Here is a 115,343-nt window from a genome sequence, read left to right as displayed (position 1 = left end):
GGGGTGATGGCTCCGCTGATACTTCCTTCTCCACCAGTTCGGCGAATCCGAACCTCTCGCACTATTTTGCCGATGATGGCGACTATACGGTCTCCGTGACCGTAAACGACCAGACCGGTAACGCCAACAGCATCGAGACGGATACCTTCAAGGTTTCCGTGGCAAATGTGGCGCCGACCATCAGCATATCGGGTGCAAACGGGGCGACCCAGGGAGAGGTTTACACCATCGATCTCGGGACCCCTTACGATCCGGGCAACGACACGGTGGACGAATATCGGATCGACTGGGGTGACGGCAGTGTGGAGGAGGTCTATACGCCCGCGACCCTGCCGACCAACGGCATCCTTACCCATACCTACACTTCGACCGGCAGCATGACCATCTCTGTCACGTTGCGCGACGAGGATGGGACCTGGCCTGCGGCGGGGAGCAAGACGCTGACGGTGGCCGCGCCCGCAGAGATCATCACGGTCAATGCCGGAGCGGACATTGGCGTACAGGAGGGCAACTATTTCCAGAAAACCATTACCTTTGATGATCCGACGGACCAGGGCGCACTGGGCCGCACTTATTCGGTGGACTGGGGCGATGGGCAGACGTCTTCTGGCAATCTGTCGAGTGCTCAGAACAGCTTCGTCATCGGCCACACTTATGCGGACGACGCCGCCAACTACACGGTCACGGTCGTCGTCGATGATGAAGCTCAGCAGGGCAGTGACAGTTTTGATGTCGTGGTCGGCAATGTGGTGCCGACCGTATCGCTCATCGGCAGTGGCAGCGTGCCGGAAGGTTCCGCCTATGTACTGACGCTCGGTGCAATCAACGATCCGGGCAACGATACGGTTCAGAGTTACGTGATCCATTGGGGCGATGGCACTGATGAGACGGTCGCCGCCGTCGATCTGCCGGCCTCCCGTCAACTTGCCCACACCTATGCCGACGGCCTGACGACACCGACGATCACGGTCGATCTGATCGACGAAGATGGCACGTGGCTGAGTGCCGGTAGCCGCAGTATCACCGTGACCAACGTAGCGCCGACGGTGGCGCTGAGCGGCGCCGACGAAGTAAGCGAGGCCAGTGTCTATACCTTGAATATCGGCGCAATCACCGATCCCGGTGTCGATCAAGTCAGTGCTTACCAGGTGAGCTGGGGGGACGGAGCCGTTGAAACCTTCACGGCTGCAGATATCCTCGCCGATGCCAGCCTTGAACATGTGTATGCCGATGGTGGCAGCGGCGGCACTCAGCGCACTATCTCGGTCACCCTGGTGGATGAAGACGGCACCCATTCCAATGCCGGCACCAAGACCATCACGGTGAACAATGTCGCGCCGAGCCTGAACATCGGTGGAGCGGGCAGCATCGACGAAGGCGACACCTTCGCGCTGGCCATCGCCGGCAGCGACGTGGCCGGGGCGGCCGATCCACTCAGCTACACCATCGACTGGGGCGACGGCTCCGCGCTGCAGACGCTCAGCGCCGCCGAACTGGCGGCCCTGGGCGGCAGTGTCGAGCACGTCTTTGCCGACGACGAGGACGGCCTGGTGAACGCCACCGCGCGCACCATCACGGTTACGGCGAACGATGGCGACGGCGGTGTGACCACACAGACCCATGCGGTGACGGTTGCTAACGTCGCCCCCTCCATCGAGCTCAGCGGAGCCGACAGCGTCGATGAAGCCAGCAGCTATACCCTGAGCCTGGGCAGTCTGATCGATCCGGGTGCCGACACCGCCACCGGCTACAGCCTCGATTGGGGTGATGGCAACGTGCAGAGCTTCAGTGCAGCCGAATTCGCCGCGCTTGGAGGCAGCATCGAGCACGTCTATGCCGACGGTGACGCCAGCGCCACGATTACGCTGACGGTCACCGACGAGGACGGCAGCTTTGTCGCCGGCACCAAGACCATCGCGGTGAACAACGTCGCGCCGAGCCTGAACATCGGTGGAGCGGGCAGCATCGACGAAGGCGACACCTTCGCGCTGGCCATCGCCGGCAGCGACGTGGCCGGGACGGCCGATCCACTCGGCTACACCATCGACTGGGGCGACGGCTCCGCGCTGCAGACGCTCAGTGCCGCCGAACTGGCGGCCCTGGGCGGCAGCGTCGAGCACGTCTTTGCCGACGACGAGGACGGCCCGGTGAACGCCACCGCGCGCACCATCACGGTTACGGCGAACGATGGCGACGGCGGCGTGACCACGCAGACCCATGCGGTGACGGTGAATAACGTCGCGCCGAGCATTGCGCTCACGGGCAGTGGCTCGGTGACGCTGGGGGCGAGCTACATCCTGAACCTCGGCAGCATTACCGACCCGGGCACCGATACGGTCACGAGCTACGTCATCGACTGGGGCGACGGCAGCACGGACACCGTGGCGAGTGCCGGTGACGTGAGCCACGACTACGCCGCAGCCGGTGACTACACGGTCAGTGTCAGCCTGATCGACGAGGACGGCACGCACAGCAGCGCGGCTACCCAGTCTGTCTCAGTGGCGGCCGATATGCCGCCAGAGGTCGTGCGCATCGGCGACGCCCCGACACGCGTCTCGTCGAGCAACCCGACGGCAATTGCCGATGCGTGGCTGGACGGGGCGCATGTCACTGGAATTCTCCACAAGGCCGATGTGACCGACACGGGAGAGGCTTGGAGCAATGTGGATTTCGGGCGCACGAGCCCGGCGACCCTGGCGGGTTCCGATCACTACAGCGGTGACCTCGGGGTGAGTGGTCGGACCATGGAGACGAGTCGTACCGTGCAGGAGATCGATGGTACCGAAGCGCTGCGCTTCGAACTCGACCAGGGTGCGAACAAGGTGACTGTCGATCTGGCCCGCTTCTATGTGAGTGATGACGCCACGGTACATGCTGAAGCGGGGCGCCTGCAGGCCTTCGACGCGAACGGGAACCTTGTCGGCGAGGCGACTTTCGTCGCAGATTCGTCCAGCGGTGCCAAGGAGATAAGCCTGCTGACCAATGCCGAGTTCGTGGCGGTGGAGCTCAGCGCTGGCGCATATGACGGTAGCGACTTCGTGTTTGGTGCCTATGCGGGCACTACCTCGGGCGCGGCCCCTGCCTACACCGATGGCTCGGGCGTCATGCACGGCAGTGATTTTCTGATTGACTGGGTTGAGTTCGAGTTTGCGGCGACGGGCATCCCGGCCGGTGCCAACGACCATGGTGGCGTGTGAAGTATTCACGGGGCCGTGTCGGTGAATTTGACACTGGCCCCCGCGTTCATTGCTAAATGCATGTTTTTATGAAAGAAAAATTATGGCGCAATATTTGCTGTTGCATTGCGAGCAATATTCTGGAGGCATCATGAGATCGGATCTACTTCACATTGCGCGCCAGTGCGGCTTGGTTACGTTTTTCAGCTTGTGCTCGGCCGTGCCAGCCTCTGCTGCCGTGATATACGGCCAGGCCCCGGCAGCTGGTGGGGCAAGCTATGAGTCGAGTATCGATTTTGGGCTCCATAACGCTGATACCTTCCATCTCACGACCGGTGCTACGGTGGATACGCTCGAGTGGTGGGGAACGCAGGCGGATGATGCGGATGGGTTCAATGTTCGCCTGTTCGACAGCCTCGGCGGGAGTGCTGCCGCGGTTTTCGAGTGCGGTTATTCGTTCTCGTCCTCGCCTTGTCCTGCTGCAGTGACTTCAATTGCTGCCGAGACCGCGGGTGGGGCCGCCCTGCTCGACCTCGATGACCGAACGACTTTCAAGTTCTCGCTCACCGGTCTGAATATCTCTCTGGCCGCGGGTACCAACTACGTTTTCTCGGTCGCTTATGAACCGGAGCAGTGGTTCTGGCTGACGAGTGATGACGGTGACGGCATAAGCTATTTCCGTGGTGATGACGCCGATCCATGGATCGACGGTTCCCTGGACATGGCCTTTTCGGTCGTCGGTACGGCCGTAACGCCGCCGAATGGTGTACCGGAGCCCTCGACGCTCGCGCTTCTCGGGCTGGCAGTTGGTGCCCTGACAGCGCGTCGCGCTCGCAAATGATCCCGTGTCGGCGGCCTTTGGTCGCCGACTTGCGTTTACCGAATTGAGCGATTAACTCATGCCGCTGGGCCCTTCCGGCAAGGGCGACACGCCGTTCCGCCGCGCCATGGATGGCGCCCGCTCCGCGTTGCGCCAGATTTGCTTCTTCAGTTTCTTCATCAATCTGTTGATGCTGACCTCGTCGATCTACATGCTCCAGGTATACGACCGGGTGCTGGCGTCGCGCAGTGAGTACACCTTGTTGTACCTGACCTTGTTTGCGGCGGCCTGTCTGGCCACGCTCGCCGCGCTCGAGGTGGTGCGTTCGCGCATGCTGGTGCGCATGGGTGTGAGGTTCGATGCCCAGCTTAGTGGTCTGGTCTTCACGCGTACGCTGTCGAAGGGGCGCAATGGTGAGGCGCTGCGCGATCTCGACACCTTGCGAACCTTCCTCACCAGCGCGCAGATTCTGAGCCTGCTCGACGCGCCCTGGATGCCGATCTACCTTGGGCTGGTTTATGTATTGCACCCCATGCTGGGGCATGTTGCTGCTGCCGGGGCGGTCTTTCTCTTCCTGCTCGGTCTGTGGAACGAACGTAGCACGCGTGATGTGCTTGCCGAAGCAGGGGGGGATCTGGCTGCCAGCACGCGTTTTGCGGAGCTGAGTGCGCGTAACAGCGAGGCGGTCCGTGCCATGGGCATGGTGCCGGGGCTCTCCGCCATCTGGCGCAAGCAGCACGATCGCGGGCTCGGCCTCCAGGGGGTTGCCAGCGACCGTGCGGCAAATGTGGCTGCGATCGCCAAATCGGTACGCTTTCTCCTGCAGATCGCGATCCTCGGCGTCGGTGCCTGGCTGGTGATCCAGGAGCAGACCACCGCGGGTGTGATGATCGCTGCGTCGATCATCATGGGGCGCGGTCTCGCACCGGTGGAGGCGGCCATCGGGGGTTGGCGCGCTTTTCTTTCTGCACGGCAGTCACATGCACGCCTGTTCAAGGAGTTCGGTACCGAGGAAGCTGACAAGGAAGCGATGCCGCTCCCCAGACCTACCGGCGAAGTGGTCTTCGAATCCGTCATCGGAGGCCCTCCTGACGCACGTAAGGCCACCGTGCGCGACTTGAACTTTCGCCTCGAGCCCGGCACCTGCCTGGGTATCACCGGGCCCAGTGGTGCGGGCAAGTCGACGCTCATGCGACTGGCGATTGGTGTCTGGCGGCCGATTTCCGGTGTCGTCCGCCTTGACGGCGTGAATATTGCCGAGTGGCGACGCGAAGACGTCGGGCCGCACGTCGGTTATCTACCGCAGGACATAGAGCTTTTTCCGGGGTCGATTGCAGAGAACATTGCCCGGTTCGGAGAGATCGACCCGGATAAGGTGGTGGACGCCGCGCAACTGGCCGGTGCTCACCAGATCATTCTCGCGATGCCGGGCGGTTACGATGCGCAGATCGGTCCCGGAGGCGTCAACCTGTCCGGCGGCCAGCGCCAACGCATAGGCCTTGCCCGGGCGTTCTATGGGAGGCCGCCACTCATCGTGCTGGACGAGCCGACGTCGAATCTCGATGCCATGGGCGAGACCGCAGTGCGCCAGGCCATCGATGCCCTGCGAGCAGAGGGGCGGACATTGATGGTGATCGCACATCGTCCTGCCGTGTTGGGCGGAACGGACAAGCTCATGGTCGTCCAGGACGGCCAGGTGGCCGGAATGGGCGACACCGCTGAGCTCATGCCGCAGATTACCCGCCGGGTGGTGATGCCTTCGGTGCAGAGCGGAGAAGCGCATGGCTGATGGAAATGTCCTGGAGGGTACGCCTCCAATGGTCATTGGCGAGGCCGAGGCGCTGGCGGGCATTCGCCGCTGGCGGCGTATTGGCCTGGTGATCATCGCAATGACATTCGGGCTCGCCGTCGTGTGGTCTTTCCTGGCGCCGTTGTCGAGCGCGGTCGTCGCGCAGGGCCTCGTGAAAGTCGACAGCAACCGCAAGCGCATCCAGCATCAGGAAGGTGGCGTGGTCAAGGAGATCCTCGTTCGCGATGGCGCGCATGTGAAGGCGGGCGATGTCCTTATCCGGCTGGATGAAACCCGTGCCGGGGCATCGCAGGGCGTGCTGCGGACGCAGCGCGACGCCGCTCTTGCCTTGCAGGCGCGGCTCGAGGCCGAGCGCGACCGTGCCGCGGAGATTGTGTGGCCCGAAGAGTTGCTGGACCGGCGAAACGATCCCAAGGTGGCCGACCTGATCCAGGCGCAGGAAGTCCAGTTCCGTGCACGACGCGCGAGCCTGGTAGGCCAATTGAGCATCCTGGATAAGCAGATCGCGTCCAAGTCCAGCGAGATCGGTGGACTGGGCGGGCAGATGCGCGCCAAGCAGGCGCAGTTGGCAAGCCTTCGCTCCGAGTTGGCCGGGCTCACCGACCTGCTCAGCAAGGGCATGGTGGAGAAGACCAAGTATCGCAATCTCGAGCGCGAGATTGCCCGGCTGGATGGAGAGCGCGCCGAACACGAGTCGGACATTGCCGCCGCCCGTACCATGATGGCCGAGAAACAACTGGAAAAATTCCAGCTACGCAAGAACTTCCACCAGGATGTAACCGAGGACTTGCGCAAGGTGCAGACCGACATCTTCGATGTGGACGAACGCATTTCGGCAGCCAACTTCGTTCTCGCTCAAACCGAGATCCGCTCACCCGTAGAGGGAACGGTGACCGATCTCAAGGTGCATACCGAGGGCGGTGTCATCAGCCCCGGTGAGCTGCTGCTGGAGGTCGTCCCGGCCGACGATCGTCTCGTCGTCGAGGCACGTGTGCGACCGCAGGATGTGGATCGTATCCACGTCGGCTTACCGGCTGGCATCAAGCTTTCGGCCTTTGACCAGCGGACGCTGCCTGAGCTGGACGGTGCGGTGACCTATCTATCGGCCGATGTGGTCGAGGATCAGCGTTCGGGACAGGTCTACTACCTGACCCGCGTGGAGGTGCCTGAGTCACAACTCGAGCGACTGGATGGTCTGCAAGTCCTGCCGGGGATGATTGCGGATGTTTTTGTGCGCACCGGCGAACGCACTTTCTTCGAGTATCTGCTGCACCCGATCACGGCGAGTTTCGACAAGGCCTGGCGGGAGCGCTGAGCGCGATCCGTTGGCCAGATGCGCTGCTCATCAGGTCGCCTGTCCCACTCCAATGGCGCGAAGCGCTTCGGCCAGCATCGGGGCCACGGCGAGGGCGTTGGAGGGATGGGGGATGCAATCGGTGCTCCATACTTCGCTGACGCCGGCGCGATGCACCAGTAACAGTGCGTCGTCGGCGAAGAGCGCATGGGTGACGGCAACGTCCACCGATGCCGCGCCCGCCGCAAGCAGCGCTTCGGCGGCCCGCGCGAGGGTGTGGCCCGAACTCGCCACGTCGTCGATCAGAACCACTTCTCGATTCCGCGCAGCGAGGCCGGTCGGCAGGGCGACGTCCACGTCGCGATCACCGTGACGCTGCTTGCTGCACACGGCGCTGTCCCAGCCGTGTGACGCCGCGGCCTGCGCCACCCACTGCGCCGATTCGGCATCGGGCCCGACCAGCAGGGGGTTCGTGCGGTGTTGAGCGATCAGGGTGGCAAGCATCGGCGCACCGGACAGCGCCACGGCATTGCGAAGCGGTATCGCTTCATCGAGCGAGTGGATGCGGTGCAGATGCGGGTCAATGGTGACGAGGTCGTCAAATAGATCGGCCAGGAACGCTCCCACGACACGCTGGCTGATCGCCTCGCCGGGGTTGAAGGCGATGTCCTGACGCATGTAGGCGAGATAGGGACTCACCAGCGACAGGCGTCGCGCACCGAGCTGGTGGGCGGTACGGGCGGTCAGCAGCAGTTCGATCAGCTTTTCGTTGGGCCGGTACAGGCTGCGGAATATAACGACGTTGGGCGGGAGCCGTTCCGGCAGGCGCAGGCGCAGCTCGCCGTCCGGGAAGCGGTGACGCGCGACAGCCGCGGCAGAGAACCCCGCGGCGTCCGCCAGCCGTGCTGCGGGTCCGGCCTCGTCGTCGAAGTAAAGCAGTGTCGGTTCCATCAGAATTCCACGAAGACATGGGCCATTTCTTCGACGCCGCCGATCGCGTAGCCGTTGCGTTCGTCGCAGGCGTGACGGGCAAACTCGAGATCCGAGGCGTAGTCGGCGTATACCCGGTAGAGCGGGCTGCCAGATTTCACCGTGTCGCCGAGTTTGTGGAGCAGGTCGACGCCGGCGCCCTGCACCTTGGGCGCCCCGGCGAGGCGGGCGATGCGCGCCAGCTGTTGGTTGTCGATGGCCGTGACGGTACCGCCGCACGGCGTGCATACCTCGAAGCTGAGCCGGGCGAGCGAGGGTGCATTGCGGTCGAATGGTTTCGCACCCTGTGCGCGGATGATGTCGTCCATCCTGGCCAGCGCCCGACCCGATTCCAGAATGTCGCGGGCGATCGCAAAGCCGTCGCCGCCGCGCACGTCGGGGTCGAACTCCAGCATCCGGCCGGCGAGCCGCAGGGCTTTCTGGCGCAGATCGTTGGGGGCGGCCGGGTCGTTTTCGAGTACGCGCATCACGTCGCGGGCCTCCAGCACCGGGCCGATGCCTTGGCCGATCGGCTGGCGCCCGTCGGTGATCACCACGTCGATCGTCAGGTTGCATTGGCTGGCGACGAACTGGAACAGCTTGCGCAGCCGTTGTGCCTCTGGCATCGAACGTACCTTGGCGGTGGGACCCACGGGGATGTCGAGCACCAGGTGGGTGGAGCCCGCGGCGATCTTTTTCGACAGGATGGAGGCCACCATCTGGCCCGGCGAGTCGATCGACAGTGGCCTTTCCACCGAGATCAGCACATCGTCGGCCGGAGAAAGCGCCGCCGTTCCGCCCCAGGCAAGGCAGCCGCGGTGGGTGCGGACCATTTCCGCAAGCTGCTGCATCGGCAACTCAACATTGGCGAGCACCTCCATGGTGTCGGCAGTGCCGGCGGGCGAGGTGATGGCGCGGGACGAGGTCTTGGGGCACAGCATCCCGTGGGCCGCGACGATCGGGACCACGAGCATCGAGGTACGGTTGCCGGGAATGCCGCCGATGCAGTGCTTGTCCACCACCGGCCGCTCGTGCCAGTCCAGCCGCTGGCCGACTGCTGCCATCGCATCGGTGAGAAAGAACACTTCTTCGCGATCGAGTTCGCCCTGGCTGCAGGCCACGACGAAGGCGGTCAGTTCGATCTTCGAATAGCGCAGTTCGGCAATGTCGCGCATGATCGCCAGGAAATCGTCACGGTCCAGCCGCTCGCCGGCCATCTTGCGGTGCAGGGCAGGAATCGACGAGGGCGGCAGTGCCTGAGAGATGCGCGCGGGGTGGCCATCGTTGAGCGCGAGCAGGGAGAACGCGTCCTCGGAGAGCCCGACCTCTCCGCAACCGACGATCGCGGTGTCGTCGACCACGTTGAGCGTTGCGAGTACGCGCTGACCGTTGGCGCGCACCTCGACCTTGGAGAGCGCCTGAAAGCCCTCGGCGCGATAGACCGCGCAGTCGCGATGCAGATAGGCGACGTTCTCGCGGTAGGTGTCGATCGCGACGCGGCGCAGCGACAGCGGGAATGTGTCGGCGCTGCTGGCGGGAGGCACTGTCGCGGAGCTTCGTTTTCTGGTCATGGGCGCGCCGCCTGTCGGTGGTGAGAGACCCTCGTCCCGGTCGATCGCCGAGGCGAGGACGTCATTCTACGTCCGACCGGCACGTCCCGACCGGGCTCGTTCAATCCGGTGGGAAGTGTTGCGGCGTGGCGTCCGGCCGCCAGGCCGGGTACTTGTGCATGGCGCGCACGAAGGCGGACGACCCGGTGATCGAGGCAAGCCAGGCCTGTACACCTGGCCAGGCTTGCGCCGCGAACCAGGCTTCGTCCGCGCCGGCGAACTGGCGCACGAAAGGTGCGATTGCGATGTCGGCGAGCGCCGCATCGGGGCCGAAGAGGTAGGTGTTTGCCGAAAGGCGCTCTTCCAGGTTCGTCACGAACCTGCCCGCTGCGGTTCGGTGTGTTTCGGCGTGCTCGCCGGGGTAGCGCTGCGGATACTTGTATCGATCCAGGTGATATTTGAAATCCGTATCGTTCAGGGCCACCAGTTCCACCATCCGGTCACGGTTGCCGTCGCGCGGTGACAGCGAGCCGGTCGGGTCGTTCTGACCAAGCGCCCACAGCATGATCTCGAGACTTTCGTCGATCACCGTGCCGTCGGGCAGCACCAGCACCGGGACCGTGGCCTTGGGTGATGCTTCGCGCAGCGCCGCGGGCTTTTCCCTGAGGATCACCTCGCGGAGTTCGACGTGTGTTTCGCTTACGATCAGCGCGAGGCGAGCCCGCATTGCGTAAGGACAGCGGCGGAACGAATAGAGGACGGGCAGCCGTCCTTCAAACGTCATCCCCCGGACTCCGGTTCGTGCGCCGGAGCGCGCGCGGCAAGTGTCTGTTGACGCCGCCGCTCGCGCAGTTCGGCGCGGCGTGTATCGGAGGTGTGCGGATGGCACTGCGGGCAGCTCACTCCTTCTTCATAGCATTCCGAAGCGCGCTGCTCGGGACTGACAGGATGACCGCAGGCGAGGCACAGGCCGAAGTCGCCCGGTACCAGGGCGTGGCCCACCGAGACGCGCTCGTCGAACACGAAGCACTCACCCTGCCAGCGGCTCTCGGCTTCGGGTACGGTCTCAAGGTATTTGAGAATGCCGCCCTCGAGGTGATAGACCTCGTCGAAACCCTTCATGCGCATCAGCGCGGTGGATTTTTCGCAGCGGATTCCGCCGGTGCAGAACATCGCTACCTTGGGCCGGCCCGCCAGCAGGCCGCCTGGTGCGGAGGCCTGTTCGACCCACGCGGGTAACTCGGAGAAACTGCGGGTATGCGGATTGACCGCCCCGGCGAAGCTGCCGATGACGACCTCGTAGTCGTTGCGGCAATCGACCACGACGACGGCCGGGTCGGCGATGAGGGCGTTCCACTCGTCGGGCTTTACGTAGGTGCCGGCCATCCGGGTGGGCGAGACGTCGGGTACGCCGAGCGTCACGATCTCGCGCTTGAGTCGCACCTTCATGCGCTTGAAGGGTGCCGACTCGGCGTACGAGCGCTTGTGATCGAGGTCGGCGAGACGTGGATCGGCGCGCAGAAAATCAAGCACCGCCTCGATCCCGGCGGTGCTGCCCGCGATGGTCCCGTTGATGCCTTCCTCGGCGAGCAGCAGCGTGCCTTTTACACCATGCTCGTTGCAGCAGGCGAGCAGCGGCGCTTGCAGGGCGCGAAAGTCCGGCAGGGCGACAAACTTGTAGAGGGCGGCGGTGAGGAAGCTGGGCATCGGATCAGGCGGGCGGTAGGAACAGGGCGATTCTACCCTTGAGCACTGCCGGCAACGGATGCTGCGCTATTTGCGCTGCAAGGGCACCGCAGTCAGCGTCGTCGCGGGGCTGGCCGCGTTGTCCGCCATCCACACCCATTCCAGCAAGGTGTCCTGTGCCGCGCGACTGGCCCACGCGTTGGGATGATTGACGAGCATGACGACCACGTGGCGGCGCCCGTTGCTGTCGAGGACATAGCCCGCCATTGCGCGGGCGCCGTTGAGCGTGCCGGTCTTGATGTGCGCGAAGCCTCGCGCGGGACTGTCGCGTAGGCGTTTGCGGGCAGTACCGTCTACGCCGGCCATCGCCATCGAAGAGATGAATTCCGGCATCCAGGGCTGTCGCCAGGCGGCCTCGAGCAGCTGGCCGAGGCTGTGCGCAGTGATGCGCTCGGTGCGCGACAACCCCGAGCCGTTCTCGATCTCCAGTCCTTCGACGCCGATGCCCATGGCCGCGAGGCGAAGCCGCACTGTCCGCGCGCCGGCACTTACCGTGTCGGGCGTGCCACCGCCCGCTGCGCCGATGCTTGCCAGCAGAATGCGGGCCTGGACATTGTTGGACCATTTGTTCATGTCGCGGACTACGTCACCGAGCGGCGGCGAGGTTTCTTCCAGCAGGGTCGCTGTGCCCTCGGGGGTTGTGCCTTCTCTCGCCCGACCGCTGAGCCTGCCGCCGAGTTCGCGCCAAAGCGCTTCGATCAGGCCGGCATCGTAGGCCGCCGGGCTGAGCGGTACTACATGCCAGTCGCGGCGGCCGCAACTGTCCCGCCACGCGCCGCGAATGGTGAGGCGCGTGCTGGCGCCGTCGGGCGCGATCTGGGCGTCGAGCCGGTCATCCCATTCGCCGCAGGGGCCGTTTTCGGTGCGCAACGCGTTGTCGACCACCAGGCCGGCGATCGGCGGATCGGCGGTGAGGCGCGGCGGTCCGCCTCGCTCGGCAGGCACGAAGGTGAGGCGCAGTGCGTTGAAGTTGAGCAGCAGGGCATCGGCGCCCGCGTTGTAGGGGCGCATCGGCTTGCCATCGAAGGCTCCCGGGTCGAATGGCGGCAGATTCCAGGCACTGCGATCGAGGACGATGTCGCCGCGTATCTCGTTTACGCCGAGATCCTTCAACTGCCGTAACACACGCCAGAGACGATCGTAGCCGAACACCGGATCGCCGCCGCCGACCACGTACAGGTTGCCGTCCAGCACGCCGTTCCCGGGCGGTGCATCCGCCGCAAAACGGGTGCGCCAGGTGTAGGCGGGGCCGAGCATGTCGAGCGCGGCAAACGAGGTCACCAGCTTCATGACCGAAGCGGGGTTCATCGGGATGTCGGCGTTCAGCGTGAGGGTCGGCCGTTCGCTGTCCACCGGCTGTACCCAGATCGCGACGCTGTCCTGCGGCAGGTCGGCCCGGATCAGCTCGTCGGCGATTTGCGGGGGCAGGGCGCCACGGGCCTGCGCAGCCGCGCACAACAAGGCTGGAAAAAAACCGCGACGAAGAAGTCTTGCGGACGAAATGCACAGTCGCCGGACGATGGTGCGGGCAAGAATGCACGTGGAATTTTCGGGTGAACCAATGGCGGGGACAAGCAGGTCGGTCATGACAAGCAGTACATTGAGAAAGACGCTGTTCGAGGACAGGCCGGGCCTTGCCAGAACCATTCCGTTTGCCCTCTACATGCTCTTCCTCGGCGCACGTCCCGCGCTTGAGCCCTTGCTGCCGGTCGGGAGCGGTCGCTGGCTTTACGCGGCGCAAATCGGTTCGGTCATGCTCGCCCTTGCCGTGTTGTGGGGACACTATCACGAACTGGTCGAGCGTCCGGTGTCGATCGTACGCAATTCGCTCGTGGCGGTCGCGGTCGGCTTGCTCGTGTTCATCCTGTGGATCAATCTCGACGTACCGGTGCTTTCGTTGGGCCAGCCAGATGTGCAGGCGCCGCTCGACGCGAGCGGCAGATTGGATTGGGCGTGGCTCATCGTGCGGGTGTTCGGTGCCGCGGTGGTGGTGCCAGTGATGGAAGAGTTGTTCTGGCGAAGCTTCATCATGCGCTGGCTTGCGAGTGGCGACTTCCGGAACGTGCTGCCTGCCGCCGTAGGTATGCGGGCGCTTCTGGTCAGTTCGCTGGTTTTCGGCCTGGAGCACAACCTGTGGTTCGCCGGCCTGCTCGCCGGCTTGGCCTACGGCTGGCTGTACGGGCGCATCGGCAACCTGTGGTGGCCGATTCTCGCCCATGCCACAACGAACCTCATTCTCGGCGCATGGGTCATCGCGACCGGGAGCTGGCAGTTCTGGTGAGGCCGGCACCCGCGCATGATAGCGGCGCCGGGGCGATCAGTAGGCCTGGCGATCCTTGATGACCAGCAGTGCCGTCTTGATGACGATCCAGAGATCCATCGCCAGCGACCAGTTGCGCAGATATTCGAGGTCGTACTCGATGCGCTTTTCCATCTTGTCGATGGTTTCGGTCTCGCCGCGATACCCATTGACCTGCGCCCAGCCGGTAATGCCCGGCTTGACCTTGTGGCGAACCATGTAGCCCTTCACGAGCTTGCGGTAGGTTTCGTTGTGCGCCACTGCGTGGGGCCGTGGCCCGACAATGCTCATGCGGCCTTGCAGAACGTTGAAGAACTGCGGCAGTTCGTCGAGCGAGGTTCGGCGGATGAAGGCCCCGAATGGGGTGATTCGTTTGTCGTTTCGCGATGCCTGCCTGACTACTGCGCCGTCGTCGCAGGTCGTCATCGAACGGAACTTGTAGACGACGATCTCCTTTCCGTCGAGACCGTAGCGACGCTGCTTGAAGATGACCGGGCCGGGAGACGAGAGCTTGACGCCCGCGGCAACGGCGAGCATGACCGGTGAGATCAGGATCAGGATCAGGATCGACAGCAGAACGTCGGAGAGGCGTTTGGCGACACCGTTCAACCCCGTGAAGGGCGTTTCGCAGACGGCCACTACCGGCATGCCGCCGACGTTGTCCATGCGGCCCTGGATCAGGTCCGTGACGAAGATGTCCGGCACGAAATAGATCGACGCGGTGGTGTCCTTGAGGTCGTCGAGCAGGCGCAGGATGCGGGGCTGCGTGGCCATCGGCAGGGCAAGATAGATGGCCTCGACGTGATGCTGCTTCACGTACTCCGCGAGCTGGCCCAGGCCGCCCAGCATCGGCAGATTCCCCGGGTCAGGCAGACGATCGCGGCTGCGGTCGTCAAAGAAACCAAGAAAGCGGGTGCTCAGGTAGGGGTTGGCAACAAACTGCTGGGCTACGCCCAGACCCATGTCGTTGAGTCCGGCAACAACCGCCAGCCTCTGATTGTTTCCGATCGCGATCACGCGCGGCAGAACCATGCGGGCGAGCAGTTGGCCACCGATCAGGGCGAGTGGTGTCATCGAGGCCCAGAGCATCAGAACGGGCTCGGGGAAGAAGGAAAGATAGCCGCTTGCGTATCCGAAACCGCCGAGAATTACGACAAACAGCAGCCAGTTGGTGATGGTCTTGCGGACCATGCGACGCAGTGGTTCATGAAAATGGATATTGCCGGGAAAGGTCAGCGAGAACGAGAGCAGGCCGAGGATCACATAGGGTGCGGCGACGCGTTCGCCAAAGGCGAGCGCGCAGGCGAACAGGACGCCGATGACGACCAGTGGGTCGAGAAATGACTCGACGAATCCGGTGAGCGTGAAGCTCGTCCGAAAAAAACCAGGATGTTTGTCCAGGGCTGCGAACATGGGCGCTCGGAAATCTGTTGAAATTTGTTGCTATTGCTGTGCAGCATAGCGACTAAGTCGGCGTATGTCGATTACGTAAGCCGGCGACGTGCAGCTGCGCCGAGTGCATCGGTGCCGGTTCGCATGTGCAATCTTTCTGTCATCTTCCGGTAAGACGGTGACAGAGTCATTACGTTAGAATCCGCTGCCATGAAAATGCGAGCATCCTTTTTGTTCATTGCGATTCTTGCGTGGGCCCTGACCGGCGCCCGGTCGGCATACGCGAACGAGGGTGATGCCCTGAATTTCGTGGTGTCGCAGGGCGTCTACCACGATACGAATCTGTATCGTCTTGGCGATGGCGTCGAGCCCTCGAGTGGTGGGCGCAGCGATACCGTGAGTTCGACGGCCCTCGGCCTGCGGTTTGCGAAAGCGTATGGGCGGCAAGGCCTGCGCGCGTCGGTGGACGTCAACCATAATGCCTATGCCAACCACTCCCGGCTCGATTACACCGGTACGAGTGCGGATGCCGCCTGGAACTGGGTGCTGGGCGACCGCTGGAGCGGAAGGCTCGGTTTCAGCCGCAGCGAGCAGCTGTCCGGCTTCGATGACTACACCGGGCAGGAGCGGAGCATCAATGTCTACCGTCGCGCCGATGCGTCCGCGAACTACTGGTTCCATCCGAGTTGGGCTGCAGGTGCCGGCTATGCGCGGATACGCAGCCGCTACAGCAACGGGACGCGCCCCGGCGCGGAATACGATGCCAATACCGCGGATCTGAGGATCACCTACCGGCCGCGGAGCGGCAATCGGATCACGTTTAAGTTCGCAAGTACCGATGGACTTTACCCGCGTCGAACCGCCTCGCTTGTCAGTGACCGTGAATACAACCAGCAGGATTTTCGCCTCGAAGGGGATTGGCAGATTTCAGGCGCATCAAGGCTTTCCGGTTACCTCGGCCAGACTCGCCGCGCTTACGACTTCGCTTCGAACCGTGATTTCAGCGGATTGACCGGACGGATCGCTGCGGATTGGGCGATTTCGGGCAAGACGTCCCTGAACGCGGTGCTCCGTCGAGAGATGGGAGCCCAGGAGGACCTTGTCGACAATTATGTCGTCACCGAGGCACTGGCGCTCTCGCCGCGCTGGCAACTTACCGAGAAAACAGGATTCGGTGCGGTGGTCGAGTGGCGCCGACGTGACTATGGCGGGGACCCGGGTCTGGTCTCGGGATCGCTTGGGGATCGGAGCGATATCACCCGGCGCTACGGCCTGAACTTCGATTACCAGCCCATGCGCTCGCTCAGCCTGTATTTTTCGCTGCAGCACCAGTTGCGCAGCCCTTCCTCGACAGGCAGCGGTTACGCTGCCGACTCTGCAAGCGTTTCCGCCAGCTTTGTGTTTTGAGCGGGGCAGGGAGGGGGCGCTCGAAGGCTCGATTCAGGCAACGGTGGACGACGGACCTAGGTATGCGCGGGTTCGGCCAGAGTGACCGGCGCCGCTATCACATTCGGCACGTCTTCGGTTTCGTCGACACGTTCCTGTGTCAGGCGCGTGCTTCGACGGTCTTCGCCATGGCGGTTTGCCCGGGGCTTGGATACTTGCGCCCGCCGTCGGCGCTTTATTCGTTGACGTTGCGCGCCCGCCGGTGGCGGATGCCGTCGAGTTGCTCTGTCGAGAATGCTGGAAACGCCGTCGGCATTTTTTCAGGTTGCCTCTTTCTCGGTGCTCGTGTAAAACCTCATGGCATTGAATGTTGCGCTGCGATTGTTCGTGTCATTAGCCACTATGGCTTGTCATCATGTTGTCGCAGAGTGGGTAGGAAAATTGCTTCGGTTTGATGGCCGATCTTGAAACTTAGGAGATTCCCGATGACGTTTGGCATCAAGAAATTCGCGGCCTCTGCCGTCGTGGCTTTGGCCGCAGGCGGTGCGCACGCCGCAATGCAAACCCTGGACGGTGTCGGATTCGATATCACGTATGACGATGCCGCCCTCGGCCTGTTTGGTTCCCCGAGCCTGATCGACAACAGTCTGTTCTTCGCGCCGTCCGGCTCTCCGGGTTTTTCCGCGCAGACAGCGTCCGGTTTCGCTTTCACCAACTCGACCTTCGCCTTTCAGATCTCTGCCGATCCGGGCTATGTGCTGACCGCTTTCACGTTGGTCGAAGAAGGCGACTATTTCTACTTCGGTGAGGGTTCCGGCGTCGACGTCGGCGGGCAGTTGCGTGTGAAACCGCTTGTGCCGCTTGCGGAGAGCATGACGTCGGCCATCGAGGCTGACACGGGCATCATGAACACCACCCTGTCGATTGCCACGCACAATTGGTCTTCGATGTCAGTGGTCGAAACGGCTGGGATCGAGAAGGCGAACGTCAGCATCGAGAACCTGCTCGCAGCCTACTCGTACACCACATCCGGCCCGAGCTATGCGTTCATCGAGAAGAAAGGCGTGGAACTGGCGGTAGGTGTTGCTGCGGTGCCCGAGCCCGAGTCCTACGCGCTGATGCTCGCGGGTATTGGCATGATCGGCATGGCGGCCCGCCGTCGCATGAATCGTATGTGATATTGCCCTTCGGGTTGCATGCAAAGCGGGGGATACCCCGCTTTTTTGCTTTCCGGCTGCCTGTGCCCGGAGTGCCAGCCGACCCGATAGCGGGAAGGGCCGCTCCGGTCGCATGCCATTGACGGCCGCGATGCGGTTGAAAAGGGTGGGGGCGCCCGTGGCTTGGCTGCCGAGGGCCTCGGCTTCCGTGTCCACGTGACCGCCCTGGTTGCACTATGCCGGTGCCGTATGATGGATCCATGCACTGTTCGTGCGCATCGGATCATCGATTGCATGGATCTCAAATCGTCGGTATGTGGTCGCGCTCCCGGTGATCATGGGAATGGCATGCAATCACGGGCGCCCCGGCGATTGGCCCGGCTCTTGCTTTTGTTGTGCTGCAGCATCCAGAAACCAGCAGGAGTCCGGTCATGAAAATGAAGCCCCTCGCATGGGCAGTTTCGCTCGCAGCCTTGACGGCCACCGCGAATGTCCATGCCACAGTGTTCTCTTCGTTCGGCGGTACGCACGACAGCACGGAAAGCGGCTCCGAGATACTTTTCGCCAGCGGCCCGCTGAAAGGCGTTTTCGAGTTCGTGCTCGACGTCCCGTCAATCGTCTCCTATAAAGGCGCCTCCACCCTGCCGTTTCTCGGCTTCGGATTATTCGATACCGGGGATACGATGCTCTCGGGGGCTCTGTTCTCGCCAACGACCGGTGCCTCGCTCACCAGCGTAACGCTTGCTGCGGGCAGCTATTACTATGCACCGGTGTTTCCGGCCGCTGTCGGCGCCGGGGCTGCCTATGCATTTGAATCCCATGCCGCAATGGTTCCCGAGGCTGAGTCGTATGCTTACATGCTTGCCGGCCTTGGCATGCTCGGGATGGTGGCTTTCCGACGTACTTCGGGAAGAAAGTAGCACCCTGCGGGGGTTCGTGGCCGGTGTACAGCCGGCCACGAACGTCATGGCAAGGGCCATTGTCGGCTTGAACCAGATCGCAATACGATGCGGAAGAATTATTACAATGGCACAAAAATGCTGCAGAGCAGCGTGTGCTGTGTTTCAATTCGATTTCCCGTAACAAAACATCGTTAGCGTTGCGACTCTTGGCGGAGGTGTTGCCGCCGTGTTCATGCCAACAAAGATAAAAGGTCAACCATGCCGAACTTACTGTTCAACTCGCGCCTGGCTGCGATTGCCGTGGCAGTTTTGCTCGCTGCGTGCGGTGGTGAGGATGGTGGTGGCAAGAAGCCCGCCTCCCAGGTTGCCGTAAAGGTAAATTCGGAAGAAATTTCGGTGCACCAGATCAATGGTGCACTCTCAAGAGTGGCGAATCTCAAGCCCGAGCAGGTCAAGCAAGCATCGGCCGGCATCCTCGAACGACTGATCGACCAGGAACTGTTGGTTCAGCAGGCAAAAGAGAAGAAGCTCGATCGCGACCCGAGGGTTCTGCAACTCATAGAGGCTTCCCGCCGCGAGATCCTTGCGCGCGCCTACCTTGACCAGACGCTCTCGCAATCGGGCAAGCCCGGGGACGCAGAGATCAAGAAGTTCTACGACGAGCATCCCGATCTCTTTGCCAAGCGTCGTATCTACAACCTTCAGGAACTCAATATCCGCCTGCCCGCCGAGCGTCACGACGAATTGCGGGCGCAGGTCGATCAGGCGCGCAATTTTCCCGAACTCATCAACTGGCTGCGGACCCAGAACATCCCGTTCAGCGCCGGTGGCGGTGTGAAACCGGCCGAGCAACTGCCGCTTGAAGCGTTGCCGCGATTTGCGGGTATGAAGGATGGGCAGATCGCTCTGGTGCGCAGTCCGTCGGGTGTAATCGTGATCTACCTCGCGGCCTCCCGTGAACAGCCTCTCGACGAGAAGCAGGCGCGGCCATTCATCGAGAAGTTTCTTGAGAATCAGGCCCGCACCGAACTCGCTAAAACCGAGATCAAACGTCTTCGCGATGCGGCCAAGATCGAATACGTAGGCGAGTTCTCCCGGCCGGCGGAGCCAGGTGCCCCTGCGGCGGACCCCGCCGTGCCCGCTGCCGATGCGCCGATCGTTCCGGATCCGGCAGCCGCGCCGGCCGTCGAGGAGCCCCCTGCGGCGCCGACCTCAGAATCCCGGGCCTCCGCTCCGGCAGTACCGATCACGCCCGCCGCGGCTGCCGCCGAAGAGGCGAGTCAGTCGGTGATCGAGAAGGGTGTGGCGGGTCTCAAGTAGGTATGCGGGTTGAATGAACGGATCGAGGGTAATGGCTGAATGATGAAACGATTCTTCCTACTGTTTTCCACCTGCTTCGGCACGTTCGCCGCCGTGGCGCTTTTTTCGTTGGCTGGCCAGGCGTGGGCTCAGGATGCCGAATATGCGCTCGGTGCCGGCGATATCGTACGCATCACGGTATTCCAGAACCCCGACCTCACAACCGAGACCAGGGTGTCGGAGAACGGGGCCGTCACCTTCCCGCTGATCGGCAATGTCGTCGTGGGAGGGCAGACGATTGCCAAGGCCGAACAGACGATCGCTACCAGGCTGCGCGAGGGTGGTTTTGTCCTGAAGCCGCAGGTCAATATCCTGCCGCTGCAGATCAGGGGCAATCAGATTGCGGTACTGGGTCAGGTCAATCGGCCCGGCCGCTATCCGCTCGAGACCTTCAATACCCGCCTGTCCGACATGCTTGCGACAGCGGGCGGAGTGGCTGCCACGGGCGCCGACGCGGTGGTCCTCATTGGCGTTCGCGATGGTAAAGGCATACGCGCGGAAATCGATCTCCCCGCTTTGTTCGGGCCCGGCGGCGAGGCCCGGAACCTGGTCCTTGCAGGGGGCGACGTCATCTATGTGCATCGCGCGCCCGTGTTCTACATCTATGGCGAGGTCCAGCGTCCGGGTGCCTTTCGCCTCGAGCGCCAGATGAGTGTCATGCAGGGCCTGGCAACCGGTGGCGGTACTTCCGCACGTGGCACAGTCAAGGGGCTGCAGATCCATCGCCGCGCAGCCGACGGTAAATTGCAGGTCATCGAGCCGGCGATGGACGACCTTCTCAAACCCGACGACGTCATCTACGTCAAAGAAAGCCTGTTCTGAGGCGGGGGCACGCCGTGACCTTTCAACAGTTTCTCCTCATCATGCGCGCGCGTCGCTGGCTTGTGCTCGGCACGCTCGCGGTCGTGGTCGGCGCTGCGCTTGCGGTAAGCCTGTTGCTGCCGAAACAGTTCATGGCTGAAACTTCGCTGGTCGTCGACGCCAAGTCGACCGATCCGCTCATGGGCGGCATGCTTCCTGCGCAGATGATTCCCGGCTACATGGCCACGCAGGTAGATATCATCGGCTCGAGCCGCGTCGCCCTGCGCGTAGTCGAGCTGCTCAGAATGGACCAGTCGCCGGTCATTCAGGAGCAGTGGCGCGAAGATACCGGGGGGCAGGGGTCGATCAAGGTGTGGCTTGCCGAACTGCTGATGAAGAAGCTGGACGTGAAACCGTCCCGCGAGAGCAGCATGCTCACCATCGGCTACGAGGGTTCCGACCCGCAGTTCGCCGCTGCGGTGGCCAACGCGTGGGCGCAGGCCTATATCGATACCAGCCTGGAGCTCAAGGTCGAGCCCGCCCGCCAGTACGCCAAATGGTTTGACGGACAGAACGCGACGCTCCGCGCCGACCTCGAAGCGGCACAGAAGCGTCTTTCCGACTTTCAGCAGAAACGGGGCATCGTTGCGACCGACGACCGTCTTGACCTCGAGAACGCGCGCCTCGCGGAGCTCTCCACTCAACTCTCCGTGGTACAGGCGCAGAAAGTCGATAGCCGTTCGCGACAGGCGCAGGCAGGAAATGCCGACAATCTGCCTGAGGTCATGCAGAACGGCCTCATCCAGAGCCTCAAGGCCGAGCTCGTCCGCCAGGAGGGCCAGCGCGATCAACTCGCTGGCAGGCTGGGCAAGAATCATCCGGAGCTTGCCCGCAGTGACGCAGAGATTGCGAATCTGCGTCAACGCATCGAGACGGAGACCCGCAGGGTGGTCAGTTCGCTCGGCACCACGAGCCGGGTGAACGTACAGCGCGAATCCGAGATCAAGGCCGCACTCGAGGCTCAGAAACGGCGCGTGCTGGCGCTCAAGGCGGAGCGCGACCAGATCGCGGTGCTGCAGCGGGACGTCGAGAATGCCCAGCGCGCCTACGACCTTGTCACACAACGCCTTGCCCAGACGAATCTGGAAAGCCAGACACAGCAGACCAACGTGGTCGTCCTGACGCCCGCCGTCGCACCGCTTGAACCGTCGAGCCCGAAGGTATTGCTCAACACTGCACTCGCCATTTTTCTCGGAAGCCTGCTCGGTGTTGGCGCAGCCTTGGTACTTGAGTTGATGGACCAGCGGGTAAGGGGCGAAGAGGATCTCGCGAGAATCCCGGGTATGCCCGTCCTTGGCGTAATTCCCGGTTCGGTATGAGCTTGCCGAACTGCACCGGCATGCTGCCGGCCCGAAAGAATCTGGAGTGAGCCGCCAATGAACACCATTCAACGTGAAGTGGATCTCGCCGAACGTCACCCCGGCCAGGAGCGCTCGATCGGCGCCATCCTCATTGACGCGGGCAAACTCAGGGCCGAGGATGCCGAGCGAGTGCTCCGCCTGCAGCGCGAAAAGCAACTCCGCTTCGGTGATGCCGCCATGCAGCTCGGTCTGGTGTCCGAGGTCGATATCGAGCAAGCGCTTTCGCGCCAGTTCGACTACCCGTACCTGAGCCGCGGCGAGAGCAAGGTCGCCGAAGAGGTGATCGCTGCCTACAATCCGTTTGCCCCTCAGGTCGAAGCACTGCGCGCGCTGCGAAGTCAGCTCGTGTTGCGCTGGTTCGACACCGAGCCCGCACACAAGGCCCTTGCCATCACCAGCCCGGGTCGCGACGAAGGGCGTTCGTGGCTCGCTGCCAACCTCGGGGTCGTCTTTTCGCAACTTGGCGAACGCACCCTCGTCATCGATGCCGACATGCGCAGCCCCAGGCAGCACCTGCTGTTTGGCGTGGACAATCGTGCGGGTCTCTCCGCCATCCTCTCGGGCCGCGGCTCGCCCGATATCATTCAGCGGGTTCCCGCGCTGCGCGATCTCTCCGTAATGCCTGCCGGCGCGGTGCCGCCGAATCCGCAGGAGCTGCTCGCCCGACCCACCTTCGGGCAGCTGCTCCAGGAGCTTGGCGCGGGATATGACGTGATACTCATCGACACGCCGGCTGGAAGCCAGTTTGCCGATGGGCAGACGGTGGCGGTGCGCGCGGGTGGTGCGCTGATGGTTGCCCGACGCAACAGCAGCCGGGTCGGCCTGTTGCGCAGTTACGCAGACATGGTGCAGCAGGCCGGTGCCGCCGTGGTCGGTTCGGTTCTCACCGAACGCTAGCCATGCATATCTTGAACGCGATGAACGCCGACGCCGGGCCCGGCTACGATCCGCAAACCAGCCGAGCCCTACCCTGGCTTGTCCTGCTTGCGGGGCTGGCGTTCATGTATGTGCCGAGCTTCGTCGACCTGTTTCGCGGCATCTGGTCTTCGAGCGATCAGGCACATGGGCCTATCGTGTTCTGCGTGGCACTCTGGCTTCTTTATCGGAAATGGCCGGAGGTCGAACAGGCCGAGAGGGAAAGCCGCAGCGGCTATCTGGCATGGCCAGTCCTGGTGATAGCCGGGTTTGCCTACGTGCTCGGGCGTTCACAGCAGATCGTCATTTTCGAGATCGGCTCGCTCATTCCTGCCCTGGCCGGCAGTGTCCTGCTCCTGCGCGGGCGCAAGGCTTTGGCTGCGGTCTGGTTTCCGTTGTTCTTCATGATCTTCATGATCCCCTTGCCCGGGTTCTTTGTGGACGCGGTGACCCAGCCGATGAAGATGGCTGTGTCGTATTTTGCCGAGGCGATCCTTTTCGCGGCGGGCTATCCGATTGCCCGAAGTGGTGTGATCCTCCAGATCGGGCAGTACCAGTTGCTGGTCGCCGATGCCTGCGCGGGCCTGCATACGCTTTTCACCCTCGAGGCAATGGGCCTCCTGTACCTCAATCTCGTCCAGCACAGTTCGGCCGTCAGGAACATTGTGCTGGCCCTGCTGATCATTCCGATTTCGTTCGTATCAAACGTGGTTCGGGTGATCGTGCTCACGCTCGTGACTTACCACCTCGGTGACGAAGCCGGCCAGGGTTTTCTTCATGGATTTGCGGGCATGGTACTTTTCCTCTCGGGGCTTCTCCTGATCATTGTTGCCGATTCGCTGTTGCGGATCGGTACAAAAGGCGACAGGGGCAGCGATGCCGCGCCGGGGATGAGGACGACATGAGCCGGGTCGAGCATGCTGCAGTGGCCGGACCTTCCCGCGGTATCGGTCCGATGTTGAGACAGGCGCTTGCCGCGTGTTGCCTCATGATCGCGTCGGGTTGTCTCGCCGTCGTGCTCACGCCGACAAGGAAGCTGGCTGAAGAGGTGGCGTCGATCGATCTCGCCAGCGCTGTTCCACGCGCCTTTGGCGAATGGAAGTTGGATGACAGCATCGTGCCGATCAATCCATCGCCCGATCAGGCGCAGTCGCTCGCGGAAACATACGATCAGCTCGTGAGCTACACCTACGTCAATGCACGGGGGCAGCATGTGATGCTGTCCATCGCCTACGGTTCGTCGCAGAAGCAGGGGTTGCGCGCACATCGCCAGGAAGTCTGCTACCGGGCGCAGGGGTTCCAGATCCGCAATCTCGAAAAGGTGTCCTGGCCGCTGCTCGGAAGGCAGGTGCAGGCCACGCAGCTTGTCGCCCGATATGGTGCGAGGGTGGAGCCGGTGACCTACTGGTTCACCATGGGCGACCATGTGGTTCGCAGCTATGTCGAACGTCAGCTGGTTCAGTTGCAGTATGCCCTGGCCGGCTATATCCCCGATGGCTACCTGTTTCGCGTTTCCACGCTGGGCGCGAACTCCGCGGAAGGCTTTGAGCTGCAACGGGCGTTTTCCGAGCAATTGCTGCGCGCGATTCCCGCCGAGTTGGAAGCTCGTCTGATTGGCTCGTTCTGAGCAGTGGCAAGAAATTTCGTATTTCGGAGTAAACGTCTTGAAAATTGCGATAACCAACAACACGGGGCTTCGAAACCGTGGTTGCGAAGCGCTTGTGGTTTCAATGATCCAGGGGGCGAAGCGACACCTTCCCGAGCCGTTGCAGTTCGAACTCCATACGAACGATCCGTCCTACGATCGTTGGCGCCTTGCCGGCATCGCGGATGTGCGGCCATCCTATCTGACGCTGTCGCCCAACCACCCGAGCGCGCTTGGATTCAATCGCATCGCGTACGCGGGCATGAGGGTTGCCGAAAAAATCCTGCCGAATACGCTTGCCGGCTATCCGACCCGACAGCTCAGCGCGCTGCGCTCGGCCGATCTCGTTCTGCCGACGGGGGGAGATATCTTCACCTCGGATTATTCAAACCTCCGCAAGCACCTGTCGTCGATCGTTTCGCTCGATCGCAAGAAAGCCGCGCTGATCGCGCATACGATCGGACCGTTCACCAAACAGGACGAGGATTACTTCAGACAGTCGCTGGAAAACCTGTTTCTGATTACCGTCAGGGAAAGCGAGAGTTTTGAGTATCTCAAGAGCCTGCGACTCGATGTGCCTCTTTACCAGACTGCGGACGTTGCGTTCGGGCTGGAGCCCGCGCCGGCTGACACATGCAGGGAGATCCTGCTGAGCCGGTTTGGTGTTGACGCGACTCAGCAGAAGCTCGTGGCCCTGTCCGTGAGTGAAGGGGTAATCCGATATTCGAAGCTCGAGCGTTCGCGGTATTTCAGTGAACTGACCGAGTTCGTGCGTCGGCTCAATGCGCGCGGCTACCTGGTCTTGTTGATACCGCATGTCATGGAGCGGAATCCGAACAACAACGACCTGATTGCCTGTGAGGAACTCCATTCGAAGCTGACCGACGCGCGCATGTGCAGGATCGTCAGTGGCGAATTCTCCGCGGCCCAGTTCAAGGGAATCATCGGGCTGACCGACTGCCTCCTCGGCGCCCGAACGCATGCCACCATTGCGTCGATGTCGCAAGCGGTGCCGACCGTCAGTGTGGCGTACAGCCGCAAGGCATACGGCATCATGAGCGATGTGTTCGGCCCGAAGCTGGGTGCCGAGTTGACCATTGCGGCGACGGATCTTTCTGCCGATGCGCTTGAAGCAGGGTTTGACCGTGCAATTTCTGCTGGCGGCTTCGGCGAGGCTGCCGCACGCATGAAAGAGCTGGCGGAGTCCAACTATGTACGCCTTGCGGATGCGCTGAAATCGTGAGTTCCCGAACACCTGTCTGCCCGCAACCCGCCCCGGGTGAAAACCCTCGCAAGGGCGCGCGGGTGGATGTCGCGGGTACGCCATTCGATCTGCTGGCCATCGAGGAAGTCGACCGTCTCATTACCGAGCGGCCCGCAGGCGAAGTGTTCAGGTACGTGGCCACACCGAATGTCGATCATGTGGTGCGCAGTGCGCGCAAGGGCTATCGTCATCTCTACGAAGGCGCCTGGATCTCGGTCTGCGACAGTCGTGTCCTTGCCCGGCTTGCGCCCCTCGTCGGGGTTCGCTTTCCCGAAGTGGTCACGGGCAGCGATCTGACGCGCCGGGTGTTCGAGCGCCACCTCGACTCCGGCGATCAGGTGACGGTAATCGGATCGGACGACGCGACCATCCTCGAGTTGCGCCGGCGCTTCCCGCATTTGGCCATCCGCCACCACAATCCGCCAATGGGTTTCATCCGGAACGAGGCGAACATCGCGGACGCCGTGCGCTTCGTGCTCGCCAATCCGTCGCGCTTCGTCTTTCTCGCCGTCGGCTCGCCCCAGCAGGAGCTGCTTGCGCAGCGCCTGGCAGACGCCGGCGCAACTGGCGTCGGGTTGTGTATAGGCGCATCGATCCTATTCGTGGTTGGTGCGGAAAAGCGCGCGCCTCTGTGGGTTCAACGTCTCAATCTGGAATGGTTGTTTCGGTTCGCGCAGAATCCCCGGCGGCTCTGGCGGCGATATTTTGTAGACGATCCACTCGTTCTCGCATTGATTGCAAAACAGAAGTTCGAGATGGCAACGAAAAATCGGGAATAGGTGATGATTCACGCCCTTTTCAAGAATCCCTGGTTCAAGCATTTGGCGAAACTGAGCCTGTCGATAGCAATCGTTATCTATCTGGTGCTTACCGTTGATCGCGAGGCGCTCTTGAGCGCAGTGGGTCAGGCGGATATCTCGGGGATCGTTGTCGCGACCGCGCTCATTTTCATGGGGGTGGTATACATCCAGGCCCTCGAGATACACGAGTCAATGAAAAGCGGGGCGCGGATCGGCGTCTTGAATCTATGCAAAATAAATCTGACCCTGATGTTCTACGTGCTGTTTCTACCAGCGGGTCTGACATTCCTCGTTCGGTGGGAGAAATACCGTCGCGTGGGTTATGGCGGGTACGATTCAGCAGCACTGGTGGTTTTTCACAAGCTCCTGCAGTTGGCCATAGCGGGAATTGTCGCGCTAGCCGCTCTGTTCGTGCTGCAGAAGTCGCCGAGCGTCAGCTCGGTTGACCTTGAATCGGTCGTCTCCAGTGTTCTTGCCGGCGCTGTGCTCGTCATTGCGCTGCTGGTGTCCGGTGTTCCGGTCAAGGTCCTTTCGCGACTATCGTCCGCAGTGTCTGGCGAAAGCGGTCGGGCGCTCGCCTGGTTAAATCGGGCCGCCTCCTTTGGGCTAAAAATCCTGCACAAGGCGGGCGATGCGTTCTCTGAGTTCGGGAAACTGGGGTTGAAAAAGTCCCTGCTAGTCTTCTTCTACGCTTTGATACAACATGTCTTGATCGTAATGAGCGGCTGGGTCGTGTTGAGCATGATCGTCGGCGATGTTTCGTTCTGGGCGGTCACATTTGTCCGTTCGGTCGTCGTAATTCTCTTGATGGTGCCTGTTTCGGTGGGAGGGCTGGGTGTCAGGGAACTTGCGTTCTTTTCACTTTTTCCCCTCTTTGGCGTGCCAAGTGAATCAGCCCTCATTGCTTCACTCGTCTTGTTCCTGGTTCAGATCATCATCTCGGCGATCGGAGGCGTCGTCGAATTGCAGGATTTCATCAAGTCAAGGCCCAGCCTCGGATGAGCTTGTCCGTGGAAGCGCTTCAGGGCGAACTCTCGCGCTCCAGGGAACATCGGTTGCGTTGTGCCTGGCTGTATGGCGGCCGCGTGTTTGCGCAGTTGCAGTCCGGAGACCTGGTCGTGCGCAATGCGCCCGTTCCGCTTCGTCTCGTGTGACGACCGTTGCACTTTTTCGATCTTTCTTCGGGGCCACTTCAATGGAAACCGGGCGACTCCCATAATGCCAAACACGTCACGCCTCGGGAGCGAGGGGCCGATTCACAGCGATGTTTCGTCATGGATGAGCCTGCTGAAGGGGGTCGCCATTCTCGAGATCGTCGCGTTTCACTTCTTTGGTGATCACGGGGCGGCCGCATTGCGCAATGCAGTTCAGGATGGTGGGTCGACCGGGGGGGCGCTTCTGTGGGCAGAATCGATGTTTCTGCAGGCCACGAGGGTGGGGAGCCAGGGGATTCACGTGTTTTTCTTCCTGAGCGGATTCGGGCTCGCCGCTTCGAACGGAATGGGACGCCTCGATCGCCGGGCCTTCATTCTCAAACGGATGGATCGGCTTTATCCTGCATATTTCGTTGCCGTTCTGCTATGTACCGGCATCGTATTCCTGGCGACGGCGAGGAGTCCGGATGTCGGTGCCGCGGTCGATTTCCTGGCAGCCGTGGCCCTTGTCCAGAACTATTCGGTTTCAACGATCAATGCGATCAATGGGAACTGGTGGTTCGTTGGCGCCTTGGTGCCGATGTATTTTGTCCACATGTTTTTCGCAGAGACGATACGTGCCAATCCGGCGCGTGCGACTGCTTTTGCATTTGCCGTTTCATTCTCATACAAGTTACTGGTGCTCATTCTGGGCATGAATGGCATGGTGGCTTTCGATGCCGGGGCGCTGAATCCATTTACCGCATTCTTTCTCAACTATGTCTGGGAATTCGTTGCCGGGGCGGCAGTGTGTTCAGCCTGGCGGGCCGGCCGATTGGATCGCATCCTGGCTGTTCCGGTAATGTTGCCGCTGTTCGTCGGCCTGTTGTTCGAGTGCGCTGGCGTATTCCTCGGATTCTCGAAGAGTGGTCGCATCTTCAACGACGATTTTTTCGCGGTCGCCCAGATATTGCTGCTGTCAGCGGCATTTCTGGGATTGCGAAATGCAATGTCCCTGGAGGCTCCTCTGGTGCGATTGCTTGTTCGTCTCGGGGGAATGTCATACGGGCTGTACCTTGTTCATCACCCGATCTCGAGATTGCTCGGTGACGGTGTTCTTGCGGGCGCTGGCGTTATCGCGCTCATTCCCGTATTCGTCGTGTATTTCGTCGTTTGTCTCCTGGTCGGAAATCTTGTTGAAAGCGCGGGCAAGGCCATTTTTCAACGGCATCTGCTCCCTGTGAGACAACGATCATGACGTCCGGCGTTTTGATAGCGGACCGGGGGCGCTGCAATCCGGTACCCGGTGAGCTCAATTTTCAGCTCGTCGTCTGGGTTGGGTCGGTTTTCGGCGTGGTCGTGCTGCTGTCTGCTGCGGCGGAGCTTCCGTTCTATTTTCTGGCAGGTGCCTTTCTGGCCGGGGGGCTCTTGCTGGTGCTACCGTTTGCCGGTTCGCCAACCAACGCGCTTGTTCTCGCGCTGCTCTTCGTCGTGGCGTTCAATTCGGCATACCACCCTGTCTTCGGTTTCTTCTCCGGGCTCAGCGGTTATCCGTCCGGGTTGTTTCGCTACGCTCTCGGCTTGCGATCCGCCTGGTTCGTGTCGGCGCTATCGCTCGTCGTGCTGATGGTCGTCAAGGGTCTGGGGGCCGATTCCCGGTTTCGCTCGAATATGCTTGCCGGCCTGTTCTCGATCGCCGTGCTGTCCGTCTGCTTTCTGGGGTCCGGAGCGGCGATCGACGCGAGAATTACCTATGCCGTCAACTCGTTCCTGCCGCTTGTCCTGACGGTGTTCCTGCTGGGTTTGCTCTTCTCGATTCCAAAGCTCGGCGACAAGGATGTGGACGTTGTTTCGGCAGTCTGCCTGCTCGGCGTTCTGGCCGGGGCCCTCCACTTTGTTCTCCTTCCGGTCACTTACGATTTCTTCCGGCCGGATCTCGCATCGTTCATGAGGGCGCGGCCGGGGGAGTGGATTCCCGCAGGGGGGTACGATCCGTCCTGGGGAACGCGAATTCTGGGTTACGTCACGAATCGCTTTGTCGGCAGCTTTCCCGATCCGATTGTCGCTGGTTATTTTTTCGCCTGCCTCGGTTTCGCCTTCCTTGTCATGCGGAGATTCGTTTTCGCTGCCACATTCGGAATTCTGCTTTTCCTTTCCTTATCAAAGGGGGCATGGCTTCTCCTTTTCCAGGCCCTGGTTCTTTACCTCGTCGGGCGGCGGTCCGTACCGGCAATGTTCTGGGGGACGGTCGGTTTCGTCGTAATCCAGTTGTTGCTTGCGACGTTGTTGGACGCGAGCAACCGGATGCACTTCCTGGGGCTCGTCGGCGGTATAAAGTCGGTATTCCACGGGGGGGCGAAGGCCCTGGTGCTCGGTTACGGCATCGGCGATGGTGGCAATCTGGGCCGGGGATATCTCGAGGACGGGGCCCTCGGTGCCGGCTGGCTCGGGTCAGGCTCGGAGAGCGGTGTTGGGGTGCTCGTGCATCAGTTGGGTGGTCTAGGCGTGCTTGCCCTTTCCAGCTTGTTGATCGTATCCCTGCGTACCTTGCTGACAGTCGGTCGCACGGCCGACCGCAGGCTGAGGGACCGGGTGGTGGCGGTGGTCGCGCTCGTGTGTTCCTGGCTGGCAAACATGCCGCTTCAGGAAAACTGCATCAACGCGTCGATTCTTTCGAGCGTTCTGCTTGCTGCATTGCTCCTCAGAAGCCTCGTCACCAAGAATGGAAACGACATTACGTCGCGACCTGGCGGGTGAGAGCTGGCGGCGGCCTCTAAGGTTTCGTTGCCTGACCGATGCCGGAGGGTTCAGCTCGCTGATCTGCCCTTGCGCCGCCGGGCGACCGCCGCAGTTATCAGGACGCCGGACAACATCGTCGCCCAGCGTGAGGGTTCCGGGACCTGACTGACGAGCGTGATCTGGAGTGAGTCCGTCAGGCCCACCCATGCTGCTGGCCACTGGTAGCTGCTGTCACCCCTGATCGAATAGATCATGTAGTCACCCTCGTCGAAGCGCAGATTCTCGAGGTTCAAATCAGGCAGGGTTACCCTCACTACTCCTGTATAGCTCGCTCCGACCTGAGGGTTCGTGACGCGCCCGGAATAAAGTATCTCGAAATAATTCGAAGAACTGTCGAATTTCGCGGCGACATATTCGATGGGGATGTCCGGGTAGTAAGCAAGGCCGTATCCATTCCAGGTCGCGGTGAAGCTTCCAGTGACATTTACGATCGAACCTTCTCCGGCCGGATTCAGCCAGAGAATCCCCGGCTTGTAATTCCATGAGCCGGTATTCTGGCTCAGATCATGAATCATGTTGCCACGTGTGATTGGCGGGTTGGCGCCTATCTTGGGTTCCCCCGGACCGTTATATGCGCGCGCCCATGCCTGATTGGACAGCGCTCCGGTCCAGGAGTCGTCCCAGACCTGGGGGTTTGCAGTTCCTTCGAACCAAGGCGTGGCGGAGCCGAGTCCACCGCCTCCCTGCAGATTTGCATATAGCCAGGTCGGATTCCCATTTCGATCATCGTCGGCGTTGCCGTCCGAGGAGCCGGGTGTCGTTCCCGGTGTCCAGTCCGCGTATCGGTCCCACACAACACCAGGTGCGTATTCAAGTGCGGATGCCGACGAGATCCAGAATGCCATCGGGAGAATCACGAGTCGCGAGATCATTTTTGGCCTCTTGAATTCAAGGATGTTCGGGGGCGGAGCGGATGTTTACGTAATGTGCAGGCGGATTGAAATAGGCGGACACTCCTGCATCGGAGGCCGCCAAGTGCAGCGGATGAGGATTCGATTTCCGCCACGCATTGCCGAGCCGGAAACGCGGATCGACAGATGTCCCGACGGCGACATTCACTCAAGTACAAGGGCAAACCCTCCCGGCGGAAGATCCCAGCTGACCGGTGATTGACCGCGCTGCGCCTGCACCTCGATTGGCGGAGCATTCAGCGGGTCGGCAGCTTGTCGCTGCGTCGAACGATACCAGCTCTCCGAAAAGCGTTGAACCGACAAATCCGCCCGACTGCCGGTGTTTACTGCGATCTTTGCAGTCCTGGCCGTCCGATTGTAGATCACCGCCGCCACTTTCCCTTGGGCCGATATTGTTGCGATGCAACCGACCGCCGAATTATTCATATTGGTTGCAATTCTCGTTCTGCCCAGCGCATTGGTCAATACCGAAAAGAGGTAGAAGTTTGGCCGGATACGAGAGGAGTCGGCACTCACGAGCCCCAGTGTGTTTTCTCTCCATGCGAAGTAAAAAACCTGATCGATACCCGCGAGCTGCAAACGATCGTACAGATAGGCGAGCCACGCCACTGATTCCCAGCCGGTGTTGTTCTCCTCGGAGCGTTCCCGTGCGGCGCCACCGAAACGCCAATCCCGATTGAGTTCGCTGATGACCAGTGGAAGTCTGCTGTCATACCAGCGCCGTACTGCCTGTACCGTACGCAGTACGGGTTCGGGTGTGGTCGAATAGATATGCCAGTCATAGAAATCGAATGGCGTGCCGGTCATCGCGAATTCCTTGGTGGACGCCGCGAAGTCCAATCTGTTGCCTGCAGGCTGCGGCCAATATGCATAACCAATGGTCGGTCCGCCGACCTGAACATCCGGGGCGCGTTCTTTGATGCGTTCTTTGGCGAGGCGTACGAGGCTCATGTAGTCCTCGATTGAATAACCAACGTTTTCGGGCTCATTGTCGATCGTCACCCGGCGGATCGGCAGGGCCTTGAGCGTGGCATATCTTTCCACGATGCTTGCCATGAAATCGGCGTATTCAGGTATGCGAGCGCGGGGAGGCGGTCGCCGGACCCATTCGGCCGGTGCGCCGCTGAGCCAGCTCGGTGGTCCGAATCCGAGCGCCAGATAGGGCTCCGCCCCGATGGAGACGATATTGTCGACGAGCGTATCGAGTTCATGCCAATCGAACCGGCCTGGTCCGGTGGACAGCGGTGAGATGCGTCGCCCACTGTGATCAGCCGGCCAGTCGGTTCGCATCAGTGTCATGATCCGCACCGCGTCGGGTTTGAGCGCTCTGAGCAGTTCGGGGCGCGCAAACTCGTACTTGCTCGACCCCGGGTGCATATTGATCCCGTAAAACCTTGCCGGGATCGTCATCAAGGTCTTGCTCCGATCGATCCGGACTTCGACGACGGAGTCGGGCGCATCGAGCTGCTCGGTATTGCCGAATTCCGGATTGTAATCAAGCAGATCGCCGGGCCAGCTCGGTGCTGAGAAGGCCATCGAGAAGGCAAGGGCGAAGCCTGAGAGGTAGGGCGTCAATGATCTCATGTCTCGATGTCGCAATGCAGCATGAATTGAAACGATACATCAAAGCGATTGCGGGTGTGAGACTTTCCCGGGCATATCCGGACGCCCGGAATGTCATGTGAGCAGATCCTTCCTGATTCGGCACAGGAGGGGGATGGTCATGCTGCAGCGTCAGCGTTACCGTGTTGCTGCAAACCATTCAGGTTTTCGATCTCGTGCCGGAGGGCCAGGACTTCCATAGTGAAGCGGGTGCTTGCCGCGTCCAGGGCGTCGAGCTGCGCCTGCTCGATCCCACGACCTTCGAGTTTGCAGGCGACGAGTTCGTGAGCGAGATGGTGGGTCGTTTCATGGGTCTTGGCCAGCGCATGAAAGCCGGGGCTCCCGCCATAACGGCGTGTCCCTTCGCCGTTGAGCCACTGACTGAAATTGCAGCGCAATGCGCCGTCTGTCTTCAGGCTCGTCGCATTGACATTGCTTTCCAGGACCTGACCGAGGTTGCGCAGCCAGCGTTTATGGGCGATTTCAACGGTGAGCAGGGGCAGGTCTTCGCGACTCCAGCGGCAGATGCCGGGCGCGCTCCAGTTCTCGGGGCTCTTCCATTGTGCGATCCAGTTCGGCAGGGCGGCGGCAGGCATCGGGCGGGCAATGCCGAATCCCTGGGCAAGATCGCAACCGAGACTCAGCAGAAGGCGGCCGTGGGCCTCCGTTTCCATGCCCTCGGCAATGACGCTGCGGCGAAATGCTCCGGCCATTGCAATTACGCCCTCGACGATGGCGAGATCTTCGGGGTCGTCGAGCATGTCGCGCACGAAGACCTGATCGATCTTGAGGGTGTCGACCGGCAGCGACTTGAGATATGAAAGAGAGGAGTAGCCGGTGCCGAAGTCGTCCACCGCAAACCGGAACCCGAGAGATTGGCATTCCTTGAGTCGGGCGGAGACCTCCGCAAGGTTCCTGAGCGCGACGGTTTCCACGATCTCGAGTTCGATGCGACCAGGGTCGACGCGGGGATAGCGGTCGATCAGGGTTTCCAGATCGCTGATCAGGTCAGGATGTTGCAGGTGATCGGCCGACAGGTTGACGTTGATCGCGAGATCGAGCCCGGCGTCGTGCCAATCCTGCGTTTGCGCGAAGGCCGTGTCGAGCACCCAGCGCCCCAACTCGACGTTGAGGTCGACATACTCGACCACCGGGAGAAACTCGTCGGGGCTCAGCAGGCCCCGGTCGGGATGCTGCCATCGGATCAGCGCTTCGGCACCGATCACCCGTCCCGCGCGCATGTCGACCTTGGGTTGGTAGAAGAGCCGGAACTCGTTATTCGCGATGGCGTCCTCGATCATCCGGCGAGACGCCGCGCGGCTCTCATCCACCTTTTCGTGTTCGGCATCGTAGATGTGAAAGCGGTTGCGCCCAGACTTTTTCGCCTGATACATGGCGTGATCCGCGTGACGAATCAGGATGCCCGGCTCGCCGCTGTCGTCGGGGTACAGGGTCACGCCTATCGAGGCGGACACGGTGACCTCATGGTCGCCGAGTCGATAAGGCTTCGCCAGCGAACCACACAGACGCTTGAGCATGGTGGTAGCCTCCGTGGCGTCGGCGAGGCTGCTCAGGACGATCACGAATTCGTCACCGCCGAGCCGGGAGACGGTGTCGCTCGCGCGGACCAGCTTTTGCAGTCGCCCGGCAACCAGTCCGAGCAGGTTGTCGCCAACGGCGTGCCCCCAGGTGTCATTCACCGGCTTGAACCCGTCGAGATCGAGATAGCATACGGCGAGCATGTCCCCCGCCCGATCCGCCGCCGCGATCGCATGCTGGATGCGATCGAGCAGCAGTACCCGATTGGGCAGTCCGGTAAGGGCGTCGAAATAGGCCTGATGCTCGAGCCGCGCCTGAGTTTCCTTGAGCGTCGTGATGTCACTGAAAACACCGACGGTGTGGGTGATGCGGCCGTAGGCGTCGCGAACCACGGACGTGCTCACATGTACCGGGTAGGTGCTCCCGTCACTGCGCAGGCCCGTCATTTCGCCCCGCCAGTGACCGCTCGTATCGAGACTTTGGCGAATTTCGCGATACAGCGAAGGAGGCTGGCCCGGCGCATGTGTGCAGTTTGCGGGCTGACCGATGAGATGCTCGCGACTAAAGCCGGTGATGTTTGAAGCCGCGTCATTGGCCTCGATGATCGTGCGGTGATCATCGACGATGATGATGCCCTCGCGGGTGTTGGCAAAAACCGTCGCCAGCAGTTTCAGGCGGGTCTCGATGTTGACCTGTTCGGTGATGTCCTCGAAAACCACGAAAATCTGGAAAGGTTCGTCCTCCCCGTTGCGAAATTGTGGCACCGCGCTGACATTGAGCCAGTGAGTTCGTGCCTGCGCCGGCGTGCAAATCCCCATGCGTTCACTGCAGATGACCCTGCGTTCGGAGAGAGCTCGCAAGGAGGGGTGATCCGCCGGTGCCATCGGGCGACCGTCCGGATAGACCGCATGCCATTCCGGGTAGTGCGCATCGAGGCCCAGGAGTGCTGCTATCGGAATTCCGAGGATCCGTTCGGCGGCACCATTGGCCGCCACGATCTTGCCGCTGGGTTCCTGATAAACGATGCCCAGAACGTTTTCTTCGAACAAGGAGCGGAACCGTGCCTCGCGCTCCTTGAGCCGTTTCGCTGTCTCGTCATGGCGCCTGATTTCCGTCCGCAGGGCCGCGTTCGAGCGTCGAATCACGATCAGGGCGGAGGCAAGCGCGGTGATCACGATGGCGAGAAACAGCGAGATCTGGAGCTCATACCGGGCGAGGATCTCGCGCAGCCCGATCTCTTCGCGGGCGAAGGGGCCCAGGCGGGCGGTGCGGAAGAGGTCGTGAACCGCCTGGTAGCTTACCGGCGACGTCCAGCCGATCAGGCCCGCTGCGCGGGCTGCAGGATCGTCTGCCGGCATCGACAGGAGCGCGATGGCGACCTGCCGCGAGATGCGTTCCGGGACGCCGTTGACGCGGGCAAACGGCCACTCCGGGTAGAGCCGTGTACTGTGGAGAAATGGGAAACCCGCCGTGCTTCGCGGGGCTACCACCGTCAGGGTTGCGAGATCGATCTGGCCTGCGGCGGCCATCGATTCGAGCAGGTCGGAGCGTACGAATCCGGCATCGGCGCGCCCGGCAAGCAGGCCGCGAACGACGGCTTCGTGGTTCTGCGTCTCGATCGGCTGCAGCTCGTCCGGATCCACGCCTGCTTCGATCAGCTCACGCAGATGCACCTGCCAGCCGCCCAGGCTTGAACGGTCGGGGATCAGTACGCGCTTGCCGGCGAGATCCGCGTATCCCCTGATGTCGGTTCGTCCGCGCAGCGTAATGAGCACCCCGCCAAAACGGTCGAGCGCCCCGTTCTTGGCCGCCAGCTGACGAGTTGCGAGTGCCGAGACCGTACCGGCCATTTCGAACTCGGTGAAGTGTCCGCTGTTGGTGATCAGGAAGGCGAGGGCGTGGTCTGCGACGGCCTTGTCGATCTCGTCGTAGCTGAGCGGCATTACCACGAATCGATGTGGCGCGAGCCTTTCATTGAGGTAGTCCGCGTGCCCCTGCCAGCGCTGGGCTGCCTGCGCCTTGCCCCTGTATGCAAGCACGCCGATCCGGAATTCGTCGGCCCGGGCTAGGCTGGCTGCGCCCGGGATGGCGATCAGGAATGCGAGAACCAGGCAGACAAGGCGCAGCGGAGCGGCCACACAGCCTCCTTCGGTTTGCGGGAGAGACACCGGTTTCATCGATATCCGCCTGATAACGACACATCGGCGGCGTACTTGAACGGTAGGGCGCTGTCGCTACGGGGGAGGATGCGCCCGACGGGGTGCAGAAATCGGCGTGGCATCCGGTGATGCCGCAGCTGGACGTCCTCCAGGCCCCTGTGGCGCTCCGACTCCTTTCCGACCTTCGTGCGGGGAGGGGTGTCTTCAGCCGTTCTCGGCCGCGATGCTCGAGAGCAGGATGACCTCGATCTCCTCGGTGATCTCCTCCTGGCGCGCGCGATTGGCTCGGCGGGAGAGGTCTTCGAGCTGTTCGTCGATGCGGTGGCGAGCCTGTTCCATGTGTTCGAGGCGGAGCTGGTTCTCGTGCAGCAGGGCATCGTAAAGGGCGCAGCCGAGGGCCGTCTGGAGAAACTGGTCGATCAGCGCCACATGCAGTAGTTGGGGGGCGAGGTTGATCTGGATGGGATGGCTGCGTCGCGCCCCTGCGTGGGGCGGCATTGGCGCCGGCAGCATGGCCTGATGAACAGGTCCCGAGTCGTTGAAGTAGAGCAGGCTCAATGCCGGCGGACCGGCGTGGGGCGTGGCCCGTAGCAGCGGGGTCAGGGTGGCGACGAGGTCGGCGAGGATGTTCTGTACTTCGTCGGCAAAACCTGCGCCGGGAATCTTCGCTGCAGCCTCTCCGCGCCAGGCATCGGCGAGTCGGTTGCCGACGAGGACGATGCGTCGGTCGGTATCCGCTTCGCCGACCTCGACCGGTCTGCCGCCCGAATGGATCTCCTCCGCAGCGCAGGCGAGCCGTTGATTGAGATCGCCGCAGAAGCCGCGCTCCGAGCCGATGACGCACAGCACTTCCCCGCGGTGTTCCGTCGGGACGATGTGGCCGGCGTAGTCGGAGACAAAGTCGGAGAGCGTGCGCTCGACGATGCTGGCAGCGGCACGCTGGGCGTCGATGAAAGTGGCGATGCGGCGGCTCTCGACCAGCGCGAGGTTTTTCATCGCGCCGAGCAGTTCGCCGATGTCGGCAAGGCTGTCGCTGTGCTCCTGCAGTTCGCGGCGCTTGCTCATGAGGCTGCGAGCGTTTCGGTCGGCGTCTGGCAGGCGGCCAGCCAGTGTTGCACCGACGAGAGCCACTGGTCGCGCGGGCTGTCGAGCGTCAGCGTCGTGGTGGTCGCCCCCTCGCGCAAGTGCCGCAGCGCAACGGCGAGGGCGTCGCCTGCGAGACCGTCGAGCAGGTTTTCGTTGCAGGCGATCAGCCATGCGAGCTGGTCGGCCGGGCTGTGCGGGTCGAGCCGGTCCTGGCCGAGGATTTCCCTGAGCAGCCGGCCACGGCGGATGCGCGCTTCCATCGAGGCCTCGAGTTTGGCACCGAAGCGGGTGAACACTTCGAGTTCCAGGAACTGCAGGTAGTCGAGCTTCATGCGGCCGGCTTCGCGCTTGATCGCCTCGTGCTGTGCCTTGCCGCCGATGCGCGAGACTGAGCGGGTGATGTCGATGGCGGGCAGCACGCCACGGGCGAACAGCGCGGTGTCGAAATGGATTTGCCCGTCGGTGATCGAGATCAGGTTGGTCGGGATGTAGGCGGCGATCTCGCCCTGTTCGGTTTCGGCGATCGGCAGCGCGGTCATGCTGCCGCCACCACCCGCCACGGCGAGCCGGGTGGAGCGCTCGAGCAGCCGGGCATGGAGGTAGAAGATGTCGGCCGGATAGGCCTCCCGGCCGGGCGGGCGGCGCAGCAGCAGGGAAAGTTCGCGGTAGGCGCGCGCATGGGTGGTGAGGTCGTCATAGACGATCAGGGTGTCGTGGCCGGCGTGCATCCAGTCTTCGGCGATAGCGCAACCGGCGAACGGGGCGAGGTACTTGATGCCGGCGCTGGCGGTGGCCTCCGCCACCACGACCGTGGTCCATGCCAGCGCGCCGTGGCTGCGCAAGGTCTCGATGGTCTGCACCACTGACGAGCGCTTCTGGCCGATGAGCACATACAGGCAGCGCACGTTCTGGTCGCGCTGGCCGATGATCGCGTCGAGCGCCAGGGCGCTCTTACCGCTGCCGTTGTCGCCGATCAGCAGCTGGCGCTGGCCGCGGCCGATCGGGATAAGGGTGTCGACCACCTTGCTGCCGGTATAAAGCGGCCGGTCGACGAAGTCGCGGGCCACGATGGCGGGCGATCCGCCATCCACCGGGCGGCGGCCATTGCACTGCGGCGGCGGCAAGCCGTCCAGCGGTGCGCCGAGCGGGTCGAGGACGCGACCGAGCAGTGCTTCGCCGGTGGGAATGGTGAGGATCTCGTCGGAGAGCCGTGCCTCGCCGCCTGCCATGAGCGCCGAGGTGGCGTTGAGCAGGATCGCGCCGAGCCGCCCGGGGGCCAGGTGAAAGACCAGCGCGGCGCTGCCGTCGGAGAGTTTGACGATGCCGTCCATGCGCGCCGAGGGCAGGCCCTCGATCCACACTACGCCGTCGCCCACCGAGCTGACCCGGCCGCGCTCGATGACGCGCAGCCGAGGTTGATACTCGGTCGCGACGACGACGGCGGGCGGCGCGGAGGGTTCAGCAGCCACGGCGCGCCCCGGAACGGAAGAAGGCCAGCTCGTCGGCCAGGTCGGCGGCTAGCAGCCAGGGCCCAATGCCGACGCGCAGTCCGGCCTTGAGGCTTTCGTCGAGCGTCACCGAGAGCGGCAACTCGCGCCCCAGCGTGGCGGCGAGCGCCGCTTCGAGGCGGGACTGGTCTGCCGCGGCCAGCGGGCGGGCCAGGCTGAGCTGCAGCGAGGCGTCGGGCGCGCCGGCCGCCTCGCGCAGTGCGGCGAGCTGGTCGGCTGCGAGGTCGGCGAGATCGGCGACAAACATGTCGACCAGGCGGCGGTCGAGCTCCGGACCCGAGAGGCGGCCGAGCAGCCGCGAGACGAAGCCCAGCGCCGCCTCGCGTGCCTCGTCGCCGGCCTTGCGGGCCGCCTCGGTGACCTGTTTGTCGGCCAGCGCGGCATGACGCTCGCGTTCGCAGGCGAGCTCGGCCTCGAGCTTCGCCATGCGCCGGACGCGTTCGGTGGCGATCTCGTCGCCGAGGCGCGACATCTCGACGGCATGCGCGCGATCCTGCTCGGCGAGCTTGCGCTCGTAGTCCTGGCGCAGCGATTCGGCGTGGGCCTCGGCCTCCCGGGCGTCGCTCAAGGCCTTCTCGATGCCTTCGCGGCGGCGCGCAATCACGTCCATGACGGGTCGGTAGAGGAAGCGTTTGAGCAGCCACACCAGCACCACGAAGTTGACGATCTGGAGCAGGAAAGTGGTCCAGTCCAGTTGCATGGTCGGGCGTCCTTACTTGAGCATGTATTCGAGCAGCGGGTTGCGGAACAGCACGATCAGCACCACAACCAGCACATAGATGGCGAGCGATTCGATCATCGCCAGGCCGATGAAGAGCAGTCGCGAGATCGACTTCTCGGCTTCTGGCTGGCGGGCGATGGCATCCAGCGCCTGGCTGATCGCCTTGCCCATCGCCATGGCCGGGAAGAACACCCCGAGCGCGATCGCGAACAGTGCGCCGACCGTGGACAGCGTGGTGAAGAAGGTCATGTCTTTCATGAAGAAGCTCCTGCCTCATTGCGGGAAGAACGGTTCTGGCGCGACTGGATGCCGCCGGAGATATACACCAGCGCCAGCATGCCGAAAATGTAGGCCTGCACCAGCGCCTCGACGATATGAAGTGCCAGCACCGGCACCGGGACAAGGAAGCCGGCCACCAGCAGCACCAGAATGGCCGCGGTCTCGAGGCTCATCACGTTGCCGAACAGCCGTACCGCCAGCGCCACGGTGCGCGAGATCTCGCTGATGATGTGGAAGGGAATCATGACCGGGCTGGGCTGTGCGTAGTGGCGCAGATAGGCCGTCAGCCCCTCGCTGTGGATCCCGAACCAGTGCACCGACAGGAACACCAGGATGGCCAGCGCGGCGGTGGTCGAAAGATCGCCAGTGGGTGAGGCTGCACCGGGCAGGATGCCGACCAGGTTGGCAATCGCAATGAAGATCCACAGGCTGCCGACGAAGGGCAGCAGCCGCTCGCCGTAGCCCGGCAAGGCCTCCTCGATGGCGGTGTGGATGGCGCTCACCACGCCTTCCAGCACGGTCTGCAGTCGGCCGGGATCTAGCGCGAGGCGCCGTGTGGCGAGGGCGCACAGGAGCGTCAGCCCGAGCATCACTGCCCAGGTGGTGACCACCGGCCGGGTGATGGCCAGCGGGCCGATGGTGAAGATGATCGATTCAGTGTCCATGTCGGTTTCCGCCGCGCGTTTCCGCAGCTTGGCCGCCGGCCCCGGATTGATCGTGCGGACTGCTCACTGATGATCCTCCAGATAGCGATAGACGTTCACCGCACCGATGAGCACGCCGAGCAGGATCAGGCTCACCGTCCAGCGCACCGAGTAGCCGCTCGCCATTGAGTCCAGCCAGCGGCCCAGGTACGCGCCGCCCACCACCGGCAGCACGAACAGGCCCGCGATGGTGCCCATGAAGACGGTGTAGCCGAGCATGCTGCGGCGCTCGCGCTCCCCCTTTTCGATGCGCGTGACGTCCTTGCGCACCGCGTCGCTGAGGGCCTCGCGCTGCTCGCCGGCCGGGCGTTTTTCTGGTGCCGTGCTCATCGCGCCTCCATCCGCCAGAGACGGTCGACAAGGGCCTTCTCGAGCTGGTCGAGGTTGTGGCGCAGGTCGGTGCGTTGTTGCGCTTCGCCCGCGAGTTGGGTTTCAAGCGCGTTGCGCACGGTGTCGAGCCGGTCGCTGACGACGTAGCTGCGGGTGGCGATATAGAGCGACCGGTCGGCAAAGTGCAGCGTGCCGCCCGGTAGCGCCAGGTAGCGCCAATCGCCGGTGGTGCCGCAGCGGAAGCGGGCGAGGCCGAAGTCGAGCACCGTGGCCATCGGCACATGCCCCGCCATCAATCCGAACTGACCCGAGGCATCGCTGCCGACGAAGCTACTGACCTCGGCAAATCGCTCTTGCCGCGTCGCGCTGGCGATCTGCAGGGTGAAGGTGTTCATGTCTTCGGGTCCTGCATGCTGCCGCGCATGTAGCAATCCGCCTCTGCCACATCGTCATAGTCGCCGCGCAGGAAGGCCTCGCAGTCGTCGAGGGTCTGTGCCAGCGGCACCGAAGCGCCCGGGATGCCGGTGTGTTGGGCGACTACGTGGAAGGGCTGGGTCAGGTAGCGCTGCAGCCGTCGCGCACGGGCGACCACGCGGCGGTCGCTCTCCGAGAGCGACTCGATGCCCAGCATGGCGATGATGTCTTCGAGCTCGTGATAGCGGGCAAGGTGCTCGCGTACTGCCTCGGCGACCCGGTAGTGGCGTTCGCCGAGAAAATGCCGGTCCATCATCTTGCTGCTCGAGCGCAGCGGATCCACCGCCGGGTAGATGCCCTTGGCGGCCTGGTTGCGCGAGAGCACTACCATGGTGTCGAGGTGGCTGAAGATGGCGCTCACCGCCGGGTCGGTCATGTCGTCGGCCGGCACGTAGACCGCCTGCACCGAGGTGATGTTGCCGGCGGTGCTGGACGAGATCCGCTCCTCCAGCTCGGCCACCTCGGACAGCAGCGTGGGCTGGTAGCCCACCGTCGCTGGCATGCGCCCGAGCAGGCCGGAGATCTCGCTGCCGGCCTGGACGAAACGGAAGACGTTGTCGATCAGCAGCAGCACATCCTTGCCGACGGTGTCGCGCAGGTATTCGGCATAGGCGAGGCCGGTCAGCCCGACCCGGAAGCGCACGCCGGGCGATTCGTCCATCTGGCCGAAGACCATCACGGTGCGTGGCATCACGCCGGCCTCGCGCATGTCGTGCCACAGTTCGTGACCCTCACGGATGCGCTCGCCGATGCCGGCGAACACCGACACGCCGGCGTGCAACTGGATCACCGCGTTCATGAACTCGGTAATGAGCACGGTCTTGCCCACGCCGGCGCCGCCGAACAGGCCGGTCTTGCCGCCGCGGACGAAGGGGCACAACAGGTCGATGACCTTGATGCCGGTCTCGAGCACGCTTTCCGCGGCCCGCGCCTCGGCGAGCGGTCCGGGCGGCGCCACCAGCGGCCGGCGCCCGGTGGACTCGAAGGGTGCTTCGCCATCGAGGGGCGCACCGAAGACGTCGAGCAGGCGCCCGAGGCATTGCGGGCCGACCGGGATCTCGAGCGGGCCGCCGCCATCCATCACCGCGAGCCCGCGCGCCAGGCCGGCCGTACGGTGCAGGGCGATCGCCCGCACGTGCCGCTCGCCAAGTTCGCGGAAAACCTCGAGCACGCAGCGCTCGCCGTTGGGTTGGGCGAAAAGCGCGCGGTGGAGCGGCGGGGGGTGATCGCAGACGATGTCGACCACCGGGCCCTGGACGGCCTCGATGGTTCCGATCTGCCGGGGTGCTGCGGGCGGAGACATGGACTTCCCGAGTGGATGCGCCATTGGCATCATCGTACGCCGGTTTGAGCAAGGCCGCGGCGCGGCGGTGTTGCGACCCGGCATCACTCCGCCCGTCCAGCGCGCAAGGTGGGCCGTCGGCGGCCCCCTGTTGCGCGGCCGCTTGAACTCCCTGTCAGAATCCGGCTCTTGAACAGCGTGTGCCCGAGTGCGGGCGGGAGAGTTTCTTGTTCCGGTTTTTCGAACGCCTGGTGTACCCCTATCCGGAAGCGGAGCCGACGCGTCCTCCGCGGGGCTTCCTGCGCTTTGTGTGGGCCTGCAGTGAAGGCTTGCGGCCGTATATCGCGGGCATGACGCTGCTCACCGCGATCATCGGCGCGTTCGAGGCGCTGCTCTTTGCAATGCTGGGGCGGGTGGTGGACTGGCTGGGTGCGATCGAGCCTGGCCGCCTGTGGGCCGATGAGCATGGGAGCCTGCTCGCGCTGGCGGCGGTACTGATCGGCAGCGTGGTGCTGGTGGCGCTGCAGACGATGTTCAAGCACCAGGCGCTGGCGGCAAATTTTCCGATGCGCCTGCGCTGGAATTTCCACCGCCTGATGCTCGGTCAGAGCATGGGTTTCTACCAGGACGAGTTCGCAGGGCGCATCGCCACCAAGGTGATGCAGACCGCCTTGGCGGTGCGCGACACCTGGATGATCGCGGCCGACATCCTGGTCTTCGTGACGATCTATTTCGTCACCATCGTAGCGGTGGTCGGGGGCTTCAACGCGTGGATGCTGTTGCCTTTCATCAGCTGGGTGAGTCTTTACCTGATCGCGCTGCGTTATTTCGTGCCACGGCTGTCGCGGGTGGCGCGCGACCAGGCCGATGCGCGTTCGCTGATGACCGGCCGCATCACCGATGCCTACACCAACATCGCCACCGTCAAGCTCTTCTCGCATGCGGGTCGTGAAGCCGACTATGCGCGTGCCGCGATGCAGGATTTCATGGTGCCGGCCTACCGGCAGATGCGATTGGTGAGCGGCTTCGAGGCGGTCAATCACGCCCTCAACATGGGCCTGATCCTGGGTACGGCGGGCGTCGCGCTGTGGTTGTGGATCGACGGGCTGGTGGGCGTCGGGGCGGTGGCGGCAGCCACCGCGATGGCGTTGCGGCTGAACGGGATATCGCACTGGGTGATGTGGGAGATGGCCTCCCTGTTCGAGCACGTGGGCACGGTGCAGGACGGCATCAACACGCTGGCGCGTCCGCGTCTCGTGACGGATCGGAAAGATGCACATCCGCTGACGGTCCATCGTGGCGAAATCCGTTTCGAGGAGGTGAGCTTCAGCTACGGACAGACGTTACGGGAGGGGGCGCGTCCGGTGATCGAACATTTCTCTTTGCGGGTCCGGCCGGGAGAGAAGATTGGGCTGGTCGGACGCTCGGGAGCGGGGAAGTCGACGCTGGTCAATCTGTTGCTGCGATTCCACGATGTTGCCCATGGCAGGATCCTGATCGATGGTGAGGACATTGCCCGGGTAACCCAGGAGAGCCTGCGTGCGCAGGTCGGCATGGTGACCCAGGACACCGCGCTGCTGCATCGGTCGGTGCGCGACAACATCCTTTATGGCAGGCCGGACGCGAGCGATGTGCAGATGATCGCCGCGGCCAAGCGTGCCGAGGCGCACGACTTCATCCAGACGCTCAGTGATCCGTCGGGCCGGCACGGTTACGAGGCACACGTGGGTGAGCGCGGCGTGAAGCTTTCCGGCGGCCAGCGCCAGCGCATCGCGATCGCACGGGTGATGCTCAAGGACGCGCCGATCCTGCTGCTCGATGAAGCCACCAGTGCGCTCGATTCCGAGGTGGAGACGGCGATTCAGGCGAGCCTTTATCGTTTGATGGAAGGCAAGACCGTGGTGGCGATCGCGCACCGGCTGTCGACCATCGCGGCGATGGACCGCCTGGTCGTGATGGATCACGGCCGCATCGTCGAGGAAGGCGACCACCGCAGCCTGCTCGCACTGGGGGGGCTCTATGCGCGGCTTTGGGCGCACCAGAGCGGGGGGTTTCTCGCGGAGGAACTTGATGACGAGGTGGACGGCTTGGCTGTGGTGGACTGAGCGAACCGTTGCCTACAGGATCTGGTGGATAAGTTGTGAATAAGGTGTGGGTGGAGGCGTGAGGCCTCCGCTGGAACTGAGCATTTTTCTCTTGCCCTGATTTTGGGCGACACGATGAATGAATCCGGGGTCCGCGCTTGGCTTCGACAAGACCTTGGGCACAGAATCAACCGATGTCGCTGGAGCGCATCGGCGAGAGACTCTTACTTGCGGTATGTCGGATTTGGTATAACCTGCGCCCCGGCTTGTGAATTTGTCGATTGGAGTCGTCATGAAAATCACCGTGATCGGTACCGGTTATGTGGGGCTGGTGTCGGGCGCCTGCCTGGCGGATGTGGGCAACGATGTGCTGTGTCTCGACGTGGATCCGGCCAAGATCAAGATTCTCGAGGACGGCGGTATTCCGATCCACGAGCCGGGTCTGCTCGAGGTGGTCCGACGCAACGTCGAGGCCGGGCGTCTGTCCTTCACCACCGATGTCGCTCAGGCGGCCCGGCACGGAACCATCCAGTTCATTGCGGTAGGCACCCCGCCCGACGAGGATGGCTCTGCCGACCTTCAGTATGTGCTTGCCGCTGCACGCAATATCGGCAAATACATGGACGGTTACCGGGTGGTCGTGGACAAATCGACCGTACCGGTCGGCACTGGCGACAAGGTGCATGCCGCGCTGACGGACGAGTTGGCCAAGCGCGGCTCCAGCCTCACTTTCAGCGTGGTCTCCAACCCAGAGTTTCTCAAGGAAGGCGCGGCGGTCGATGATTTCATGCGGCCCGACCGCATCGTGGTGGGGGCGGAGGATCCGCAGGCGATCGAACTCATGCGCCAGCTCTACGCGCCATTCCAGCGCAACCACGACAAGCTGGTGTTCATGGACGTGAAGAGCGCCGAACTGACCAAGTATGCGGCCAATGCAATGCTCGCTACCCGCATCAGCTTCATGAACGAGCTGGCCAATCTGGCCGAGACGATGGGCGCCGACATCGAACTGGTCCGCCAGGGGATCGGATCGGACCCGCGCATCGGCTGGCACTTCCTGTACGCGGGTTGCGGCTATGGCGGTTCGTGTTTTCCCAAGGATGTGAAGGCGCTCATCAAGACAGGTCAGGAGAACGGGCACACGCTCAGGGTGCTGACCGCCGTGGAAGAGGCCAACGATGCCCAGAAGCACGTGCTGCTCGAAAAGATCGAGAAACGCTTCGGCAAGGATCTCGCCGGCATGCGTTTCGCCCTGTGGGGCCTGGCTTTCAAGCCCAATACCGACGACATGCGCGATGCCCCGTCGCGCGTGATCATCAAGGAGCTGATCCGGCGTGGCGCGACGGTGTCGGCCTATGATCCGGTGGCGATGCAGGAATCCGAGCGGATTTTTGGTGACGAGCCGGGCCTGAGCTATGCGGGGCGTCCCAAGAGCGCGCTCGAAGGCGCCGACGCACTGGTGATCGTGACCGAATGGAAGGAGTTTCGCAGCCCCGACTTCGAGTCCATCAAGGCGCGGCTGAAGCAGCCGGTGGTGTTCGACGGCCGCAACATGTATGACCCCGCAGTCATGAAAACAGCGGGCATCGAGTATTTCGGGATCGGGCGGGGTTAGTTGTCCGAGCCGACGCTGTCGGCTTCCGGGCGCTCGCCGCTGCCGCAGCGGCTTCGCCCGTTCTGGTTGTGGCGCCGAGGTTGCTCCTGCTGCCTGGCACGTGTTGCCCGGTGACCGCGTTGAGGTGGCTGTTCCGGTTGGAGATGGACCATCTTGAGTGGCGCATCGGCGCCAACAGGTCGACCACGAACCTAGGCTTGGGGAGACGGTCGCGAAGCGGTTGCAACAAGATGGATACTTGTCAGGTGGCGTACAGATGCCGCGCTTGATCCCTTGTGTCGAGGCGTGATTCTCGTGACCGAACATCTTGCTCGGATTGATGTTCTGGAAAAGATACTTCCCGTGGTGCGCGCCGCGGGTGATCTGATCATGATCATTTATGGCGCAGCCTTTTCCACTTGGAGCAAGCGAGATGCTTCACCCGTGACCGAGGCGGACGAAAAGGCTGAAGATCTGATCGTGTCGAGGCTCTCGGCGCTCATACCCGGAATTCCCGTGGTCGCCGAGGAGGCCGTCGCCGCGGGATCTGCTCCTGAAGTCGCTGGGCGCTTCTGGCTCGTCGACCCGCTCGACGGTACGAGGGAATTCATCCGGCGCAATGGCGAGTTCACCGTAAATATCGCCTTGATTGAAGATGGGGCTCCGATACTTGGTACCGTCTTCGCGCCGGCGCTTGGCTTGTTGTTTGCCGGCGTGGTGGGACAAGGTGCGTTCATCGAGGATCAGGCTGGCCGCAGACCGATCGTGTGCCGTCCCCCACCTGCTGACGGACTGACAGTGATGGCCAGCCGCTCGCATGGGGATGAGGTGGCTCTCGAGACTTTCCTTGCCGGACGTGTGATCAAGGAAGTGAGAAGAGCGGGATCGTCGCTCAAGATCTGCTTGATCGCCGCGGGCGAAGCGGATCTTTATCCTCGCCTTGGACGCACCATGGAGTGGGATATTGCAGCAGGTCATGCAGTATTGGCCGCCGCGGGGGGACGGTTGACTCAGGCCGACGGCGCGGTAATGCGTTACGGAAAACCCGGCTTTGAGAATCCGCACTTCGTCGCCAGGGGGGTGGACGCGTGATTCCGACCCTGGTGGTCCCCTCGTTTCCGAGACAGCAATCCGGCGTGCTCGAGATGCATGACGGTTCCCGGGGCCTCGGGTCAAGGAGGCTGGTGCAAGTGACACCGGTGTTCCGAGGGCTCGTCCACACAGATTGCGGCGCTCGTGTCCGTCGAGCCGCCGGGCCCGATGATGATGGCGTGAGAGCACGTTATGATGGCCGCTGTCGGGTGTATTCGTCCCGCGGACAATCCACGCGGCGATCGAACTGAGTATCTGGAAGGAAATGTATGGCAAAAGCGATGATTCTGGCGGCCGGCCAGGGAACGCGGGTGCGCCCGCTGACGAAAGATCTTCCGAAACCCATGGTGCCGATTCTCGGCAAGCCTGTGCTCGAGTACCTGATCGAGCATCTGGCACGATTCGGAATTCGCGAGATCATGATCAACGTCGCGTTCAATCACTGGAAGATTGAAAGCTATTTTGGCGATGGCCATCGTTGGGGCGTAGAGATCGGGTACTCCTATGAGGGCGTGAAAGATCATGGCGATATCGTTCCCAAGCCGCTTGGCTCCGCAGGTGGCATGCGGAAAATCCAGGATTTCGGGGGGTTCTTCGACGAAACGACTCTTGTGATCTGCGGTGACGCGATCATCGATCTGGATATCCGCTCCGCACTGGATGAGCACCGTGCCAAGGGAGCGTTGGCAAGCGTGATCACGCTTGAGGTGCCGATCGAGCAGGTCAAGAACTACGGCGTGGTGGTGGCCGATAGCGGCGGGCGCATCCAATCCTTTCAGGAAAAGCCGAGCCCGGAGGAGGCCCGATCAAATCTGGCGAGCACGGGGATTTATATTTTCGAGCCACAGGTGCTTGATCTCGTTCCGTCAGGCAGGAACTTCGATATCGGTAGCGAGCTTTTTCCGCTGCTGGTCGAGAAGGAACTGCCATTTTTTGCACAGAAGCGTTTTTTCAACTGGATCGACATCGGCCGGCTGAGTGACTATTGGTCAGTATTGCAGCGGGTCTTGCGTGGCGAAATTGCCCAGATGGACATGCCGGGCACGGAAGTCAAGTCGGGCGTATGGGTCGGGCTGAATACTTCGATCGCCTGGGACAGCGTGCAGATTGTCGGTCCGGTGTATATTGGTTCGGGCGTGCGTATCGACCCGGGTGTGTCGATCATGGGGCCCACGTGGATCGGACACGGCTGCCACCTGCGCGCGGGATCGCGGGTCGAGCGCTCTATCCTGTTCGAATATACGCGACTCGGGGAATTCCAGACATTCCGCGATGTGATCATGTCACCACAGTATTGTGTCGATCGAAATGGTGACACCACGTACGTCGGTGACGATACCTGCGTGCTTCGCTGGGGGGATGCAAGAGGGGGCTGAATCGTGCGGCGAGCAGTGGCTCGTTGCTGCTCTGCCGGTCGCGATCCCGCGGTACGATACGAGTTGATGACACGTTCGTGCGTGTTGTGACGATTGGAGGTTGGACTTGCCCGTACTACGCATCAAGCATGTCACCACCTACAGATATGCCCAGCCAGTGAGATTCGCCGAACATCGATTGATGTGCAGGCCGCGTGATTCCCATGATCTGCGCTTGCTCGATACCGGGATCAGCATTTCGCCACCGGCTGCCATGCGGTGGGTCCATGACGTCTTCAGCAACTCCGTGCTGGTAACGAGCTTTGCCGACGAGGCGAACGAGTTGGTGTTCACTTCCACCGTTCTGGCGGAGCACTACCCCTCCGAGCCGGATGTCGATCTGATCGAGGATTACGCAAGAACCTTGCCGTTCAGTTACGACGCCATCGAGATGCCCGATCTTGCGCGCAGCGCGGAGCGCCACTATCGCGACCCGGAGAACCGGGTAGATGCCTGGGTGCGAAAGGTCCGCAGGGAACTCGCGACCGATGACACGCTGAAGGTGCTGGTCGGTATCACGGGGGCCATCAAGTCGGAGTTTGCCTATGCCGCACGTGACGAGGAGGGCACCCAGACGCCGATCGAGACACTGGATCTGGGCTCGGGCAGTTGCAGGGACTTCGCGCTGTTCATGATGGAGGCGGTACGGAGTCTCGGCCTGGCTGCGCGTTTCGTCTCGGGGTATCTCTACGACGAGTCCCTGATCGGCGCCGGTGGCGGGGTCATCGGCGGCGGCGCCACGCACGCCTGGGTGCAGGTCTATCTGCCCGGAGCCGGTTGGGTTCCCTTCGATCCGACCAATGCGATCATCGGCGGCCGTAATCTGCTTCGCGTCGCGGTGGCTCGTGATCCGGCCCAGGCGGCACCACTGTCGGGGAGCTACATCGGGCCGGCAGGCGCATATCTCGGGATGAGCGTGCAGGTTGACGTTACCGTCGAGGCGGGCGGGGGCGAGGTCGCCGAGCCACTGCAGAAAGACTGAAAAGGTACCGCGGCAGATCCATGGCCACGATGCGATTGAATCTGTCTGTGCGGCAGACCCGTCCAGTATCCTTCCACGACTGAGTTGCGAGGGGGGGGCGGCGTGATTCTGGTAACCGGTGGTGCCGGTTTTATTGGTGGCAATTTCGTACTCGACTGGCTTTCCATGTCCGGCGAGCCGGTACTGAACCTGGACAAGCTCACCTATGCCGGGAATCTGGAAACCCTGAAGTCACTCAAGGGTGATGCTCGTCACCTGTTTGTGCACGGCGATATCTGCAACCGTCCCCTGGTCGGCAGCCTGCTGGCGGCGCACAGGCCGCGCGCGATTGTCCATTTTGCTGCCGAGAGTCACGTCGATCGCTCCATCGATGAGCCTGCCGAGTTTGTCCGTACCAATGTCGACGGTACTTTCAGCCTGCTCGAGGCCGCGCGCGCTTATTGGTCCGGGCTCGAGGCGCATGATCGCGGTGCCTTTCGCTTTCTCCATGTCGGTACCGATGAAGTCTATGGCTCGCTCGGTGCCGAAGATCCCCCGTTTGCGGAGACACACCCATACGCTCCGAGCAGCCCGTATTCGGCCAGCAAGGCGGCTTCGGATCATCTGGCGCGTGCGTGGTATCGCACCTACGGGTTGCCGGTGCTCACGACCCACTGCTCGAACAATTACGGCCCGTATCAGTTTCCGGAAAAGCTGATTCCGCTGATGGTCGTCAACGCGCTCGCAGGCAAGGCGCTTCCCGTCTATGGCGACGGAATGAATATGCGTGACTGGCTGTATGTGACGGATCACTGCAGCGCCATCCGTGTGGTGCTCGCGGAGGGGCGACCTGGCGAGACCTACAATATCGGTGGCTGGAATGAAAGGTTCAATATCGGCGTTGTCAAAATCGTTTGTGCCCTGCTTGACGAATTGCGCCCCGATCCTGCCGGCAGCTACAGCCGCTTGATCCGTCATGCGAAGGATCGCCCCGGTCACGATCGTCGCTACGCCGTCGATGCCCGCAAGATCGAGCGAGAACTCCGCTGGCGACCCGCCGAAACGTTTGAAAGTGGCATCCGGAAGACCGTTGAATGGTATCTGGCGAATCCCGAATGGGTTGCGAACGTACAGAGCGGTGCTTATCGCGAGTGGGCCGCAAAGCAGTAAACCTGAGAGGGGTGGAACAATGAAAATTCTGCTCTTCGGCAAGAACGGACAGGTGGGCTGGGAGCTGCAGCGCGCTCTCGCCCCGTTGGGTGAAGTGGTGGCACTCGACCGTCAAGGGAAAGGAAGATTTTCCGGTGATCTCTTGCGGCTTGATCTGCTGGTGGCCACCATCCGGGCCGTGCGTCCTGACGTAATCGTCAATGCGGCTGCCCATACTGCGGTTGACGACGCGGAAGGCGAAGCTGAACTGTCCAGGCAGATCAACGTCCGGGCGCCCGCCGTGATGGCGCGCGAGGCTGCAGCGCTTGGTGCGCTCCTGGTCCACTATTCCACCGACTACGTCTTTGACGGCAGCGGTGATCGGCCGTGGCGCGAAGATGATCCGACCGGGCCGCTATCGATCTATGGCCTCACGAAGCTTGAAGGGGAGCAGGAAATCCATGCTGCGGCTTGTCGGCATTTGATTATCCGGACCAGCTGGGTCTATGCGGTACGCGGTGAAAATTTTGTCAGGACGATACTGCGGCTTGCGCGGGAGCGCGAGCATCTGAAAATCATAACCGATCAGATCGGAGCGCCGACTGGTGCAGAGCTGATTGCGGACTCGACCGCTCATTCAATCCGTGCACTGCAAGAGAGGCCCGAGCTGAGTGGCGTTTATCATCTGGCTGCGGCAGGTGAAACGAGCTGGCATGGCTACGCGAGTTTCGTCATCGAAAACGCCCGGGCCCGTGGTGAACCTCTGACGGTGGCGCCCGGGCGCATCGAGCCGATCGCGGCTGCCGCCGCTCCAGCCCGAGCGAGCCGGCCGCTCAATTCGCGGCTCGATACCGGCCGGTTCCGCCGTACCTTCGGTCTGGTGATGCCCGACTGGCGGTTCGGTGTGGCACGCATGCTCGACGAGATCCTGTCTGGCTGAGAATGCCGGTCCGATACGAACAGAGAGTCCCTGAGGTGCATGCCATGAAAAGAAAAGGAATCATTCTTGCCGGGGGCAATGGTTCTCGTCTTCATCCGGCCACCTTGGCCGTGTCGAAGCAGCTGTTGCCTGTCTATGACAAGCCAATGGTCTATTACCCGCTCAGTACGCTGATGCTGGCCGGGATCCGGGAGATTCTGCTCATCGGAACACCGCAGGATCTGCCTCGCTTCAGGCAATTGCTCGGTGATGGCGGCCAATGGGGCATCGATCTCCAGTATGCGGCTCAACCCAACCCCGAAGGACTCGCGCAGGCTTTCCTCATCGGTGAGAAATTTCTTGACGGATCGGCGAGTGCACTCGTTCTGGGCGACAACCTTTTCTATGGTCATGAGATTGCCGATGATCTGCGCACAGCAGGAAAGCAGGAACACGGTGCGACAGTTTTCGCCTATCCGGTCACCGACCCCGAGCGCTATGGCGTGGTGGAATTTGATCGGGAAGGCAGGGCGATCAGTCTCGAAGAGAAGCCCGTGAGGCCGAAGAGCCGCTACGCGGTTACTGGTCTCTACTTCTACGATTCCCGGGTTGTCGACATCGCCAGGACGCTCAAGCCAAGCACACGGGGTGAACTGGAGATCACGGACGTGAACCGGCAGTATCTACAGTGGGGTGCGCTCGACGTCCGCGTAATGGGACGCGGTCATGCCTGGCTCGATAGCGGAACGCATGAAAGCCTGCTCGAAGCAGGCCTGTTCATTCAGACCATCGAGAAGCGCCAGGGGTTGAAAGTCGCTTGTCCGGAAGAGATTGCCTGGCGCGCTGGCTGGATTGATGGCGAGGCTTTGCGGCGTTTGGCGGCGCCACTTTCGAAGAATGGTTACGGTCAGTATCTTGAGCGGCTGCTCGAGGACAGGGTGTTCTGATGAACGTAGTCGCCACGTCCATTGCCGGCCTTCTGATCCTCGAGCCCAGGCTGTTCGGGGACGAGCGCGGTTTCTTCATGGAAAGCTTCAACGCGCGGACCTTTGCCGATCTGACCGGGCTTCAGGTGAGCTTTGTCCAGGACAATCATTCGCGTTCCCAGCGCGGGGTATTGCGCGGCCTGCATTATCAGCTCAATCAGCCACAGGGCAAGCTGGTGAGGGTTGCAAGTGGCCGGGTTTTCGACGTTGCGGTCGATCTACGCCGTAGCTCGCCAAGCTTCGGGCGTTGGGTGGGGGTCGAGCTTTCGGCCGAGAATCACCGTCAGTTCTGGATTCCCGCGGGGTTCGCTCACGGTTTTTTCGTACTCTCGCAAAGCGCAGATCTCTTCTACAAGGCGACCGACTACTACGCCCCCGATGACGAATATTGTCTAGCCTGGGACGATCCCGGCGTTGGCGTCAAATGGCCTACGGAAGGTATCGAACCGCTGTTGTCGGTAAGGGATCGCGCCGGAAAGTCGCTAGCAGACGCACGAACCTTCAGCTGAACGGGCCGAGTGAATCCCGCGGGGCTCTTCCTCTCCCTGCGCCGGGGCGGAGCCGCGCGAAGGCGCTCTTGGCTGATCCCGTTTTGCTCCATGACGTGGTGCGTCGCCGCCACCGCGCGCGACTGCATACACCAGGCTGAATATGTCAATGGTATTAATTGTTTGACTTGCATTGGTGGCAATGCATATCCTCTGCCGGGCAATGCAGATGGCATTGTTAAAAGGGGAGGTTCTGATGAGAAATACGCTTCTTGCCAGTGGTTTGCTGCTGGCGGTCGTGAATGCCCATGCACTGGAAGCTGGCGATATTGCATTCACTTCTTTCAATACCGACGAAGATGGTTGGGCCATCGTGGCGCTCGCCGATCTTCCGATGGACACGGTGATCTACTTCACCGAGAACGAATGGAACGGGGAGGCGCTTGGTGTCGGCGGTGCGTTCAATTCGGGTGAGGCGGTCTACACATGGTCGCTTGGCGCCGAAGCGGTCGCGGCAGGTGCCGTGGTTCGGTTCAGCGGCGTGAATCGTGCTGCCGATCGCAGCGCGAGCGCAGGAGCGCTGAGCGCAACCGGAACTGCGAACCTGGCGGGCGGTGGCGATGGGCTCTTTGCTTATATTGGCGCCGACGATGCGAACCCGTCCGGCTTTCTGGCGGCGATATCGAACGACGGCTTTGTCGGAGACCAGCTGAACGGCACGGGTCTGATCCTTGGGACCACTGCGGTCGCGCTTGATGCCGGGACCCGCTTCGGTACGTATGTCGGGCCAAGAAGCGGCGCGAGTGTATTCGGAAGCTACGCATCGACGGTGAACAACGCTGCCGACTGGTCGATCTTCAAGGTGGCGAGTGCCGATGCCGAGCCCGATCTCACACCATTTTCGGTCGCTGCCGCAGTACCCGAGCCGGAAAGCTACGCAATGATGCTGGCTGGCCTGGGGCTGCTCGCAGGGATTGCACGGCGTCGCCGCGGCTGAACAGCAGCTTGCCGAGGCCCCGCTGGCAATCGGGGCCTCGTGCGTGGAGCCGGCCGCGTCAGAGCGCGAGCCGCGCTTTCAGCCAGAACGTGCGTCCCGGTTCGTTGACCCGCGTGGTCTGTTCGTAACCATTGATCATTGCCCCACTGCGCGAAATGTGTTCGGCATAGGTCTTGTCGAACAGGTTGTCGATTCCGGCGCTGACAAGGACGTCCTTGCGGACACGGTAGCCGGCATTGATCGAGAACACGCCGAATCCCGCGGTTGGTCCTATATCCTGGCCGACGATGTTTCCGGCGCCGACGTCTACACGGTGCTGACCGCCGACGAGACGCCATAGGGCTCCCGCTGACCAGACCCCTGTGTCATATTCGAGACCGAGCCGGCCTTCGAGGGGCGGGATCTGGGCAAGCGGCGTGCCATCCGTGTCATTCTTGCCATGGACCCAGGCGAGCGTGGCGGTACCCGTCCAGCGCGGTGCGAGTCGGTAGCTCATATCGCTCTCGAGCCCGTAGGTAGTTGCGTCGATGTTGCGCGCGGTGCTGGCGAAGCTGCTTACCAGCGGAAGTTGTTCGATCAGGATGTAGTCACGGTGCTTGGCGTAGAACAGCGAAACCGATGCCTGAAGCGGGCCGGCACGATGAATGGCGCCGAGGTCGAGCTGTGTCGTCTTTTCGGGGGCCAGCGAGAACGTACTGGCCGCTCCGGTCATCATCGGCGAGGTGGCCGCCGGGTTCTTCGTCCGCTCCCAGTAATCGGCTGCACGTTCGCTATGACCGATACCCGCGTAGAGTGTCTTGCCGCCTCCGAGCGCACGTTCCCAGCGCAGAAAGGCTGCCGCGAGGTCGTCGGTTTCCTTCGTGCCGGAGCTTGTCTTGCCGGTGCGTTGATCTTCTGCGGTGCTGCGATCAAGCCGTAATCCGCCGATCACGCGATCAGTGTCATCAAGTTCGTGGGCCAGTTCGGCAAAGATTCCCAGGGTTTCGAAGCGCATGTCCGGCTTTCGGTCCAGGGATTCGTAATCGGGGTCGGACATCATGCTGCTTGCCGAGCGCAGGCTGTGTTCGTTCTTCTGAAAGTCGATGCCGAGATCAAGAACGCTCGATGGGGCGACGTTCAGTGTTGCCGCGATTCGTCCACCAGTCGTTTCGCGGTCCGGGTTGCTGACCATCTTCATGCCGGTCGCGGTGCGAAGCGAGTAATTGTCCATTACGTGGTCGACGTAATTCCGATAGAGCTGCGCTTCGAGCTTTGCCAGCCATGGCGAGATCATGCGTTTCTCGAATTTCAGCCCCACGTTTTCCCGGTCGAACTTGACGCCGTCCATCGATCGGTCGGCATATGCCGCTTCTCCATCGCTTTTCGCCAGGCTCAATTCGATTCGCGTGTTTGCGTCTGGTGTCCAGCCAAGTGCCAGATTCGTGCTCCATCGGGTATATGCCGAATGAATTTCTCGCCCGCTTCCGTCCTCGTAGTTGTTGGCGTCGGACCGGGTTGCCGCGGCATCTGCGTAGAATTGTGGGGTGCCCGTCGCAGCGGTGACGACCTGATCGTTGCGATCGTTGCTCCCGACCAGCAGGCTGCCGTCAAAGCGGCTGCCTGTGCTGTCGAACCGCGGCGGTGTACGCTCGAAGCGGACCACGCCGGCGCTGTTTCCGGGGCCGTAAAGGACCGTCTGAGGCCCCTTTTGAACGATTACCCGATCGTAGGCTTCGGGGAATACATAGGCCGTGGGAGGATCCATGCGCATCCCACAACCGCCGAGAATCATTTCGCCATCGAGGAGAATGCCGAGGCGCGATGCGGCCATTCCGCGAAATACCGGGTCGCCGTCGGTACCGCCCTTGCGGATCACCGAGAAGCCGGGAATGTTCTTGAGCAGATCCGCTCCGTCGTGAGCCGGCATCGGCTGCCGTGGCGCCTTCGGGTCGGTGCTGACCGTCAGCGGGCTCTCCATGGCTGGAGCGGTTACGACGACGGCATCGAGGGCGGTATCCTCGGATGCAAGAGTCGTCCCGGCGTGCAGTGTGGAAAGGGCCAGCGCCAGCGGGCTGAGCCTGAAAACCGTAATGCGCATTGCGTACTCCCGTTATCGGGCCCGGGAGGAGTCCGGGGCCCGGCGGGCGCAACCATACGGTAGCGTGCTGCAAGTTGTCGTGCGACATGATGTCGCAGATGGTCGATACGGGGCGCCGGCAGGAACGGCGCATTGGCCGCTTCGATCCTGCCGGCGGTCGATTGCCTGCTCAGTCAGCGTTCATCATGTGCTCACCCCGATACAGGTCTGCGATCTGCTCGCGTTCGCGGATCAGCCATGTGCGTGTTCCGTCCACCATGACTTCCGCGGCCCGCGGACGGGTGTTGTAGTTCGAACTCATGGTCATGCCGTAAGCTCCCGCCGACAACAGGGCCAAAAGATCCCCAGGGGCTGCGGCGAGTTCGCGGTCATGGGCAAGAAAGTCCCCGCTTTCACAGATCGGTCCGACTATCTCGTAACGCTGCGTGGCCGTATCGGAACGGCTGACCGTGACCACTTCATGGAAGGCATCGTAGAGCGCCGGGCGCGCCAGATCGTTCATGGCTGCGTCGACCACCGCAAAATTCTTTTCCGATCCGGGCTTCAGATACTCGATGCGGGTCAGAAGCAGGCCGGCGTTGCCGATCAGTGAGCGGCCCGGTTCGAGACTGATCTCTTCGCTTCGGCCGGCGAATCGTGCCAGCAGCGGTGCGAGGTACTCCGCCGGCGTGGGCGGTGTTTCGTCCTTGTAACGGATGCCGAGCCCGCCGCCTAGGTCGATATGGTCGAGTGGAATGCCCTCTCCGGCGAGTTGATCGACGAGACCGAGAATCTTGTCGGCAGCTTCCGCAATGGGGGCTGGATCCAGCAACTGCGAGCCGATGTGGCAGGCGATACCGCTGATCCTCAGGCCCGGGAGGGTGGCTGCGCGGCGATACAGCGTCAGGGCTTCGTCGAAGGCAACACCGAATTTGTTGCTGCGCAGGCCGGTCGAGATGTATGGATGGGTCTTCGGGTCGACGTCCGGATTCACCCGCAGGGCGATCGGTGCGATCTTGCCCATGTCGCTCGCAATGGCTGCCAGTCGGTTCAGTTCGGCTGCTGATTCCACGTTGAAACAACGTATCCCCGCCCGCAGAGCTTGCCGCATTTCGGCTTCGGATTTTCCGACGCCGGAAAACACGACTACCCCCGCATCGCCGCCAGCCGCGAGGACCCGTGCGAGCTCCCCCCCCGACACGATGTCGAAACCGGCGCCGAGCCGCGAGAACAGGTTGAGTACCGCCAGATTCGAATTGGATTTGACCGCGTAGAAGATCCTCGCACGGTGTCCCTTCAAGGCCGCCTGGTAGGCATTGAAAGCGACCGTCAGGGCCTCGCGGGAATAAACGTAGGTCGGTGTGCCGTACTGCTCGGCCAGTGTGGCCAACGATACGCCTTCAAGGTAAAGACCCGCTGCTTCTTCGTGCAGCGTGGAAATTGGATAGGTGCTCATTGCGGGGCGTCCTGCCGGAGTTTGTTGTTATGATCCGCCGGCTCGTGTCCGGCCTTGCCGTCCGGCGCCGGCCGGGTATCGGGCAGATACAGGGGCCCTTTGATGCCGCAGCTGGCCAGCACTGCTACCAGGGACGCAAAGCAGAGAAATCGAAGAGCGCGCATGGCGAATCCGGATAAAACGGCGATGTTAACAGATGGAGTGACACAAATGGATGAGGCCGCATTCAATGTGCTGGCGGAAGCGGAGCTGACCCGCATTGAGCAGGCGCTCGAAGCCTTTGACGATGACATTGAGCTCGAGGTGCAGCCCGGAGGCGTGCTCGAACTCGAGTTCGTGAACGGCAGCAAGGTCGTGATCAACCGCCACACCGCGGCGCGGGAGATCTGGGTCGCGGCCAAAAGCGGCGGATTTCACTTCAGGCCCGAATCCGGGAAGTGGCTCGGGACGCGTGACGGCGTGGAACTTTACGCCGCCCTCGGGCGGATATTCAGCGAGCAGGCTGGACGCAACATCGACCTTTCGGCTGGCGATGAGTGACCGCCCCGCAGCGCACCGACAGCGCGGTGCGCTCACCTAGTTTCGCTTGATTGGTCGTGGTGCCAGATCGTAGACGGGCGCCGGGTTGCGCTGGGGGGCGGGAGCGACCGGCGCCGGTGCCGGAGATGGCGTCGGCGGCGATGGGAAGAAGCCCGGGCCGTAGCTGAACGGCTCTTCGCTAGGTGGCGGCAACGCGTCCGGGTCGATGGTCGGCTCCGGCGGAACGGGTGGGAGGTTTTCCTGATACATCAGCTCATTGCTGTTCCCGTCTTCCGTCTGGATGCGGATCAGGCCGGGCGGCTGCTCAAGCCGGGTTTCCGGTACGTCCTTGAGCGCGGAGCGCATGAAATCGATCCAGATCGGCAGTGCGGCTGCACCGCCGGTTTCACCCCGGCCAAGGTTCTGCGGCTGGTCGAAACCGACCCAGCTGATTGCGACCAGGCGGGGTGAATAGCCGCAGAACCAGGCATCGACGTAATCGTTCGTGGTGCCGGTCTTGCCGGCCAGATCGTTTCGACCCAGGCTGCGGGCGCGGGCTCCGGTGCCGCGCCGGACAACATCGCGAAGCATCGAATCCATCAGGTAGGCGTTGCGCGGGTCGATGACCCGCGCTGCCGACTCGCTGGCCAGTGGCGGATCCACCCGGGCAAGTACCCGACCGTCGCCGTCTACCATTTCCTTGACGATGTAGGGCTCGACCCTGAAGCCGCCATTGGCAAAAACCGAATACCCGCTGGCCATCTCCCACACCGTTGCCGAACCTGCGCCCAGAGCCATGGTGAGGTAGGGCGGGTGACGGTCTCGCTCGAAGCCGAAACGGGTGATGTAGTCCTGCGCGTACTCCGGTCCAATCGATTGCAGCAAACGAATCGACACCATGTTCTTCGAGCGAGCCAGCGCGTCACGGATGGTCATCGGGCCATCGTAGCGCCCGTCATAGTTCTTTGGCTCCCACGCCTGACTGCCGGTAACACCGGAAGAAAAACTCAGGGGAGAGTCATCCACCCAGCTGGCCGGGCTGTAGCCTTTCTCGAGCGCTGCCGAATAGATGAAGGGTTTGAAGCTGGATCCTGGCTGGCGCCAGCCCTGGGTGACGTGATTGAACTTGCTCAGGCCAAAGTCGAAACCACCCACCAGTGCCTTGATTGCACCACTATGGGGGTCTGTTGCGACCAGGGCGGCCTGAACCTGCGGAAGCTGGAGAATCTCCCAGCCCTTTCCGGTATTGCGGATCCGAATGACCGCGCCGCGCCGCACCCGCTTGCCCGCAGGGGCCCGATCCGAAAGCATCGGCGCCGCAAAGCGCAGTCCAGCTCCCTCGATCTCGATCGTCGTGCCGCGCCGGTATGCCGTAACCTTTTTGGGTTCGACCTTGAGCACTACGGCTGCCAGCAGATCATCGTAGTCGGGCACATCGGCGAGAATGTCGTCCAGTGCTTCGTCCTGATCCGAGCGGATGTCCTTCATGTCGGCAAAGGATTCCGGCCCTCGATAGCCGTGGCGACGGTCATAGTCGAGCACGCCCTTGCGAAGCGCCTGATATGCGGCTTCCTGGTCTTCGCTGGAGATGGTCGTGGTGATGCGGATCCCCATCTCGTAGGCTGCGTCCTTGAACTGCTCCACTGCAATCCGTCGCGCCATCTCGGCAACATACTCGCCGTGTACGTTGATCCGGTTCGGACTGCTGCGAGCAGAGACCGCACGTACCGGGTTTTCCGTGGCTTCTCGGAACTCCGACTCAGTGATAAATCCGAGTTCGCGCATCCGACGAAGCACGTAGGCCTGGCGCAGCGCCGCGCGCTTCGGATTCACAATCGGGTTGTAGGCGGAGGGGGCCTTCGGCAGGCCCGCGAGCATTGCGGCTTCTCCAATGCTCAAGTCTTTCACGGATTTGTCGAAATAGGTACGAGCGGCAGTTGCAAAACCGTAGGAGCGCTGCCCAAGATAGATTTGATTGAGGTAGATCTCGAGGATCTGGTCCTTGGTGAGATTGCGTTCGATCTTTATGGAAAGAAGGATTTCGTAGAATTTGCGACTAAAACTTTTTTCGCGCGTGAGGAAGAAATTGCGTGCCACCTGCATGGTGATGGTCGATGCGCCTTGCTGCTTTCCGCCCGAGGTAAGGTTGGCCAGGGCTGCGCGGGCGATGCCGATAGCATCGACTCCGGGGTGCTCGTAAAAACGTTCGTCCTCTGCCGCGAGCACCGCGTTTTTCATTACTGCCGGAATCTGGTCTATAGGCACGAAAGAGCGACGTTCTTCGCCGTATTCGGCGAGAAGGTGACCGTCGGCAGTAAAGATTCGCAGGGGGATCTTGGGGTGATAGTCGGTGAGGATGTCGACCGATGGCAGGTTCGGCCAGGAAAAGGCGGTCAGTGCCGCTACACCGGCCAGTGCAACAAGGGCAAGTGAAAAAATGACGGCAAGCGGATATAGGACCCAGCGCATCGGGTTTCCAGTGGCGGACAAGGAGCCGAATTATAGAGCGCCACGCAAATGTGCACCACCGCAAGTGCCTGACCCGATTTAACTTTACACCCGGGTGGCTTGTTGTTAGCATTTCAAGCGAATTATTGTTTGTGCGCGTAACTAACGGAAAATAAAGGGAAAATCACGTGCTTGATTTCTCGCTTTTTGCTCGAAAGGCGCGCCCTTTGATCGGTCTGGATATTTCCACGTCTTCGGTAAAGATGGTGGAGTTGTCCGGCGATGACAAAACGGGCTTCTGTATCGAGCGCTACGCAGTCGAACCTCTGGCGCGTGAGGCAGTTGTCGATGGCAATGTTGCCAATCTTGAAGCCGTTTCCGATTCCGTCAGACGCGCGCTGAGGCGGATGGCCAGCAACGCCAAGCTGGTCGCGATGGGGCTGCCCGCCTCGTCGGTGATCACCAAGCGAATAACGCTTCCGGGTGGCCTTCGCGAACAGGAGATGGAAGTACAGGTTGAGGCCGAGGCCAACCAGTACATTCCGTTTGCTCTGGAAGAGGTCAATCTGGATTTTCAGGTAATCGGCCCCGCCGGCGACAGCGACGACGTCGAGGTGCTTATTGCCGCTTCGAGAAAGGAAAAGGTCGAGGATCGAGTCGCGGCCGCAGAGGCCGCCGGCCTCAAGGCGCAGGTCGTGGATGTCGAGTCCTTTGCGGCGCAGGCAGCTTTCGAACTGGTCGCGAAAAACATACAGGGCGGCATGGAGGGCAAAATCATTGCGCTGGTGGATATCGGCGCAACCTCGCTCGATGTGACCGTTCTGCGTGATGGTCATCAGATATACGCGCGCGAGCAGTCGTTCGGCGGCAATCTGTTGACCCAGGATATTGCCCGACAGTACGGCATGAGTTTTGATGAAGCCGAGGCAGCCAAGCGCAGTGCGAGTCTGCCGGAAAACTACGAGACCGAACTGCTGCGCCCCTTCATGGACAGTCTGGCACTGGAAATCTCGCGGGCGCTGCAGTTCTTCTTCACTTCCACGCAGTACAACCAGGTCGATCAGATCGTCCTGGCGGGTGGCTGTGCGGTAATTGCGGGCCTCGCCGAGGTCGTTTCCGGGCGCACGCAGGTGTCGTGCATGGTGGCCAACCCGTTCGCTGGAATGACCCTGTCCCAGAAGATCCGACCCAAGAACCTCATGGCTGATGCGCCCAGCCTGCTTGTCGCCTGCGGTCTGGCATTGCGGAGATTCGACTAATGATTCGCATCAACCTGCTGCCGCACCGAGAGCAGAAGCGCAAGGAGCGGCGCCAGCAGTTCTACGGACTGGTCGGAATCATGCTTCTGATCGGTCTCGTGATCGCGTTCCTCGTGCACTCGGTGATCGCCGGTTCCATCGAGCGGCAGGAGTCGCGAAACAATTATCTGAAGCGCGAGATTGCCGTGCTGGACGGGGAAATCGCGGAGATCAAGCGGCTCAAGGAACAGATTGAGGCACTGCTGTCGCGTAAACAGGTCATCGAGTCCCTGCAGACCTACCGTACCGAGGCGGTCCATTTGATGAACGAGATGGCCAGGCAGATGCCGGAGGGCGTCTACCTCAAGTCCATCAAGGAAACCGGCGACAAGATCCAGTTCATCGGCTACGCACAATCGAATGCGCGGGTTTCGATACTGATGCGCAACCTCGAGGGCTCGCCCACGCTGAAGGAACCGCAACTCATCGAGACCAAGGCAGCGGTAGTCGATGGGCGGCGGGTCAGCGAATTCAACCTCGTCGTCAGCATCGATCGCAAGGTGGACGCAGATGGTGAGCCCAAGGAGAAAGCCAAGTGAGTGCGAAGTCGGCGGTTGAAAGCCTGCGGTCGATCGACTTCGAGCGGCTTGGTCGTGATTTCAAGGGGCTAGACCCCAATGATCCGGGAATGTGGCCGCTGGCGCCGCGCATCGCGGTGCTCGCGGTGGTGCTGGTACTCACGGTAGTCGGCGCGTGGTGGTTCGACTGGAGCGACCAGCTCGACCAGTTGAAATCCAGCGAAGCGGCCGAACAGAATCTGCGCGAAGAGTGGATGGGCAAGAAGCGTATGGCGGTCAATCTTGACGCGCATCGACAACAGCTCGCCGAGATCGACCGGCAGTTCGGTGCACTGCTGAGGCAGCTTCCGAACAAGGCGGAAATGGATTCCCTGCTTGCCGATATCAACCAGGCCGGCCTGGGGCGCGGGTTGCAGTTCGATCTCTTCAAGCCGGGCTCAGACGTGGTTCGTGATTTCTACGCCGAGATGCCGATAACCGTGAAAGTGGTCGGTGCATATCGGGACCTCGGGGCTTTCATCAGCGATGTGGCCAAGATGCCGCGCATCGTCACGATGCAGGACATCGCGATCGCTTCCGACAAGGACGGACGCCTGATGCTCGATGGCAAGGCGGTGACCTATCGCTACCTCGACGAGGATGAATTGGCTGCCCAGCGCAAGAAAGCCAAGGAAGCCAGGGAAGCCAAGACGAAATGAATCCGCAGACGGGGCCAATATCATCATGACGTTCCGGATACTCACCGTAATTCTGCTGGCTCCGCTGCTGGTGTCTTGTTCCAGCCCGGAGCAGGACATCCAGGAGTGGATGACCGAAGAAGCATCCCACATGAAGGGAGGCGTCAAGCCCCTGCCTGAAATAGAACCGGCGCCCGTGGTCGAGTTCGACGAAACGCTGGTGACCGACCCGTTCCGCCCGAGCAAGATGGAGCCGGACAAACGGGCGGTCGGCGGCCTCAGGCCCGATGTCAACCGGCGACGTGAGCCGCTCGAGGCGTTCCCGCTCGAGAGCCTGTCTTTCGTCGGTGTGATCCAGCGTGGCAAGGAAAACCTCGCGCTGGTGAAAGCCGGTGAAGCGCTTTATCAGGTGCGCAAAGGAAATTATCTGGGCCAGGATTTCGGCGTGGTGACCGGCATTTCAGGCGCGGAAGTGTCGATCAAGGAATTGGTCGAAGACATGAACGGCGAATGGGGCGAACGTGTGAGCACTCTGCATCTGCAGGAGCAGGAGACTAAGAAATGAGAAGGGGAATCGTAAAGCTGGTCTGTGGCGCGATCTGTGCCGCATCGACCCTGTTTCCTGTTGCAAGTCATGGTGCCGCCACCGCTGCCACGGCTGAAGAGGTCGTTGTCGGCAACAGTATCGAAGCCTTGCAAGTCAACCAGAACGGAAACGAAGTGGTCGTTCGGTTGACCATGCAGAAGCCCATGACGACACCGCCGCCCAGCTTCAGCGTCATGACCCCGGCGCGGATTGCGTTCGATTTCACCGATACGGGTAACGGTCTGGGCCGGAATGTCCAGGTGCTCGACGCCGGGGATCTCCGGAGTGCGAATATCGTCCAGGTGGGCGACCGTACGAGACTTGTCCTCAACCTGAACCGCTCGGTGCCTTACGAGACGCGTCTCGACGGCAAATACGTGTTCATCACGGTTTCGCCGTCCGAGACCGCGGCACGTCCTGCTTCGGCCGCAGCTTTCTCCAATGCCACCGAAGAATCGGCCGCCGCCGCAGTGGATCGCACCATCCGCGACATCAATTTCCGTCGCGGTGCCAACGGCGAAGGACGGATCATCGTTGACCTCGGTTCGCCGGATACCGCCATCGACATTCGGCGCAAGGGGGCGAACCTCGTCGTTGATCTCATGAAGACCAGCCTGCCGGAGCCGCTGCGCCGCCGTCTCGATGTCACGGATTTCGGGACACCGGTCACCAGCGTGGTTTCTCAAGAGCAGGGTGGTAACGTGCAGATGACCATTTCGCCGCATGGCCTGTGGGAGCACAACGCCTACCAGAGCGACAACCAGTTCGTGATCGAGGTCAAGCGCGTGGTCGAGGATCCGAGCAAGCTGGTGCAGGGTAACGAGAAGGGCTATCAGGGCGAGAAGCTGTCGCTTAACTTCCAGAACATTGATGTCCGTTCGGTGTTGCAGGTGATTGCAGACTTCACCAACTTCAACATCATCACGAGCGAAACCGTCCAGGGAAGCCTGACCCTGCGCCTCAAGGATGTGCCGTGGGATCAGGCTCTCGACATCATCCTGCAGGCAAAGGGGCTCGACAAACGCAAGAACGGTAACGTGATCTGGATTGCCCCGCGCGACGAGCTTGCCGCCCGGGAAAAGCTCGAACTCGAAGCCAAGGCCCAGATCGGGGATCTGGAGCCGCTTGTTACCGAAACCTTCCGCATCAACTATCACAAGGCCAAGAACGTTGCGGAATTCCTCCGTGCAAAGGATCAGACGGTGCTTTCCAAGCGCGGGAACGTGGTGGTCGATGAGCGAAGCAACAAGCTCTTCGTGCAGGATGTGGCGACGCGGCTCGAGGATGTGCGTCGGCTGATATCGGAGATCGATCTTCCCGCCCGGCAAGTCCTGATCGAAGCGCGGATCGTCGAGGCGACTGACACCTTCTCCCGGGAGATCGGTGCGCGCCTGGGCTTCGGCGGCGTGTTCGGCAGCACCAACGTGTCCGGCATTCCGCGCACGTCGATCGGCGGCGGTCTGAATTCGAGTGCTTATCAGGCCGGTCTGGTTGAAGACAAACCCGATCTGTTTGCCGATGGTCAGGCAGTCAATCTCCCGGTCAACACGACGACCAATTTCCCCGGGCAGCAGGCCGGCGCGATTTCGCTGGTGCTGTGGAACAGTGCCGCAACCCGTTTCCTCGACCTTGAAATATCCGCCCTCGAAGCAGATGGGCGAGGCAAGGTGGTTTCACGACCGAAAGTCATGACGGCGGATCAGATCGACGCGGTGATCGAGCAGGGGGTCGAGATTCCTTACCAGGAAGCGTCCAGCTCCGGTGCAACGAGCGTGTCATTCAAGAAGGCCAACCTGTCGCTCAAGGTCAAGCCACAGATTACGCCGGATGGTCGGGTCATGCTGAGCCTGGATGTGAACAAGGATACCCCGGACTACACGCGGCAACTGGCTGGCGGTGTCCCGATCAACACCAAGCACGTCAAGACCGAAGTGCTGGTCGATAACGGCGGAACGGTGGTGATTGGCGGGATCTACCAACAGACCATAGGCAACTCGACGACCAAGGTGCCGTTCCTCGGTGACGTTCCGGTTCTGGGGCGCCTGTTCCGCAATGATTACAAGAACGACCAGAAGTCCGAGCTGCTCATTTTCATTACCCCCCGTGTGGTCGAAGACCAGTTGGTCAACCGCTGAGAGCGGTGACAAGTATCAAGGAGCATGAATGTTTAAGTCATTGATTCAGCGCCTCGGCGTTGTGGTTGTTGTTGGATTGGTCGCCGCGTGCGGTGGTGGGGGAGGGGGTGATTCGTGCAATCCGCTGCTCAGTTCGTGTACTGGCTCGGGCGGTGGAGGAACAACGCTCGTTCCGACTGCCACGATTTCGCTTGCCGACGATTCGGGCAGCGCATCGGATCGCCTCATCTTCGGCAAACCGCTGAGCGTGAAGCTTGTCGCCAGGGACGGCAGCGGAAACCCGATCAAGGGCGCGGTAGTGACCTTTGAGGCCCAGAGTGCTTCATCGATTGCCGAGGTTGCACCGACGACGGCACTCACGAATGACCAGGGTGTGGCGGTCACCACGCTGAGTGCCTTGACGCCGTCGGCCGCCGGAGCCTTCTTCGTCGCGGGCACCTTCGATACGGTGGGCGGTGAAACGGCGACCGATCGTGCAGCCGTACAGGCCAACGCATCGAATGTGACCGGCACCGTCGGCAATCCGGCATATCTGCAGTTTGTCTCGGCCTCACCCGCAACGCTGGTCCTTTCGACGACCAACGGCACGGGGTGGCCCAACCTCTCCCAGACTTCGCAGGTGAAGTTCAAGGTATTCGACATAGACGACAATCCCGTATCGTCCGCGCGCGTCGATCTCCAATTGTCCACCTATCTGGGCGGACTGAAGATCAACGGCGGGACGACAGCCTCCCTTTTCTCGGATACGAACGGCGAGGTCACCGCAACCGTGACTGCGGGAAGCACGCCGATCTCGCTGTGGGTCGAGGCCACTCTGCCGACGAGTGCCGAGCCGACGCGGATTTATCGTTCCGGTGTACAGCTCGTCGTATCGACCGGCTTCCCGGACGAGAGTCATTTCGCGATATCGCACGAGGCAAACTCGAGCTGCGGGAAACCTGCCGAGCCATTGACCTATCCGTGCCTCTTCATCCTTACCGTCGCGGACTCACTTGCCCAACCGGTGCCTGACGGTACCCAGGTGCTCGTGGTTGCAAACAATGGTCTTGTCGTCGGTGACGTCGCAGGGCAGCCTACCGCCGCGTGTGCAACCGTCAGCGGTGTATGCCAAGTGGAGTTCCGTGGCGATATTCGTGGGGTCAACGAACTCGTGGCCTATACCCGTGGGGTCGGAGCGCCTGCTGCGCCGGTTGCCTTCTCGCTGACGGGGACGCAGACGATTCTTCCTCTGCCATCTGCTGCGGACTATATACGCGCAAACATCATTTACTGACTCCTCACCGTAAAAGCCATTCTGCGGGCCGCTCTGCGGCCCGTTTTTACGTTCATTGCGGTTACAATCCTGCGGCTATGGAGCCAGAAACCCCAATCTGTCTGGTCGGCATGATGGGTGCCGGCAAGACCACTGTCGGCAAGGATCTTGCGAAGCGGCTCGGTCGTCGCTTTGTGGATGTGGACCACGAAATCGTTGCGCGTACCGGCGTACAGATTCCGGTGATCTTCGAGATCGAGGGGGAAGAAGGGTTTCGCCGGCGCGAGTCCCAGGTTCTATCCGAACTCGTCGCTACGTCGGGTCTCGTGATCGCCACGGGAGGCGGCATCGTGCTTGCAGAAGAAAACAGGAAACTGCTGCGCGAGCATGCCTTCGTCGTGCTGATCGAGGTTTCGCCCGAAATCCTGTGGGAGCGGACCCGTCATGACCGCAACCGGCCTCTTCTGCAGGTCGAAAACCCGCGCCAGCGAATTCGCGAACTTCATGCGCAGCGGGCACCGTTATACCGTGAGGTAGCCCATCTGGTGATGAGCGGCGGTCGTGGTTCAGCACATGCGATGGCGCGAAACATTGAACGGGAACTCAGGCAGTCATGCGAACGTTGAACGTCGCGCTCGGTGAGCGCAGTTATCCGATCCACATCGGGCGTGGTCTGATCGACCAACCCGATCTTGTTCTTGATGCACTCAAGGCCCCGCGCGTGGCCATCATCAGCAACGAGACCGTCGCGCCGCTGTACATGGCGCGGCTGGCTGGACCGCTCGAAGCTGCCGGCGTGAACGTCACGCGGGTGGTGTTGCCCGATGGAGAGCAGTACAAGACCTGGGCGACCCTCAACTCGATTTTCGACGCACTGCTTGGCGCTCGGTGCGAGCGCTCGACCACGCTCATTGCGCTTGGTGGCGGCGTCATCGGTGACATGGTCGGCTTTGCGGCTGCGACCTACCAGCGTGGTGTCCCTTTCATTCAGATTCCGACAACCTTGCTGTCACAAGTCGACTCGTCGGTCGGCGGCAAGACCGCGATCAATCATCCGCTCGGCAAGAACATGATCGGTGCTTTCTATCAGCCCCGGCTGGTATTGGCAGACATCGCCACGCTGGATACCTTGCCCGCGCGCGAACTGTCGGCGGGGCTGGCCGAGATCATTAAGTACGGCCTTATCCGCGATCGATCCTTTTTCGAGTGGCTGGAGGCCAAGCTGCCGGCGCTCGTCGAGCGGGATCCGGATGCGTTGGCCGAAGCGGTGGCGCGTTCGTGTGCCAACAAGGCCGAAGTGGTCGCGGCCGACGAGACCGAGCAGGGTGTTCGCGCGACACTCAACCTCGGACACACCTTCGGTCATGCAATCGAGGCGGGCATGGGCTATGGCGTGTGGTTGCATGGCGAGGCGGTGGCTGCTGGGGCGATGATGGCCGCCGAGCTGTCCGAGCGTCTGGGCTGGCTTGATGCGGACCAGGTGGCGCGGATCGAGCGGATTCACCAGCGGGCGGGCCTGCCGGTGCACGGCCCGGATCTGGGTGCTGAGCGCTATCTCGAGCTCATGGCGCATGACAAGAAGGTCGAGGATGGCAAGCTTCGTCTTGTGCTGCTGAAAGACATTGGCGAGGCAGTCATTCATGGCGGCGCCGGTCGAGAGGACATCCTCGCTGCCATCGCTGCCAGGTTGGGAGGCTGACATGGACCTTGCGGGCTATGCGGTAAGCGAGGCCTGCTCCCGAGGTCGTACCAGGGTCGAGGCCGCCCCGGTTGCCCGCTGCGAGTTCCAGCGCGACCGCGACCGTATCGTTCATTCGACCGCGTTTCGGAGACTGGAATACAAGACCCAGGTCTTCGTCAATCATGAAGGGGACCTGTTTCGTACCCGCCTGACCCATAGCCTTGAGGTCGCACAGATCACCCGCTCGATCGCGCGCGCGCTGCGACTTAACGAAGACCTCGCCGAAGCGATCGCCCTGGCCCACGACCTGGGGCATACCCCCTTCGGCCATGCCGGTCAGGATGCGCTCAACGAATGCATGAGTGACCATGGAGGCTTCGAGCACAATCTCCAGTCCCTGCGCATCGTCGATACGCTCGAGGAGCGCTACGCCGCGTTCGACGGCCTCAATCTCATGTACGAGACGCGGGAGGGCATCCTCAAGCATTGTTCGCCACGGAACGCCCGCCTACTTGGCGAGCTCGGCCAGCGCTTCATCGACAAGCGGCAGCCATCGATCGAAGGGCAGCTTGCCAACCTCTGCGACGAGATTGCCTATAACAACCACGATATCGATGACGGTCTGCGTTCAGGGCTCATCAGCCTCGACCAGCTTGCCCAGGTGCCCGTTTTCGCGCGCAATCGTGCCGCCGTCGAAGCCGAATATCCGGGACTCTCCGGTCGTCGGCTCATTCACGAGACGATCCGTCGAATGATCAACCTCATGGCGGTGAGCCTGATTCGCGAGACATCCGAAAACATCCGCCGGCACGGCGTCCGGACGCTCGCGGATGTACACGCTGCCCCACGTCTGGTCGGGTACGGTGAGGCATTGCAGGAGGACTTGCAGTCGTTGCGGGTGTTCCTGCGCGAGCAGTTGTATTGGCACTATCAGGTCCTGCGCATGACCGACAAGGCCCGGCGCATCATTCGGGACCTGTTCGAGGCCTTCATGAGCGATCCGCGCCTTCTGCCGCCACAGGACCAGCTGCGGGCCAGAGAGGACAAGCCGCGGGCGATCGCGGACTACATCGCGGGCATGACCGACCGCTACGCGATGAAGGAGCACCGCCGTCTCTTTGCCGTGGGTGAAATTCACTGAAGATTCAAATCCTTGCCGCAGCGCAAAAAAACTTGAAAGGAAGCGTCACGCTGGGGTAAATTCAAGGCGTCCGCCAGTAGTGACAGAAGCCTTGGAAAGGCCATGTAAAGCCGGTGAGTTCGTGCGCTCCGGCTTTTTTTGACGCCCGCACGGTTTGTGCGACTCATAAGCCGGCGACGCGGCCCTGTGCCGCCGGTATGTACGTGTTGTCGAGGAAAGACAGGATGGATCTCCCCCAGAAGCAGGGTCTGTATGACCCCAAGAACGAGCACGACGCATGTGGCGTCGGCTTCGTCGCACACGTCAAAGGCACGAAAAGCCATGACATCGTTACCCAGGGCCTCGAGATTCTCAAGAACCTGGATCACCGTGGTGCCGTTGGCGCCGACCCGCTGCAGGGCGATGGTGCAGGGATTCTTATCCAGATTCCCGATGCGCTCTACCGCGAAGAGTTCGCCGCCAAAGGCATCCAGTTGCCTTCCGCGGGCGCATACGGTGTGGGCATGGTATTCATGCCCAAGGAGATCGCCTCGCGCCTCGCCTGCGAGGAAGAGATTGCCCGCGCGATCCGTGCCGAAGGTCAGGTCCTGATCGGCTGGCGCGACGTGCCGGTGAATCCGGACATGCCGATGTCTCCGACGGTCAAGGCCAAGGAGCCGGTGATCCGCCAGGTGTTCATCGGTCGTGGTCCGGACATCATGGTGACCGACGCCCTCGAGCGCCGGCTCTATGTCATCCGCCGCCGCGCCGCCAATGCCATCGCAGCACTCAAGCTCAAGCACGGCACCGAGTTCTACATGGTTTCGATGTCGGCTCGCACGGTGAACTACAAGGGTTTGCTGCTGGCCACCCAGGTGGGTGAGTATTTCTTCGATCTGCAGGATCCGCGCTGCGTGTCGGCGCTCGCCCTGGTGCATCAGCGCTTCTCGACCAATACCTTCCCGAAGTGGAACCTCGCCCATCCGTTCCGGATGATCGCCCACAACGGCGAGATCAACACCCTGCGCGGCAATTACAACTGGATGCGCGCGCGCGAGAAGGGTGTCCATTCGCCGCTGCTCGGCGCGGATCTGGAAAAGATCTGGCCGCTGATCTACCCGGGGCAGTCCGATTCGGCAGCATTCGACAACGCCCTCGAATTGCTGGTGATGAGCGGCTATTCGCTCGCCCACGCGGTGATGATGATGATTCCCGAAGCCTGGGAGTCGCACACCTACATGGACGAGCGTCGTCGTGCGTTCTATGAATATCACGCAGCGATGATGGAGCCGTGGGACGGTCCCGCCGCGGTGGCGTTCACCGATGGCCGGCAGATCGGTGCCACGCTCGACCGCAACGGTCTGCGCCCCGCGCGCTACCTGGTCACCGATGACGACATCGTGGTGATGGCCTCGGAGTCCGGCGTGCTGCCGATTCCCGACAGCAAGATCGTCAAGAAATGGCGGCTGCAGCCGGGCAAGATGTTCCTGATCGACATGGATCAGGGGCGCATCATCGACGACAAGGAACTCAAGCAGTCGCTCGCCGCAGCCAAGCCCTACGCCGAGTGGATCAGTCGCATCAACATCAAGCTCGACGGACTCGCGGTGCCGTCGGATGCGAGCGCACCGGAGTGCAATGCCGGAATGCTCGATCGCCAGCAGGCCTTCGGTTTCACCCAGGAGGACATCAAGTTCATCCTCGAGCCGATGGGCAAGGCCGGCGAGGAAACCACCGGTTCGATGGGCAACGACTCTCCGCTGGCGGTCCTTTCCTCCAAGGAAAAGCCGCTCTACAACTACTTCCGCCAGCTTTTTGCACAGGTCACCAACCCGCCGATCGATCCGATCCGCGAGCAGCTGGTGATGTCGCTGGTGTCCTTCATCGGACCCAAGCCGAACCTGCTTGAGATCAACGAGATCAACCCCCCGTACCGTCTCGAGGTCAGCCAGCCGGTGCTGGACTTTGCCGGCATGGCGAAGATCCGTCAGATCGCGCGCTACACCAGCAACAAGTTCCGCTCGGCCGAACTCGACGTGTGCTACCCGGTTGCATGGGGCAAGGAAGGCGTCGAGGCGCGCCTGGCCTCGCTGTGTGCCGAGGCAGAAGACGCGGTGCTTCAGGGTTACAACATCCTCATCGTCTCGGACCGCAAGGTCGACGCCGAAAGCGTCGCCATTCCGGCGCTGCTGGCGCTCTCGGCGATCCATCAGCACCTGGTGGACAAGGGTCTGCGTACCCGTGCCGGCCTGGTGGTGGAGACCGGCACCGCCCGTGAGGTGCACCATTTCGCGGTGCTCGCCGGCTACGGCGCCGAAGCGGTTCACCCCTACCTCGCCATGGAAACCCTGCAGCAGCTTGCCGGTGACGCCGAGACCGGCGAGAAATACGTCAAGCACTTCGTCAAGGGGATTGGCAAGGGCCTCATGAAGGTGATGTCCAAGATGGGCATCTCGACCTACATGTCCTACACCGGCGCGCAGATCTTCGAGGCAGTGGGTCTCAAGCAGGCCATGGTGGACAAGTATTTCACCGGCACCACCAGCCAGGTCGAGGGCATCGGCGTGTTCGAGGTCATGGAAGAGACCATCCGCCTCCACAAGAAGGCCTTCAGCCCGGATCCGGTGCTCGCCAACATGCTCGATGCCGGTGGCGAATACGCCTTCCGCATCCGCGGCGAAGAGCATATGTGGACGCCGGACGCGATCGCCAAGCTGCAGCACGCCACGCGTGCCAACAAGGCCGAGAGCTTCAAGGAATACGCAAAGATCATCAACGACCAGAGCAAGCGCCACATGACGCTGCGCGGCCTCTTCGAGATCAAGCCCGCCGGTGCGCCGGTGCCGCTGGACGAAGTCGAGCCTGCCAAGGAGATCGTCAAGCGCTTCGCCACCGGCGCGATGTCGCTCGGCTCGATCTCGACCGAGGCGCACACCACGCTGGCGATCGCCATGAACCGTATCGGCGGCAAGTCGAATACCGGCGAGGGTGGCGAGGATCCGATGCGCTTCCTGCCGATCGAGAAGGACACCTCGCTGGCCGAGCGTATCGGCGCGGGGCGGATCGAGCGCGACATTCCGCTCAAGGCGGGTGACAGCCTGCGCTCCGCCATCAAGCAGGTGGCTTCGGGCCGTTTCGGCGTCACCACGGAATACCTGGTCAACGCCGACCAGATCCAGATCAAGATGGCCCAGGGCGCCAAGCCCGGCGAGGGCGGCCAGTTGCCGGGTCACAAGGTGTCCGAGTACATCGGCTTCCTGCGCCACTCGGTGCCGGGGGTCGGCCTGATCTCGCCGCCGCCGCACCATGACATCTACTCGATCGAGGATCTGGCGCAGCTCATCCACGATCTGAAGAACGCGAACACCAAGGCCGACATCTCGGTCAAGCTGGTGTCCGAGATCGGTGTCGGCACGGTTGCCGCAGGTGTTGCCAAGGCCAAGGCCGATCACATCGTGATCGCAGGTCATGACGGCGGTACCGGCGCTTCGCCGTGGTCGTCGATCAAGCACGCCGGTTCGCCGTGGGAACTCGGCCTTGCCGAGACCCAGCAGACCCTGGTGCTGAACCGCCTGCGCAGCCGCATCCGCCTGCAGGTCGATGGCCAGATCAAGACCGGCCGTGATGTGCTCATCGGTGCGCTTCTCGGCGCCGACGAGTTCGGCTTCGCGACCGCGCCGCTGGTCGTCGAAGGCTGCATCATGATGCGCAAGTGCCATCTCAACACCTGTCCGGTGGGGGTCGCCACCCAGGATCCGGAGCTTCGCAAGAAGTTCTCGGGTCAGCCCGAGCACGTGGTGAACTTCTTCTTCTTCATCGCAGAAGAAGTGCGCGAGCTGATGGCCCAGCTCGGCATCAAGAAATTCAACGACCTGATCGGCCGGGCCGATCTGCTCGACATGAAGAAGGGCATCGAGCACTGGAAGGCCAAGGGGCTCGACTACAGCCGCATCTTCCATCTGCCGGACGTTCCCGCGAAGGTCAGCCGTCGTCACACCGAGATTCAGGATCACGGTCTCGACAAGGCGCTCGACAACGAGCTCGTCAAGCTGGCCGAACCCGCGCTCGAGCGCGGCGAGAAGGTCTCGATCGACCTGCCGGTGCGCAACATCAACCGCACCGTCGGTGCGACGCTGTCCGGCGCGGTGGCGCGCAAGTACGGCCATCAGGGGCTTCCGGAGGACACCATCCATGTCAAGCTGACTGGCACCGCGGGTCAGAGCTTCGGCGCCTTCCTGAGCCGCGGCATCACCCTCGAGCTCGTCGGCGAAGGCAACGACTACGTCGGCAAGGGGCTTTCCGGTGGTCGCATCGTCGTTCGGCCGCAGGCCGAGTTCCGCGGCGCCACCTCGGAGAACATCATCGTCGGCAACACCGTCATGTACGGTGCGATCGAGGGCGAGTCCTTCTTCGCCGGCGTGGGTGGCGAGCGCTTCTGCGTGCGCAACTCGGGCGGAACCGCGGTGGTCGAGGGCGTGGGCGACCACGGCTGCGAATACATGACCGGCGGCACCGTCGTCGTGCTCGGACAGACCGGCCGCAACTTCGCCGCGGGCATGTCAGGTGGCGTGGCCTATGTGCTGGACGAGACCGGTGATTTCGAGCAGCGCTGCAACATGGCTCAGGTGGCCCTCGAGCCTGTGCCGGAGGAAATCGAGGCGCGCAAGGGCTCGGAGTCGGGCGACGAGCTCGAATCCCACGGTCGCGTAGATATCGACCACCTCGAGATGGCCGACGAGTACATCCTCAAGAGCCTGATCGAGCGTCACGTGCGCTTTACCGCGAGTCCGCGGGGCAGGGAGATCCTCGACAACTGGGCGAGCTATCGTGGCCGCTTCGTCAAGGTGATGCCGAACGAATATCGTCGTGTGCTGGCCGAGATGGCCGCGCAGAAGCAGAAGCAACTGGAGGCTGCGTAACATGGGGAAGCCCACCGGATTCAAGGAATTTGAGCGTCGTCCCGAGCCCTATGCGCCGGTCGACGAGCGGCTCAAGCACTACAAGGAGTTTGTCCTCGCCCTGTCGGACGACGATGCTTCGGTGCAGGGCGCACGCTGCATGGACTGCGGCATTCCGTTCTGCAACAACGGCTGTCCGGTAAACAACATCATCCCGGACTGGAATGATCTGGTTTACCGTGGCGAATGGCAGCAGGCCATCGAGGTGCTGCATTCGACCAACAACTTCCCGGAGTTCACCGGCCGTATCTGTCCGGCGCCGTGCGAAGCCGCGTGCACGCTCAACATCAACGATGACGCCGTCGGCATCAAATCGATCGAGCGCGCGATCATCGACAAGGCTTGGTCCGAAGGTTGGGTCAAGCCGCAGGTGCCTGCAGTCAAGACCGGCAAGGATGTCGCCATCGTCGGTTCCGGGCCCGCGGGCCTGGCGGCGGCGCAGCAACTCGCCCGTGCGGGCCACCGGGTCGTCGTCTTCGAGAAGAACGACCGTATCGGGGGCCTGCTGCGTTACGGCATTCCCGACTTCAAGATGGAGAAGTCCCTGATCGACCGGCGCATGGAGCAGATGGAGGCCGAAGGGGTGGAGTTCCGTGCCGGTGTCTACATCGGCAACACGGACGTGCCGCGCGGCGTCAAGAACTACTCGGCAGAGCGGATCAGCCCCGAACAGCTGATCAAGGACTTCGATGCGGTGATCCTCGCCGCGGGTTCGGAAGTGCCGCGCGACCTGCCGGTGCCGGGGCGCGATCTGGCCGGCGTGCATTTCGCGCTGGAATTCCTGATCCCGCAGAACAAGTCGGTGGCCGGCGACGGCAGCAACGAGATCTCGGCCAAGGACTGCGACGTGATCGTGATCGGCGGTGGCGATACTGGTTCCGACTGTGTCGGTACCAGCTACCGGCACGGTGCGAAGTCGGTGACCCAGTTCGAGCTCATGCCGCAGCCGCCCGAGCAGGAAGACAAGCCGCTGGTGTGGCCGTACTGGCCGATCAAGATGCGCACCTCGTCCTCGCACCGCGAGGGTGATACACGGCGCGAGTTCGCGATTGGTACCAAGGAGTTCGTTGGCGAGAACGGCAAGCTCAAGGCGCTCACCACGGTTCGCCTCGAATGGAAGGACGGCAAGATGGGCGAAGTGCCGGGCAGCGAGGAAACCTACCCCGCCGATCGCGTCTTCCTCGCCATGGGGTTCACCAACCCGGCGGCCTCGCTGCTCGAGGCATTCAGCGTCGAGAAGGACCCGCGCGGAAATGCCAAGGCGACCACCGATGGTGACGGCTGCTATTCGACCAACCAGCCCAAGGTCTTTGCCGCCGGAGACGTTCGCCGGGGCCAGTCGCTGGTGGTGTGGGCCATTCGCGAAGGTCGCCAGTGTGCCCGTGAGGTTGATCAGTTCCTGATGGGAAGCACCGTCCTGCCGCGCTGAGCATTCATCGCGCGCTGGCGGTAACGAAGAGGGGTGGTCGAAAGACCACCCCTCTTGTCATTCCATGTGCTGCCCGGTGCGGGCAGCGGGCAGCACGGGGATTCAGAGTCCGACGATTTCGCTGGTGTGTTCCGCGATCATCCACTCTTCGTTGGTCGCCACGGTGAGCACGGTCAGCCTGCTTTCGGGGCGCGACACGATGGTGTCGTGACGCTCGTTCGCCGACGCATCCAGGCTGGCACCAAGCCACGCGCATTGTTCGACGATGCGCGCCCGCACCGAGGCAGCGTGCTCGCCGATCCCGCCGGTAAACACCAAGGCCTCGATGCCGCCGGCCGCTGCCGCCAGCGAGCCGATCTCGCGGGCCGCCCGGTAGCAGTAAAGCTCGACCGCTTCATGCGCCTCAGGGGCATCGCTGCCGAGCAGTTCGCGCATGTCCTGTGAGATTCCGGATACGCCGAGCAGGCCGGATTGCTTGTACAGCAGGTTGGTGAGCGCCTTGGCATCCATGCCCTTTTGCTCCATCAGATAGAGCAGCACGCCCGGGTCGAGATTGCCGGTGCGGGTACCCATCATCAGGCCGTCGACCGCGGTAAAGCCCATTGATGAGGCGACGCTCTGGCCGTTGCGAAGCGCACACATCGACGATCCGTTACCAAGATGGGCCACGACGATCCCGCCGGAGGCCTTCTCGCCGAGCAGCGCCGGCAGGCGGCGGTTCACGTATTCGTAGGACAGCCCGTGGAAGCCGTAGCGCTTGATCCCTTCCGCAGACAAGGCGCGCGGCAGCGCGAACATCTGGGCGAGCGGTGGCTGGGTACGGTGAAAGGCGGTGTCGAAGCAGGCCACCTGCGGCACGTCCGGCATCAGGCTCGCGACCGCGCGGATCGCCCGCAGGTTGTGTGGCTGATGCAGCGGCGCGAGCGGCAGAAACTCGTCGAGCTGCGCCAGGATGGCGTCGTCCACCCGCACTGGTGCGCTATAGAGATCGCCGCCGTGTACCACCCGATGGCCGGCCGCCATGATCTCGAGATCGGGGTTGTGGCCCTGCAGCCAGCCGAACAGATGCGCGAGCGAGGCGCGGTGCTGGGCCTGCTGGTCGTCGGAATTGACGACCGAAACAGGCTCGTTGTAACGCTTTCCGCTCGCATCCTTGGCGAGGAGGCGGGGTCCGGCGCCGATGCCTTCGACCTGTCCCGACAGGGCCGGCTCGCCCGACAGCGTGCCGTTGATCGGGAAGAGCGCGAACTTGAGGCTGCTCGAACCGGCGTTGAGCACGAGAATGGCTTTCATGGACGGATCTCCTCGCGGCGCTTGTGGGCCATCACTTGGGCGATCGCGCACGATGCGGTTCGCGTTTCGGCGGTATCGGCGCGGCTGGTGAGCACGATCGGCACGCGCGCGCCGAGTACCACACCGGCCATCAGCGCATCGGCAAGGTACTCGAGCTGCTTGGCGACCATGTTCCCGGACTCGAGGTCGGGAACCACAAGGATGTCGGCATTGCCCGCGACTGCGGAGCGAATGCCCTTGGTCTTGGCCGCGACGATGGAGATGGCGTTGTCAAAGGCCAGCGGGCCATCGAGCAGGCCGCCCTTGATCTGTCCGCGGTCGGCCATCTTGCACAGCGCCGCGGCTTCGATCGTCGAACGGATCTTGGAGGTGACCGTCTCGACAGCGGAAAGGATCGCGACCTTGGGCTCCTTGAGTCCGAGCATGTGCGCGAGGTCGATCGCGTTCTGGATGATATGGACCTTGTCGTCAAGCGTTGGCTCGATGTTGATCGCCGCATCGGTGATCAGCAGCGGATGCGGATAGGTGGGCACATCCGCCAGGAACACGTGGCTCAGGCGTCGAGCGGTGCGCAGGCCACGCTCCTTCGAGACGACTGCGCTCATGAGTTCGTCGGTATGCAGCGAGCCTTTCATGAGCGCCTCGACCTCGAGGCTGCGGGCCATGGCCACCGCAAACTCCGCCGACTGGACGCTGTGAATCGTGTTCACGATCCGCACCCCGTTCAGGTCCAGTTCCTCTTCCTCGGCTACGGCGCGGATGCGATCTTCCGGCCCGACCAGGATGGGATCGACCAGGCCGGCCTCGCGGGCCTGCAGCGGGCCGCGCAGCGACTCAGCATCGCAAGGGTGCGCCACGGCGATCTGGACCGGCGCGAGACCGTCGGCAATCGAAAGCAGGTGGCGGTAGCGCAGCTCGCGGTCCGAGAACACTGCTTCGGGCAAGTCGACCCGTGGGCGCTTGATCTTTTCGGTGGGGGCCTGCACCTCGGCGGTGCCGTCGATCACCTTCAGGCCGTCCTGGTTGATGCACAGGCAATCGAGCAACAGATGGTGGTTGTGCTCGAACTTCTGGCGGCAGGTCACCGTCACCGTCAGCGTGTCGCCCACGCCGACCGGTCGCCAGAAGCTCAGCCCCTGCGAAACGTACACCGTGCCGGGGCCGGGAAACTCGGTACCCAGGATCGAGGAAATCAGGGTGCTGCCCCACATGCTGTGGCCGACCACCTCGCGGAACTGTCCGGAGCGGGCGAATTCGGGGTCGACATGGGTCGGGTTCACATCACCCGACATGAGCGCGAACAGATGGATGTCGCCGGGGCGCAGGGTGCGCACGAGCTGAGCGTGATCACCGACCTGAATCTCGTCGAAGGTCTTGTTCTCAATGAAATGTGCGGCTGGGGTATGCATGTTGTGACTCTCTTTTTTGCGTTGCAACATATCTATATTATCGGCATTACCATGAAGAAACTTAGACAAAAGTCAAAATTTGTCCGCAACGCACAAAATGCCGTCGTGGAATCGCCCGCGACCTGCCCGGGAGTGCCAACTGCATCGCATGAGCGCTCCGGAGCGCATGCTAAAATCCGCCGCATTCAGTTGCCTCCCAAGGGTTCTCCATGGAAGTTGTCGTCCTCGCTGCCGGTCAGGGCAAGCGCATGCGCTCGGTATTGCCGAAAGTGTTGCAGCCGATTGCCGGCAAGCCGATGCTCGCCCATGTGCTCGATACCGTCCGGGCGGTCGAGGTGCGCAAGATCTGCGTGGTCTACGGTCACGGCGGCGAGTTGGTGCGCGAGCGGCTCGATGCCCCCGATCTCGCCTGGGCCCGTCAGGAGCCGCAGCTGGGCACCGGCCATGCGGTCATGCAGGCCCTGCCGCACCTGAATGACGCGGAAATGGCGCTGGTGCTGTACGGCGACGTGCCGCTGATCGGCGTGCGCACGCTGCGACGGCTCGAACAGGCCGCCGGCCGCGAGCGCGTCGCGCTGCTGACCGTGAATCTGGATGAACCCACCGGCTATGGCAGGATCATTCGCGACGAAGCGGGGCGGGTTAGGCGCATCGTCGAGGAGAAGGACGCCAGCGGCGACGAACGCCGGGTGCGCGAAGTCAATACCGGCGTGCTCGTGGCACCGGTGGCGCTGCTGCGCGACTGGCTGGGGCGCCTTACCAACGACAATGCCCAGGGCGAGTACTACCTCACCGACATCATCGGCATGGCCGTCGATGGCGGGATCGAGGTCGTCACCGAACAGCCGGACCACCTTGCCGAAACCCTTGGCGTGAACAACAAGGCGCAACTCGCCGAACTCGAGCGCAGCCACCAGCGCGCGATCGCGCAGCGACTCATGGAAGAGGGCGCCACGCTCATCGATCCCGCACGCATCGACGTGCGCGGCGAACTCGTCTGCGGGCGCGACGTGGAGATCGACGTCAACTGTGTTTTCGAGGGCCGCGTGACGCTCGCCGACGGTGTGCGGATCGGCGCCAACTGCGTGATCCGCAACGCGCGGATCGGCGCAGGCAGCCGCATCGCGCCCTTCTCGCACATCGAGGATACCGAGATGGGCGAAGTCTGCGTGATCGGCCCCTATGCACGCACCCGTCCGGGCACGGTGCTCGCGGACGACGTGCACCTGGGCAACTTCGTCGAGGTCAAGAACAGCCGCATCGAAGCGCACTCCAAGGCCAACCATCTGGCCTATGTGGGCGATGCCGACGTGGGCCAGCGGGTGAACATCGGTGCGGGCACCATCACCTGCAACTACGACGGCGCCAACAAGTTCCGTACGGTCATCGAAGATGACGTATTCATCGGATCCGATACGCAACTGGTCGCGCCGGTCACGGTCGGGCGTGGCGCCACGCTCGGGGCCGGCACCACGCTGTCCAAGGATGCGCCGGCCGGGCAGCTCACCGTCTCGCGGGCGAAACAGATCTCGATCCCGGGCTGGAAACGCCCCGTCAAGCAAAAGCCTGGCGAGGCCTGACCGGCCGTCCGATCCTACGAACCGAACCATAGAATTCCGAGGCTTCCCATGTGTGGCATCGTCACTGCAATCGCAACCCGCAACATCGTCCCGGTACTGCTCGAAGGGCTGCGCAAGCTCGAATATCGTGGCTACGACTCGGCCGGTCTAGCGGTACTCCACAACGGTGAAATGGTCCGCCTGCGCTCTGCCGGACGGGTTGCGGAGCTTGCCTCGCTGGCCGACAACCGGCAGCTGCAGGCCAACATCGGCATCGCCCACACCCGCTGGGCCACGCACGGTGTGCCTTCCGAGCGCAATGCGCACCCGCATGTCTCGGCAGGGCTCGCGGTGGTGCACAACGGCATCATCGAGAACTTCGAAACCATCAAGGCCGATCTTCAGGCCAAGGGCTACGTTTTCGAGTCGGACACCGATACCGAGGCCATCGCCCATCTGCTCCACCACAAGCTCCAGTCCGGCGTCGATCTTTTCGAAGCGGTGCGGCTCACCACCAACGAGCTGCTCGGCGCCTACGCCATCGGCGTGGTCACCGAGGCCGACCCCTTCCGCGCCATCGTCGCGCGTCGTGGCTCCCCGCTGCTGCTGGGTGTGGGCGAGGACGGCATGTACGCGGCCTCGGACACCGCCGCGCTGCTGCAGGTGACCCGCAAGGTGGTGTACCTCGAGGATGGCGACCTCGCCGAACTGCGCCTCGACGGCTACAAGGTGGTCCTTGCTGACGGCACGCCGGTCGAGCGCGAAGTGCATCTGTCCTCGCTGTCCGCCGATGCGGTCGAGCTCGGCAAGTACCGGCACTACATGCAGAAGGAAATCTTCGAACAACCCCAGGCGCTCGCCAACACGCTTGAAATGATCGCCGGTGGCGGCTCGATCAGCGCACAGATCTTCGGCGTGAGCGCCACCGAATCCCTCGCCGCCACGCGTCGTGTGCTCGTCCTCGCCTGCGGCACCAGCTACCACTCCGCGCTGGTTGCCCGCTACTGGATCGAATCGATCGCGAAGATTCCCTGCACCGTCGAGATCGCCAGCGAGTACCGCTACCGCGAGTCCGTGCCCGACCCCGAGACCCTGGTGGTGGTCATCTCCCAGTCCGGCGAGACCGCCGACACCCTCGCCGCGCTCAAGCACGCCAAGAGCCTCGGCATGAGCAAGACCCTCGCGATCTGCAACGTGCCGGAGTCCGCCATCGTGCGCGAAGCCGCGCTGCGCTTCATCACCCGCGCCGGCCCCGAGATCGGCGTCGCCTCCACCAAGGCCTTCACCACCCAGCTCGCCGCACTCGCGCTGCTGACCCTGGCGCTGGCCAAGCAGCACGGCCGCCTGAGCGCGGAAGACGAGACACGCTACCTCACCGCGCTGCGCCACCTGCCGGTTGCCGTCGCCAAGGTGCTCGAGCTCGAACCGCAGATCGAGCAATGGGCGCAGAAGTTCTCCGGCAAGCAGCACGCGCTCTTCCTCGGCCGCGGCCGCCATTGGCCGATCGCCATGGAAGGCGCCCTCAAGCTCAAGGAAATCTCCTACATCCACGCCGAAAGCTACGCCGCCGGCGAACTCAAGCATGGCCCGCTGGCCCTGGTCGACAAGGAAATGCCGGTCATCGCCATCGCCCCGGCGGACGAACTCCTCGAAAAGCTCAAGTCCAACCTGCAGGAAGTCCGCGCGCGAGGCGGCGAACTCTACGTCTTCGCCGACGCCGGCTCCGAAATCCCCGAGAGCGAAGGCGTGCATATTCTCCACATGCCGGAGCACTACGGCATGCTCTCACCCGTCCTGCACGTCATCCCGTTGCAGCTGCTGTCGTACCACGCGGCGCTGGTGAAGGGGACGGATGTGGACAAGCCGCGGAACCTGGCGAAGAGTGTGACGGTGGAGTGAGGGGCAAGCTCTGATGTGATTATGATTTTTGACAATAAAGGCTGTCGGAAAAGAATAAAGGTTGTCGGATCAATGGGAGTTCGGCAATAAAAGCTGTCGAAAGTTGGCGGCAGATGAAGAACGAGTGTACGGAGTGTACGTATAGGTCAAGATGACCGTCTCAACGTAATGAAGCCCGGCGCAATGCGTCGGGCTTTTTGTTGCGGAGTTGTAGTCGGCTATTCGGCCGGAACAGACATTCGCTCAGAACAAGGCCGATGACTGGTATTTGTTTGTCTGCTGCCGCAATTCGGGAGATTGACCTTAACGGTGATTCAAAAAAACCCCAACTTGTCATGACATGAACCCCTAAGACACGTGAATTCCATAGACGCAATCTTTCAAGTACGTCCGAGCGAATCAGGCCAAGGGCCAAGGCGCCACAGCTATTTGCGCTGGTATAAGGGCTGTAGATTCGCGCCCCGATCCCTTGCCTGCTCGTAAGCCTCAAGCAGGTACCTTGTTTCCTTGGTCTGCTGGATTCGGTCGTTGACCCGGAGGATTCGCCACGCGAGGTTGGGGTGAGTGTATCCGTTGTCGAAGAACACCGAGGGCTTCCCAACGGCAAAGGCACCAAACTCATCTAGGGTCCGGAAGGCTTGCATGTTCCAGTTCAGCTTGGTCAGCTCAAGCACGACCCAGTTTGCCGCAAGCGAAACGTCATTCGCCTTGGTTTGCTTGGATCGAAGCTTCAGAACGGCGACAGCAAAATCGTCGGCATCCTCTTCTGCCGCCTTGGCCCTACTTGGCTCGATGTTGAGCTGCGACATTTCGCCGTCATGGAAAGCCGCTCCTGGGGTCCCCTTCTTCAGATGCCCCATTTCATGCATCAGAATGAAGACTAGGAAGTTCCCATCATCTAGACTGACCCGTCCTGGCCCGGCGGAGTTGCGCTGAATCCACTTCTTCAGGACAGAGGGGCTGACAAACACGCACCGGCAGCCACTCGGAACAGCTGCCGGGGTGACGATGGCGCCTGGCTTACCCTCTACCAAATAGACAGGGACTGCTTCCGAGGCCTGTCCACCGGGGGCCCTCCACGACGGCACGAGCCTCGGGCCATCATCCGCTACCAATTTGGCCACTTGGTCAATTGCCCGCTCGGCGAGTTGCCGACCTTCTTGGGTATGGAGCAGCCCCCGATCGGCAACCGGGTCGCCCGCTCGGGCGGCGTCGGTGACCAAGATGCTCGAAGCCAACGCTCCAACCACAACCCAGGCACAGGACATCGAATTTCTCTCCACTTTGGCGACACGACTATGGACATCATGGTGCCCGCAATGAATACTTCTTAGAGCGCCATTGGAGGGAGGAAGCATGCGACTGTTGCAACCCCTGGTCATCAGCCTAGCGATGATGCTCTCCGTCTCATATGGTGCGCAGGGCCAGCCGGTCAGCCCACAAAAACCACCGAAGCCGCCGGAAGACGTTCCTGACCTACGAACAGTGAAGCCGATCGTCGTGTGCGGCAATTGCGACCAACCGTTTGACACGAGCACGCACAAAGAGGTCCTGGAAGGTCTCGTCTCGAACAAGTATGTAGGCGAATTGCGTAAGGCGCTGTACTTGCAGGATACGTACCATCAGTTCGAATCGAAGGTTCACTTCGACAACTGTGACTTCGACGATGGCATAGCGTACATCGACAGTCTCCTCGCGGAGGTAGATCGCCACGTCACGGCTGCACTGGCGGCTCAGGACGAGAAAGATCAGGCTGCAGTCGAGGCTTCGGTGTTGAATGCCTTCTTCGCTCTTGGTCAAGCACTCCACGGCGTCCAAGACTTCTATGCGCACACCAACTACGTCGAGTTGAGCGTCGGACAGGTGAAGAAATCGACTGACATCGATGTCGTGTCTCCATGGAAGCAGTCCGGGAAGGACCGAATCAAGGAACTCATCAGCAAGGGCCTGGTGTCTGGCTATGTCTTCTGGGGCTTCCCTCAGATGTGTCCCAAGGGCACTCCAGCCCACGCCGATATGGCGAAGGACAAAGCCACCACCCCTAGCGGCGCCGTGAAGGTTCCGCACCTGGAGAATCGGAACCGTTACCAGATTGCCGTGCAATTGGCTCGAGAAGCCTCGCAGGATCTGATCGACGACGCCTTTCGGAAATGGCCGCTGCTCAAGGAGGTGAACGGCAAACACATGGCGTTCGAAGTACTCGTGGACCGCCGCAGCCTTTGATCATGCCAACGTTGGCCCAGAGTCTACCCGCTGCGTTTTTGCTTTCCGCCGTTTACGCATCAGCAAGTGCCCAGGTACCGCCGACTTGCCGACTCGATGATGAGGGCGGGAAGGTTGCCGCCTCGACCATACGGCTCGCCATGAAAGCTTATACGGCACTTGGCAAGCCGCTCCCATTCAATGTCGTCGTCGCTAATCCGAAGACGGCGCCGTCCGGAGCGGAGTCGCTGGCCGTCTATGTTGTCACCGATGCCTCTGCCAGCTCAGTGGGGAAGGACGGCTGCATTTTCAAGAAAACTACATTTGTAAAAAGCGAGGAGCTCGACGCCGTCAGTGTTCGCGGCGGGTGCGTCGCAGTAGCCGGAACAATGGAGGTCAAGTGCTCATCAGAGGCCGTTCAAATTTTTGCCAAGCAAGGGGACCGACCAGGGCGAGCAAACCCTGCCCTGCTCTATGTCCTTGCCCACGAACTTGGTCACATATTGCAGCGGCGTCCAGGGGAGTACGCCGGCCGGGTGGAGCCCATCGATCTCAAACAGACCCAGGAAGCGAAGTTGGACACGCTGAAGGACTCCTGCGACCCTGGCTTACTTAAGGCCGAGGAAGACGCAGATCGCCTAGCAGTCCAGGTATTGGTGAAGTTGCTACCAGAACCGCCATATCGCGAGCCCTTGTTTTCTGCCCAAGGTTCGGTGCTCTGGGGAGTAGACCAGTTGAATCTTGCTGCGAACAACTGGCGCAAGGTCTCGCTTGAGCGAGAGTTCATCAGCCATCCGAAGCCCCACAAGAGTTTCGTTCCTATCGAGCTACCAGCCCCAGCGCCAGCCGTCCAGGCGAATGCCAAGCGCTTCGTCTGCGACGTCCTAACGAAGAATGCTGGCGTTATCTACTACCCCGGACGGGCGGCCACACATCCCACGTTGGAGGTGCGCATGCAACGAATAGCCGCAGCGCTGCGTCCCCTGGCGGCACAACTGCCGAAGACCGGCGCCCAGCAAGAGTACAGGTCCGTTGCCGTCCTGCAGGAACAGATTAGCGATATCTTCACATTCATGTACCAGGAAACAGGGATCTATCTCGAGGCAGTTCAGAGCGCGATTTGCACCCGGGTCAACAGCGACCGACCGACTGAAGGCTGTTTGAGCAAATAGGCCTCTTCCCCATACGCCAGTCCCCATCCAAGCACGCTGAGCGACGCTCCAAAATCAACGCGGCTGGATATCCCGGGCAGGTCACAGCCGCATGTGGTCAGCAACAGGCACCACCTCGGCCGTTGCGGACGGAGAAGCTGCGATTCGCGAATGACCGCTGAGCGGTGCGGACTCGCTGGATTGGGAGCGCTCATGCAACGACTGGTCGTGTCACGCAGGCATCGTGGAATCTGCTTCCCAGCAGATGAGTTTGCGATTTGATGCAAGTTTATGTACTATCGCAAACAAATGGAAAACGCCCAATACCGCACGCCTGGTCAACTCATCGAGGCATTGCTCGCCGAACGCGGTTGGAACAACCGCATCCTTGCCGCAGTGCTTGAAGTCGAAGAGACGGGCATCAGTAAGCTGATCTCCAGCAAAAAGGCCGTCACACCGGAGGTGGCGATTTCTTTGGAGGAAGTGTTTGGCATACCTGCGGAGAGGTTTCTTGAGCTTCAACGCAACCTCGATTTGGCTAGAGCGCGCATCGTAACCATCCCCAATCCTGTGCGCGCCGAGCGGGCCCAGGTGTTCGCCGAACTACCCGTTGCCGAGCTGATCAAGCGTCAGTGGATCAAGGCCGATAACATCCGCGACTTGGATGCCATAGATCAGGCGCTCTGCGCATTTTTCGACGGTCAGAACCCAAGCCAGATCGCACGCACGCCGCATGCGGCTAAGAAAACCTCCGCAGGCGAACACGCGTCGGCGGCGCAGCTGGCTTGGCTGTACCGGGTTCGACAGATCGCTAGAGAACTGCTGGTGCCCAAGTATCAGGAGTCCGATGCACGAGCTGCGCTCCCCAGGCTTCGGGCCTTGCTCAGTGCTCCCGAAGAGGCTCGGCACGTGCCACGCATCTTGCAAGAATGTGGCATCCGATTTGTCGTTGTCGAGGCGCTCAAGTCGTCCAAGATCGATGGAGTTTGTCTGTGGCTGGACGAGCACTCTCCCGTGATCGGCATGACAATGCGGTATGACCGCATGGACAACTTTTGGTTTGTGCTTCGCCACGAACTGGAACACGTTTTGTTGGGCCACGGCAAGCTCGAGCCCTCGCTCGATGTTGATCTCAATGGGGATGTCATCAACGAAGAAGAGAGATTGGCTAACGCGGCCGCTTCTGAGTTTTGTGCGCCTAAGGCACGTATCGACAGCTTCATTAAGCGGAAAGCACCTATCTTCCCTGAACGTGACTTTCTGGGGCTGGCGAAGGTCCTCGGCGTGCACCCGGCCCTCGTGGCCGGACAGATTCAATTTAAGACGGGCAGGTATGACCTCTTCCGGTCTCATCTGACGAAGATTCGCGATCGCGTATTGCCGAGCGCAGTAGTAGATGGCTGGGGCGATGTCGCTCCAGTGGGCTTAAGCTAAGGAAGCAGCATGACCAAGAATCAACGGTTACAAGCACTGATCAATCGGTACAAGCAGGAAACCGGCGAGAAGGTGGTCGATATGGACCAAGTTGCCGACTGGGCGATCCGCCAAGGAGCCACGCTGCCAAAGCCTAAAACCGCTCGCGAGCTATTCGCAGCCCAATTGGCCGACGCCGCACGTGCCGAGTACCGTGTCGATCCCAAGACGGGCTTGTCGTATCGTGCAAATCATGCCCTGCGCAAAAGAACGGGCGATGGTAGGCAGATGGTGCTGTGGGTCGATATGGAGGACGCGACTCGCGCGCAAATGCTGTGGTCTCTCGCCGACCGCCGCCAGCAAATGGTCGGGGATGCCGTGCATCTCAAAATCGACGAGATGATCTGGAACAGTAAGCACCCCAACGAAGAGCCGATTCAGCAGGAGATGGACTTCACGTACGACGTGGAAGAGCGCTTGAATTCACCCGGCTACGGTGCCGGCGAAGCTGCCTAATCAGGATGCTCGGTACTGATTGGATTTAACGCTGTGAGGGCATGTCGCTCATTAACGTCAGAGGCCGCTTCCATCCAGAAACGGCCATTCTGCTGTCGCTAACTGGATGGCAGCTTCGGCCGACAAGAAGTCACTCCGTTTCCGGAGGAGAGCGCCTGTCAAAGACTTGTGTGTATGCGTCGATCATGATCGGAATATCGCGGGGCGGCGAGGGTGCGGGAAATGCCGTCCCCGTATTTCAGCGCTCCTTGGTTGAATCCTGCATGCGGATTTGATGTGCCTCCCCCTAGTGACACGAGGAACATCCACACGACGGTGTCGGGGGCTCTGCCTCTGCGGGCTCGCTTGCACCCGGGGCTTTATCCTGGGTGTATTCCGTGTCGTCCCGCAAGGCGGCTTCCGCTCTGGCCAGTTCGCGTCCCAGATAGGCGGCGTGGTCGAGTCGGCTGATCAATCTGGCGGCGATGACGGTACCGTAAAGCGCGGCGGGTGTTTCGCCCTGGAGGATGCGGGTGAGGACGCCGGTGTTGTCGTAGTGCTCCAGCACCAGTTGCCTGCGCTGGCGGTCGGGGTAGATCACCAGGTAGCCGGCGGGGTCGGATACCAGTCTTGTTGCTTCGGTCGCGTGTTCGGCTTCGAAGTGGTGGCCTTCTGGCAGGAAGGTGGTGTCCGGTCCCGGGTCACGCGCGGCGGCTTGGGCAATGGCTTCGGTGATCGCTTCGACATTTGTTTCGCCGATCAGGTCGATGATTCCCACGCGCCGGCGGAACGCTTCGACGTGCTCGGGGGCGACGTTCCGGATCACCGGCCGCTTGCCGGCTGCGTCGCGGATGCGGCCATGTTCGTCGAGGCCGTGGCGCATCAGGCTGATGAGGGATTGCCCCGGCAGGTGGCCGATGGCCTTGCGGGTATCGTCTCCGCAGAGAAGCAGGAAGCGGATGTTGGGGTTGGGCAAGAGGTTGCGGATCAGGTGTTCGATGCCGAGGTTTTCGGTGCGCATGGTGCCGACAATCGCCATGCCAGCGGGGCCGGCCATGGCCAACCGGCCGACCAGGTCATCGGCGTTGAGCGTGCATACCGCCACCGGGGCCCGATGGCGCAGGACCTTGTAATCGCCGGGCAAGGGCGGCCAACCATCCCTCAATACCGGTTCGGCGGTGGCGCAGTGGCCGGCGTCGGCCAGCGTGGGATCAATCTCGGTGGCGGCATTCGAGGCAAGCGCCGGCCAGCACACCTCGCAGCCAAGGCAGTCGTATCGGCGCGCTTCGAAGCGTGCTTTGGCTTCGCCGAACAGGCCCGGCAACAGTGCGGCCAGTGCGGCTGACTGATCGAGCGCGTTCACCGCGTCCTGAAAGCAGCCGCAGCGATGGCACTTGGTGTGCGCGATGGCTTCTTGCAGCTCGGCTTCGACGACTTGCGCGGCTTGCTGTTCCTGACTGGGTTCGCTCATCGTGGCCTCCCGGCCGGACACATTGGCCTATATTGAAAACCCTGAAGTGGCTTAAGGGTCAACGGCATGCGAATAGGAGAGCTGGCCAAGCGGACTGAGGTGTCGGTTGCGACCATTCGCTTCTACGAGCGGGAGGGCCTGCTGCTGAGGCCGTCCCGTTCTGCAGCGAATTATCGGCAGTACGGGCCGGATGCCGCCCTGCGGCTGAGCTTCATCGCGCAGTGCCGCTCGCTGGGCATCGGCGTGGGGGAGATTCGCCGGCTCCTGGTGCTGACCGAAATGCCGGGTGCCGACTGCGGTGAGGTCGATGCGATGCTCGACGCGCACATCGAGAAAGTGCGCGAGCAGCGGCGCAGTCTGGCGAAGCTGGAGAGGGCGTTGTTGGCGCTGCGTCGGGACTGCGATCCGCTCGGGCAGGTGCAGGGATGCGGCATTCTGCGGGACTCGAAGCTGGTCCGGTGAGGCACTGACCGGGCCGGGGTCTCGCTCATGGGTCGCCTCCCGCCCCGGTCGCCGCGGTACGTATCGGAGCCAGCCGATTACCTGACAACCAGAATGGCGCCGCCCGATTTGCACAACGTGCCTTTTTGGATCGTGTGTTGGCGCGGGTACGATGACGGGGCAGGGCGCGATATCGTGCTCGCGCGGAACACCCCAACCGAAAGCTTCCGCCGCCGTGGATTGCAACCGGTTGCGGCCGTTATCAAGCGCTCCGCGGCTCGCGCTTCCGAGCGGTTCCTGTTCGGGAGCCGGTTCACGAATGAATGGCTTGCCATGGACCTGAACGACTTCGACCTCAACCTGCTGCTGGTCTTCGATCACTTGCTGAAAGAGAAGAGCGTGTCGAAAGTGGCGGAAGTGCTGGGGGTTACACAGCCGGCGATCAGCCGCTCGCTGAAGCGCTTGCGCGAGCAGCTGGGCGACGAGCTGTTCTACCGCACCCCGAACGGCATGGTGCCAACGGCCTATGCCCAGCATCTCGCCGGACCGATTGCCGATGCCCTGGATGCCATCGGCAATGCGTTCAGCAACAGCTTCAGCTTCGACCCGGCGACCAGCCAGCGCTACTTCACGCTGCGTATGTCGGACATCGGCGAGATCTACATCCTGCCCCGCCTGATGCGCATCCTTGCCGAAGAGGCGCCCGGCGTTTCGGTCACGATCGTGCGCGGCAATGGCGATGCGCTGCGCGCAGGGATGGAGGCGGGGACGATCGACCTGGCGATCGGCCTGATCGACGGGCTGGAAGCCGGGTTCTTTCGCCGCCAGATATTCCGGCAAGGCTACGTCTGCGTATTCCGTCCCGGGCACCCGTTGGCAGGCCGGGACATGAGTCTCGAGGATTTCCTGGGCGCCCAGCATGCCGTCGTCTCCGCGGTCGGTACCGGGCACGCCCGGATCGACGAACTGATCGAAAAGCAGGGCATCAGGCGGAAAGTGAAGCTGCGGGTTCCAAACTACGCCAGCCTCGAGCGCCTTCTGCAGGGCACCGACCTGATCGCGACGGTGCCCGAGGCGCTGGTGCAGCCCAACATCCATCCGTTCGCTCTGGCCTACTCCAGGCACCCGGTCGATCTGCCGAAGCTTTCGATCGACGCGTTCTGGCATGCGCGCGCGCATCGCGATCCGGCCAATCAGTGGCTGCGCAACGTGATCGCGGTGCGCTGCGCCTTGCCCGCCGTCGAAACCCGAGACTGAGTGTTTCCGCTCCACGTTTGACGAAGCCGCATAACCAATGGTTATGCGAGTGATTGCATTTCGTCTATTGAGTAATGGATGTCCTGTCCCTACTCTGCAGGCCAGCCCAGCGCTTGCAGGCGTCACAGCCGGACGCGCTGTTTCATACCGGGGCAGAGAATGAATCGCGGTGGTGGATGGCCGCGGACGACATCAAAGACATCAATTGGAGGAATCCCATGGCCAGGCAGGATTGGAAGATAGCTGTCGTCGGTGGCGGCATCGGCGGTTTGACGCTGGCGCTGGCGCTGCGCGAACACGGTATCGAGGTGGATATCTACGAACAGGCCAACGAGTTGCGCGAGATCGGCGCGGCGGTTGCGCTTTCGGCAAACGCCAATCATTTTTTCCAGCGCGTCGGCCTGCGCGAAAAGATGGACCAGGTCTGCTGCTCGATCCCGACGCTGATCTACCGGGACGGCCGCGACGGCCGCGTGATCGGACGGCACGGCGGCGAGCCGAGCTACGAAGAGCGCTTCGGCGCCTGCTATTGGGGTGTCCACCGCGCCGATTTCCAGATGGTGCTGTCCCAGGCGGTCGGCATGGAGCGTATCCATCTGGGCAAGCGACTCCGTGAATTGAAGGACTCAGGCGATGAGGTGGTACTCGAGTTCGAGGATGGCAGCAGCGCGGTTGCCGACCTGGTGATCGGCGCCGATGGTGCGCGCTCGACCGTACGCAAGCTGCTGCTTGGATACGACGACTGCATTTACTCCGGCACCTCGGGTTTCCGCGGCATCGTGCCGGCCGACAAACTCGACCTGCTGCCCGACCCCGAGGCGATCCAGTTCTGGATGGGGCCGGGCGGACATCTGCTGCATTACCCGATCGGCACCCGCGGGGATCACAACTTCCTGCTGGTGGAGCGCAATCCGTCCGTCTGGCCGTCGCGCGACTGGGTCATACCTTCCGAGCCGGGCGAGCAGCTGCGCCGTTTCCATGACTGGCATCCCGCCGTCGTGCAGATGATCAGCGCGGTGCCGACCAGCCCGCGTTGGGGGCTGATCTACCGCTGGCCGCTCGGGCGCTGGACGCGCGGCCGCGTCACCCTGCTGGGCGATGCCGCGCACGCGCTGGTCCCGCATCATGGCCAGGGGGCCAATCAATCGATCGAGGATGCGGTCGTGCTCGCCGCAAGCCTCGGCAAGCACGGGCGAGCCGGGCTCCCCGAGGCGCTCGAAAGCTATGAACGCCTGCGTCGCGGTCGTACCCGCAAGGTCACCTATGCGTCGGTGACCACCGCCGACATGCTGCACCTGCCCGACGGCCCGGCCGCGGATGCGCGCAACGCACGTTTCTCCAGCCCCGATGCGGTACTGCACCACCTCGACTGGATTCACGATTTCGACCCGCACGCCCAGGTGCCGACCGAACGGCAGGGCGGAACTTGGCTCTGAAACCCCGGATTGCCACTGCCGCGGCGCGACGTGCCACGGCAGTGGCGGCAAGGCGGTCCGGAGGCATTCGGGGAATCACCGGCAGTGCCGGTGCGTGCGCAGGGCAGGGCGGGACGCCACTGACGATCGGCGATTCACGTTCCACCGGCGTGCCCCGGGGCTGAACACTAGATCTTGAGTGCCTCTGGATCGGCCCGCATGAGTCGCTTGTTCATCTTGCCCACACTGGTCTTCACCAGCGTCTTCACGAAGCTCACCTGGAGCAGTTTGCCGTAGCGCGAGACGCCGGCGGCTTCGATCGCGTGTGCTGCGAAGTTGCGCAGCGCGTGTTCGGTGAGCTTCTCCTCGAACCCCTGCTTGAGTACCACCAGCGCGAGCGGGCGCTCGCCCCATTTCTCATCCGGCACGCCGATCACCGCGACTTCGTGAACCGCCTCGTGCTTGCCGATGATGTCTTCGAGCTGGAGCGAGGAGGTCCATTCTCCAGCAGTCTTGATCACGTCCTTGATACGATCGGTGACCTTCAGGAAGCCCCGTTCGTTGATGTTGCCGATGTCGGCGGTGTGCAGATAACCGCCTTCCCACAGGGCCTGGGAGGCATCGGGAGCATGCAGGTAGCCCTGTGTCAGCCAAGGCGTCCGGACGACCACCTCGCCGGTCGTCTTGCCGTCGTGCGGCAGCGTCTTCATGTCCTGATCGACGATTTTCAGGTCCACCAGCGGTAGCGGCCGGCCGGTCTTGGCGCGGGTCACTGCCTGTCGTTCGGGCGGGTCGGCAAGGTCCTGGCTGTCGAGATGCGCGATGGTCAGCACCGGGCAGGTCTCCGACATGCCATAACCGGTGAACAGGTCGATGCCGCGCTCCTGTGCCGAGATCGCCATCGCCTCGGGCATCGCCGCGCCACCGATGAGGATCTTCCAGCCGGTGAAGTCCACGGCCTTCGCGACCGGATGACTCAGCATCATGTGCAGGATCGTCGGGACGCAGTGCGAGAACGTCACCTTTTCCGCGGCGACGAGCCGGCAGAGCTGGTCGGGTTGGTAGCGCCCCGGGTAGACCTGCTTGAGCCCCATCATCGTTGCCAGGTACGGAAAGCCCCACGCATGGACGTGGAACATCGGCGTGATCGGCATGTAAACGTCCTCGCGATGCAGGCGTCCCTGCTCGCGCGAACCGCCAAGGGCGGCGGCGCAGGCCAGCGTGTGCAGGACGAGCTGGCGGTGGCTGAAGAAGACGCCTTTCGGGTTGCCGGTCGTACCGGTGGTGTAGAAGGTCGTGGCCTGGGCGTTTTCGTCGAAATCGGGGAAATCGAATTCGCTGTCGCTGTCCGCGAGGAGGCGTTCATACTCGGCATCCGCCGCGACCGGCGGCGTGGGCATGGTTGCCTCGTCGCTGAAGACGATGAATTGCCGCACGTGCTCCAGCGCCGGGGCGATCTGCGCCAGGATCGGGAAGAATTCGCTGTTTACCAGCAACACTTCGGCCCCTGCGTGGTTCAGCGTGTACAGGATCTGATCTGGACTCAGTCGGACATTCACCGTCTGCAGCACCGCACCCATCATTGGCACCGCAAAAAAGCATTCCAGGTAACGATGACTGTCCCAGTCCATCATCGCGACCGTCGAGCCCGTCTCGACGCCCAGGCGAGAAAGGCCGTTGGCCAGGCGGCCGATGCGCTCGCGCAACGTGAGGTAGCTGTAGCGGACGTTGCCCTGGTAGGTGATTTCCTGCTCGGGCGCGCTGGCCAGCGGGGTCAGCAAGAGTTGCTTGATCAGGAGCGGGTACCGATAAGCGGAATCGCATGATTCGATTACTTTGATGGGCATGGTCTGGCTCTTCTTCTTTTCGGGACGGGTAATTTACCCCAGCGCCCGCGCTTGGTCGGCATCTTGTCCGATCGTTTCCGCCTTGGTGACCCCGGCCCTTGTCCGGCCGGGCGATCCGGGCGATACGATGGATTGGTGCGCGGTGCGGACTATCGACTAGACTGTGTTACACAGTGTGTCACGGTGGTGGTGAGCAAGCATGTTATCGAGTCGAATCCCCGACGCATTCCCCGGACGGATGGGCAATCGCCTGCCGACCATGGCCGGCGGTCAACACCCTGGCGAGGGGCACGTGCTTGGATGACGACCCCGTTCCCCGAGAGGACGTGGCGGCCCCGGTCCGCGTCTACACCATGGGTCGCTTCGCGCTGGTCAAGGATGGGGTGCCGATCGCGTTTACCGGAAAGAAGTCGCCGCGAAAGGCGCTTGAACTCCTCCAGGCACTGATCGCACTGGGTGGGCGAGACGTCCATCTGAGCCATCTGATGGGGGCGGTGTGGTCCGACATCGAGAGCAGCGACCAGCGCAAGCTGTTCGACAACACGCTGCATCGCCTGCGCAAACTGCTCGGCTGCAACGAAGCGATCGTGCTCGGCGGGACGAAACTGACCCTGAACCATGAGGCCTGCTGGGTCGATGCGTGGGCGTTCCAGCGTCAGGCGGGGATGATACTTTCCGGCAAGGACGCATCCGAGCAGGCCGCGCTTCGGGCCATCGCCCTCTACCAGGGGAGCTTTCTCACCGGCGAACTGGATCTGCCCTGGCTGATCTCCTACCGTTTTCGCCTTCACAGCCTTTTCCTGCGGCTGGTGCTGACCCATGGGCAGACCCTCGAGGCGGCAGGCAAGTGGCGGGGCGCAGTCGACATGTATGAATTCGCGATCGAGAAGGACAATCTCGTCGAGCGGCTTTATCAGCGCCTTATCTTTTGCAATCAGGCACTTGGCGAACATGCCGAGGCCTTGAGGGTCTATCGCCGCTGCCATCAGGTCCTTTCCGTCGTGTTCGGCGTCCAGCCATCGCGGGAGACGGAGCGGATCTGCCAGTTCAGCCGGGAGGTCGGCCGAGCTGCGGGCGGCGCCGATGCTGGGCCTTGAGTCACCGCCGCGGCGATCGCATTAATACTTTCGATGTATGTGTGGGAATTGTTGATCGCTAGGTGATCGCTAGGATCGCCTCCCGTAATCTCGAATTGTATTTATTTGTTTCGGCGGCCGGTCCGGGTGTTTCCCTGGCCGACTCCCTCCGCCGGAGACAGAGCAATGCGATGAAGGCCGGCCGGCCGCACTGGTCACAGACGAAGCGCCGGACGCCGATCCGAATTCGAAAACGCAGGAGTGGTGGCCTATGGCGTTCGAGCTGGCAGCTGTCGTGATCCGGATGATCGATCCGGAAGCGAATCCGGCAATGACCACGCTCGTACCCACCGCGTCCGACGCTGCTGCGCCCGCAGATCTGCTGCGGTTTCGCCCCAATCGGCCCGCCCGTCGTTCTGACGGAGCTGGTCTCCGGGAACTCCCGGTCCCGGAAAGGAGATAAAAAATGTCCATCAATCCCGGCAAGGCGGTCGAGCAGGGTTCCCGGTCATTTCGCGTGGGGCGGCTCTGGCACAGCGTCCAGGGTGCCCTGCGGGCGCTGCGAAGCGCGCCGGCGCCACGCAAGGCGCGCTGTTCGCTGCAGCTGGAGTCGATGGAGCCGAGGTTGCTGCTGTCGGCCGATCCGGTAGTCAATCTGACGAACGCCAACGACGTCGTGACGATTGCCCAGCAGGCGAACCTGGCGGTCGATGGCAAGGCGGTGATCGATGTCACCGTGGCGGGCGTGACCACCACCTACGGCGATGCGAATACCGGGATCGACTCGCTCACCATCCACGGCCTGGGCGGAGCGGACAGCTTCGAACTCGCGTCATCATTCACTGTCAGCGTGACGATCGATGCGGACGGTGCCGACGATACCCTGAAGGGCATGGATGGCGACGTCGAATGGGTCATCGGCGGGGCAGGGTCGGGTTTCGTGCGGGGCGGGGCGATCTTCTCGGGAATCGAGATCCTGCAAGGCGGCACCGGCAACGACATCTTTGCCTTCGATACTGCAGGTTCGATATCGGGCGGGGTGTTCGGCGGTGATGGCGACGATACGGTGATCGCGCCGGCGCTGGACAACACCTGGTCGATCAATGCGGATGGCGGCGGGACACTCGGTAGCCAGCAATTCAGCGGGATCGAGAACCTCGTGGGCGGAACCGAGAGCGACCACTTCACGTTCCTCGCCGGGGGCGCGATCAGCGGCTTGATCGAAGGCGGCGCGGCAAAGGATGCCGGCGTGACGCAGCCGGTCGACTGGGTCGATCTGCAGTCGCTGAGCGGCGCCATCACCTTGAGCCTGGCGGATGAAACGGTCGATGTGGGCGGTACCGCGGTGCTCGCGGCCTTCTCGGGCATCGACAGGTTCAGCGGCGGCAGTGGCGGCGACACCATCGTGGGGAGCGACGACGGCACGCTCGAATGGACCATCACCGGCGCGAATGCGGGCACCGTCGGCGAGCTCGCCTTCGAGGGCTTCGAGAACCTGACTGGCCAGGACTATTCCACCAGCGATTCCTTCACCTTCGAGGCTGGCGGCAGCCTCAGCGGCACGGTCACCGGGGGCCTCGGCACCAGCGACAGCATCCGCGTATCCGACGGCGCCGGCGGCTACACCGCCTTCAACCCGACCGGAATCGATGCCGCCGGCACGTTGAACCTGCACGGCAAGACGATCCACTACGCGGGCATCGATCACGTCGATCTGATCAGCGGCGGCGCCGATCTGAAGATCAAGGGTTCGATCTTCGACGACACCATCATCCTCGAGGACGATGCGATCGCCAACGATGGCCGGATGCAGGTGCGCTTCAACGGCATCGGCTTCTTCGATGGCGTCAATACCGTGAGCTCGCTGGCCTTCGACGTGCCGGCCGATTCGCTGACCATCGAGGGCCTGCTCGGTACCGACACCATCGAGATCAAGTCACTCGATTCGCTGTTCGCCGCCGACCTCGTCATCTTCGGCAATGCGGCGGATTCGCTGGGCATCTCGATCGATGACCCCTTCGTCGACACCGTCAAGTTCACCGGCAGCATCGCGACCCACGGCGGTGGCATCGAGGCCTATGCCGAGAAGGTCTCGGTCAGCGCCAATGTCACCCTGGATGCCTGGGAGGGGCATGACGTCCAGACCGGCAAGGGCACCGGCGATGTGGGCGATATCGTGTTCCGTTCGCGCAGCATCACCACCTCCGACCTCGAGAACCTGTCGCCGATCTTCGGTTCGGACCGCAAGGTCTCGATCGACATCGGCAGTGGTGCCACGCTCGACGGCGGCGGGATCTACCTCATCACCCAGGCGGAAGACCGCAACCTCTCCACCTTGCTCGGCGCGAGCAACGCAGTCTCGAACTTCGTCGTCCAGCCCCTGCAGGATTACCTCACCAGCATCCTCGCACTGCCGGTGAAGGTGCTGGTGCGCAACTCCACCGCGACGGTCAACATCGGCGCGGATGCGACCATCCACGGCAGCGACACGGTGGGCATCTACGCGGCGGCCGTGGCGGATGCTTCGGGCGTGGCGAAGGGCAGCATCTTCAGCGTGGGCTACGCCCGCTCCGTGGCCACCGCTACGGTGGACGTGAAGACGGGTGTGTCCATCACCAGCGACAGCGCGGCGGTGGTCATCACCAGCGGTGCCGAAGCAAGCTCCAGCCTGAGCGCGAGCACTTCGCGCGAGCTCGATGGGGCGCCCAACCCGGGCAGCAAGCAGATCGCCATCGCCCTGGCGGTGACCGACGCCAATGTCACGTCCACGGTGACCCTTGCTGCAGGTTCCAAGGTGGATGCGGCGAAGACCGCCAACATCATCGCCAATGGCGATGTGTCGTCCGAGGCAGAGGCCGAGGGCGGGATGTTCGCCGATGGCGCGGCAGCGCTGGCCTTCGGTATCGAGGTTTCCAATGCCACCGTGCATGCGACGGTAAATGGTTCGGTGCAGGCCGACCTCGCGGACGGCTCGATGGTGAAGATCGAGATCGACCCCACGGTCACCAATGAAAACGATATCGGCTATGTGGATTACGACAAGAACATGATCCACGTGGGGCCGCACGCCCTGGTGGACGAGGACGTCGTCCACTACACCAACCGCTACGGCAACAGCATCGGCGACAACAATCCGCTCGGAAACAACACGCTTGTGGACGGCAAGGACTACTACGTCATCACGCTCGAGGACGATCCCGATACCGCCCGCGACGAATCCGAGTGGATCATGCTCGCTTCGACCGAGCGCCAGGCCATCGAGGCCAGCTACGCGGAAACCATCGCCGAAAAGAGCGGTATCGTCATCGACCTCAAGCCGGGTTCCGGTGCGGTTGCGATCGCGGTCAACGAGCGCAAGTTCGTGGGCAGCGACGTGGACAGCAGCGCGGATACCCTGAGCCTGCGCGACGCGGCCAACTCGCCCAGCAACATCAACAAGTTCGAGCTCGGCCAGGCCGTGGTCTATCACGCCAACGGCGGTGTCATCCAGGGGCTCGACGACGGCGCCACCTACTACGTGGTGGCGAGCACCAACGAAAAGAACCTGCAGGGCGACACCCGCTACGGCGACGGGCAGGTGATCCAGCTCGCGGAGTCCGAGAACGAGGCGCGCGGCGGCGTGTATATCGACATCGGGCCGGTCACCAAGACGGGGAGCGGTTTCACCCTCGCGGCCAAGCACGTGCTCGATTCGGGCTTCTCCACCGGTATCGGCGTGGTCGCCGAGCTCAACGCCGAGGACAAGGCCAGCGCCAGTGGCGGACTCAAGAGCGAGAGCCAGACGCCGGACGACGAGAAGAGCAAGTGGGACCGCTACAAGGACGGCTACGACAAGGTGATGGACTTCAACATCGCCGATACGCTGTTCCAGGGCTTCATGAAGAAGCACTACGGCGACAACCAGACGAGCGACAATACCAAGCCCGCGAAATTCGCCATCGCCGGTTCGCTGGCGGTGGCGGTTGGCACCCACACGTCCACCGCCGAGGTGGGCTCGACCGCGGTCCTCAAATCCAACGAAGATCTCGAGGTCAAGGGCACCATCGCAGAAGCCTACCAGCTCGGCGCCGACAGCAATGCCGAGCCCCAGGCCGATGCCAACGGCAACAACGCCCAGAGCAGCGCCGACACCATGGCCAGCGTCGCGGTAACCGTGGCGGTGCTCAACAATACCGCCAGCGCGACGGTCCATTCCGACCTCAGCGACCCGGCCCATCCCAAGTTCGCGACCCTCGACGCGCTGCGTGCGACGCGGGTGATTTCCGACGTCTCCTATCCCTACCTGGTGCGTCCGGACACCTATTTCCCGACCACCCTCGGCGAATTCAGCGACAGCGTCAGCACCAACGGCTACGGTGCGGTCACCCAGTACATGGGCAACGTGTTCAAGGGTGAGCTCGATCCGACCCTGGGTCTCAAGTCCTGGTTCAACACCTGGACCACCGCCACCGCCAAGGCCGAGAAGCTCGGCATCGCGGGCGCCTTCAACATCATGGTGTTCAACAACACCTCCAAGGCCACCGTGGAGTCCAAGGTCGCGATCAACCAGGACCTCGACTGGCGCAATGATGCGCTCAACGACCACGCCAACCAGGACAACTCCAATGCGGTGGACGGGCCCGATACCGACGGTCTCATGAACGAACAGGTGGTCTCGATCGAGGCCACCAACTACGCCCAGACCATCAACATGACCGGCAACGTGCAGCTGCCGACCTTCGAGCTTGGCGATCTCTCGGACGGGACCGCCAAGAAGGAATGGCTGGACAAGCTGAACATCCTGCCTACCGGGTCGGGCAGCGCCAAGGGCGGCATGGGCGGCGCGGTGATGGTGAGCATCCTCACCAATACCACCAAGGCGGTCGTGGCCGACGACGCCAAGATCTACAGCGGCGCCGACGGCGGCTTCAACATGAAGGCCGAAGAGGCCAACTTTACCATCAACATGACCCAGGGCGGCGCGGCCGGCGGCGCCACCTCGGTGGCCGGCTCGGTGGCCTATGTGCAGCAGACCAGCCATACGCTCGCCAACCTCGGCGCGGCGGCGATGGTCACCGGCCGGGATGCGCGCATCTACGCGGGCGACCTGGTGACCGGGGCGAACTGGGTCGGTGGCGTGGCGATCGGCAAGAACACCGGCGTCGGCGTGGCGATCTCGATCAGCAATCTCAACCGCGAGACCCACGCGATCATCGGCAATCCGGATCTCACGCAGGCCGTGGGCACCTCGGTGGATACCCATGCCACCATCGACGTGGCCGATACGGTTAACCTGCGCGCCGCGGTGGACGGCGAACTGTGGACCTTTGCCGTTGCCGGCGCGGCAACCACCGGCGAGTCGAGCACGCCTGGCGGTGGCGGCGGAGGCGGTGACGACAATCCCCAGGCGGGCGTCGTCTCGTCCTTCGGCAGCCTGGACAAGGATCTCGACAAGGGCAAGGTCGACGACAAGGTGGGCAACTCCACGCCTTCCATGCTCAACGGCGACGTGGCCCCCGAAACCGGCGGCAAGCCCAAGAGCGGCCTCGCCATTGCCGGCGCGGTGTCGGTCAATGTGGTGCAGGACAGCACCGTCGCGGCAATCCGCGATGCGGGCCAGATCAAGGCGGGCGGCGCGCTGGGCGTGATCGCCCAGAACGACGTGCAGATCCTGGCAATCACCGGCGCGGCTGCCTTCGTGAACGCCACCTCCAACCAGGGCGGGACGGGCGTGGGCGGTGCGGTGAGCGTGAACTACCTGGGTCTGGATACGCTCGCCTATGCGGTGGTGTCCGATCTGGATGCGGCCAGCATCTCCATCGATGCGACCCGCAAGGGTGACCTCATCAGCGTGGCGGTCGCCGCGGCGGTGGTGGCCGGTGGCAAGGGCACCAGCTTCGGCGGTTCGGTGTCGGTGAACATCCTCGACAACGAGACCAAGGCCTATATCGACCTCGGCACCCTCGCGAGCGACGGCGCGATCACGGTCGCCGCGCTGGATACCTCGAGCATCATCTCCGGCGGAGGTGGTTTCGGGATCGGCGGCGAGCGCGGCTTCGGCTTCGCCATCGGCGTGAACGTGATCACCGGCACCACGCTGGGCTCGATCAATCGCGCGTCGATCGACGCCGGCGGCGCGGTGGAAGTGACCGCCAAGAACGACAACACCCTGCGCTCGGTGGGCATCTCCGCCGGCGCAGGCAAGGATGTCGGCATCGCCTTCACGATGGGCATCAACATCATCACCAACACCATCCGTGCCGAGATCGCGTCGACCGTGTCGACCCGGGCCGGCTCGGTCAAGGTGGCGGCCGAAGACGACTCGACCCTCCAGGCCATCGCGGGCTCGCTCGGCATCGGGCTGAATACCGCGGGCTTCGGCGGCGCGGTGGGCTTCAACCTGGTCAAGAACAGCATTACCGCGGCGGTCGAAAGCTCTACCCTCAAGGGTATCGCGGGCACGGTCGTGGTGAGCGCGAAATCGACCGAATCGGACTCGCTGATCGACGGCAAGATCCTTGCCCTCGCGGTCGGCGCGGCCGGCTCCAAGGGCACTGCGGTCGGTGGCGGGCTGGCGATCAACGGCATCACGAATACCGTCGATGCCCATGTGAAATCTTCGACCATCGAGAACAAGCGCGACATCACGGTGGAGGCGATCGATGCTTCCAGCATCAAGTCGCTCACCGGCGGGGCGGCCCTGTCCGTTGGCGGAAACGCGGCGGTGGGCATTGCCCTGTCGGCGAACTTCATCGCCAATACGGTCACTGCCAAGGTGGACGGTTCGACCCTCAACAACCAGGCCAACGACAGTACCGGCAGCGTCATCGTTCATGCGGACGAGACCGGCTCGATCGATTCCCTGGCGATCGGCCTGGGGCTCGGCGGCAAGGTTTCGGTGGCCGGCTCGGTGACGGTGAATGTCATCGTCGATACGGTGGAGGCTGCGGTGATCGGCGCTTCCGCGGTGAAGACCGCGGGCAACATGCGCACCTACGCGCGCAACATGGCGCATGCGGGAACGGTCGCCGGGCAGGTGGCGATCGGCGGAACCGCAGGTGTCGGCGCGGCCATCACCAACGTTGACATCATCAACCGTACCAAGGCGTGGATCGGCGGCAGCGCGACCATCGACGCCGACGCCCGGGTCCCGAGTTTCAAGGACACCTCCGGCAGGCAGGTGAAAGGGGTCTCGGTCGAGGCCGATTCACCCAAGGATGTGGTGATCATCGCCGTTGGCGCAGCCGGAGGCGGAACCGCGGGCATCGCCGGTTCCTTCTCGGTTACCGTGATCGACGACGTAACCGAAGCCTATATCGCCGACCGGACGAGCTCGGCGACCGCCGGCAGCATCGACTCGGCAGCCGATATCAACGTGGTGGCGAAGGGCGATTTCGCCGTCATCGGAACCGCGGGCGCGCTGGCGATCGGAGGTACCGCCGGGGTGGGCCTCGGCGCGGATGTCGGTGTGGTCACCACCAAGACGCATGCCTACGTGGGGGATCGCGCCAATCTGGTGGCCGGCAATTCGGTCATCGTCCAGGCCCTCGGTCGGGAGGACATCCTCTCCCTCTCCATCGTCGGCGCGGTCGGTGTCAGCGCGGCCGGCGTGGCGGTGACGGCGGGCGTGTCGGTGATGAACGTGGAGACCACCGCGCACATCGGCGTCTCCGCCAGTGTGAAGGCCGATTCCAACGTGGTTCTGCAGGCTTTCGACACGACCGGCTCCAACGTGATCTCGGGCAACATCGCGATCGGCGGGGCCGCGGCGGTCGGCGTCGGGGCGGGCGTGTCGGTGCTCAACAAGACCACCGAGAGTTGGATCGCGCAGGACGCCCAGGTGACCGCGCTGGCAAAGAGCGGCACCGGGTTCAATGCCTACACGGGCGGCTTCCAGGCCGGAACGACGGTGAACCGCTCGCAGAGCAACAGTGACACGAAGGACTTCACCACCAGCGCGGCGAATACGACGAACGACCGCATCACGCTGGCCAACCACGGCCTCTCGGAAGGCCAGGTGGTGCTGTACACCGCCGACGGGGTGCCCATCGGCGGCCTCACCAGCGGTTCGCGCTACGTGGTGCACAAGATCGACGGCAACACCATCCAGTTGCTGCGCCACGAGGGCGACAGCGCACCGGTGGACCTGTATGGAAGCTCGTCGCCGTCAACCGCCGTCCACCATCTCCAGACGGTGGTCGGCGTGGGCGTTCCGGACGTCGATAACGATCAGTTCGACGACAACGACATCAAGAGCCGCTCGGGAACGGACCCGGTTACCGCATCGCGGCGCGGCGTCGTCGTGACCGCCACCAGCCTCAACGATTTCGCCGTGGCCGGCGCGTCGGCGGGCGGTTCGGGGGTGATCGCGGTAAACGTGGCCGGCGGTGTCGCGGTTCATACCATCAATACCAAGGCCCACATCGACAGCGGCGCCGACATCAACAAGGACAACACCGGCGCGGGCAGTGCGCAGGGCGTCTACGTGAACGCGGGACGCAGCTACGAGGTGATCTCGGTGGGCGTGGGTGCCGCCATCAGCGGCAGCGGTTCGGGTGCGGTCGGTGTGACCGTGCCGGTGCTGCTCGGCGCAACCCAGTCGTGGATCGGCAATTCCACCGGTTTCGGCACCGATTCCCACACCTCGTCCACCTTCGCCACGGAAGTGAACGCGAGCCGCGACGTGGAGGTGACGGCCACCGCCCAGGAGCAGTTCGTGAGCGTGGCGGCCGGTATCGCGGGCAGCGGGTTGGTCGGCGTGGCGGGTTCCGCGGCGGTGCTGGTGATGAACGTGAACACCCTGGCGGCCATCAGCGGCAACGTGAGCGTGCACGCGGGCGGCAATGTCCGCGTCGAGGCGCTGGACGATACCAAGAGCTGGGTCATCGCCGGTGCGGTGGGCATCGGCATCGGTGGCGGCGGCGGTGCTGGTGCGGTGGCGGTCACCTCGATCACCAAGACCACCAATGCGGTGATTGGCGGCGGCGCGGTGGTGGACGCGGAGGCCAACGGTCCGGTCCTGATGGCGACGGTGGACGGTGAAACCAATTCCGACGGCACCTTCAAGCCGGCTTCGGCGGAAGGTGTCCTCGTGCAGGGGCAGAGCACCGAGAAGGTCTTCGCCCTGGGCGCCAGCGGTGCGGGCGGGCTGTTCGCGGGCATTGCCGGCGCGGTGTCGGTGGAAGTCGTGAATTCGGATACATTCGCCCAGATCCTGGGCGGTGCCGAGATCAACCGGCGCTATCCGGGCGCGTCCACGTCCGGACAGGACGTGAACGTCATCGCCACCAACGTGCTCGAAGTGCTGTCCATCGATGGCGCGGTCGGCGGCGGTGCAGTGGGTGCGGGCGCGAGTGTGGACGTGGGGGTATTCCGCAACGATACGCGTGCGCTGATCGGCGGGACCGGCACCAAGGTCAGCGCCAGCGGCGACGTGAACGTGGATGCGCTGGTACGGCGCGACCTCAAGAGCAACACCATTTCGGTGGGCGCCGGCGTTCTCGGCCTGGCGGGCAGCATCAGCGTTTATTCGGTGGGCGGCGATTTCACCTCGACTTACACCGCTGACGACAGCGACAAGAATTCGAAGGACAGCGATCCGCTCAAAGGCCAGAATGACGACGACGTCATCTCGTCGGTGGAGGGGACGCTTGCAGGCATGATGTCGGGGATGAGCGGCGAGGACGGCCAGACCGCCTTCGGCTCCGGCGCGGTGAACACCTCGGCCGACACCTTGGATGTGAACACCAAGTACTCCGACGGCAGCTACAAGCTGAAAACCGGCGATCTGGTGATCTACCGCAATGTCGGTGGCGGCAGCAACGTGGGCGGCCTGAGCAGCGGCACCACCTACATCGTCGATCGCCAGTCGGACGGCAAGATCAAGCTCAAGACCACCGGCGGCATTCCGGTGAACCTCACCTCGACCGGTGCCGCGAGCGGGCACCAGCTGATCTTCGAAGCCGATACCTTCCAGGCTTCGGCGGTGGATGCCGCCGATGACACCCTCGACATCAACCCGGACCTGGGAGAGGGCGCGCGGGCGCTCCATAGCGGCCAGTATGTGATCTATCGCAATGTCGGCACGGGGAGCGACATCGGTGGCCTCGTCGAAGGCAAGACCTACATGGTGTCGGTGGTATCGGACGCCGATGGTAAGGACACCAGCAAGATTCGGCTGATCGACACCGAAACCGGCGAAGCCGCGGATCTCACCACCGGCGACCCGCTCAACCCCCCAACCGGCGGCCATCAGCTGCTCTCCAAGAATCTTGCCGTGGCCGACTCGGGGCGCGCTTCGGTCGGCGGCAGTTCGGTGGCCGGCACGGTCAGTGGGGCCACCGAGGCGAGCAGCGGTGTTTCCAGCGGCACGACGGCCGCCATCGACACCGGCGCCACGGTCCAGGCAAGCAATGTGGCGCTGAATGCCCGCAACTACACCCGCCTGAGCACCCTCACGGGCGGAGCGGGCGTGGGCGCGGCGGCGGGCATCGGGCTGGGTATCGCGGTCGTCACCATCGACTCCGACGTCAGCGCCTTCGCGGCCCAGGGGACCACCATCGACGGCATCGATGCGGATGCCGATGGTCACGGGGATGGCGATCTCAAGATCGTCGCCGCGCTCGACTCCGAATCGAAGACCCTCGGTTTCGCCGGTGCGGCCGGTGGCTTCATCGGCCTGGGCTCCGCCGTTTCGGTGGTGACCGATACGAGCGACGTGCGTGCCCTGCTGGGCGCCCGGGTCAATGGCAGCGGGGCGGTCGAGCAAGGCACGAGCGGCAGCTACGCGCATGTCGGCGACAGTGTCGGCTTTGCCAATGTCACCGTCAGCGCAGAATCGGTGCGGACGCTCCGTGTGGCGACGGGAGCCGGCGGCATTTCGCTCGGCGCGGGCCTCGGCATCGCGGTGACCGTGGCCAAGATCAGCGGTGCGACCGATGCCCTGATCGGCAATTACGCCTCGATCGGCACGGATGGGCACGAAGTCGGCAACGTGACCGTCGAGGCCAGCGGCGAGGCCTACGTGAAGCCCTACAAGGACGGCGATCCGATGGGGATCGCGCTGGCGGGCGGCTTCTTCGGCGGCGCGGCGGGCGTGACCGACGCGCGCATCGGCGGATCGGGCGCCAGCGGCGAAGTGGCGCTGCTCGGCGTCACTGCCTGGATCGGTGACGGCGCGACGGTGGATGCGACCGGCGACGTGGCGGTCACCGCCACCTCGACCTATTCCGCCACGGTCAGCGCGGATGGCGGCGCGATCGGGGCGATCGCGGTCGGGGCCATGGTGGCGCGCGGCGACATCGTCAGCACCACCGAGGCCAAGGTGAAGTCCAGCGCCAAGGTGAACGGGCGCAGCCTGCGCGTGGCCGCCGACAATACCAGCGACACCAAGGTCAGCACGGTGTCCGCCGCGGGCGGCATCGGCGCCGGCACCGGTACCCGCTCGGTGACCTACGTGACGCCGAAGGTCTATGCCTCGATCGACGGCGACGCCACGGTGACCACGACCGGCAACACCGATACCGGCGACGTGGAGGTCACCGCGACCTCGATCCGCGCCAAGGGCAGCGCCACCGGCCGCGGTTTCACCATCGGCGGTGGCAGTGTCGGGGTGATGCTGAGCGAGGGCTATGTGACGCCCACCGCGCACGCCAGCATCGGTGACAACGCGGTCGTCACCGCCGGCGGCGACGTGACCGTGCAGGCGGACATCCTCGCCAAGACCACCGGCCTGCAGCTGGACGACTACTTCCAGCCGGCCGCCGACGTCAGCACCGGCAACGACACCATCCGCTTCGACGCCCACGGCCTGAGCGACGGCAGCATCGTCACCTACGATCCGAACGGCAACACTGCGATCACTACCGACGACCAGTCGAGTACCCATCCCGCACTTGAGACCGGGCGCGAATACAAGGTCCTCGTCGTCGATGACAACACCATCAAGCTCGGCGTGGCCTTCGATGCGGCGGCGGGCGACACAGGCAGTCTGTTCTCACCGGGAACCGGTGTGGACGCGACGCGTGACCGCATCCGTTTCGACGCGCCGCATTACCTCGAATCCGGCGATGCGGTGCGCTACACCCCGGTCGGAGGGAGCAGCCTCAACACCGCGTCGCTGGACACGACCCACACCTATTACGTGCGGGTGATCGACGAATTCACCATCAAGCTGTTCGCCAACCGCGCCGATGCCCTCGCGGACCCGACCACCGACCCGAGCAAGTCCTTCAATCCGGCCTCGTCGCCGAATGTCGTCACCGACGACAACTACATCCACCTGTCGGGCTTCGGCAATGGCGATGCGGTGACCTATTACGGTCCGAAGCCCTTCGTCTTCAACAGTCTGGTGGTCGATACGGTGTACGTGCAGGACACCGATTCCGGTACCGCCGGCAACCAGCCGGGACTGGTCAGCACCGCCAACGACTACATCCTGCTGGGCGGCGACACCAACGGCGACGGTCTCATCACCGCGGCGGACGCGGGCCACGGCCTGGTCACCGGCGACAAGCTCACCTACACCACGGACGGCACCGGCATCGCCCTCACCGGCGGCGGCAACCTGAGCAACAACGGCACCTACTACGCCTACTACGTCGACAAGAACTACATCCAGCTGCTGGATGCCTACTCGGCGCTCACAGTCACCTTCGACCGTATCGATCCGGCCAATGCGGGAGATCCCAACCCGGACGACCAGATCCGTCGCAGCGCCGGCAGCTGGACGACGGACGGCTTTGCCGCCGGCGACAAGATCATCATCACCGGCACCACCAGCAACAACACGACGCTGACCATCAAGTCCATCAGCGCCGATGGCAAGACCCTGTATTTCGCGGGCACTGTGCTCTCCGACGAGACCCACGCGGCCACCTTGCGGGGCGAGGCACTCAAGCTGTCACCGGACAAATCCGACGCCGGCCAGGCGGTCAACCACGCGCTGACGCGCCAGAGCCTTGGCGCACTGCAGGACGGCGTCACCTACTACGTCATCAACAGCGACGGCAGCAAGTTCCAGCTTGCCTCCACGGCCGCGAGTTCGACCGCCCTCAATGTGAGCGACACCGGCCGCACCGGCACCCACGCCTTCGGTAAGGCCGGCATCGAGCTCACGCCCAGCAGCGGCAAGCACCAGTTGCGCATCGACCTGCACACTGCGCCGAGCGGTGACCACCTGCTTCTCGGCCCGGGCGGCACCTCGCTGCGCACCCTCAACCCGCCACCGGGCGACGGCCTGTCCACGGTGCGCACCGAAGGCGGCTCGGTGGGCTTCCTGTTCACCGTGTCGGTGCCGACCGCCAAGCTCTACATCACCAACGACGCCCAGGCCTGGATCGCCGCGACGCTGGTCGACGCGGGTGGCGACATCGATGTGGCGACCCATTCGGTGAGCCGCGGCAACGGCTACATCAGCAACAACGGCGGCGGTGCGATCTCGGCGGCCCACGTGGAAGCGCGGGTCAACGTCACCAACACCAGCAACGCCTACCTCACCGACGACGGCGTAACGCTGCGGGCCGCCGGCAAGGTGTCGATCCGCTCCGATTCGTCGATGGACACCCATGTGTATGCGACCGCCAACGGTGGTGGTCTCGGTGCGGGTTCCAACGCGCGCGCCGACACCCGGGTCGACAGCGATGCCGGCAGCAACACCAGCGACACGGCCAAGGGCACCATGACCCGTCTCGGCGCGGGTGCCCGCATCGAGGCCGATACGGTCGAGCTCAACGCTCAGGTTTCGCATCTGTCTACTTACGCCCACAGTCATGCGCTGGCGGGTGGTTTCGTGGCGGTGGCGATCTCCCATGCCGACATCGACACCGACTCCACGGTGCGGACCCTCATCGACGACGGCGTGCGCGTGAAGAGCACCCGCGGCATGGACATCGGCGCCTTCCATCGCAACGCGAGCGCCGACCAGGATACCGACCCGGTGCCGATCGGCTTCATCCCGATCCCGATCTGGGATGGCGGCAACAGCACCACCTTCACCGATCTGGTGCAGGCCAAGGATGGCGCGCGCATCCAGACTGCGCCGCGCGCGAACGAGGACTCGCGCCTGCGCAAGCTCGATCACGCCAGCTACTCCGGGCTCAGCTTCGTACAGAACGGCGTGACCGCCTCGATGAGCCGCGCTTCGGGCAACTGGGCGCAGGAAGGCTACATCGTTGGCCAGCGCATCGTGATCTATCGCCTCGGCATTCCGCAGGTCGCCACGATCACCGGCATCTCGGCGGACGGCAAGACGCTCCAGTTCGCCGGCGCCGTGCTGCTGCCGGGTTCCAACGTGTCGGCCACCGTCTACACCGACGCCGATGCCTACCTGAGCAACGCGACCGAGACATACGACCACCTCGCCCTGCTGGCCCAGGCCGACGACGTGAGCGTCGCGAACGTCACCAGCCAGACCCGCAGCATCCGCTGGGACGCGGACGTGGAGATTTCCGCCGGCGCCAGTCCGGAGGTGCTGATCGACGAGAACGGCAACCTGGTCAAGTCCATCGGTGTGGATGTGGACATGAGCCAGGCCGGCAAGGCCATCGTTGACGACATCGGCGGTGGCGGCGGCGGCCAGGTGGTGTTCATCACCGCTGGTTCGATCGTCAACGACACGGCCGACACCGCCACCGACTTCAAGGCGCTGTTCACCTTCGCCGACGTCTATGGCGGCGTGAGCATCACCAACTACTCGTCGCGCGAACTGCAGGTCAACAACATCAACGTGGGCGGCGCGACCGCGCCCTTCGTCGACCTGCGCGGCGCTACGGTCGGCCTTACCTTCGACCTGCGGCGCACCGTGGTCCCGTCCGAGGTGACGATCCAGAACCTCAGCACCACCTATGCGCCCGACATCGTGCTCAACGGCACCATCGTGAACCCGATCGGCCAGACCATCGTGCGGGCGCTCGGCGGCGACATCGTTGCCGGCACCGACCGCGGCGTGTCGGCAACCGGCTACAAGGGGCTCTCGCGTACCACCCTGATCCAGACCCGTGACCTGACCCTCGACGCCTCCGCCGGCACGATCGGTTACAACGCCCAGAACGTACCCGCGACCCCCAACCACCTTGCGGTGGACATCGTGCAGAGTGCGCTGGTGGTGTTCGATGCCGATCACATGCTCGAGACTGGCGACACCGTCGTCTACCACGTGGGCGCGGGCGCCACCGCGCTCGGTGGGCTGGTGGATGGCCGCAGCTACAAGGTGATCCGCCTCGACGACCTGCGCATCCGCCTCGCCGAGGTCGCGACGCCGACGGTGCCGATCGCAATCAACCCGGCCAATCTGCAGACCGGCAGCCACACCATCAGCAAGGGGCTGACCAGCTTCGAGATCACCGACGGCATCCGTCTGGTGTCCACCTCGGGCGCTGACAATTACCTCGACATCATGGGCCGCCTGCGCGATCCGGCGGCCACCGATCGGCCGCACGTCTTCAACCTCGATCTGGTGCAGGCCGGCCTCACCGGCAATGGCAGCGTGAACGTGGTGCTCGAGTCGGCGGTGAGCGAGACCTCCACCGCGTTTGCCGCTGGCGTGCGGGTGCGCGCGTCCGCGGGTCCGGCGGTCGACGCCACCTACTACAACCGCTTCCGTCCAGAGAACCCGAGCGGGGCAACCCACGGCGCTGGCGTCGATGTCGGTTTCTACGGCGGCAGTGCGACCTCCATCAGCGCCACCTACAACTTCGTCAATCCGGCCGGCGACAGCGCCGGGCTGGTCGCCGACGGCAGTGGCGACATCATCGTTGCCACCCGCAACCACGCCGCCTCCGACCCGAGGGTGAACGTCACCGGCATCACCGAGATCCTCGGCAGCGGACACATCGACGTGCTCACCAACGGCTTCATCGTGCTCACCGAGCAGACCGGTGACATGCGCGTGGGCAACATCATGTCCACCGACGATGACGTGACCCTCACGTCGCCGGCCTCGATCATCGATGCGCTGCGCGACACTGACGCAGACGTGACCGGGGTGAACATCACCCTCACCGCCGCGGCCGGCATCGGCAGCACCGGCAACTTCCTCGAGATCGACCTGCTCGGCGCCACCTCCGGCGGCGTGCTCGAGGCCGACGCGCTGAACGGCATCTACATCGAGGAGACCTCGGGCAACCTGCGGGTGCACCATGTGTATTCGACCACCGGCGACGTGACCCTGACCACCCGCGCCGGCTCGATCGTCGACGCCCAGGACGACACCGACAGCGGCGGTGCCGCGCTGTTCTTCGATGCCGACGGGCGGGCGCGCGACGCGATCAACGTGCGTGGCATGAACATCGACCTCGACGCCAACGGCGGCAGCATCGGCGTGGTGGGCGACGACCTCGACATCGACAGCGGCGTGGTCAATGGCAGCCACACCGCCGGCCAGGGCCGGCTCTTTGCCGAGGCCTCGCAGAACATCTACCTCACTGAGGTGAATGGCGAACTCAACGTGCTGGCCGCCACCGCCCTGGGCGGCGCGCTGCGGCTGACGATTCCCGACACCAGCGCCATCGACACCGAGGACCTCAACCTGCTCGACATCGGCGCCGGCGCGACGGCGCGGGTCAGCGAGGATGGCGCGCGCAGCGTCACGGTGAGCGAGATCACCGCGCTTAGCACGGTGGCCCTGTGGGTTGGCGACAACGTCAAGACCTTCTCCGCCAACCGCATCCTCGCCGGCACCAGCATTACGCTGCGCGGCGACCAGCGCCGCGATGGCAAGACCGACAACGTGTCGAGCGACGAGGCCGACGCGGGACGCGGTACCCGCATGCTGCTCAAGGGCACCATCGGCAAGACTGGCGCACCTGCGGACATCACGGTCGCCAACAACACCGCCAAGACCTTCACCCGGATCTTCGGCCACGACGATGTCGATACCTTCCGCTTCGTGCAGACCGACCTCGACGCAAACACCAGCGTGTACGGAAGCGCCTTCGTCACCCCGGCGGGCGGCCTGCAGGCGGACGACGCCAACGACGGCGAAGACCGCTTCATCGTCGACCGGCTCGGCTCGATGCATGTCGGCCTCGACGGCAAGGGCGACACCCTCACCCTGGACGGCCAGTCGGACACCGATACCTACACCATCTACACCACCGGTAGCGAAGGCGCCGCCAACCACTACGTGATCAACGTGCTCGACACCGGCGCCAAGATCGACGGTGTGGACACCCTCGCGGTGTTCGGCGTCGACGACGACGCCCAGGGCAATGGCGGCGACGACATCTTCCTGCTGCGCCGGACGAGCTACATCCCGGACGAGGCCGCCGAGGCGTCCGCCTTCGTGGCGGTGCTGCATGGCGACCTCAACGATGCCCGTGCGGGACTCGGCAGCACGGTGCAGCGGATCAACTACGACGCCAACCTGAACGGCCGCCTGGAGGTCTATGGCCTGTCCGGCGATGACACCTTCGCGATGGACGACAACAGCGCGATCACCACGCTGGATGGCGGCAAGGGCAATGACACCTTCCAGATCGGGCAGCTCTACGGCAGCCAGCGCCAGCCGGCCAACGTCCAGGCGCCCGACGCCTTCGACACCATCGCCACGACGCGCGGTTACGTGAGCCGCGGCGCGACCATGGCGGTGGTGGCACAGGGCGGTGAAGGCAACGACGTGTTCACCGTGTACAGCAACAAGGCCGAGTTGCGCCTTGAAGGCGACGCGGGCGACGACCTGTTCGTGGTGCGTGCCTTCGCGCTCGCCAAGGTCGATGCCAACGGCAACATCCTCACCGATGCCAACGGCGTGGCGCAGCCGCTGCTCACCAGTGACGTGTCCACCCAGGGCCAGACCAAGGTCAAGACCGGCGAAGGCGAGGACACCGTCCAGTACAACATCAACGCGCCGGTGTCGGTGGACGGCGGCGCCGGCTTCGACAAGGTGGTGATCCTCGGCACCGAGTTCCCGGACAACTTCGTCATCACCAAGGACGGGGTCTACGGCGCGGGCATCAACGTGCGCTTCGAGAACGTGGAAGTGCTGGAGGTCGATGGCCTCGAGGGCGATGACAACTTCTACGTGCTGTCCACCCCGGTGGGCGTGATCACCCGGGTGATCGGCGGCCTCGGGAGCGACACCATCGACGTGGCCGGCGACGTGACCGAGCCGATCGTCATGCAGCAGCTCGAAGGTGCCTCCGGCAGTCTCTCCCACAGCATCACCGGCGGCGATGGCGGCGACTACAACGCCAACCTGCAGATCGACGGCATCGACCTCACCGTTGCCCAGGCGGTGCTGGGCGCCGTCGTCATCGACGAGAGCGGCGGCTCGACCGTGGTGGAAGAGGGCGCCACCAGCGATCCGCTGGCGGTGGACAGCTATACCGTCAAGCTCGCCGTGGCGCCGGCGGCTGGCACGACGGTGTATGTCACCGTGTCGGCCGCGCGCTCGCAGCGCGACGAGCAGGACGCCGGTGGCGACAGCCTGTGGCTGTCCAGCACCTACCCGTCGAGCTTCACCCACGACGTCACGGTGGACGGCGCGACCGGGCCGGTCGCCGACCGGGCGCTGGTGCTGGCCTTCGACGCCAGCAACTGGGATACCGCGCAGACCGTCTATGTGTATGGCGTCGATGACAATCTCGCCGAAGGCGAGCGCACCGTGGCGATCAGCCACAGCGTCTCGGCGGTGGTCGATGCGGCCGGTGACGCGGCTGCCCAGGCTGCCACGCTGGCGACCTTCGATCAGGCCAAAGTGCGCAATGTCGAGGTCACGGTGATCGACGACGACGCCGCAGGCCTCGTCATCACCGAGACCGGTGGCAATACCACCGTGCTCGAGGGCAGCCTCACCCCGGATGCCAACGGCTACACCCAGGGCATCGCCGACAGTTACAACGTCAAGCTTGCCAAGGCGCTCACCGGCGCCGAGACGGTGACCGTCTCCATCGCCTTCGACGCGAACCAGCTCGCCCTGTCGGGTTCGGGTGTAAGCGTGAGCGGGAATACCGCGACGATCACCTTCACGGCTGCCAACTGGAACACCGGGGTGAACATCGGGGTGCGCGCAGTGGACGACGCGATCCGCGAGGACGCCAAGTTCAGCTTCATGGACCTCTCTGCCAGCGGCTCGGGCTACGACGGGGTCACCAGCCAGCTCGCGGTCAAGGTCTACGACAACGACAACCCGGGCGTGATCATCCAGCAGAGCGACGGCGGTACCCACGTGGTGCTCGATGACCCGAACACCGTCGGCGACCAGTCGGTAAGCGACAGCTATACGGTGCGTCTCACCTCGGCTCCGATCGCCAACGTGACGATCACCATCGACACCGATGGCCAGACCACCACGGCGCCGACCACGCTCACCTTCACCACTGCCAACTGGTACATCCCGCAGACGGTGACGGTCAGCGCCAACTCCGCTTACGACCCCGACAGCAGCT

Annotated in this window: 79 protein-coding genes (2 of these 79 cut by a window edge); 53 read left to right on the top strand and 26 right to left on the bottom strand. The window is 62.9% G+C overall.

Annotated elements, in window-relative coordinates:
* From GQB03_RS13230 to GQB03_RS13215, 4 genes are all read left to right on the top strand, one after another.
* A protein-coding gene (locus tag GQB03_RS13230; protein ID WP_159690023.1) for a PKD domain-containing protein crosses the window boundary here: on the top strand, window positions 1–3,197 show its final stretch. It extends 10,762 nt beyond the left edge of the window; only the last 3,197 of its 13,959 coding nucleotides appear in the window; the start codon falls outside the window, past its left edge; it ends in the stop codon at window positions 3,195–3,197.
* Window positions 3,198–3,279: 82 nt separating this feature from the next.
* Window positions 3,280–4,017 carry a PEP-CTERM sorting domain-containing protein gene (locus GQB03_RS13225; RefSeq protein WP_159690020.1) on the top strand — a complete coding sequence of 246 codons (738 nt, stop codon included), beginning with the start codon at window positions 3,280–3,282 and terminating at the stop codon, window positions 4,015–4,017.
* Between the two features lie 58 nt (window positions 4,018–4,075).
* Window positions 4,076–5,785, top strand: a complete 1,710-nt coding sequence (locus GQB03_RS13220) for a type I secretion system permease/ATPase (RefSeq protein ID WP_159690017.1) — start codon at window positions 4,076–4,078, stop codon at window positions 5,783–5,785.
* Window positions 5,778–7,121, top strand: a complete 1,344-nt coding sequence (locus GQB03_RS13215) for an HlyD family type I secretion periplasmic adaptor subunit (RefSeq protein WP_159690014.1) — start codon at window positions 5,778–5,780, stop codon at window positions 7,119–7,121. The genes GQB03_RS13220 and GQB03_RS13215 overlap by 8 nt, the downstream gene beginning before the upstream one ends.
* 30 nt (window positions 7,122–7,151) lie before the next feature.
* On the opposite strand, the gene GQB03_RS13210 is transcribed toward GQB03_RS13215, so the two are convergent.
* From GQB03_RS13210 to dacB, 5 genes are all read right to left on the bottom strand, one after another.
* Window positions 7,152–8,051 (bottom strand): ribose-phosphate diphosphokinase, encoded by a 900-nt coding sequence (locus GQB03_RS13210; protein WP_235027055.1) that lies wholly within the window; start codon window positions 8,049–8,051, stop codon window positions 7,152–7,154.
* Window positions 8,051–9,640: a thymidine phosphorylase family protein gene (locus GQB03_RS13205; RefSeq protein WP_159690011.1), complete on the bottom strand. Its 1,590-nt coding sequence runs from the start codon at window positions 9,638–9,640 to the stop codon at window positions 8,051–8,053. Before GQB03_RS13205 ends, GQB03_RS13210 begins: the two co-directional genes overlap by 1 nt.
* A gap of 100 nt (window positions 9,641–9,740) precedes the next feature.
* Complete coding sequence (locus GQB03_RS13200; protein WP_159690008.1) at window positions 9,741–10,403, bottom strand: glutathione S-transferase; 663 nt, start codon at window positions 10,401–10,403, stop codon at window positions 9,741–9,743.
* Window positions 10,400–11,326 carry an oxygen-dependent tRNA uridine(34) hydroxylase TrhO gene (gene trhO / locus GQB03_RS13195; protein ID WP_159690006.1) on the bottom strand — a complete coding sequence of 309 codons (927 nt, stop codon included), beginning with the start codon at window positions 11,324–11,326 and terminating at the stop codon, window positions 10,400–10,402. The genes GQB03_RS13200 and trhO overlap by 4 nt, the downstream gene beginning before the upstream one ends.
* 66 nt (window positions 11,327–11,392) lie before the next feature.
* Window positions 11,393–12,952, bottom strand: a complete 1,560-nt coding sequence (gene dacB, locus GQB03_RS13190) for a D-alanyl-D-alanine carboxypeptidase/D-alanyl-D-alanine endopeptidase (RefSeq protein WP_159690003.1) — start codon at window positions 12,950–12,952, stop codon at window positions 11,393–11,395.
* Here dacB and GQB03_RS13185 point away from each other — a divergent pair.
* Entirely contained in the window at window positions 12,951–13,646 is a 696-nt protein-coding gene (locus GQB03_RS13185; protein ID WP_159690000.1) for a CAAX prenyl protease-related protein, read from the top strand. The two genes, dacB and GQB03_RS13185, sit on opposite strands and share 2 nt — an antisense overlap.
* A gap of 36 nt (window positions 13,647–13,682) precedes the next feature.
* Here GQB03_RS13185 and GQB03_RS13180 read toward each other — a convergent pair whose 3' ends face one another.
* Entirely contained in the window at window positions 13,683–15,077 is a 1,395-nt protein-coding gene (locus tag GQB03_RS13180) for an undecaprenyl-phosphate glucose phosphotransferase (RefSeq protein WP_159689997.1), read from the bottom strand.
* A 189-nt stretch (window positions 15,078–15,266) separates the two neighbouring features.
* On the opposite strand from GQB03_RS13180, the gene epsL reads away from it, so the two are divergent.
* The 15 genes from epsL (at window position 15,267) to GQB03_RS13105 (ending at window position 30,596) form a co-directional block, all read left to right on the top strand.
* On the top strand, window positions 15,267–16,463 hold the full coding sequence (gene epsL, locus GQB03_RS13175) for an XrtB/PEP-CTERM-associated polysaccharide biosynthesis outer membrane protein EpsL (RefSeq protein WP_159689994.1): 1,197 nt from the start codon (window positions 15,267–15,269) through the stop codon (window positions 16,461–16,463).
* Window positions 16,464–16,927: 464 nt separating this feature from the next.
* Entirely contained in the window at window positions 16,928–17,620 is a 693-nt protein-coding gene (locus tag GQB03_RS13170; protein ID WP_159689991.1) for a PEP-CTERM sorting domain-containing protein, read from the top strand.
* 410 nt (window positions 17,621–18,030) lie between these two features.
* Window positions 18,031–18,519, top strand: a complete 489-nt coding sequence (locus tag GQB03_RS13165) for a PEP-CTERM sorting domain-containing protein (RefSeq protein WP_159689988.1) — start codon at window positions 18,031–18,033, stop codon at window positions 18,517–18,519.
* Window positions 18,520–18,759: 240 nt separating this feature from the next.
* Entirely contained in the window at window positions 18,760–19,821 is a 1,062-nt protein-coding gene (locus tag GQB03_RS13160) for an EpsD family peptidyl-prolyl cis-trans isomerase (RefSeq protein ID WP_159689985.1), read from the top strand.
* 39 nt (window positions 19,822–19,860) lie between these two features.
* Entirely contained in the window at window positions 19,861–20,682 is an 822-nt protein-coding gene (gene epsE, locus GQB03_RS13155) for a polysaccharide export protein EpsE (protein WP_200832220.1), read from the top strand.
* Window positions 20,683–20,696: 14 nt separating this feature from the next.
* Window positions 20,697–22,040 (top strand): chain length determinant protein EpsF, encoded by a 1,344-nt coding sequence (epsF, locus tag GQB03_RS13150; protein WP_159689982.1) that lies wholly within the window; start codon window positions 20,697–20,699, stop codon window positions 22,038–22,040.
* Window positions 22,041–22,097: 57 nt separating this feature from the next.
* Complete coding sequence (gene epsG, locus GQB03_RS13145) at window positions 22,098–22,979, top strand: chain length determinant protein tyrosine kinase EpsG (RefSeq protein ID WP_159689979.1); 882 nt, start codon at window positions 22,098–22,100, stop codon at window positions 22,977–22,979.
* 2 nt (window positions 22,980–22,981) lie between these two features.
* The gene (gene xrtB / locus GQB03_RS13140) at window positions 22,982–23,902 is read left to right on the top strand and encodes an exosortase B (RefSeq protein WP_200832219.1); all 921 of its coding nucleotides are present in this window, start codon (window positions 22,982–22,984) and stop codon (window positions 23,900–23,902) included.
* Window positions 23,899–24,624: an exosortase-associated protein EpsI, B-type gene (gene epsI / locus GQB03_RS13135; RefSeq protein ID WP_327516814.1), complete on the top strand. Its 726-nt coding sequence runs from the start codon at window positions 23,899–23,901 to the stop codon at window positions 24,622–24,624. The genes xrtB and epsI overlap by 4 nt, the downstream gene beginning before the upstream one ends.
* A gap of 37 nt (window positions 24,625–24,661) precedes the next feature.
* The gene (locus tag GQB03_RS13130; protein ID WP_159689974.1) at window positions 24,662–25,885 is read left to right on the top strand and encodes a polysaccharide pyruvyl transferase family protein; all 1,224 of its coding nucleotides are present in this window, start codon (window positions 24,662–24,664) and stop codon (window positions 25,883–25,885) included.
* A complete protein-coding gene (locus tag GQB03_RS13125) occupies window positions 25,882–26,685 on the top strand; it encodes a WecB/TagA/CpsF family glycosyltransferase (protein WP_159689971.1) in 804 nt (267 codons plus the stop codon). Before GQB03_RS13130 ends, GQB03_RS13125 begins: the two co-directional genes overlap by 4 nt.
* 3 nt (window positions 26,686–26,688) lie before the next feature.
* Window positions 26,689–27,708, top strand: a complete 1,020-nt coding sequence (locus tag GQB03_RS13120) for a lysylphosphatidylglycerol synthase transmembrane domain-containing protein (protein WP_159689969.1) — start codon at window positions 26,689–26,691, stop codon at window positions 27,706–27,708.
* A gap of 8 nt (window positions 27,709–27,716) precedes the next feature.
* Complete coding sequence (locus GQB03_RS13115; protein ID WP_159689966.1) at window positions 27,717–27,860, top strand: hypothetical protein; 144 nt, start codon at window positions 27,717–27,719, stop codon at window positions 27,858–27,860.
* A complete protein-coding gene (locus GQB03_RS13110) occupies window positions 27,832–29,097 on the top strand; it encodes an acyltransferase family protein (protein ID WP_159689963.1) in 1,266 nt (421 codons plus the stop codon). Before GQB03_RS13115 ends, GQB03_RS13110 begins: the two co-directional genes overlap by 29 nt.
* Before the next feature lie 95 nt (window positions 29,098–29,192).
* Window positions 29,193–30,596 carry a hypothetical protein gene (locus tag GQB03_RS13105; RefSeq protein WP_159689961.1) on the top strand — a complete coding sequence of 468 codons (1,404 nt, stop codon included), beginning with the start codon at window positions 29,193–29,195 and terminating at the stop codon, window positions 30,594–30,596.
* A gap of 50 nt (window positions 30,597–30,646) precedes the next feature.
* Here the strand turns inward: GQB03_RS13105 and GQB03_RS13100 are convergent, their stop codons facing one another.
* From GQB03_RS13100 to atpD, 11 genes are all read right to left on the bottom strand, one after another.
* The gene (locus tag GQB03_RS13100; protein WP_159689959.1) at window positions 30,647–31,510 is read right to left on the bottom strand and encodes a hypothetical protein; all 864 of its coding nucleotides are present in this window, start codon (window positions 31,508–31,510) and stop codon (window positions 30,647–30,649) included.
* Between the two features lie 183 nt (window positions 31,511–31,693).
* The gene (locus GQB03_RS13095) at window positions 31,694–33,124 is read right to left on the bottom strand and encodes a GH39 family glycosyl hydrolase (protein WP_159689956.1); all 1,431 of its coding nucleotides are present in this window, start codon (window positions 33,122–33,124) and stop codon (window positions 31,694–31,696) included.
* A gap of 146 nt (window positions 33,125–33,270) precedes the next feature.
* The gene (locus GQB03_RS13090) at window positions 33,271–36,828 is read right to left on the bottom strand and encodes an EAL domain-containing protein (protein ID WP_159689954.1); all 3,558 of its coding nucleotides are present in this window, start codon (window positions 36,826–36,828) and stop codon (window positions 33,271–33,273) included.
* Between the two features lie 225 nt (window positions 36,829–37,053).
* The gene (locus tag GQB03_RS13085; RefSeq protein WP_159689951.1) at window positions 37,054–37,914 is read right to left on the bottom strand and encodes a F0F1 ATP synthase subunit gamma; all 861 of its coding nucleotides are present in this window, start codon (window positions 37,912–37,914) and stop codon (window positions 37,054–37,056) included.
* Window positions 37,911–39,404, bottom strand: coding sequence for a F0F1 ATP synthase subunit alpha (locus GQB03_RS13080; protein ID WP_159689948.1), 1,494 nt, complete (start codon window positions 39,402–39,404; stop codon window positions 37,911–37,913). Before GQB03_RS13080 ends, GQB03_RS13085 begins: the two co-directional genes overlap by 4 nt.
* Window positions 39,394–40,143, bottom strand: a complete 750-nt coding sequence (locus tag GQB03_RS13075) for a F0F1 ATP synthase subunit delta (RefSeq protein ID WP_159689945.1) — start codon at window positions 40,141–40,143, stop codon at window positions 39,394–39,396. Before GQB03_RS13075 ends, GQB03_RS13080 begins: the two co-directional genes overlap by 11 nt.
* Window positions 40,144–40,155: 12 nt before the next feature.
* Window positions 40,156–40,422, bottom strand: coding sequence for an ATP synthase subunit c family protein (locus GQB03_RS13070; protein ID WP_159689943.1), 267 nt, complete (start codon window positions 40,420–40,422; stop codon window positions 40,156–40,158).
* Entirely contained in the window at window positions 40,419–41,108 is a 690-nt protein-coding gene (locus GQB03_RS13065; RefSeq protein ID WP_159689940.1) for a F0F1 ATP synthase subunit A, read from the bottom strand. Before GQB03_RS13065 ends, GQB03_RS13070 begins: the two co-directional genes overlap by 4 nt.
* 63 nt (window positions 41,109–41,171) lie before the next feature.
* Window positions 41,172–41,477, bottom strand: coding sequence for an AtpZ/AtpI family protein (locus tag GQB03_RS13060; RefSeq protein ID WP_159689937.1), 306 nt, complete (start codon window positions 41,475–41,477; stop codon window positions 41,172–41,174).
* The gene (locus tag GQB03_RS13055; RefSeq protein ID WP_159689934.1) at window positions 41,474–41,872 is read right to left on the bottom strand and encodes a F0F1 ATP synthase subunit epsilon; all 399 of its coding nucleotides are present in this window, start codon (window positions 41,870–41,872) and stop codon (window positions 41,474–41,476) included. The genes GQB03_RS13060 and GQB03_RS13055 overlap by 4 nt, the downstream gene beginning before the upstream one ends.
* The gene (atpD, locus tag GQB03_RS13050) at window positions 41,869–43,254 is read right to left on the bottom strand and encodes a F0F1 ATP synthase subunit beta (protein WP_200832218.1); all 1,386 of its coding nucleotides are present in this window, start codon (window positions 43,252–43,254) and stop codon (window positions 41,869–41,871) included. The genes GQB03_RS13055 and atpD overlap by 4 nt, the downstream gene beginning before the upstream one ends.
* A 206-nt stretch (window positions 43,255–43,460) precedes the next feature.
* On the opposite strand from atpD, the gene GQB03_RS13045 reads away from it, so the two are divergent.
* From GQB03_RS13045 to GQB03_RS13000, 10 genes are all read left to right on the top strand, one after another.
* Window positions 43,461–45,338: an ABC transporter ATP-binding protein gene (locus GQB03_RS13045; protein ID WP_159689929.1), complete on the top strand. Its 1,878-nt coding sequence runs from the start codon at window positions 43,461–43,463 to the stop codon at window positions 45,336–45,338.
* Between the two features lie 271 nt (window positions 45,339–45,609).
* Window positions 45,610–46,932, top strand: coding sequence for a UDP-glucose dehydrogenase family protein (locus GQB03_RS13040; RefSeq protein WP_159689926.1), 1,323 nt, complete (start codon window positions 45,610–45,612; stop codon window positions 46,930–46,932).
* Window positions 46,933–47,226: 294 nt separating this feature from the next.
* Window positions 47,227–48,003 (top strand): 3'(2'),5'-bisphosphate nucleotidase CysQ, encoded by a 777-nt coding sequence (gene cysQ / locus GQB03_RS13035; protein ID WP_159689923.1) that lies wholly within the window; start codon window positions 47,227–47,229, stop codon window positions 48,001–48,003.
* Window positions 48,004–48,272: 269 nt separating this feature from the next.
* Window positions 48,273–49,379 (top strand): sugar phosphate nucleotidyltransferase, encoded by a 1,107-nt coding sequence (locus GQB03_RS13030; RefSeq protein WP_159689920.1) that lies wholly within the window; start codon window positions 48,273–48,275, stop codon window positions 49,377–49,379.
* A gap of 106 nt (window positions 49,380–49,485) precedes the next feature.
* Complete coding sequence (locus GQB03_RS13025) at window positions 49,486–50,400, top strand: transglutaminase family protein (protein ID WP_159689918.1); 915 nt, start codon at window positions 49,486–49,488, stop codon at window positions 50,398–50,400.
* 102 nt (window positions 50,401–50,502) lie between these two features.
* The gene (gene rfbB / locus GQB03_RS13020; protein WP_159689916.1) at window positions 50,503–51,549 is read left to right on the top strand and encodes a dTDP-glucose 4,6-dehydratase; all 1,047 of its coding nucleotides are present in this window, start codon (window positions 50,503–50,505) and stop codon (window positions 51,547–51,549) included.
* A gap of 19 nt (window positions 51,550–51,568) precedes the next feature.
* The gene (gene rfbD, locus GQB03_RS13015) at window positions 51,569–52,468 is read left to right on the top strand and encodes a dTDP-4-dehydrorhamnose reductase (RefSeq protein ID WP_159689913.1); all 900 of its coding nucleotides are present in this window, start codon (window positions 51,569–51,571) and stop codon (window positions 52,466–52,468) included.
* A gap of 44 nt (window positions 52,469–52,512) precedes the next feature.
* Window positions 52,513–53,394 (top strand): glucose-1-phosphate thymidylyltransferase RfbA, encoded by an 882-nt coding sequence (rfbA, locus tag GQB03_RS13010; protein ID WP_159689912.1) that lies wholly within the window; start codon window positions 52,513–52,515, stop codon window positions 53,392–53,394.
* On the top strand, window positions 53,394–53,942 hold the full coding sequence (gene rfbC / locus GQB03_RS13005) for a dTDP-4-dehydrorhamnose 3,5-epimerase (protein WP_159689909.1): 549 nt from the start codon (window positions 53,394–53,396) through the stop codon (window positions 53,940–53,942). Before rfbA ends, rfbC begins: the two co-directional genes overlap by 1 nt.
* A 235-nt stretch (window positions 53,943–54,177) precedes the next feature.
* Window positions 54,178–54,918 (top strand): PEP-CTERM sorting domain-containing protein, encoded by a 741-nt coding sequence (locus GQB03_RS13000; RefSeq protein WP_159689906.1) that lies wholly within the window; start codon window positions 54,178–54,180, stop codon window positions 54,916–54,918.
* Window positions 54,919–54,976: 58 nt separating this feature from the next.
* Here GQB03_RS13000 and GQB03_RS12995 read toward each other — a convergent pair whose 3' ends face one another.
* The 3 genes from GQB03_RS12995 to lptM all read right to left on the bottom strand — a co-directional run bounded on the left by GQB03_RS12995 (window position 54,977) and on the right by lptM (window position 58,594).
* On the bottom strand, window positions 54,977–56,995 hold the full coding sequence (locus GQB03_RS12995) for a TonB-dependent copper receptor (RefSeq protein WP_159689904.1): 2,019 nt from the start codon (window positions 56,993–56,995) through the stop codon (window positions 54,977–54,979).
* 169 nt (window positions 56,996–57,164) lie between these two features.
* Complete coding sequence (gene lysA, locus GQB03_RS12990) at window positions 57,165–58,430, bottom strand: diaminopimelate decarboxylase (protein ID WP_159689901.1); 1,266 nt, start codon at window positions 58,428–58,430, stop codon at window positions 57,165–57,167.
* A complete protein-coding gene (gene lptM / locus GQB03_RS12985) occupies window positions 58,427–58,594 on the bottom strand; it encodes an LPS translocon maturation chaperone LptM (protein ID WP_159689898.1) in 168 nt (55 codons plus the stop codon). Before lptM ends, lysA begins: the two co-directional genes overlap by 4 nt.
* A 46-nt stretch (window positions 58,595–58,640) precedes the next feature.
* Here lptM and cyaY point away from each other — a divergent pair, with 46 nt between their 5' ends.
* Complete coding sequence (gene cyaY, locus GQB03_RS12980) at window positions 58,641–58,970, top strand: iron donor protein CyaY (protein WP_159689895.1); 330 nt, start codon at window positions 58,641–58,643, stop codon at window positions 58,968–58,970.
* A 36-nt stretch (window positions 58,971–59,006) separates the two neighbouring features.
* Here the strand turns inward: cyaY and GQB03_RS12975 are convergent, their stop codons facing one another.
* On the bottom strand, window positions 59,007–61,418 hold the full coding sequence (locus GQB03_RS12975) for a penicillin-binding protein 1A (protein WP_159689892.1): 2,412 nt from the start codon (window positions 61,416–61,418) through the stop codon (window positions 59,007–59,009).
* Window positions 61,419–61,585: 167 nt separating this feature from the next.
* Between GQB03_RS12975 and GQB03_RS12970 the strand changes: the two genes are divergently transcribed.
* The 11 genes from GQB03_RS12970 (at window position 61,586) to GQB03_RS12920 (ending at window position 77,051) form a co-directional block, all read left to right on the top strand.
* A complete protein-coding gene (locus GQB03_RS12970) occupies window positions 61,586–62,656 on the top strand; it encodes a pilus assembly protein PilM (RefSeq protein WP_159689889.1) in 1,071 nt (356 codons plus the stop codon).
* A complete protein-coding gene (locus GQB03_RS12965) occupies window positions 62,656–63,234 on the top strand; it encodes a PilN domain-containing protein (RefSeq protein ID WP_159689886.1) in 579 nt (192 codons plus the stop codon). The genes GQB03_RS12970 and GQB03_RS12965 overlap by 1 nt, the downstream gene beginning before the upstream one ends.
* Window positions 63,231–63,911 (top strand): type IV pilus inner membrane component PilO, encoded by a 681-nt coding sequence (locus GQB03_RS12960; protein ID WP_235027054.1) that lies wholly within the window; start codon window positions 63,231–63,233, stop codon window positions 63,909–63,911. The genes GQB03_RS12965 and GQB03_RS12960 overlap by 4 nt, the downstream gene beginning before the upstream one ends.
* Window positions 63,853–64,455, top strand: a complete 603-nt coding sequence (locus GQB03_RS12955) for a pilus assembly protein PilP (RefSeq protein ID WP_235027053.1) — start codon at window positions 63,853–63,855, stop codon at window positions 64,453–64,455. The genes GQB03_RS12960 and GQB03_RS12955 overlap by 59 nt, the downstream gene beginning before the upstream one ends.
* Window positions 64,452–66,611 (top strand): type IV pilus secretin PilQ, encoded by a 2,160-nt coding sequence (gene pilQ, locus GQB03_RS12950; RefSeq protein ID WP_159689883.1) that lies wholly within the window; start codon window positions 64,452–64,454, stop codon window positions 66,609–66,611. Before GQB03_RS12955 ends, pilQ begins: the two co-directional genes overlap by 4 nt.
* Window positions 66,612–66,639: 28 nt before the next feature.
* Complete coding sequence (locus tag GQB03_RS12945; RefSeq protein ID WP_159689880.1) at window positions 66,640–67,884, top strand: Ig-like domain-containing protein; 1,245 nt, start codon at window positions 66,640–66,642, stop codon at window positions 67,882–67,884.
* A 77-nt stretch (window positions 67,885–67,961) separates the two neighbouring features.
* The gene (locus GQB03_RS12940) at window positions 67,962–68,489 is read left to right on the top strand and encodes a shikimate kinase (RefSeq protein WP_159689877.1); all 528 of its coding nucleotides are present in this window, start codon (window positions 67,962–67,964) and stop codon (window positions 68,487–68,489) included.
* Window positions 68,477–69,562, top strand: a complete 1,086-nt coding sequence (gene aroB, locus GQB03_RS12935; RefSeq protein ID WP_159689874.1) for a 3-dehydroquinate synthase — start codon at window positions 68,477–68,479, stop codon at window positions 69,560–69,562. The genes GQB03_RS12940 and aroB overlap by 13 nt, the downstream gene beginning before the upstream one ends.
* A gap of 1 nt (window position 69,563) precedes the next feature.
* Window positions 69,564–70,685: a deoxyguanosinetriphosphate triphosphohydrolase gene (locus tag GQB03_RS12930; RefSeq protein WP_159689871.1), complete on the top strand. Its 1,122-nt coding sequence runs from the start codon at window positions 69,564–69,566 to the stop codon at window positions 70,683–70,685.
* Window positions 70,686–70,909: 224 nt separating this feature from the next.
* A complete protein-coding gene (locus GQB03_RS12925) occupies window positions 70,910–75,583 on the top strand; it encodes a glutamate synthase-related protein (protein ID WP_159689868.1) in 4,674 nt (1,557 codons plus the stop codon).
* Window position 75,584: 1 nt separating this feature from the next.
* Window positions 75,585–77,051: a glutamate synthase subunit beta gene (locus GQB03_RS12920; RefSeq protein WP_159689866.1), complete on the top strand. Its 1,467-nt coding sequence runs from the start codon at window positions 75,585–75,587 to the stop codon at window positions 77,049–77,051.
* 102 nt (window positions 77,052–77,153) lie between these two features.
* Here GQB03_RS12920 and GQB03_RS12915 read toward each other — a convergent pair whose 3' ends face one another.
* Together GQB03_RS12915 and GQB03_RS12910 are read right to left on the bottom strand one after the other, a co-directional pair.
* On the bottom strand, window positions 77,154–78,344 hold the full coding sequence (locus tag GQB03_RS12915; RefSeq protein WP_159689863.1) for an acetate/propionate family kinase: 1,191 nt from the start codon (window positions 78,342–78,344) through the stop codon (window positions 77,154–77,156).
* Complete coding sequence (locus tag GQB03_RS12910) at window positions 78,341–79,753, bottom strand: bifunctional enoyl-CoA hydratase/phosphate acetyltransferase (RefSeq protein WP_159689861.1); 1,413 nt, start codon at window positions 79,751–79,753, stop codon at window positions 78,341–78,343. The genes GQB03_RS12915 and GQB03_RS12910 overlap by 4 nt, the downstream gene beginning before the upstream one ends.
* 209 nt (window positions 79,754–79,962) lie before the next feature.
* Here GQB03_RS12910 and glmU point away from each other — a divergent pair, with 209 nt between their 5' ends.
* Together glmU and glmS are read left to right on the top strand one after the other, a co-directional pair.
* Complete coding sequence (gene glmU, locus GQB03_RS12905) at window positions 79,963–81,333, top strand: bifunctional UDP-N-acetylglucosamine diphosphorylase/glucosamine-1-phosphate N-acetyltransferase GlmU (protein ID WP_159689858.1); 1,371 nt, start codon at window positions 79,963–79,965, stop codon at window positions 81,331–81,333.
* Window positions 81,334–81,381: 48 nt separating this feature from the next.
* On the top strand, window positions 81,382–83,211 hold the full coding sequence (gene glmS, locus GQB03_RS12900) for a glutamine--fructose-6-phosphate transaminase (isomerizing) (RefSeq protein WP_159689855.1): 1,830 nt from the start codon (window positions 81,382–81,384) through the stop codon (window positions 83,209–83,211).
* Between the two features lie 425 nt (window positions 83,212–83,636).
* Here glmS and GQB03_RS12895 read toward each other — a convergent pair whose 3' ends face one another.
* A complete protein-coding gene (locus GQB03_RS12895; protein ID WP_159689852.1) occupies window positions 83,637–84,479 on the bottom strand; it encodes a hypothetical protein in 843 nt (280 codons plus the stop codon).
* Between the two features lie 88 nt (window positions 84,480–84,567).
* Here GQB03_RS12895 and GQB03_RS12890 point away from each other — a divergent pair, with 88 nt between their 5' ends.
* The 4 genes from GQB03_RS12890 to GQB03_RS12875 all read left to right on the top strand — a co-directional run bounded on the left by GQB03_RS12890 (window position 84,568) and on the right by GQB03_RS12875 (window position 88,493).
* Window positions 84,568–85,434, top strand: a complete 867-nt coding sequence (locus GQB03_RS12890) for an HET-C-related protein (protein ID WP_159689849.1) — start codon at window positions 84,568–84,570, stop codon at window positions 85,432–85,434.
* Window positions 85,435–85,436: 2 nt separating this feature from the next.
* Window positions 85,437–86,585 (top strand): hypothetical protein, encoded by a 1,149-nt coding sequence (locus GQB03_RS12885; protein ID WP_159689847.1) that lies wholly within the window; start codon window positions 85,437–85,439, stop codon window positions 86,583–86,585.
* 270 nt (window positions 86,586–86,855) lie between these two features.
* Window positions 86,856–87,998 (top strand): ImmA/IrrE family metallo-endopeptidase, encoded by a 1,143-nt coding sequence (locus GQB03_RS12880; RefSeq protein ID WP_200832216.1) that lies wholly within the window; start codon window positions 86,856–86,858, stop codon window positions 87,996–87,998.
* A 9-nt stretch (window positions 87,999–88,007) separates the two neighbouring features.
* Window positions 88,008–88,493, top strand: a complete 486-nt coding sequence (locus tag GQB03_RS12875) for a hypothetical protein (protein ID WP_159689844.1) — start codon at window positions 88,008–88,010, stop codon at window positions 88,491–88,493.
* A gap of 286 nt (window positions 88,494–88,779) precedes the next feature.
* Here GQB03_RS12875 and GQB03_RS12870 read toward each other — a convergent pair whose 3' ends face one another.
* Window positions 88,780–89,943 (bottom strand): DUF4346 domain-containing protein, encoded by a 1,164-nt coding sequence (locus GQB03_RS12870; protein WP_159689841.1) that lies wholly within the window; start codon window positions 89,941–89,943, stop codon window positions 88,780–88,782.
* 66 nt (window positions 89,944–90,009) lie between these two features.
* Between GQB03_RS12870 and GQB03_RS12865 the strand changes: the two genes are divergently transcribed.
* From GQB03_RS12865 to GQB03_RS12855, 3 genes are all read left to right on the top strand, one after another.
* A complete protein-coding gene (locus GQB03_RS12865) occupies window positions 90,010–90,405 on the top strand; it encodes a MerR family transcriptional regulator (RefSeq protein ID WP_159689838.1) in 396 nt (131 codons plus the stop codon).
* Window positions 90,406–90,498: 93 nt separating this feature from the next.
* Window positions 90,499–91,641 carry a LysR family transcriptional regulator gene (locus tag GQB03_RS12860; RefSeq protein WP_235027052.1) on the top strand — a complete coding sequence of 381 codons (1,143 nt, stop codon included), beginning with the start codon at window positions 90,499–90,501 and terminating at the stop codon, window positions 91,639–91,641.
* 218 nt (window positions 91,642–91,859) lie between these two features.
* Window positions 91,860–93,077 carry an FAD-dependent monooxygenase gene (locus GQB03_RS12855; protein WP_159689835.1) on the top strand — a complete coding sequence of 406 codons (1,218 nt, stop codon included), beginning with the start codon at window positions 91,860–91,862 and terminating at the stop codon, window positions 93,075–93,077.
* Between the two features lie 167 nt (window positions 93,078–93,244).
* Here the strand turns inward: GQB03_RS12855 and GQB03_RS12850 are convergent, their stop codons facing one another.
* Complete coding sequence (locus tag GQB03_RS12850; RefSeq protein WP_159689832.1) at window positions 93,245–94,903, bottom strand: fatty acid--CoA ligase; 1,659 nt, start codon at window positions 94,901–94,903, stop codon at window positions 93,245–93,247.
* Between the two features lie 296 nt (window positions 94,904–95,199).
* On the opposite strand from GQB03_RS12850, the gene GQB03_RS12845 reads away from it, so the two are divergent.
* Together GQB03_RS12845 and GQB03_RS12840 are read left to right on the top strand one after the other, a co-directional pair.
* Window positions 95,200–96,000 carry an AfsR/SARP family transcriptional regulator gene (locus GQB03_RS12845; RefSeq protein WP_159689829.1) on the top strand — a complete coding sequence of 267 codons (801 nt, stop codon included), beginning with the start codon at window positions 95,200–95,202 and terminating at the stop codon, window positions 95,998–96,000.
* A gap of 445 nt (window positions 96,001–96,445) precedes the next feature.
* A protein-coding gene (locus GQB03_RS12840) for an LEPR-XLL domain-containing protein (protein WP_159689827.1) crosses the window boundary here: on the top strand, window positions 96,446–115,343 show its 5' portion. The gene runs 6,983 nt beyond the window's last position; only the first 18,898 of its 25,881 coding nucleotides appear in the window; its start codon is at window positions 96,446–96,448; the stop codon falls past the right edge of the window.

The sequence above is a fragment of the Cognatazoarcus halotolerans genome, assembly GCF_009800965.1.
GTDB classification, from domain to species: Bacteria; Pseudomonadota; Gammaproteobacteria; order Burkholderiales; family Rhodocyclaceae; genus Cognatazoarcus; species Cognatazoarcus halotolerans.
This window is presented reverse-complemented; position numbering and strand designations above follow the sequence as displayed.

Bases quoted from the DNA above. Each gene is read 5' to 3' on its own strand.
- GQB03_RS13055 (WP_159689934.1), bottom strand. From the start codon at position 41,872: ATGAACACCTTCACCCTGCAGATCGCCAGCGCGACGCGGCAAGAGCGA.
- GQB03_RS13170 (WP_159689991.1), top strand. From the start codon at position 16,928: ATGACGTTTGGCATCAAGAAATTCGCGGCCTCTGCCGTCGTGGCTTTG.
- GQB03_RS13220 (WP_159690017.1), top strand. From the start codon at position 4,076: ATGCCGCTGGGCCCTTCCGGCAAGGGCGACACGCCGTTCCGCCGCGCC.
- GQB03_RS12965 (WP_159689886.1), top strand. From the start codon at position 62,656: ATGATTCGCATCAACCTGCTGCCGCACCGAGAGCAGAAGCGCAAGGAG.
- GQB03_RS12860 (WP_235027052.1), top strand. From the start codon at position 90,499: ATGGCGCCGCCCGATTTGCACAACGTGCCTTTTTGGATCGTGTGTTGG.
- GQB03_RS12995 (WP_159689904.1), bottom strand. From the start codon at position 56,995: ATGCGCATTACGGTTTTCAGGCTCAGCCCGCTGGCGCTGGCCCTTTCC.
- GQB03_RS12920 (WP_159689866.1), top strand. From the start codon at position 75,585: ATGGGGAAGCCCACCGGATTCAAGGAATTTGAGCGTCGTCCCGAGCCC.
- GQB03_RS13210 (WP_235027055.1), bottom strand. From the start codon at position 8,051: ATGGAACCGACACTGCTTTACTTCGACGACGAGGCCGGACCCGCAGCA.
- epsI (WP_327516814.1), top strand. From the start codon at position 23,899: ATGAGCCGGGTCGAGCATGCTGCAGTGGCCGGACCTTCCCGCGGTATC.
- GQB03_RS12915 (WP_159689863.1), bottom strand. From the start codon at position 78,344: ATGAAAGCCATTCTCGTGCTCAACGCCGGTTCGAGCAGCCTCAAGTTC.
- GQB03_RS12955 (WP_235027053.1), top strand. From the start codon at position 63,853: ATGAATTGGCTGCCCAGCGCAAGAAAGCCAAGGAAGCCAGGGAAGCCA.
- GQB03_RS13215 (WP_159690014.1), top strand. From the start codon at position 5,778: ATGGCTGATGGAAATGTCCTGGAGGGTACGCCTCCAATGGTCATTGGC.
- dacB (WP_159690003.1), bottom strand. From the start codon at position 12,952: ATGACCGACCTGCTTGTCCCCGCCATTGGTTCACCCGAAAATTCCACG.
- GQB03_RS12865 (WP_159689838.1), top strand. From the start codon at position 90,010: ATGCGAATAGGAGAGCTGGCCAAGCGGACTGAGGTGTCGGTTGCGACC.
- lptM (WP_159689898.1), bottom strand. From the start codon at position 58,594: ATGCGCGCTCTTCGATTTCTCTGCTTTGCGTCCCTGGTAGCAGTGCTG.
- GQB03_RS13120 (WP_159689969.1), top strand. From the start codon at position 26,689: ATGATTCACGCCCTTTTCAAGAATCCCTGGTTCAAGCATTTGGCGAAA.
- GQB03_RS12890 (WP_159689849.1), top strand. From the start codon at position 84,568: ATGCGACTGTTGCAACCCCTGGTCATCAGCCTAGCGATGATGCTCTCC.
- GQB03_RS12975 (WP_159689892.1), bottom strand. From the start codon at position 61,418: ATGCGCTGGGTCCTATATCCGCTTGCCGTCATTTTTTCACTTGCCCTT.
- glmS (WP_159689855.1), top strand. From the start codon at position 81,382: ATGTGTGGCATCGTCACTGCAATCGCAACCCGCAACATCGTCCCGGTA.
- GQB03_RS13165 (WP_159689988.1), top strand. From the start codon at position 18,031: ATGAAAATGAAGCCCCTCGCATGGGCAGTTTCGCTCGCAGCCTTGACG.
- GQB03_RS13180 (WP_159689997.1), bottom strand. From the start codon at position 15,077: ATGTTCGCAGCCCTGGACAAACATCCTGGTTTTTTTCGGACGAGCTTC.
- GQB03_RS13065 (WP_159689940.1), bottom strand. From the start codon at position 41,108: ATGGACACTGAATCGATCATCTTCACCATCGGCCCGCTGGCCATCACC.
- GQB03_RS12880 (WP_200832216.1), top strand. From the start codon at position 86,856: ATGTACTATCGCAAACAAATGGAAAACGCCCAATACCGCACGCCTGGT.
- GQB03_RS13160 (WP_159689985.1), top strand. From the start codon at position 18,760: ATGCCGAACTTACTGTTCAACTCGCGCCTGGCTGCGATTGCCGTGGCA.
- GQB03_RS12850 (WP_159689832.1), bottom strand. From the start codon at position 94,903: ATGCCCATCAAAGTAATCGAATCATGCGATTCCGCTTATCGGTACCCG.
- GQB03_RS13030 (WP_159689920.1), top strand. From the start codon at position 48,273: ATGGCAAAAGCGATGATTCTGGCGGCCGGCCAGGGAACGCGGGTGCGC.
- pilQ (WP_159689883.1), top strand. From the start codon at position 64,452: ATGAGAAGGGGAATCGTAAAGCTGGTCTGTGGCGCGATCTGTGCCGCA.
- glmU (WP_159689858.1), top strand. From the start codon at position 79,963: ATGGAAGTTGTCGTCCTCGCTGCCGGTCAGGGCAAGCGCATGCGCTCG.
- epsL (WP_159689994.1), top strand. From the start codon at position 15,267: ATGAAAATGCGAGCATCCTTTTTGTTCATTGCGATTCTTGCGTGGGCC.
- atpD (WP_200832218.1), bottom strand. From the start codon at position 43,254: ATGTCTCCGCCCGCAGCACCCCGGCAGATCGGAACCATCGAGGCCGTC.
- aroB (WP_159689874.1), top strand. From the start codon at position 68,477: ATGCGAACGTTGAACGTCGCGCTCGGTGAGCGCAGTTATCCGATCCAC.
- GQB03_RS13040 (WP_159689926.1), top strand. From the start codon at position 45,610: ATGAAAATCACCGTGATCGGTACCGGTTATGTGGGGCTGGTGTCGGGC.
- GQB03_RS13185 (WP_159690000.1), top strand. From the start codon at position 12,951: ATGACAAGCAGTACATTGAGAAAGACGCTGTTCGAGGACAGGCCGGGC.
- GQB03_RS12855 (WP_159689835.1), top strand. From the start codon at position 91,860: ATGGCCAGGCAGGATTGGAAGATAGCTGTCGTCGGTGGCGGCATCGGC.
- GQB03_RS13110 (WP_159689963.1), top strand. From the start codon at position 27,832: ATGCGCCCGTTCCGCTTCGTCTCGTGTGACGACCGTTGCACTTTTTCG.
- GQB03_RS13225 (WP_159690020.1), top strand. From the start codon at position 3,280: ATGGCGCAATATTTGCTGTTGCATTGCGAGCAATATTCTGGAGGCATC.
- GQB03_RS13085 (WP_159689951.1), bottom strand. From the start codon at position 37,914: ATGAGCAAGCGCCGCGAACTGCAGGAGCACAGCGACAGCCTTGCCGAC.
- GQB03_RS13000 (WP_159689906.1), top strand. From the start codon at position 54,178: ATGAGAAATACGCTTCTTGCCAGTGGTTTGCTGCTGGCGGTCGTGAAT.
- rfbA (WP_159689912.1), top strand. From the start codon at position 52,513: ATGAAAAGAAAAGGAATCATTCTTGCCGGGGGCAATGGTTCTCGTCTT.
- GQB03_RS13060 (WP_159689937.1), bottom strand. From the start codon at position 41,477: ATGAGCACGGCACCAGAAAAACGCCCGGCCGGCGAGCAGCGCGAGGCC.
- GQB03_RS13070 (WP_159689943.1), bottom strand. From the start codon at position 40,422: ATGAAAGACATGACCTTCTTCACCACGCTGTCCACGGTCGGCGCACTG.
- GQB03_RS12945 (WP_159689880.1), top strand. From the start codon at position 66,640: ATGTTTAAGTCATTGATTCAGCGCCTCGGCGTTGTGGTTGTTGTTGGA.
- GQB03_RS13100 (WP_159689959.1), bottom strand. From the start codon at position 31,510: ATGATCTCGCGACTCGTGATTCTCCCGATGGCATTCTGGATCTCGTCG.
- GQB03_RS12925 (WP_159689868.1), top strand. From the start codon at position 70,910: ATGGATCTCCCCCAGAAGCAGGGTCTGTATGACCCCAAGAACGAGCAC.
- GQB03_RS13200 (WP_159690008.1), bottom strand. From the start codon at position 10,403: ATGACGTTTGAAGGACGGCTGCCCGTCCTCTATTCGTTCCGCCGCTGT.
- trhO (WP_159690006.1), bottom strand. From the start codon at position 11,326: ATGCCCAGCTTCCTCACCGCCGCCCTCTACAAGTTTGTCGCCCTGCCG.
- GQB03_RS13205 (WP_159690011.1), bottom strand. From the start codon at position 9,640: ATGACCAGAAAACGAAGCTCCGCGACAGTGCCTCCCGCCAGCAGCGCC.
- GQB03_RS12940 (WP_159689877.1), top strand. From the start codon at position 67,962: ATGGAGCCAGAAACCCCAATCTGTCTGGTCGGCATGATGGGTGCCGGC.
- GQB03_RS12870 (WP_159689841.1), bottom strand. From the start codon at position 89,943: ATGAGCGAACCCAGTCAGGAACAGCAAGCCGCGCAAGTCGTCGAAGCC.
- GQB03_RS12895 (WP_159689852.1), bottom strand. From the start codon at position 84,479: ATGTCCTGTGCCTGGGTTGTGGTTGGAGCGTTGGCTTCGAGCATCTTG.
- GQB03_RS12910 (WP_159689861.1), bottom strand. From the start codon at position 79,753: ATGCATACCCCAGCCGCACATTTCATTGAGAACAAGACCTTCGACGAG.
- rfbD (WP_159689913.1), top strand. From the start codon at position 51,569: ATGAAAATTCTGCTCTTCGGCAAGAACGGACAGGTGGGCTGGGAGCTG.
- rfbC (WP_159689909.1), top strand. From the start codon at position 53,394: ATGAACGTAGTCGCCACGTCCATTGCCGGCCTTCTGATCCTCGAGCCC.
- lysA (WP_159689901.1), bottom strand. From the start codon at position 58,430: ATGAGCACCTATCCAATTTCCACGCTGCACGAAGAAGCAGCGGGTCTT.
- GQB03_RS13075 (WP_159689945.1), bottom strand. From the start codon at position 40,143: ATGCAACTGGACTGGACCACTTTCCTGCTCCAGATCGTCAACTTCGTG.
- GQB03_RS12930 (WP_159689871.1), top strand. From the start codon at position 69,564: ATGGACCTTGCGGGCTATGCGGTAAGCGAGGCCTGCTCCCGAGGTCGT.
- epsG (WP_159689979.1), top strand. From the start codon at position 22,098: ATGAACACCATTCAACGTGAAGTGGATCTCGCCGAACGTCACCCCGGC.
- GQB03_RS12875 (WP_159689844.1), top strand. From the start codon at position 88,008: ATGACCAAGAATCAACGGTTACAAGCACTGATCAATCGGTACAAGCAG.
- cyaY (WP_159689895.1), top strand. From the start codon at position 58,641: ATGGATGAGGCCGCATTCAATGTGCTGGCGGAAGCGGAGCTGACCCGC.
- GQB03_RS12885 (WP_159689847.1), top strand. From the start codon at position 85,437: ATGCCAACGTTGGCCCAGAGTCTACCCGCTGCGTTTTTGCTTTCCGCC.
- epsE (WP_200832220.1), top strand. From the start codon at position 19,861: ATGATGAAACGATTCTTCCTACTGTTTTCCACCTGCTTCGGCACGTTC.
- xrtB (WP_200832219.1), top strand. From the start codon at position 22,982: ATGCATATCTTGAACGCGATGAACGCCGACGCCGGGCCCGGCTACGAT.